A 115,343-nucleotide genomic window follows, 5' to 3' on the forward strand; every position below is an offset into this window, starting at 1 on the left:
CCTCCTCCGCCACCACCGCCTGCCGCAAAGACCGGGGCGAATGCCGGCGGCGCGCACAGCGCCGTTACACATGCTCCCAGCACGACGTACCTGATCAGGGGATTGCTCATGTCTGCTCCTGTGGCCTTGGTCAAGGGAGCCCCGGACGACGTGTAAACCCTGCTCCTCCGGTGATTATTCCGGAGGGCTTGTGCGCTCACGCAGACGTCAGCGCTGCGTACGACAGTTTTGCTGCCCTAAGCGTGCGCAAGCATCAAACTACTGAAATGCCACCTCGGCAAAGCTGCGCAGCTTGCGCGAATGCAGGCGTTCCGACTCCTGGTGCTTGAGCCGTTCGAGCGCCTTCAGGCCGATTTCGAGATGCTGGCTGACGCGCTGCCGGTAGAATGCGCTCGCCATCCCTGCGAGCTTGATCTCGCCGTGCAGCGGCTTGTCCGATACGCACAGCAAGGTGCCGTAGGGAACGCGGAAGCGATAGCCATTGGCGGCGATCGCCGCCGATTCCATGTCGAGGGCAACGGCGCGGGATTGCGACAGGCGGCGAATGACCGCAGCGCCGCTGATCTCCCAATTGCGGTTGTCGACGCTCGCGACCGTTCCGGTTCGCATCAGGCGCTTGAGCTCGAAGCCGGACAATCCCGTGACCTCCTCGACCGCCTCCTCGAGCGCGACCTGCACCTCGGCAAGCGCCGGAATCGGCACCCAGGGTGGCAATTCCTGATCGAGCACGTGATCCTCGCGGACGTAACCATGCGCCAGCACGTAGTCGCCGAGCCGCTGCGTGTTGCGCAGGCCGGCGCAATGCCCGACCATCAGCCAGGCATGCGGCCTCAACACCGCGACGTGGTCGGTGACGTTCCGCGCATTGGAAGGGCCCGTGCCAATGTTGATCAGGGTAATGCCCTGATAGCCGGGCTCGACGAGATGGAAGGCCGGCATCTGCGGTGCGCGATCCGGCGCAATGCCGTTCGTGCCGCCGCCGAACCGCGCGTTGCGGGTGATCACGTTGCCCGGCCCGACGAAAGCATCGATGCCATCCTCGCCCGAGGCGAGCCGCTGCTGGCAGAGCTGCACGAAGGCATCGACGTAGAACTGGTAGTTGGTGAAGATCACGAAATTCTGGAAGTGCTCGGGATCGGTGCCGGTGTAGTGATAGAGCCGCCGCAGCGAATAGTCGACGCGCGCCGCGCGGAACAGGGCCAGCGGCTCCGGCGCTCCGGGCGACAGCGCGAGCGTGCCGTCGGCGATCGCATCGTCCATGGCGGCAAGATCCGGTGTGTCGAACACGTCGCGCATCAGCCGCGTGCCGCCCGTATCGCCCGTGCTGATCGCCGCCTCGATGTTGATGTCACGCCGATAGGCGAAATGAATCGGGATCGGCTCGGACGACTCGCCGATCTCGACCGGCACACCGTGATTCTTGATCAGGAGGCCGATCTGCTCGGTGAGATAGGTCCGGAACACGTCCGGCCGCGTCACGCTGGTCTCGTGCACGCCGGGTCCCGCGACGAAGCCATAGGCGAGCCGCGAATCAAGTCGCGCATGCGTTGCCGTGGTGATGCGGACGAACGGATAGAACGCGCGTACGCGCGTCGCCGGCGAGGTGCCGTTGAGGTAAGCTTCGAAGTGATCGCGCAGGAATTTCGTGTTGCGCTCGTAGATCTCTTCGAGGCGGGCGACCGCAAGGCCTGCATCGGTGAAGGTTTCGGTGGCGATGGCCGGCGGGGTCTGGATGGAGGCGTGATGCATGTGTCTGACGTTGGAGGTAGCTGCTGCGTTCGAACTATATCAGGAACGTAGGGCGTAGGGTGGGCAAAGCGAAGCGCGCCCACCGTGTGTGTGCCCGCAAAAGCGGTGGGCGCGTCGCGTCGCGCTTTGCCCACCTTGCGAGACCGACGCTGCGGCACGCGCTCCCGGGCTCGATGCTTCACATCGCCCCGGAATGACCGTTCCTCTCACTTCTCCCGGAACGCCCGCATCAGCTGGTCGTGCAGCGGCTTCATCAGGTAGGACAGCATGGTGCGATCGCCGGTCTGCACGAAGGCCTCGACCGGCATGCCGGGGATCAGCTTGACTTCGCCGAGGCGGGCGACTTCTTCCGGCGGCATCGAGACGCGGATGGTGTAGTAGCTCTGCCCGGTGCGCTGGTCGGTGGTGACGTCGGGCGAGACCCGGCTCACGACGCCGCTGAGCTCCGGCGTGGTGCGCTGGTTGAAGGCCGAGAGGCGCAGCAGCGTCTTCTGGCCGACCTGGAGCTTGTCGATGTCGGTCGGATTGACCTTGGCCTCGACCTGGAGGTCGTCCTGCTGCGGCACGATCAGCATGAGGGTATCGCCGGCGGTGACGACGCCGCCGACGGTGTGCACGGTCGATTGCAGCACCATGCCATCCTGCGGCGCCCGGATATCGACGCGGCGGAGCTGATCTTCGGCGGTGACCTTGCGCTCGATCAGCTCGCCGATCTTGTCGTTGGTCTCGCGCAGATCCTTGGACACCTCGCTCACCATGTCCTTGTCGACCTGGATGATCTGGAGCTCGGTCTCGGTGATCTTGCCCTTGGCCTGGGCGCGCGAGGCGATGTACTGAGCGCGCTCGCCGTTGAGGCGGGCCGAGTCGCGTTCCAGCGTGGTCAGGCGCGAGAGTTGCACCAGGTGCTTGTCGTAGAGATCGCGGACGCCGACCAGCTCCTGCTGTACCAGCGCGATCTCCTTGTCCTTGGCCTTCTCCTGTGCGCTCAGCCCGTCGATCTCCTCGTTGAGCTGCTGAATGCGCTCGCGGAGCTGGGCCTTCTGTCCGGCACGGCCGTTCACGCGGACCTCGAACAATTTGCCCTCGCTGGCCAGCAGCGTCGCCACGTCGAAATCGCTTGCGCGCTCGAGCACCGCCTGCGGGAATTCGATCTTCGCAAGCCCGCGTTGCTCGGCCTGCAGCCGCGCGGCGCGCGCCTGGCCGGCGTCGAGGTTCTTGGTGACGATGGCGAGGTTCGCCTTGGTGACGGTGTCGTCGAGCCGCACGACGATATCGCCGGCCTTGACCAGGTCGCCGTCGCGGGCACGCACCTCGCCGACCACGCCGCCGGTCGGATGCTGCACCTTCTTGACGTTGGATTCGACGACGATCTGCCCTGGCGCGATCAGCGCGCCGGAGATCAGCACCGTCGAAGCCCAGCCGCCGAGCCCGCCGGCGAGCAGCAGCACGATCCCGAGACCGAGCAGCAGGTGAAACCTGATCGACTGCCGCACGCTTCTCTTTGCCGCGGGCTTGGCGCCCGCCATCGTCATCGTGCTCATGGTTTGGCAACTCCGCCTTCGCTGACGATCTTGATCGGCGGCGCCGGCGGGGCGACGCGCGGCTGGAGCACCTGCGCGAGCACCTGCTCCTTCGGACCGAAGGCCTGCATGCGGCCGTCGCGCAGCACCAGGATCTGGTCGACCGCCTCGACGCCGATCGGCCGATGCGCCACGACGACGACGATGGCCCCGCGCTCGCGCGCGGCGCGGATCGCGCGGGTCAGGGCCTCGTCGCCCTCGGTGTCGAGGTTGGAGTTGGGCTCGTCGAGCACGATCAGGAACGGATTGCCGTAGAGCGCGCGCGCCAGCGCCACGCGCTGCGCCTGGCCGGCGGACAGCGCCGTGCCCTGCTCGCCGACCTGGGTGTTGTAGCCCTCGCGCATCTTGATGATCATCTCATGCACGCCGGCCTCTTTCGCAGCGGTGATGATGGCATCGGAGGTCGCGTCGGGATCAAACCGGCCGATGTTCTGCGCGATGCTGCCGCCGAACAGCTCGACGTCCTGCGGCAAATAGCCGATGTGGCGGCCGAGCACGTCCGAGGCCCACTGATCGAGCGCCGCGCCGTCGAGCCGCACCTTGCCGCGCACCGGCTGCCAGACGCCGACCAGCGCGCGGATCAGCGACGATTTACCCGAACCGCTCGGGCCGATCACGCCGAGGCCCATGCCGGCATTGAGCACGAATGTCACATCCTGCACGATGACGCGCTGATCGCCCGGCGGCACGATGCTGACGCCTTCGACCGCGAGGCGGCTCGATGGCGCCTGCAACTGGGTCGGCATCACCTGGGCCGGAATTTGCTCCAGCAGGCGGCTGAGCCGCTGCCAGCTCTGCCGCGCGGCGACGAAGGACTTCCAGTGCGCGATCGCGAGATCGACCGGCGCGAGCGCGCGCGCCGAGAGAATCGAGCCCGCGATGATGATGCCGGCGGTCGCCTCCTGATGAATGACGAGATAGGCGCCGACCGCGAGCACGGCCGATTGCAGCATCATGCGCAGAACTTTTGCGATGGCACCGAGACCGCCGGCGACGTCGCTGGCGCGCTGATTGCCGGCGAGATATTTTTCGTTGGCTTCGCTCCAGCGCTGGTTGAGCCGGCCGGCCATGCCCATCGCCACAAGCACCTCGGCATTACGGCGACTGGAGGTGGCGAGATCGTTGCGCTGTGCGGCGAGGCTCGTCGCCTCGCGTGCGGGGCGGCGGGACATGAACTCCGTCACCAGCGTCAGGCCGACCAGGATGATCGCACCGACCAAAGCGGTGATGCCGATCAGCCAATGGAAGGCGAAGCAGATGGCGAGATAGAGCGGCAGCCACGGCAGGTCGAAGAACGCGCTCGGTCCCATGCCGCCAAGGAAGGAGCGGACGTTGTCGAGGTCGCGCAGGGGCTGGAGGCCTTCGTTGCGGTTGCCGACCAGAAGGGGCAGGCGCACGATGGTGTCGAACACACGCTTGTTCAAAGCCTCGTCGAGCGCAGTGCCGATACGGCCAAGGATGCGGCCGCGAATCAGGTCCAGAACACCTTGCGCGATGTAGAGACCGCCGGCGAGGATAATCAGGCCGACCAGCGTCGGGATGCTGCGGCTGGGCAGCACCCGGTCATAGACCTCCAGCATGAAGATCGACCCGGTCAGATAGAGCAGGTTGATCATGCAGCTCATCAACCCGAGACCCAGGAACGCTGCGCGACAGGCGCGCAAGGCATTACCGAGTTCAGAACGGCGCAAGCCGGGAACTGCTGCCATCAGTCGCTTTCCACCGGATGAGGGGTAAAACCCCTGATTTCACAAGCTAAATTTGGGGTACTCGACGCCGATTAATATCGCGTTTGTGGCTGTCGTCCAATGCACGACAGTTGATCAATAATCTGGCTCAAAAACCTCTAGCGCGGCCGCGCTGCGGCGCAAATCCACGAATTCCACAGGTTTGCGGCTGCCGCGGCGAATTTGTCGTCGCGGCAGCCGGTTTTCGCAACGGATCGCTAGAGCCGGCCGCCGCCGCGCAGCAGGCGGACCACCAGAAGCAGAATGATGGCGCCGATCGCCGAGTAGATGATCTCCGAAACCAGCCCGACGCCGAGATGGATGCCGAGCCGCGGGAACAGGAAGCTCGCGACAAACGCGCCGGCGATGCCGATCACGATGTCGCCGATGATGCCGAACCCGCTTCCGCGGACCACCTTGCCAGCAAGCCAGCCGGCAACCAGGCCGACGAACAGGATGACGATCAGGCTTTGGCCAGAAATGTACATAAGTTGAAGTCCCTCTCCGTGAATGGGGGCGCATGGAACCGGAACCGGGATGAATGGGAACTGAATGCCTCTTCACGTCTCCCCCGAAGGCCTCATCCCGACAAAACGTCGAAAACAACCCCATGCAAAGTAGAACTGGCCTGGCGAGGAGACGCCCGGCGAATCGCAGCAACTCAGTGCCGGTGCTTGAGATTCTCGAGGTCAGGAGCACACCGCTCATTCCCTCCCCCCTTGCGAGGGAGAGGCAGGGAGGGGGGTAGCCCCAAGTGATGTCGGCGGCGTTTGTGGCTACCCCTCTCCCCCACCCTTCCCCCACAAGGAGGGAGGGTGCGCGGCCGATTCGTGAATGCAGCCTCCGCAAATATTACGAGGTAACCGTCGCCGATTCGGCCAGCACGCACCGCGCCGCCCTGCCCGGTCCCACCTGCACGTTTTCCGGCAGTTGCTCCAGGCACCGCGGCTGGGCGACGGCGCAGCGGGGAGCGAAGGAGCAGTTGTGTGGCTTCTGGCCAAGCGATGGCGGGGTGCCGGGGATGGTCTCGAGCCGCGCGCCGCGCTTAGCGCCATGAATGGTCGAGGCGAGCAGGCCCCTGGCATAGGGGTGCACCGGCGCGCGGACGATGTCGCGAAGGCTTCCCTGCTCTACGATCTGGCCGGCATACATCACCGCGACACGGTCACAGATCTCGATCGCCACGCCGATGTCGTGGGTGACGAAAATGACGGACATGCCGAACTCGCGCTGCAGCTCGCGCAACAGCAAGAGGATCTGGATCTGCACGGTGGCATCGAGCGCGGTGGTCGGCTCGTCCGCGAGCAGGATCTTTGGCCGGCAGGCGAGCGCCAGCGCGATCATCGCACGCTGGCGCATGCCTCCGGACATCTCGTGCGGATAGGCATCGAGCCGGCGCTTTGCGGAGGGGATGCGGACGACCTCGAGCATTTCCAGCGCGCGCCCCCGCGCTTCCGCATAGCTCTTGCCTTCGTGACGCACCACGCTCTCGGCGATCTGCGCGCCGATGGTGTAGACCGGATCGAGCGCGAGCGCCGGCTCCTGGAAGATCATCGACACTGTCTGGCCGCGGAATGAAGAGAGCTCCTCCTCGCCCATGGCCAGCACGTCGCGGCCCATGACGTTCACGGCGCCCGAGATCTGGGTGCGCTTCTTCGGCAACAGCCGCATCAGCGCACGCAACGTCACGCTCTTGCCCGAGCCGGACTCGCCGAGCAGGCCCAGCACCTCACCATCACCGAGCGAGAGAGCGAGATCGTTCACGGCAAAGACCGTGCGCTCGCCGGTAAAGCGGATGTTGAGGCCTGAGATCTCGACGAGCTTTGTCATGACGGCAGCTTCGGCACCTTGGCATGATGGTCGGTCGCGCGCTGGAACGCGGCGCCGATGGTGAGCAGGGTCGCTTCATCGAACGCGCGGCCGATGAGCTGCATGCCGACCGGCAGGCCGCTTTTGGTGAAGCCTGACGGCACGACCAGCGACGGCAGGCCAAGATAGTTCACCGGACGCGTGAACAGCGTCAGTCGCTGCAACACTGCCGGCGCATTCGCGTCTCCACCGACATCGCTCTCGGCAATCGTCGGCGCTGGCACCGGCGAGACCGGCGCGATCACCGCATCGACGCCGGCGGTGGCCGCATGATGGGCTGCGAGCGCAGGGCCACGCCAGCGCATCGCTTCGAGATAGGTGATGGCGGGAACCGCAAGCCCGTTCTGGAGCCGCATCAATACCTGCGCGCCATAATCCTGCGGACGCTCGATCAGCCAGCGCTTGTGGAAGGCGGCGGCCTCCACTGCCAGCACGAGCTGGCTCGCCGCCTGCAATTGCCGCTGGTCGGGCAGCTCGACCTTGACGATGTCGGCGCCCTCGCGCTTGAGCACGACGATGGTCTCGTCGAGCACGCGCGCGACCTCGCCGTCGAGATCATCAACATAGAAGGATGCGGGCACGCCGATCTTGAGACCCTTCAGCGAGCCTTTCGTCGCGGCAACGTAATCCGCCACGGGCTCGGCGCTCGCGGTCGGATCCTCGGGGTCCGGCCCCGCCATCAGTGCGAGCAGCAGCGCGCAGTCCTCCGCGGTCTGCGCCAGCGGACCGACGGTGTCGAGCGACTGCGACAGCGGCATCGCGCCGGCGCGGCTGATGCGGCCCCAGGTCACCTTCAAGCCGGTGACGCCGCAGAAATTCGCGGGCATGCGGATCGAGCCACCAGTATCAGAACCGAGCGCGGCGAAGGTCAGCCGCGCGGCGACCGCCGAGCCCGAGCCCGACGACGAGCCGCCGGTGATGTGCGCGACGTTCCAGGGATTGCGCACCGGACCATAATGGCTGTTGTGACCGGTCGGCCCATAGGCGAACTCGGCCATGTGGAGGGTGCCGAGCCGGACCTGGCCGGCATCCTTCAGGCGCTGCAGAGCCGTCGACGTCGTGGTGGCGACATAGTCGCGGCGGATCAGCGAGCCGCAGGTCACGACCTTGCCCGCGTCGTAATACATATCCTTGTGCGCGAGCGGCACGCCGTGCAACGGCCCGCGCACCTCGCCCGCCGCAAGCGCGGCATCAGCTTCCTCCGCCGCCTTCAGCGCGGCCTCGGCCTCAACAGCCATGAAGGCGTTGAGATGCGGCTGCCACTCGGCGATGCGGTGCAGCAGCGCGCGCATCACCTCATGCGAGGACAGTTGCTTCATCGCGATCGCGCGTGCGACCTCGGTCAGCGTCATCAATGCGGGTTCGGTGCTCATGCCGAAACCTTCGTGGTTTGCGCAATCACGAAAAGCGCAGGCTCCAGGTCCATCGGCAGCGTGCCGGCGATGGTTGCGAAGCCGTCAAACACGGGACCCATGGAGTTGGCGATGCGGGTCGCGGTCTCCTCGTCGACGGGCACGCCTACTGTGTCGGCGATGGCCTTGACGTCTTTTGCAGTCGGTCTTGTCATGCTGTTCCCTCTTGCGACGCGCGGCTGTGGCCCGATCCCGGTATCGCCATATAGCACGCGGCCTCGTGGCCCATTGTATCGAGCGCGGTGAGCTTTGGCGTGGCTTTTGCGCAGAGCGGCTCCGCAAAGGGACAGCGGGTGTGGAAACGGCAGCCGGAGGGCGGATCGATCGGGTTGGGTGGATCGCCGGAAATCGGCGGCGTCTCGGTGCGCTTGTCGGGATCGGAAGACGGCATCGCCGCCAGCAGCGCGCGCGTATAGGGATGGGCGGGCGCGTCCCAGACCGCATCGACCGGGCCGAGCTCGACGACCTCGCCGAGATACATCACCAGCACGCGATCCGAGATGTAGCGCACGACGTTGAGGTCGTGGCTGATGAAGAGATAGGTCAGGCCGAACTCGCGCTTGAGGTCGGCAAGAAGGTTGAGCACCTGCGCCTCGACCGACTTGTCGAGCGCGGAGACGGCTTCATCGAGAATCACCAGCCGCGGCGACAACGCCAGCGCCCGCGCGATGTTGACGCGCTGGCGCTGGCCGCCGGAGATCTCGTGCGGGTAGCGGTTGGCGAAATTTTCCGGACGCAAGCCGACCTTGCCGAGCAGTTCGCGCGCGAGCGCACGGGCCGCGCTGTCGGCCATGCCGTGAACCTTGGGGCCGAAAGCGATGGATTCCTCGATCGTCAGGCGCGGGTTGAGCGAGGCGTAGGAATCCTGGAACACCATCTGCATGCCGCGGCGGAGCTCGCGCAAGCTGAGCGCCTGACCGACCGTCATGCCGTCATAGATGATGTCGCCGGCATCGCGCGGCATCAGATGCATGAGGAGCCGCGCAGTGGTCGACTTGCCACAGCCGGATTCACCGACGATGCCGACCGTCTCGCCCTTGGCGACGGAGAAGGAGACGTTGTCGACGGCGCGCACCGTGCGCTTGGCGGCGAACAGCCCGCCACGCACCGGAAAATGTTTTGTGAGGCCATTGACCTGAAGCAGCGGCTGCGCGACGCCGCCGACGTCCTCGACGGGCTCCAGCATTTCAACGGATGTGTTGCTCTCGCTCATGGCCGCGCTCCTTCACCTCTCCCCATCGGGGAGAGGTGTACGGAGTACGCCGCGGTAGCAGGCCTCTGCATCATCATCTCAGTTCCTGATGTCCATGGCGCTGCGCAGGCCGTCCGAGAGCAGATTGAAGCAGATCGAGACCGCGAAGATCATCGCGCCCGGAAGCGCGGCGACCCAGGGATTGACGTAGATCGCGGTGCGCAGCGTGTTCAGCATCAGCCCCCACTCCGGCTCCGGCGGTTTCGTGCCGAGCCCGAGGAACGAGAGACCGGCGGCCAGGATCATCGAGACCGAGATCAGGCTGGTCGCATAGACGAAGATCGCGCCCAGCACGTTGCCGAGGATGTGCACGCGCATGATGGTGACGGGCCCTGCACCGGACGCCCGCGCGGCCTCCACAAAGTCCATGTTGCGCACGCCGGTGGTGACGCTTTCGGCGACGCGGGTGATCTGCGGCACGAACACGATGGTGAGCGCCACGATGGAATTGAGGATGCCGGCACCGAGCGCGCCGGAGATCGCGATCGCGAGCAGCACGGAGGGGAAGGCGTAGAACACGTCGACCGTGCGCATGATCGCGGTGTTGAGCTTGCCGCCGACGTAACCGGCAATGATGCCGAGCGAAGTGCCGATGCCGAAGGCGAGGATGACCGGCAAGATGCCGACGACGAGGGAGAGACGTCCGCCATAGATCAGCCGCGCCAGCATGTCGCGGCCGAGCTCGTCGGTGCCGAGCGGATAGCCTGTCGTGCCGATGTGGCGCAGGCGGCGGATCATCGAGCCCTTATAGGGGTCCTCGAGGCCCAGCCAGGGTGCGAGCAGCGCGGAGAGGAAGATCAACAGCAGCACCAGCGCGCAGGTCATGCTGACCTTGTCGCGCAGGATGCGGCGGCCGACGGTCGCCCAGTAGCCGCGCGCCTTTGTGGCGGGCGCAGCCTGCAGCGCGGCATCATTGGTCGCAGACAGCGGAAGCTCGCTCATTGGCCGGCTCCCGGTTCGCATTGATTCAATCGGTGCAGGCCCAGGGCGCGGTGCACCTCTCCCGCTTGCGGGAGAGCTCGCGCCGAAGGCGGGGGTGAGGGTTCTCTCCTCTTGGGGATTCTCGACTGCGGAGACACCCTCTCCCCAACCTTCCCCCGCAGGCGGGGGAGGGAGCGCACCGGTTGCGTGGCAACAGCCAGGCTCATCCCGCTAGCCTCGCTTGATGCGCGGATCGATCGCGGCTTGCGCGATGTCGACCAGCAGGTTGAGGAAGACGAAGAACAGCGCCAGCACCAGAATCGTGCCCTGCAACAGCGGCAGGTCGCGCTGGAAGATCGCGGAGTTCAGCAGGAAGCCCGAGCCCGGCCAGGAGAACACGGTTTCGATGAGGATCGAGCCGCCGAGCATGTAGCCGAGCTGGAGGCCCATCACCGCCAGCGCGGTGGGCGCAGCGTTCTTGATGACGTGGCGGAACACGCCGGTTTCGCGCAGGCCCTTTGCGCGCAAGGCCTCGACGAAATCCTGGCTGAGAATGTCGCCGGTGAGCGCGCGCACGGTGCGGGTGACGATGCCCATGGGAATCACCGATGTCGTGATCGCCGGCAGCACGAGATATTGCAGATGCGCCCAATCCCAGGCCCAGGCGCCGGAGCCGCCGGGACCCGCACCGACCGCGGGCAGCCAGTTCAGCTCGACCGAGAAGATGATGACGAGCAGCATGCCGAGCCAGTAATGCGGCACCGAGACGCCGGCGATGGCAAAGGACGTCGCGAGCTTGTCGATCCAGGTCTCGCGGAAATAGCCGGCGATGAGGCCAAGTAGGATCCCCATCGTGAAGCCGATGATGGCGGCCGCGATCGCCAGCGTGACGGTGTTGCCCACCGCGCGCATGACTTCGGCAAGCACGGGGCGTCCCGTCGCGATGGAATTACCGAGATCGCCGTGCAGCGCGCGCAAGAGCCAGAGGCCGAACTGCACCGGCAGCGGCCGGTCAAAGCCGTAGGCCGCACGAAGCTGCGCCGCGAGCTCCTGCGACGCATCGGCCGGCAGCACGGCGACGAGCGGATCGCCCGGCGTTATATGCACCAGCAGAAAACACACCAGCGCCACGCTGATGACGATCGGGATGACGTAGACGATGCGTCTGGCGATATAGGCGAGCACGTTGTTCACTCGAAATGGAGCGTTGATCTCTCAGTCGTCATGGCCGGGCTTGACCCGGCCATCCAAGTTCTTGCTCCGTCATTCTGGGGGCGGCTCGAAGAGTCGAACCCTGAATCTCGAGATTCCGGGCTCGCCCTGCGGGCGCCCCGGAATGACGGGGCGAGTGGATAGACGTGGATGCCCGGGTCAAGCCCGGGCATGACGAATGGATAGAGTGAAGTCGACCTCACGGCACCATCGACACCGGCGAGAAGTCGACGAACCAGCTCTTGGGCTGCACGAAGCCTTTCACCTTCGGGCTCATGGCGCGTGGAGCGACGTCATGGGCGACGTAGAGGAAGGCGGCGTCGTCGACGGACGCGGCGTGCAGCTCGGCGAGCGCCGCATCGCGCGCGGCGGGATCGAACGTCTGCCGCGCCTTGGTGACCAGCTCGTCGAATTTGGGGTTGTTGATGTAGCCCCAATTGTTCGAGAGGGGCGGCGCCATTGACGACTGCAGGAAGCGCACCAGGGCGAAGAACGGATCCATCGCAGCATAGGTCACATTGACCGCGTTGGAGCCGTTGGCGGAAGCATCCTTGGCGCCGCGCCGCCAGTTGTTGACCAGCGTATTCCACTCGATGACGTCGAATTGCACGTCGAAGTAGCATTCGGCCAGTGCCTGTTGGAGATATTCGTTCATCGGCAGCGGCATCATCTGGCCCGAACCCGAGGCCGAGGTCTGGATCTTGACCGCCAGGTGCTTGCTCGGACCATAGCCCGCCTCTGCCATCAATTTCAGCGCGGCTGGCTTGTCATACTTGATCAGGAAGGTCGGATTGCCGCGCCAGGGATGGCCGGGCTCGAAGGTCCCGGTCGCCGGCACCATGTATCCGCCGAGCAGGCCGTCTCGCAGGCCCTCCCGGTCGATACAGAGGTTGGCCGCTTTGCGGACGCGGATGTCGTTCCAGGGCGAGCCTTCGACCCGCGAGAACTGCCACGGCCAGACATGAGGCTCTTCGTTGGAGTAGATGACGAAACCGCGCTGCTTGATCTGGGCAATCGCGTCGGGCGCGGGCGCCTCGACCCAGTCGACCTGCCCCGACAGTAGCGCCGCGGTGCGCGCATTCGCCTCCGGCATTGGCAACAGCACCATGCGGTCGACATGCGGAACGCGTGCCTTGTCCCAGTAGTATTCATTCCTGGCGAGCTCCAGCCGCTCGCGCGGCGTAAAGCTCGTCATCTTCCACGGACCGGTGCCGGAGGCATCGCGTGCAAATGCTTCCCATGCGGCGGCCGATTTCGCCTTCGCATCGGCGCCGCTGGCGGCGTCATAAAACTTCTGCCATTTCGCAGGGCTCGCCATGAACAGATTGGAGAGATTGATCGGCAGGAAGCTGTCCGGCTCCTTGGCGGTCAGTTCCACCGCGAGGTCGTCGATCTTGCGAGCGGACAGCAGCGTCGGCATGCGCGAGGCGGTGAGGCCGACCTGGCTCGGGTCGTATTGCGGGGCATCCTTGTTCAGCACCTTGTCAACGTTCCACACCACAGCATCGGCGTTGAAGTCGCTGCCGTCATGGAATTTCACGCCAGGGCGCAGCTTGAAAGTCCACTTCTTGTGATCGGTCTCGTCGACCTTCCACTCGGTCGCAAGCCCCGGGATCAGCACGCTCGGCTTGTCGGCCGAGGAGAGGTCCCACATGGTCAGTGCGTCGTACATGGTAAGACCGGTGAAGCGGTTGCCTTCGAACCCCTGGTCGGGCTGACCGAGCGTGCGTGGAATATCGGCAGCGGTCATGCCGATGCGCAGCACGGTTTCGGCACTGGCCGCACGCGGGCAGGCCGCTGCGGTCGTAAGCGCCAGCGCCGCAATCAATGCCGCGCGGGTGGTTTTTTCGATAAGCATCGCCTCAATCCTTTTCCCGATATCGATGACTATTTTTGATGCAGGCGCATGCAATGGTTATGCCAAATGGGGGAACTTATTCTGCAAATTGCCCCTGCGACGACAAGTCCTTGTGATGCTACGCTGGTGAAGGCACTGCGCTGCCTATTCTGGCATCAAGATTGCAAGTTCGGCTCCAGATTTTTCGTTGGGAGCTTTGGTCATGCGCAATCGAATCTCGACCGCTCTTGCCGTGCTTGCGCTGGCGTTCTCCGCAATCTCGGCACGCGCCGAAACCGTGGTGCGTTACGGTATCTCGATGGCGGACATTCCGCTGACCACGGGCCAGCCCGATCGTGGCGCCGGCGCCTATCAGTTCACGGCCTACACGATCTACGATCCGCTCGTCGCATGGGAGATGGACGTCGCCGATCGGCCGGGCAAGCTGGTGCCGGGGCTCGCCACCGAATGGAAGGTCGACGACACCGACAAGACCAAATGGCGCTTCACCCTGCGCAAGGGCGTGAAGTTTCACGACGGCAGCGACTTCAACGCCGACGCGGTGATCTGGAATCTCGACAAGGTGCTCAACGACAAGGCGCCGCAATTCGACAAGCGGCAGAGCGCGCAGGTGAAGACGCGGCTGCCTTCCGTCGCGAGCTACGCCAAGATCGACGACGATACGGTCGAGATCACCACCAAGACGGTCGATTCGTTCTTCCCCTACCAGATGCTCTGGTTCCTGGTGTCGAGCCCGGCGCAATACGAGAAGCTCGGCAAGGACTGGGACAAGTTCGCAAGCCAACCCTCCGGCACCGGCCCGTTCAAGCTGACGAAGCTCGTGCCGCGGGAGCTCGCCGAGCTCAGCAAGAATCCGGACTACTGGAACAAGAAGCGGACTCCGAAGGTCGACAAGCTCGTGCTGGTGCCGATGCCGGAAGCGCTGACGCGCACCAACGCGCTGCTGGCCGGACAAGTGGACTTGATCGAGACGCCCGCCCCCGACGCCGTGCCACAGCTCAAGGCCGCCGGCATGAAGATCGTCGACAACGTCACGCCGCATGTCTGGAATTATCATTTGAGCGTGCTGCCGGGCTCGCCCTGGACCGACATTCGCCTGCGCAAGGCGCTCAATCTCGCGATCGACCGCGATGCGGTGGTCGGGCTGATGAACGGGCTTGCGAAGCCCGCGAAGGGTCAGGTCGACCCGTCGAGCCCGTGGTTCGGCAAGCCGACGTTTGAATTGAAGTACGACCTCGCTGCCGCGAAGAAGCTGGTCGAGGAAGCCGGCTACTCCAGGGACAAGCCGCTCAAGACCACCTTCATCATCGCGCAGGGCGGTACCGGCCAGATGTTGTCGCTGCCGATGAACGAATTCCTGCAGCAGAGCTTCAAGGAGATCGGCATCGATGTCGATTTCAAGGTCGTCGAGCTCGAGACGCTCTATACCCACTGGCGCAAGGGCGCGGCTGACGAGATGAATGCCGGCATCACCGCCAACAACATCGCCTACGTCACCTCCGACCCGCTCTACGCCATCGTGCGCTTCTTCCACTCGGGCCAGATCGCGCCGGTCGGCGTCAACTGGGGCGGCTACAGAAGTGCGAAGGTCGACGCGTTGATCGACGAAGCCAAGCAGACGTTCGACACTGCGAAGCAGGACGAGCTGCTGGCGCAGGCCCATGCAGCGATCGTCGACGACGCCGTGCTGGTCTGGGTCGTCCACGACACCAACCCGCATGCGCTATCGCCCAAGATCAAGCAGTTCGTGCAGGCGCAGCACTGGTTCCAGGACCTGACGACGATCGGGGTGGAGTGAGGGGCGGCACTTCGGCGCGTCAGAACCCGCCGTCGTCCTGGCGAAAGCCAGGACGACATTGAATATGCTGCCGCACCCCGCTACTTCATCGGCAGCATTGTAGGGTGGGCAAAGCGACGCGTGCCCACGTCTTGTGTCAACGATGCTGAACGATGGTGGGCACGGCGCAGCGCGCCTTTGCCCACCCTACGAAATCTGAACATGCTGCCGCAGCCCCGCTACTTCGTCAGCAGTGCGAACGCGCCGTTCCAGTCGTCTGGTGGCGGGCTCGCCTGATAGTTCCTGATGCGCGCCTCGTAGAGGCCGAACAGCTTTTCCAGCGTGTCGGCGTCCTCGCTTCTGCGGCCGCGCTCGATCGCGTCCAGCGCGCCCTGCCAGTCGCGGCTGCGGTAGCAGGCGAGCATCTCGATGGTCGTGTTGCGCAGGCGCTGGAAGGCTGCCGAATGCATCACGTCCTCGCGGCCGGCGATGGCATAGATCACCTCCGGCTCGGTCTTGCCCTTCACCATGATGAAGTCGAGCTCGAGGATCGCGAACTTGTCCTTGGCGGCGAGCGCGGTCTTGGAGCCGACGATGATGGGGAAGCCGTAGTCCTTGGTCTGCCCTTCCAGCCGCGAGGCCAGGTTGACGCTGTCGCCCAGCACGGAATAGTTCTTCTTCAGATCGGAGCCCATGTTGCCGACCACGCCGATACCGGTGTTGAGGCCGATGCCGACGTTGAGCGGGATGTAGACGTGGCCGCCGTCAGCGGCTTCCTGCTTGCGCTCCTTGTTGACCGCGTCGATCTGCTCGAGCATCTGGATCGCGGCCTCGCAGGCGTTGATTTGATGCTGCGCATCGTCGAGCGGCGCGTTCCAGAACGCCATGATGGCGTCGCCCATGTATTTGTCGATATAGCCCTTTCGCTCGATGATCACGTCGGTCAACGGCGTCAGGAAGCGGTTCATCAGCGCGATCAAGCCCTGCGGATCGTGCTTGTAGCTTTCCGAGATCGTGGTGAAGCCGCGCACGTCGGAGAACATGATCGTCATCTCGCGCTCCTCGCCGCCGAGCACGAGCTTTTCCGGCGACTGCGCGAGCTGCTCGACCAGCACGGGCGACATGTATTGCGCGAACTGGCCGCGGATCTGCTTGCGCTGCTGCTGCTCGCGCACGAAGCTTGCGAAGATCAGCGTCAGATAGATCGCGGTGGTCGATAGCAGTGGATAGGTGGGATCGATCAAGAGGCGATAGTGCACATACCAGTACCAGGAGAAGCCGCCCAACACCGAAGCAAACAGCGCGCCGACGCCGACCAGTGTCACGGGCCCGAACTTCGGCGCGAAGGTGATCACAAGGAGGCCCATGATGATGGCGGCGAAGAACTCGATCGCGATGCCGTAGTTCGGCTGCGAGATGATCGAGCCGGTGATCGCGCTTTCCAGCACCTGGGCATGGATCTCGACGCCGGGCATGGCGGGATCAACCGGCGTCGTCTTGATATCGTTGAGTCCCGCTGCCGAGGTGCCAATCAGCACCAGCCGCTGCGCGATCCTGTCCGGTGCAACGCGTCCCTCCAGCAGGTCAACCGCCGGCACATAGATCGAAGGATCCTGCGGCGCGAAATGCACCCAGAGCAGGCCGTTCTTGTCGGTCGGGATCGAGAAGCCCTTCACGCCGACGCTGCGGATACCTTCGCGATCGGTCTTGACCAGCATGGTGTCAGAGCCGGACACCACGCGCAGCATCTCGAAGGTCAGCGACGGCAGTATCACGCCCTGGGCCTGCGTGATCATCGGCGCCCGCCGGACGATGCCGTCGCGCTCGGGTTTGATGGTCAGCAATCCGCGGCCGGCGGAGGCGGCCTCGAGCACGGCCGTATTTCGCAGCAAGCCTGGAAATTCGTACAGGAAACGATGCGGCTCCTCACCCAGGGTCGCAAGGCCGGTCTGCGGAAGCTTCTTGTCGAGCTCCGAGTTGCTGACCGGTAGGCCGGTCTCGCCCAGCACGACGCGGGAACGCTTCATCGCCTCGGCAAACATCTGGTCGTTGCTCGGCAGCGCCCTCAGCTTCTCGCGCGTCGCCTCGTCGAGGTTACGAAAGGTCTCGGCCGCGATATCGGGATTGAGCCGATCGGGCTCGGGGAACATCACGTCGAAGGCGATCGCGGCCGCACCAAGCCGCGTCAGGTTGGTGACGAGGTCGGCGAGCTTGGTGCGCGGCCATGGCCACTGGCCGACCGCCTTTAGGGTCCGATCGTCGATATCGACGATGACGACGGGCCTCATCGTCTTCTTGCGGGCATCGAACTTCTGGAAGTAGTCGAAGGTGCGGACACGAAGCTCCTCGACCGGTCCCGGATCGGCGAAACGCAGAGCGGCGAAGCCGACGAGCAGCGCAAGGCAGACCAGCCGCGCGTAGCCGAACCTGCGCGCGAACCACCGCCGCCATATCCTGAGCCGCTTCATGCCCGTTGGACTTCCCGTAACCCGATCAGGTTCGATCTTGGATCGTCAGGACGCAAATGGCCATGGCCGCAAGGGACGATCCGGGGATTTTTTGCTACCCCGTCGCAGGAGAGCGAGGCCCGCGCTACGTCGTGCCGTGGCTCGTGACGATGAAGTCGCTGGCATGCAGGTTGCCGGCGGCCACGTTCTTGAGCAGGATCGTCTCGTGATCGTCCAGCGTGATCAGCGTATCGGTGTTTTGCTGCGTGATGGTGAGATCGGCGACCGAATTGATGGTATCGAACTGCCGCAGGTCGATCTTGTCCTGGATCGTATCGAAGCCATAGACCGTGTGCTGGACGGCGTCCGTCGTTGACGCCGGGGCGAACACGAACTGGTCCTGCCCGCCGCCGCTGATCAGCGTGTCGCTGGACTCGGTGGCGAAGATGACGTCCTTGCCGCTGGTGCCGGTCAGCGTGACCGGACCCGAGCCGCCTTCGTCGAAGATGAAGTTGACGGTGTCGCTGGCGCCAAGGCTGTCGGTCACCTTGAACGTGATCATGTCGGTATTGGGCGGCGTGACGCCCGGATCGTAGGTCACGCTGTGGAGAGCCGTGTTGACCTGGTCGAGCGACGCACCATCGATGAAGGACGGCGTCACGTTACTGCCTTCCTTCGCGCCCTCGGTCTGTGCGGTCACCGTGTAGGTTTCGGTCGAGGATCCCGAGACCGACAGACCCGTGACCGTGTCGGTATTCGTCGCCTCGTCGTGGGCGTGGGTGAAATGCGTGGTGTCGATCACCGGCGACTGGTGGCTCCAGACGAGCTCCGTGCCGCCGCTGCCGTCGCTGCTCTTGCTGAAGCCGGTTTCGTCGTAATGCCCGGCGATGGTGAAGTAGTCGCCATCGCCCGAGCCGTAATGGACCTCGAGCCCGCCTTCGGTCGAGACCAGCGAAACGTTCTTGGGGTCGATGCCGGCGAGATCGATGTTGTCGCCGTAGCTGAACCCGGTCACCGTGCCCGTGAAGTGCGACGCAGCATCCAGATGCAGCGTGCCGACGCCGGAGCCGACGAACTGGACCGCGGAATCGGAGGTACCGCCGAGCTCGAGGCTCGCGCTCAGGATCTGAACAGTGCCGGAGCCGGTGAGATCGCCGAGGATCGTCGTCGCGCCAGTGTCTGCAACGAGAACGCCATGGTTGGCAACGGAGCCGGTGTCATTGACAGTGCCCTCGAGGACGAGCTTGCCGTTGACGTCGATATGGAGGTCGCCGCCGACCGATATGGCGCTCGTGGAGCCATTGAAGGTCGTGTTGCCCAGAACCTCGAAATAGGAGTCTTCGTCGGCGGTCAGCGTCGTGCCGTTGACGATCGACGCGGCCAGCAGCGCGACCGAGTCCTCTCCGACGAGGTCGATCGTTCCGCCGTTGATGGTGTTGTAGAAGAAGTAGATATGCCCGCCGTCGTCGGCCTCCAGCGTGCCGCCGGCGTTGTCGACGACGCTGCCGGGCAGGTTGGCGAAGCTCACGATCCCATATCGTCCGTCGGCGTCGATGGTGCCGGTGTTGATGACGTGCTGTGGGGCGCCGAGATAGGCATCGGCGACGTCGATATGGCCGTGATTGGCGAGGGTGCCGTTCACCACCAGATAGCTGTCGATGCTCCCGGACTCGGAGTTGTTGTCGGTGCCGGTGATGTCGAGCTTGGTCGCGCTGCCGAGTGTCAGCCCGCCGATCGTGGCGCCGTTGTCGCCGAGGTCCAGATAGACCTTTTCGTCGGTATCGACCCATGCGGTCTCGGTCACGGTAGGCACGTGCCCGAGCGACCAGTTGCCGTCATTGTTCCAGTCCTGGTCGACGCTGCCCGTCCACACGTCGACGTTCGACGGTGCCGTCACCTCCGTGCTGATGGAGGCGGCGAGATCCGACGCGGGCGAGGAGCCGCCGTGGCCGATGCCTGTAGCGGTGATGTCGATCGAGACCGGCGCCGCGCCTGTGATGTCGCCGGCATAGGTGTCGTCGAGGGCGTGAACGTCGAGCGTGCCCGGGGTGCCGCTATAGCCGTGGGCCGGCACGAAGCGGATCAGCGTGTCCGGGCTCAGCACCAGCGCGTTGGTATCGCTCACGCCGGCGATGTCCACCCACTGGTCGGTGCCTGCAACCTCGTACTGCCAGGTCCCCTGGCTTTCCGTGGCGTTGTCGGCGGTGATCGCGATCGCCTTGAGGCTCGCACCATGGTCGACGTCGTGGAATTTGCCGGCGAAGAGATCGCTGACGGCCGCCCCGCCCGGATCCGTGTTGCCGCCGCCGACCGAGGCCAGCGTCGCCGCATCCAGCGTCGGCGCGTCGTTCGTGCCTGATATCGTGACGGTCACCTCGGCGGTATCGGTTCCACCATGCTGGTCGTCCAGCGTGATGGTCGACACCACGGTCGCGGTCTGACCCTGCCCGAGGAAATCCAGTGCGCTGTCGGGGATGGAATAGGTCCAGCCGATTGCGCCGTTGTTGTGGTTGCCCTCCTGCTGCAGCGTCAGCGCCTGTTCGAGCGCCGTCACCTCGTCCGCGGTCAGCGTCAGGTGCGTGGTTTGATCGGTGTCGAGCAACGTCACGGTCTGATCCGTGATCGTGGCTTGCGGACGGTCGGTCAGGTCGACGTCGGTGAAGTGGATCGTACCAGTTGCCGCCGGAGTCGGGTCGGTGGTCATGCTCGGCGCGCCGGTCGTATCGGCGAGTTCGCTGAAGCTCGCGCTCTGGGAGGTCTCTGCAGCGCTGAATTTCGGCCCGTCGTCGGCGGCCTTGAGCGTGATCAGCGTGTGGCCGGTGCCATCACCGCTGCCCGCGAAATTCGCGTTGCTGTAGTCGCCAACGAGGTTGAGGCTGATGCTGTGGCCGTCGGCGTCGGTCACGGTCAGCACGCCGCCCGTATGGTCGGCGTTGCTGGCAAAGGTCGCGTAGGTGCCAAGCCCATATTCGATGCTCGACAGATCAAGCTTGTCGGTCGCAGTCAGCCCCGTGATCGATCCACCGAATGACGCGGTGTCGATCTTGAGCTCGGCAGCGCCGCCCGAGAAGGTGACGGTCTGCGAGACCGTGGCGTTGACCTCGAGCGTCGCATTGGCATCGATGGTCACGGAGCCGGAGCCCGACAGCGAACCGAACAGCGTCATGGTGCCGCTGTCGATCTCGATGCTGCCCGTGTTGGTGATGGCGCCGCTGATGGAGGTCGAGCCCCAGCTCTCGATCTCGCCGGAGTTGGTGATGGCGAAGGCCGAACCGTCCGCGCCGGAGAGCGACGCGCCGTCGTGCAGATCGATCTTGCCGGCATTGCCGAGGCTTCCGCCGTTGATCGTGACGTCGGACAGATCCAGCTTCGATGCACCGTCGATCGTCACCGTCCCCTTCGTGTTGGTGACCGTGACCTTGTCGAGCTTGAGCACGCCGCCCTTGATCGCCTCGAGCGTGCCGGTGTTGATGATCAGATCGCCGGTGATGTCGAGCTCGCCACCATTCGCCTCGATGAGGTTTTGATTGGTGATAGTGTGCTGCACCGCAGGGTCGATCGTCAGCGTTCCTCCGGCGACGTCGATGGTACCGGTGTTGGTGATATCTGCGTTGTTGATGGCGCTGATGCCGGTCGAGACCAGCGTGCCGGACAGCGTCAGCGTGCCGCCATCGATGGTCGCGCCGACGAGATCGAGCGTCGAGCCCGCGTCCACCGACACCGTGGCACCGGTGTTGGTGACCGTCGTCGAGATCAGCTTCAGCGTGCCGTCATTGATCGTCGCCAGCGTTCCGGTGTTCGTGACCGGTTCGCCGTTGATGTCGAGCTCGCCACCATTGGCCTGCAGCGTCCCGGCATTGGCAATCGTGGCGGAAGTCGTCGCGACGAGAGCAAGCACGCCACCAATCGCCTCGATCACGTTGCCGTTGATGATGAAGGTGTCAGTGATCGTGCTGGCGCCGCTGGACGAGAGCGTGCCGGAAACATTGAGCGCGCCACCGGCAATGCTCGCACCCTTCAGCGTCAGCGTCTCGCTGGCATCGACCTTGATGATTCCCTTGTCGGTGATGGAGGTTCCGGACACGGTCACGTCGTCGAGCGTCAGCGTGACATCGCTTTCGACCGTCACGGCGCCCTTGTTGAGCTTGGCGCCGCCGTTGATGCTGCTGTCGCCGATGACGTCGATGGTGCCACCGAGCGTGCTGCTGAAATTGTTGATGGTGCCGCCGGTGATCTCGCCCTGATCGAGGACCAGCACGCCATGGTCGTCGACGGTGAGGGTCCCACCCGAATTAGCGACCGTGGTGCCCTGGCCTAGCGTCAGCGCCGCACCGGCCTGGATTTCGATGGTCGAATCGTTGTCGACGGTTTCGTTGTCGAACGCGACGGCCCCTTTGATGGTGACGGCACCGGAATTGTCCAGCTTGCCGTTGGTCAGCACGCTCGTCCCGTCCAGTACTAATGCGCCGCCGATGATCAGCTTGCCGCCGTCGATGGTCGCGCCGTCGACATCCAGCGTTGTCCCGGCATCGACCTTGAGTGTGCCGCCGGCATTGTTGATCTCGGCCAACGTCTTGAGCGTACCACCGGCGAGCTCGATCGTGCCGGCATTGGTGATCAAAGCGCCGACGGCGAAGTCGCCGCCGCCCGCGAGCGTCACGGTGCCTGAATTGGTCAGCACGCTGGTGCCCAGGATTTCCGCCTTGCCGCCGACGGAAATCGTGGCCCCCACGGAATTGGTCAGGATCGAATCGGCGCTGAGGTCGAGCGTGTGCGCAATCGTCAGCGTGCTCTGGTTGATGACCTCCGGCGCCTTATGCCCTTTGGTCGTGTCGAAATCGTTCATGGTCAGCGATTTGGCGAACGCCGCCTCGTCGATCGTGACCGGATAGGACGGCGTCAGCCCGTGCAGCTGATCGGTGATGACGATGACGTCGTCATTAATCGTCGGCACGGTACCGGTTTCCCAGTTCGCGGCGTCCTTCCAGAAGCCGCCGGGCGGAGACCCGGCCTCGGACGTCGCGACCCACACCACCGCGGGGCTGTCGGTCCCCTTGATGGTGACGGTGATGGTCCGCGTCGCGGTCGCGCCCTGCGAATCCGTGACCGTCACGGTGTAGGTCAGCGTCAGGACCTCGCCCTTCGGAATGAAGTCCGCGAGGTAGACGGGAAGATCGGCGAGCGACCAGTCGATGACGCCGTCGCCCGTTCCGGTGCTGTCGGTATCGATCGCAACCGACATCGCTTTTTCGAAGATCGCCAGCGGTCCCGGCGGCACGGTGCTGCCGTCCGGCAGGGTCGCGCCGGTCAGTTTCACCGACACTTTGTGGGTGTCGGTGAGATCGACATCGGTGAAAGTCAGCGTTCCCGAGGTCGGCACCTCTGAGGTGAGCGGACCGCCGGGGACGCTGGTGCCGCCCTCGAAGGTGATGACCGGAACGCTCGAGGTGATCACCGGTGTGTCGTTGGTGCCGGTGACCGTGACGGTGATGTCGATGAAGGCGGTTTCGTTGTTGGCGGCGAAATTATTGTCGACGCGGGCCCGGTAGGTCAGCGTCAGCGTTTCGCCGGCGGCAAGGAAGTCGAAGGCGTCGTCCGGGACGCTGTAGGTCCAGGTCGCCGAGCCCGTGTTGCTGTTGTCGGGGGCGGCAACGACGCTGATCTTGGCTTCGGTTGCGGCAATGTCGGCCTTTTGCAGGTCCGACAATCCGGCGGTGACGTCGTCGTGATTGGCGTTGTGGTAGGTGAAGGAGTCGAAATTCACCTTCACGGTCGGCCGGTCACCGAGATTGAAATCGAAGAAGGTGATCTTTCCGCCGACAGCATCGAGCGTCGTCGTGCCGGTCTTGCCGTCGAGCTCGTTCAGTGTGAACGCCGTCTTCACGTTGCCGCTCGAGTCGAGGCTGCTCGCAAGCGGGGCGCCAGGAACACGGCTGAGGCTCGTCGGCTTGTCGGGGGTATTCGTCGACGACCCGTTGCTGCCGGGATTGACCGTGACGAAAGTCGCCTGCGCCGTCGCGCCGCTCGCCGTCTTGATCAGCATCAGGTTGGCGTCCTGCGTGATCGAATCGGTCGAGTTGTTGGTCAGCTTCGTGTTGGTGCTGTTGTCCGTGAACTTCAGCGAGAACACGTCAGTGATCAGCTTCTGCACGTCCGGCGACAGCAGCGCGTTGGTGACCGAGACGTTGCCGCCGCTGATCTGGATCATCTGCCCCGCCTGGTTGACGGTGGCGATCGGCAGTAGTGTGACCTTGTCGAACAGGATGTAGGAGCCGGTGGTGCCGTCCGGCTCGACCAGCACCTGGAAATTCGCCTGCGGCTGCGGATCGCCGCCGCCCGACGGAACCGAGAAGCTGATTTCCGTCAGCACGGCTGTGCCGCGGATGCCCATGGTGGCGACCGGCGTGTCGATCTTCATGTCGCCGTGCTTGGCAGTCTCGCCGGCAACGAAGGTGATGGTGCCCGCGACCAGGCTCAGCAGCGAGGAGTTGCTCGACCCGTTGGGGTCGTAGACCATCTCATTCAGCACCATGCGCGCGTTGGAGGAGAGGCCGAAGACGGTGCCGTCGATGAAGGTGACGCCGAGGGTCGAGTCCGACCCGGTCGAGAGCACGTCGCCCTTCTCGACGTTGTCGCCGTTGTTCAGGATGATCGAGACGCCGTTGCGGACGGCGGTCGCGCTGCCGGTCAGCTTGGTGATATGGCCGATGACCTGCGCGGCGCTGGCGCCGGGCGCCGCCTGCGCATACTGAACGTTGCCGGCGAGCGCGTTGACGATGTCGCCGGTGAGATGGGCGCCATCGGGCGAGGCGATCGCCGCGCGCTTCTCGCCCTTGAAGTAGTCGTGAATGACGAACTCGTGTCCGTCATTGGACAGGACGAGATCGACGCCCGCGCGCTTGAACTCGCCATGGAACAGGAGATTGGGATTGGGAACAAAGAACGCGCCGTGCGGGACCTGCCCATGACCCGAGACGGAAAAGGAATCGACATGGCCATTGGCGGGCGCATGAAAACCCTTGCCGTCCATGGAAAGCGCGGCGTCAAATTTGCCAGCGTAATTCAACGGGGAAACACCGCAGAAAGGGTTAATATTTATAGAAGTATCGACTGCCTAAGCTTGCATATCATTACCGAGTCCTTAGCGAAACCATCTATTTCTCGTGGGAATCGACGCGGCAGCATCGCCATGGCCGGTGCGAGGCAGGGTTTGCCAAGAATAATGATAGTATATTTCGAATATAGCCTCTGCATATTGACGGCGCGTACTACAACTTGAAGCATTCCAAAGTATTCAAATAGAAGAAATTTCCTACGAATACTCGTGTCATCTTTCCGTTGCAACGCCCTGCGACATACTGCGGCAAATGCGGACTTTTTACTGCGACCCGGCTAGCAGAAGTGGCGAGATAAGCCCGCCATTAGCCATATGAACCAGATTCGGCAGCCGACTCAACCCGCGACGAGAATTGGTTCCATTCCACAACAGATCGGGCCTTCCCGGGGGCTGAGCCCGTAAAATTTTACCCAAGCCGGCGAGACCGGCTTCAGCCTGTTGCTCGGTTTTGGGCTCCCGGCCGGGCTCATTAAGCAGAACAAAACGGCCCGCCCCTCACTATCACCGCACCAGAAACAAAGCCGGCACGTGCGGGTCAGGGGTGTCCTGCCGATGCTGGACAGGGGAAGTCAGATGGAGACCGTTGCTCACTCGCGCGCCTGGCGCGCAGTCCTGCTCTTTTGCGGATTGATCCTGTTCGGATCGGCCGCCGACCTTCGCGCAGGCACGCTGCTGTCGCCGGGGTCCGCCGTCCTCGTGCGAAAATCCGCAGAACCGTTCGGCCTATTCGCCTTCGCGATCTCCGCCGGTCGCGTCCGCGACAAGTGGTTTCACCTGAAGGACAAGCTCGACGACGAGATGGTGCAGCTCGCGCTGTGCGACGGCGACCGCGACAACTGCGTCTCGCCCGCGGCATTGAAGCTGCTCGCCATCGTCGACCAGGCCCGCAGCCGCGAAGGCCGCGCCCGCCTCGGTGAAGCCAACCGCGCCATCAATCTCGCGATCAAGGCGGCCAATGACGGCTCTGATGACGTCTGGAGTTCGCCACTCGCCACCTTCCAGCGCGGCGCCGGCGATTGCGAGGACTATGCGATCGCAAAGCTCGCCGCGCTGCGCCTCGCGGGCATTTCGCCCGAGGATCTGCGAATCGTTTTCGTGCGCGACACGCAAGTCGGCGAGGAACATGCGGTCGCGGCCGCCAGGCTCGACAGCCACTGGCTGATGCTCGACAACCGTCGCATGGCCATGGTCGAGGATGAGGCGGCGCGGACCTATCAGCCGCTCTTCGTGCTCTATCAGTCTGCGGTGCTGAAATACGTCGACGAGCCCGCGTTTGCGGCTGTGCCGGACAACAACCGCTCGGCGCTGATCGCGTCGCGCTGATTGCCCGAACTGAGCTGCGTAGCCCGGATGGAGCGCAGCGCAATCCGGGACCGCATCTCCGTTTGAAATCCCGGATTTCGCTGCGCTCCATCCGGACTACAATTCCGATGCGCGGCTGGACATTCACGGTTTCGCCGCGCCGCCCGGGAAGCTAGCATGCGTATCATGCGGGCTTCGGGGACAAGCGGAATGCGAACGTTGGTGCTGGCGATGGTTGCGGCGATGGTGCCGCTGATGTCACCTGCGCACGCGCAGGCGGTCAATTCAGACCCAGCGATCGCCGACAAGCTGCCGCTGTTCGTCAAGAACCGTTGTGAGCAGCAGCGCGATCCCGCGGGTCAGTTGTTTTGCGGCAATGGCGAGCTTGCCGCAGCGGCCGAGAAACTCGGTGCGGCCATCGAGGCGCGGCTCTCCCGCCTGCCGGATCGTCTGCCGGCCATCGAGGAGAACGCGCTGTGGATCCGACAGCGCAATCTGAGCTGCGGCATCTTTGGTCGGACCGCGGTCCGCACCGATGACATCGATCGCGTCAAGACCTGCCTGCTCAGGGAGACCGAGGAGCGCGCCGCGATCCTGCGCGACCCCGATTTCGATTGCCTCGCGGCCAACACGACGGCCGGCGCGCTGATCTGTAGCGATCCGGAGTTGGCGCTGGCGGAGGAGGAGCTCAACGGCCAGGTCCTCGGCTTGATCGGCAAGCTGAGCCCGACCGAAGCCCGCTTTGCCTTCGCCGAATACGGCCGCTGGACAAGGGAGCGCGATCGCAAATGCGACCTCGTCGGCAAGGAGAACGTGCCGCTGTCCGAGCTGTCATCTGCGCAAGGCTGTCTCGCCGAATATTTTAGCCGGAAGACCGCCGATATCCTTGGTGCCAAGGGCGATCCGAAGCGGGTGTTCGGCCGCCAGATCGCTGCACGGCTGCCTGATACCGACGCCGCCGACTTCTGCGTCGCCAAGATTCATGCCGCCAATTCCTGCGGCGACTTCGTCCGCATCAGTCGCGTGTCCGCTTCCGGCAGCAACGTCGGAGAGCAGGAGGCGAAGGTCACCGCCGATATCGACATGGTCGTGCTGTCGCCCTTCACCGCCTGCAGCGCGGTCGCATCGACCTGCACCGGCACCTGCTGGGACCCAAGATCCGGCAAGGCGCAGCCGGCCGCAGCGTCCAAGCAAGGCTTCAAGGAAAGCTTCAATGTGACGAGCCGGCTCAGAATCCAGCGCACCTTCGCATTCCAGAAAGCCGCCGATGGGTGGCGCTGCAGGGAAGACGAGCTGGCACCGGTGGAGTCAGGCGTCGCGGGTGGGGGATCGTAGGTGCAGCGCCTCTCCCTTCTCCCCTTGCAGAAGGTGGCGCGAAGCGCCCGATGAGGGGTCTGCCTCACCGAGTCCGAAAGCGAGAGGCTCATTCGCGCAGAGACCCCCCTCCCCCACCTCGCCGCTACGCGGCGAGCCACCCTCTCCCACAAGGGAAGAGGGCGCACCTGCGGGGAGAGGCGAAGATCAGAACATCAGATTGTCCTTCACCAGGACCCAGCGGCCGCCCTTGACCTGCTGCACCTGGGTGATGGTGTTGGCGAGGTGGTCGGTCTTGGAGAACTTCGTCGGCGGCGAGTTGAAGATGTCGAGGAATTTTTCGCCTGACTCGAGCGAGTCAAGCATCTTCTGCCCCGTGAGATCCTTGCCCGCCTTCTGGGCGTAGAAGGCAAAGGTCATCACCGTGTTGTAGCCGATAATCGCCTGCGTATTGGCGTCCGAGTTGAACATCTTCTTATAGTTGGCGAGCCAGTCCTTCACCGGGCCTTTAGCGCTGTCCTCGTAGGGAATCTCGAATTGGGACGCGGCATAAAGCCCTTCCACGGCGTCCTTGCCCAGCGTCGGCACTTCCAGCACGTTGGTCGGCGTTGCCCCCAGGAAGGTGACGTCCCAGCCGAGCTTCTTCGCCTCCGTCATCGCGCCAATGGTCTCGCGGATCACTGTGCCGAGCACCACGAGATCGCAGCCGTCCGACTTCATCTTGGCAACCTGCGCGCTGAAATCGGAGGCGCCACGCTTGTAGCTGGTGATCGAGGCCGGCTGCACCTTCATCACGGTGAGCTGCTGATTGAAGCCGTCGAGCACGTTTTTGCCGTACTCGTCGTCCTGGTGCATGATGCAGGGCTTCTGGAAGTTCTTCCACTCAATCATGTATTTCAGCGCGGCGCGCGTGCTCTCGACGTAGGGCAAGAGGTTGTTGAACTTCAATCGCTCCTGCGGCTTGCTCGGATCGAACTTGAAGGTGAATTCGGCCGCAGTCAGCGGGAAGAGCTGCAGCACGCCGGCATCGAACAGCGTGTCCTGCGCCGCCAGCACCGTCGGCGAGCCCATCGGGCCGATCATCGCGAAGACCTTGTCGCGCTCGATCATCTTCTGCGTGGCCAGCACGGCCTTCTTGGGGTCGTAGCCGTTGTCCTCCAAAATCATCTTGATCTTGCGGCCGTTGATGCCGCCGGCCGCGTTGATCTCCTCAACCGCCATCTTCATGCCGTTGGAGACCGGTACGCCCCACACCTTGATCGGACCCGACAGATCCTGATGCGTGCCGATGACGATCTCGCTGGCCGAGATGCCTTCATTGGTGACCTTGGTTTGCGCGGCAGCCGGCAGACAGGTGAGCACCACCGCGCATGCCGCAAGGCCGAACGCCCAGAACGATTTCGACATCGACGTCTCCTCTCTCCTTAAGGCCCGTGTTGCGCAAAGGGCGTGGCCATCGCTCCCTCGCTTCCCTTGGAATGGTTCACGCCACCGCGCGCTCGCGATACATCGCGTCGATCTCGGCGGCGTAGCGCCTGTTCACGAAGCTGCGCTTCAGCTTCATGGTCGGCGTCAGCTCCTCGTCCTCCGGCGTGAGCTGGCGCTCGATCAGATAGAATTTCTTGATGGTCTCGACGCGCGCAAAGTTGCCGTTGACCTGTTCGATCTCTCGCCAGATCAGGTCCTGAATCTCGATCGCCCGGCACAGGCTCGCGTAGTTGGTGAAGGGGATGTCGTGATCCTGCGCGAATTTCTCGACGTTCTCCTGGTCGATCATGACGAGGCAGGTGAGATATGGCCGCTTGTCTCCGATCACGACGGCGTCGGAGATATAGGGCGAGAATTTGAGCTGGTTCTCGATTTCCGAGGGCGTCACGTTCTTGCCGCCTGAGGTGATGATGATGTCCTTCATCCGGTCGGTGATCTTGACGAAGCCGTCGTCGTCCATGGTGCCGACGTCGCCGGTGTGCAGCCAGCCGCGCGCATCGATGGTCTCGGCGGTCTTCTGCGGCTGATTCAAATAGCCCATGAACAGGAAGTCGCCCTTGATCAGGATCTCGCCGTCCGGCGAGAGGCTGACCTCACCCCAGGGCACGGCCTTGCCGACTGAGCCGAGCTTGATGCGCTCGGACGGCATCATGGTGGCAACGCCGCAATTTTCAGTCTGGCCATAGACCTCGTGCATGTTGATGCCGAGCGCGAGATACCAGCGGATCAGGTCTGGCGAGATAGGCGCTGCGCCAGTGAAGGCGATGCGGCAGCGATCGAGGCCAATCATGCGGCGGATGTTGCGGAACACCAGCCTGTAGGCGAGGCGGTTCGCGATCCCAAGCGACAAGGACGGCGCGCGTGCCTCGAGCCGGCAATCCGCGATGCGCAGGCCAATGTCGATAGCGCGGCGATAGACCCATTGCTGGACCGGCGTCGCATCCTTGAGTGCGATGGTGATTGCGGAATAGAATTTTTCCCAGATCCGCGGCACCGCGAAGAAGACGGTCGGCTGCACCTCGCGCAGATTGTCCGGCACGGTTTCCGGGCTTTCGGCGAAATTCATCACCGAGCCGAGCGCGACGGAGATGTAGTAGCCAGCGACCCGCTCGGCGACGTGACAGAGCGGCAGGAAGATCAGCCGGTCCTCGTCTTCCCTCGCCGGGATGAAATCGTTGGCGTGGCGCATCTGATGGGTCACGCTGCGGTTGGCGTGCATCGCGCCCTTGGGCGGGCCCGTGGTGCCGGAAGTGTAGACGAGGATCGCGAGATCGCCTGGGCCGCGGCTGTCGATCATCTCCTGCCAGAGCTGCTCGCGGCCGACCATGTGATTGCGCCCGAGCGCGCGAAACTCGTCGAGCGACATCACCATGTCGTCTGAAAATCCGCTCAGGCCCTCCATGTCGAACACGATGATCCTCTCGAGCGTCGGGCATCGCGCGCGGCAGGCGAGGACCTTGTCGAGTTGTTCTTCGTCCTCGGCAAAGATCACGCGAGTAGCGGAGTCGTTGACGAGATATTCGACCTGCGCCGAGGAATCGGTTGGATAGATGCCGGACGAGACGCCGCCCGCGCACAGGATGCCCATGTCGGCATGGATCCATTCCGGCACGGCATTGGCGATGATGGAGGCGACGTCGCCAGGCTTGAAGCCCGAAGCATGCAGTGCGTAGGCGATCTCCCTGGAGAGCTCCAGCCATTCGCGCCAGCTCGTCGGCTGCCAGATGCCGAACTGCTTCTCGCGGATCGCCGGCCTGTCGCCGCGCGTCTCCACCGCACGCAAAAAGCTCTTTGCGATCGTGTCTGCGACTGTCAGCACCGCCGGTCGGGCCATGCCATTGCCTCCTTGCCGCTTCGTCCCCTCCCGCAGCATGGCTTGCCGCCGGTCCGTTCGTTCACGGGGAGACGCCATATTTAACGCCACGTTTTCTTCTTTTTCCAGCGCCGTTCGCCTCTGGCCCCGGCTTCCTTGGCGCCTAGGTAGAATTCCTGGATGTCCTGGGAATCCATCAAGCGGTCGCAGGTGTCGTTCATCACGACGCGGCCGATCTCCAGCACGTAGCCGTAATGCGCCGTTTCCAGCGCCACCTTGGCATTCTGCTCGACGAGCAGGATCGACATGCCCTGCTCCTCGTTGACGCGGCGGATGATCGTAAAAATCTCCTTCACCAGGATCGGCGACAGGCCCAGCGACGGCTCGTCCAGCAACAGCAGCGTCGGCCGGTTCATCAGGGCGCGCCCGATCGCCAGCATCTGCTGCTCGCCGCCGGAAAGCTGGCCGGCCGGTTGGTTGATGCGCTCCTTCAGCCGCGGGAAATAGCCGTAGACGCGCTCGATATCCTCCGCGACACCGTCACGATCCTTTCGCGGATAGGCGCCCATCATCAGGTTCTCGCGCACCGAGAGGAATGGAAACACCTCGCGCCCTTCCGGCACATGACTGAGGCCGAGGCGGACGATCTTGTCGGCCTCCATGCGCTGGATCGGCCTGCCCATGAACTCGATCGTGCCCTTCTGCGGATCGAGGATGCCGGAGATGGTCTTCAGCACGGTGGTCTTGCCCGCACCATTGGCACCCAGCAGCGTCACGATGCGGCCCCGCGGCACCTCGAGCGAGATGCCGCGGATCGCCATGATCGGCCCGTAGTAGCTCTCGATATTGGAGAGCTTCAGGATGATGTCGGGCGAAACGGCGGCGTCCATCGCGTCAGGCTCCGAGATAGGCGGCGACGACGTCGGGATGCTGCTGCACCTCGGCGGGCGAGCCCATCGCCAGCACCCGGCCGTAGTTCAGCGCGATCACGCGGTCCGAGACGCGGTTGACCAGCGACATGTCGTGCTCGACCATCAGCACGGTGATGCCGAGCTCGCTTTTCATGTCGCGGATCCAGAACGACATGTCGTCGGTCTCCTCGACATTCAGCCCCGACGACGGCTCGTCGAGCAGTATGAGCTTCGGCTCGGAACAGAGCGCGCGGGCAAGCTCGATCACCTTGCGTACGCCGTAGGGAAGACCCGAGATCAGCTTGTCGCGATAGGGCTCGAGATCGAGGAATTCGATCACCTGCTCGACGCGGCGCCGGTGCAGCTTCTCGTTCGCGCGCACGCTCGGCAGGAACAGCAATTCCTGCCAGAGCTGCGTGGTTGAGTGACGGTGGCGCCCGACCAGCAGATTCGCGAGCACGGTTGCATTCTCGAACAGCTCGATGTTCTGGAAGGTGCGGGCAATGCCGAGCCTTGCAATGTCGTAGGGCGGCTGTTCCGTGATGTCCTGGTCCTCGAAGAAGATGTGGCCCGAGGTCGGACGGTAGATCCGCGAGATCAGGTTGAAGATCGAGCTTTTCCCCGCGCCGTTCGGCCCGATGATCGAGAGGATCTCGCCCTTCTCGACCGCGAACGAGACCGCATCGACCGCCTTGAGGCCACCGAAATGCAGCGACAGGTTTTCGGCGCGGAAATAGCTCATCGGTTCCGCTCCGACTTCACGTAGATCTTCTGGCGTTTGAAGGTCGCGCGCTTGTAGAGCGGGAAGAGCTGGAAGAAGAGTTTTATCTTCAGCCAGCGGCCGTAGAGGCCGAGCGGCTCGAACAGCACGAACAGCACGATGATGATGCCGTAGATCGCGCCCTTCAGGCCGTTGAGCGAGGCGAAGGCCGCGACCTTCGACTGAACGTTCGCCGCGCCGTCGGTGCTCGCCCCCAACGCCGCGGCGACGCCGGCAATGATGCCCGGCATGTCGTCCTTCAGATAAGTCAGGAACGGATCGATCATCACGATGAAGATCGCCCCCAGCACTGCACCGTGCAGGCTGAACGTGCCGCCGATCAGGATCACGATGATGAACTCGATCGAGAGCTGGAGCGTGAACATCTCCGGCGAGATGAAGGAGAGCTTGTGCGCGAACAGCACGCCGGCAAAGCCGGTGATCGCCGCCGAGATCGCAAAGGACTTCACCTTGTAGAGCGCGACGTTGACGCCCATGCTGCGTGCCGCCGTCTCAGAGTCGCGGATCGCAACGAAGGCGCGCCCCGTCGGCGAGCGCAAGAGATTGAGCGTGCCGACGATCGTCAGAATCAAGACGGCGAGGCACAGGAAATAGAACATCGGACTGTCGCGCGGCACGGGGACGCCGAGCAACGACAGCGTCTTGATGCGCATGCCCTCATTGCCGTTGGTGACGCTTTCCCAGCGCGCCAGAATCTCCTCGACGATGAAGGCGAAGGAGATCGTGGCGATGACGAGGTAGATGCCCTGGAGGCGCAGCGCGGGGAAGCCGACCAGCGCGCCGATCAATCCGGTCAATACGCCTGCGGCGAGGAAGTAGACCGGAAACGGCACGTTGTATTTCTGCAAATAGGCCGCCGCATAGGCGCCGATCGCAAGGAACGCGGCGTGCCCGAGCGAGGCCTGCCCGGTAAAGCCGGTGAGAATCAGCAGCGCCACGCCGACGGTCGCATAAATGCAGACAAAGACCAGCTGGCTCATCAGATAGCTGGAGAGCACGTAGGGCGCGATCAGCAGCACCGCAATCAGGAGCCCGTAGGAGATCACGTAGCCCGAATGCGGGAACAGGCGGATGTCGTCCTCGTAGTCGGTCTTGAACAGAAAGCGCATGGCGTTCAGACCTTCTTGCGTACGTGGAGGCCGAACAAGCCTTCGGGCTTCAGCAGCAACACCGCCAGCAGCACGATGTAAGGTGCGACGTCCTTCCAGCCCTCCGGCAGATAGAAGCCGGCCATGCTCTCGATCACGCCGATCAACACGCCACCGACGACCGCGCCGGGTATTGAGCCGAAGCCGCCGAGCACGGCGGCGGGAAAGGCTTTCAGACCGAGCACGAGCCCGACATTGGAGTGAATGAAGGTGATCGGTGCCAGCAGAACGCCGGCGCACGTCGCGACCGCCGCACTGATGGCCCAGACGATCGACACGACACGCTTCACGGGAATGCCCATGTAGTAGGCCGCGAGCATGTTCTCGGAGCTGGCGCGCATCGCGGTGCCGAGCGTGGTCTTGTTGAAGAACAGATAGAGCAGCGTGCAGAGGATGACCGTTGCCGCGATCACCGAGAGCTTGTCATAGGCGAGCACCAGCGCGCCGATGCGCAACACGCCCTGGCTGAACGGCGTCTCGATCTTGAAGTCGTCGGTGCCCCAGATCATGCCGGCGATCGAGCGCAGGAAGTAGCCGAGCCCGATGGTTGCCATGATGATCGAGAATTGCGGATAGCCGAGGATCGGCCGCACCACGATGCGTTCGGCGAGCATGCCGAACAGCGCCATGGCGACGACTGCTCCGACGAAGCCGACCCAGTAGTTCAGGCCCATCATGCCGATGAAGGTGAAGGCGAAGAAGCCGCCCAGCATCATCAGATCGCCCTGGGCGAAGTTGACGACCTCGGTTGCCTTGTAAACCAGCACGAAGCCAAGCGCGATCAGGCCGTACACGCAGCCGAGTGCAATGCCACTGACCAGCTGCTGAACGAAGTCCAGCATCGCCGAGCATCCTCCCCGATGCGATCCTTGCGGCTCTTGGCGGCCGTCTCGTCGCATCTTGTGTCCAGTCGCTACGCGATCATTATCAGTCGCGGAAAGCGCCATTTGGCCCGGCGCAATTCAGCCCGAACCGCCCAGCGCTGTCAATAAAACGAGAGGCGGATGCATTCGTGCGGGATGACGGAATTTGTGGCAGGGTGATTCACCGTGCCGAAACATCTTCAGATCAAGGTCGCGAGCGATGCGAAACCGTATGGTGTGGCCATCATGAAACCGGACAGTTCGGCGCTGAGCGTCCGAGGGTTAACGAAGCGTTTTGACCGTCTGGCGGTCGATTCCCTCGATCTCACCATTCACGCCGGTGAATTCTACGCGCTGGTCGGCCCCAACGGTGCCGGCAAGACCACCACCTTGCGCATGGTCGCAGGGTTGCTGCGGCCCGATGCCGGCGCGGTGTCGATCTTCGGCATCGATGCCCTGGCCGATCCCGTGGCCGCCAAGCAGGTGATGGCCTGGGTCTCGGACGAGCCGATGATTTATGACAAGCTGACGCCGCTCGAATATCTCGAATTCGTCGCCGGCCTCTGGGGCATTGCGCCAGCCGTCTCCGAACCCGTGGCGCAGGAACTGTTGAGCTCGCTCGGCCTGGCGCTACACCGGCACGAGCGTTGCGAGGGATTTTCCAAGGGCATGCGCCAGAAGGTGGCGTTGGCCGGCGCGCTGGTCCACGACCCCCGCCTCATCATTCTCGACGAGCCGCTGACCGGCCTCGACGCCGTCTCCGCCCGCCATGTGAAGGGTCTTTTGGCCGAGCGCGTCCGCGCTGGCTGCACCGTGATCATGACCACGCATATTCTTGAGGTCGCCGAGCGCATGGCCGACCGGATCGGCGTGATCGCGTCGGGCAGCCTCGTTGCCGAAGGCACGCTCGCCGAGCTGCGTCAGCAGAACGGCCACAACGACACCAGCCTCGAGGATCTCTTCATCGCGCTGGTCACGCTGGAGGCTGCCGCCGCATGAGCTCGGCGACTGCATTATCGTGGTTCGCCCGCCACGAGCTCCGCCTCGCCTGGCGCGAATGGCTCGCCATGATGACGGGCCAGCGCAAGCGGAAACGCACCGCCGTGATCGGCCTGATCGTCTTTGCCGCACTCCTGCATCTGCCGGCCTGGGCGGTGATCGGTCGCTTCGCCGGACTTCGATTGCCGCTCGACAAGCCGTCGCTGATCGTGATTACGGCGACGATCGCGCTCGCCTGGTCGCTGATGCTGTCGCAAGCGATCGAATCGGTGACGCGGGTGTTTTACGCCCGCGCCGATCTCGATCTCATCATGTCGTCGCCGGCAACGCTCACCAACCTGTTCTCCGTGCGCATCGCCGCGATAGCGCTCGCGATCACGGCGATGGCGCTGCTGTTCTCCACGCCCTTCATCGACGCGCTGGTGATCGGAGGCGGGCCGCGATGGCTCGCGGCGTTCGGCATGGTCATCGCCATGGGGCTGTCGGCAGCAGCCATCGCGATCGCCATCACGATCCTGCTGTTCCGGCTGATCGGCCCGGCGCGGACCCGCTTCATCGCGCAGATCCTCGCCGCGATCATCGGCGCCGGTTTCGTCATCGCGCTCCAGATCGCCGCGATCATCTCCTACGGCACGCTGTCGCGCTTCGCGGTGCTGACCTCGGATGCCACGGCTGCCTATGCGCCCGGTGTCGACAGCATCGTCTGGTGGCCCGCGCGGGCCGTGATGGGCGATCGCGAGGCGCTGGCGCTGCTGCTCGCACTCGGTCTCGTCATGCTGGGCGGCGTGATGGCGCTGTTCTCCGGCCGCTTCGCCGACACCGCGATCGATGCGGCCGCCCACGGGACATCCGGCCGCCGCACCACGCGCGAGCGGCCGTTCCGCGCCGGCTCACGGGCGCAGGCGCTACGGCGCAAGGAGTTCATGCTGCTGTGGCGCGATCCCTGGCTGATCTCGCAAACCCTGATGCAACTGCTCTATCTGGTGCCGCCGGCGCTTCTATTGTGGCGGAGCTTTGCCGACAGCTCAGCGGCGCTGGTGTTGATCACGCCCGTCATCGTGATGGCGGCGGGACAGCTTGCCGGCGGACTCGCCTGGCTGACGATTTCGGGCGAGGATGCCCCTGATCTCGTCGCAACCGCGCCGCTGTCACCCTCGCGCGTGATCCGCGCCAAGATCGAGGTCGTGTTGATCGCAATCGCCGTCATCTTCGCTCCGCTGGTCGCAGCGCTTGCCTTTGCCTCACCGCTCCAGGCCGCGATCACGGCGGGCGCGATCATCGTCGGCGCCGCCTCCGCCACCGCGATCCAGCTCTGGTTCCGCGTGCAGGCGCGGCGCAGCCAATTCCGCCGCCGCCAGACCTCCTCGCGTCTTGCGACCTTTGCTGAGGCCTTCTCCTCGATCGGCTGGGCGGCCACCGCCGCGCTGCTACTCTCGCTTCCCCTCGCCGGCGTCGTCAGTGGCCTGATCACCGCGGGTCTCGTCGCCACCACCTGGAAGTTCAGCCCGCGGCGGGAGTAGGCCTATAACACTGACGCGCTGTTGATCGCGGCCCATTGGCCGCAGGCGGGATTGCACGCTAGACTTCCCCGACGTCATTGGGGATGGATCTATGTGGCGATTCTTTTCCGCGATCCTCGCGCTGCTCGGCGCTTCCCTCACGCCCGCCCTTGCCCAGCAGCCGCAGCGCAGCGAATGTCTGGCAATGGCCAACGCGGCCCCGCGCGCGGTGCCCGTGTCCTGGCAGCGGACTGCGGGCGCGGCCGAGGTCGAGATCACCTATGCCGGCCATTCCACCTATTTCATCGATACGCCCGGCGGCTTGCGCATCGCCACCGACTATAGCGGCGCCTATCAGGTCGGCCGGCTGCCCGACGTCGTCACCATGAACCGGGCCCACAGCACGCACTACTCGCTATATCCCGACAAGCGCATTCCCCATGTGCTGCATGGCTGGGGCGAGGACGGCAAGCCGGCAGTGATTTCCGAGCGCGTCGGCGACACCTTCATCCGCAACGTCACCACCGACATCCGCCGTTACTTTGGCGACGACGCCGGCATCGACATGATCCGCGACGGCAACTCGATCTTCATCTTCGAGGTCGCGGGCCTCTGCATCGGCCATCTCGGCCATCTCCACCACAAGCTCGACGACAGCCATTTTGCCCAGATCGGACGGCTCGACATCGTCATGGTGCCGATCGACGGCACCTACACCATGTCGCTCGACGGCATCTCGGAGATCACGAAACGCCTGCGAGCCTCCGTCGTGCTGCCGATGCACCGCTTCGCCACGCCGCTCGACGACTTCATGCGACGGATCGGCCGCGACTTCGAGATCGACCGACGCCTCGAGCGCTCGCTCCGAATCTCGCGGGATTCGCTGCCGGGCACGCCGACGGTGATCATCCTCGACGGCGTGTGAGGCGCCGAAGCCGGAACGCATGAACCTCCTCCGACTTGGTTGCCTTGGGATCATCTTCGATCGGAGCAATCATGAGCAGAAGGTTCCTGGTGATCGGCTCGTTCGCGGCCATCTATCTGCTGTGGGGTTCCACCTATTTCGCCATCACGCTGGGCCTGCAATCGATTCCGCCATTTCTGCTGATGGCGCTTCGCTCGTTCTGCGGCGGCATCGTGTTGCTTGGCCTGATGGGCCGAGAGGTCGCGGGAACGTCCTTGCAGACATGGTTGCAGGCGTGCCTGTGCGGGCTGCTCTTCTTTGTCGGCTGCCATGGCGTGCTCGCCTTTGCGCAGCAATCGGTTCCTTCGGGCGTGGCAGCGATCGTGCTTGCCACGATCCCGTTCTGGCTCCTGCTGATCGATGTCTTGTTCCCGGGCGACCAGCGCCCGCGGCCGATTGCCTTGCTTGCACTCGTGCCCGGCTTCGTGGGCGTTGGGCTCGTGGCATGGCAGAACGTCGAGCGGGCCGGCATCAGCATCCTTCCCATCGTCTGGCTGCTCGCAGCAGCCCTGTCATGGTCGATCGGCACTGTCCTGTCCCGAGGCATGTCGAGCCAGACCTCTGCGATCCTGCTTTCGGGCATGCAGCTGTCGATCGGCGGCGCCGTGTTGTTTGCGATCAGCTGGCTGACGGGCGAGATCGAGACCTTCACGCCGCGCGACGTCTCGATGACGTCGCTTGCAGCGTTAGTTTGGCTGGTCATCTCCGGCAGCGTGATCGGATTTGTCGCCTACAACTGGCTGCTGGAGAACGTCTCGACCTCGCTGGTATCGACCTACACCTTCGTCAATCCTGTCATCGCCGTGCTGCTCGGCACCGTCGTACTCGGCGAGCCGTTTTCACCCATGATGCTGGTTGGCGCGAGCCTCGTCATTGTCTCCGTCATCGTCATTTGGCGGGCGGAACGTTCAGGCAGCCGCCGAACGAGCGACGAGAGCAAGCGGGCCATCAGGCAACTATCGCTGCGCAAGACCTGACGACCGCCTGCGGCAATTTTCTCCAAGTAGCCTGAGGTCCGATCGTGCTGATCTTGCGCGAAAGTGGAGATCGACATGAGCGACTTTGCGAAACTCTTGCATGCGAGCGGCCCCAACCCGGAATACGCCGCGGCGCTGCAGCTCTATGGCCAGTTCGTCGGTGATTGGGATGCCGAGATCACCGCGTATGAGCATGACGGCGCCACGCATCGCGCGGCCGGCGAGATCCATTTCGGCTGGGTGCTGGAGGGCCGTGCCGTCCAGGACGTCTGGATGATCCCTCGCCCCGCCGGCGCGCCACCGTTCCCGCTCGCCGGCAACTGGTACGGCACGACGTTGCGCGTGTACGATCCGACCATCGCTGCCTGGCGGATTTTTTGGCTCGATCCCGGCCGCAGCGTGTTCCGTCAGCAGATCGGCCGGCCGCGCGGCGCCGATATCGTGCAGGAAGGCACGACCGACAGCGGCGACCTGTCACGCTGGAGCTTTACCGAAATCACCGAAAATGCGTTCCACTGGCTCGGGGAGAGCAAGCCGGCCGCAGCGCGGGATTGGCGGCTGATGGTGGAGGTGAAGGCGCGGCGGCGCCAGGCTAAAGCACGATGAGTTTTGGTTGAATCAATGCAAGCCGAGGGGCACCTCTCCCGAAGGGAGAGGTGCCCAGGCGATCGACTGCACTCAATCTCGTCGGGCTTTGAGACCGCCTGGTGCGCTCTCGCCGAAGGGCGCGGTTGCGCAACACGCGCTGCCGCGCAGCGCCTCCTGATGTTAGTCTTGTCGGCAACGACAATCAGGGGAGCGAATGCCGATGGCCGCGAGCACCATGCCCGCCAATAGGAGCGGACTCTTTGCCGATCCGCGCGAGGACTGGCTCGCGTTGCACCAGGAGGAGATCATCGATCCCTTGCGGCCGATCGTCGATCCCCACCACCACCTCTGGGACCGCGGCGGACAGCGCTATCTGATCGAAGAGATGGCCGCCGACATCGCCTCCGGCCACAACGTCATTGCAACCGTCTATGTCGACTGCCGCTCGATGTACCGCGCGCACGGGCCAGAGGCGTTTCGCCCCGTCGGGGAGGTCGAGTTCGCCAATGGCGTCGCCGCGATGAGCGCGAGCGGTGGCTATGGCAGGGCTGCGATCTGTGCCGGCATCGTCAGCCACGTCAATCTCCTGCTCGGCGATGCGGCAAAGCCGGTGCTGGAAGCCGAGATCGCCGCCGGCAACGGCCGCTTTCGCGGCATCCGGCATTCCTCCGCCTGGGACGAGGACCAGGTGGTCGCGGGCATGTATGCGAACCGGCCGAAGGGGTTGCTGAAGGACGCGACCTTCCGCAAGGGCTTTGCCTGCCTCGCGCCGCTGGGCCTGAGCTTCGACGCCTGGCTGTTTCATCCGCAGATCGGCGAGTTGACCGAATTGGCGCGCGCCTTTCCGGACACCAAGATCGTGCTCGATCATTGCGGCGGACCGGCCGGCACCGGCCGGTTCGCGGGCCGGCGCGAGGAAGTGTTTCCGCTGTGGCGCACCGCGATCAAGGAGATCGCAAAATGCGAGAACGTCGTGGTCAAGCTCGGCGGACTTGCGATGTGCCTGCTCGGCTATGATTTCCATCTGCGCGAAAGACCGCCGTCGTCCGAGGAGCTTGCGGCAGCGTGGCGGCCCTATGTCGAAACCTGCATCGAGGCGTTCGGTGCGAAGCGCGCGATGTTCGAGAGCAATTTCCCGCCGGACAAGGGCCAGTGCAGCTACCAGGTAATCTTCAACGCCTTCAAGCGCATCGCCGCACCGCTGAGCGAAGCCGAGAAGACGGCTCTGTTCTCACAGACGGCAACCAATTTCTACCGGCTCGAACTGCCGTCATGACGTGAGAAGGGGCCGGGACGTCAGTCCCGACCCCTTCTCGACGCCATTCGCTGGGAAGCGCCTTGGTAGAACCTGGGGTTAGCCCGCACCCATGAGGGTTGCGGGACGACGCTCGCCGGGCGAGAGGAACATCCGCTTCAGCTTGTTGACGACACGGACCATGAAGCCGATCAGCGCCGGATTGGTCTTGCGGCAGAAGGCGATCTTCTTGACGTGGCCTTCGACGTGCCATTTGGCATGCGCACCGTCGTGGAAGAAGATCACGTCACCAACGCCGTAGCGCTTCGGCGGCATGCCTTCACTCTCGAGCACGATCGATCCTTCCAGGATCATGATGGTCTCGTCGAAATCGTAGTACCAGTTGAAGCGGCCTTCGGTGCAGGACCAGATGATGGTCGATGCGGTGCCGTCGGCGCTGGTCGACAGGATATGCGACCGCGACACCGGATTGCCTTCAATGATCCAGGACGGCTCGATCGGCCGCAGCTCCAGATCGACGGCACTACTTCCGGTTTCAATCAATGTGCGCGACATCGGCTTCCTCTGGGGATAAAATATGACTGGTTGGCCCAGGCCCCGGGCCGTTTCAAACAGTGCGTGTGACGCTAGTAGCCGTTTTTTAATTCTTCCTTACGCGGGCCCGGACAATCAGCCGCAAGTTGCATGAGCGGCGCGGCTAACGCGCCGATTTGCCTTCAGATTCGCGCGTTTGAACCCGGTTTTTGCAGGGTGCGACAAAATGCGCGGAATCAAATCAGGAAGGAGCCTGTCCGATGCCCCTCTCCCCCGAGGCCGTCAGCGCCAATAGCGAGGTTGCCGAGCAGCTCGCGGCCCTCGACGTCTCTCTTGAGGCCGACGATCCGCTGCCCGACTGGTTCTCCATCGACGGCATCGAGGCGCCTCGGCAGGTCGGCAGCGACGGCGCGGGCGGCGCGTTCGTGCTGCTGCCGTCAAACCATGTGCTCTATGCGTCGTCGGAGGGCCGCGCTGGCATTATCGCGGCGACATTCGAGGACTTCATCCAGATCGTCGTCGCCTGTCCCTATTGGCTCGACATCCTCAAATTCTCCGCCGGCGGCGACCTCGATCAGATGCGGCGCGCGGCGGTTGCGCTGGAGGCGACGCTCGACGACGAGGACGACGTCAACGAGCCCGCGACACGATCCGTGACGCGTTCGACCTTCCCGCCCTAGAGGATCCCGTTGGAGCGCTCTATGAAGCGGTCGCCGCGTCGGATGCCATCGTGCGCGCGACCGACGGCAGTCCGTTCACCACGCTGTTCAACCGCTTCACGATCGATCGCAATCCGATGCTGCGCAACGCGGCGGCGTGAGGCTAGAGCATGATCCGGACTTGGAGCGCCGCGTTGGCGCAAAGTGTGAAGCGATTTTCCCTCGCGACAGACGCGGAACGCCTTTGCGCGGAGATCATGCTCAAACAATAACCTAAGGCGCGCTGACGATTGATCCCAAATCTCATCGCGCCTTAGCCGACTATTTCGCCCACTCGCCCTTGCGGAACACCGGCTCCTTGCTGCCGTCGGCCAGAATGCCGTCGATGTCGGTCTCGGCCGAGCCGATCATCCAGTCGATGTGGATCAGGCTCTGGTTGCCGCCCTGCGCCGCGATTTGCTGCGGCGTCAGCTTGGCGCCATTGATGAAGCACTTCGAATAGCACTGGCCGAGCGCGATGTGCGAGGCCGCGTTCTCGTCGAACAGCGTGTTGAAGAACAACAGTCCGCTCTGCGAGATCGGCGAGGAGTGCGGCACCAGCGCCACCTCGCCAAGCCGCCGTGCGCCTTCGTCAGTGTCGAGCACCTTGTTCAGCACCTCCTCGCCGCGCGAGGCCCTGGCGTCGACGATCTTGCCGTCCTCGAAGCGCACGGCGATGTTGTCGATCAGGGTGCCCTGATAAGACAGCGGCTTCGAGCTGACGACGTGGCCGTAGACGCGCCGGCAATGCGGCGTAGTGAAGACTTCCTCGGTCGGGATGTTGGCGTTGCAGCTGATGCCGTTCTTGGAGAGCGAGGCACCGCCTTCCCATTCATGACCATCAGCAAGGCCGATGGTCAGATCGATGCCCGGACCCGAGTATTGCAGCGCGCGGAAACGCTTGCCGTTCAGCCAGCTCGTGCGCTCGCGCAGCGCCGCATTGTGCTGCGCCCAATTCGCCATCGCGTCCTCGCGATCGACGCGGGACGCGGCAAAAATCGCATCCGCGAGCTTGCCGATCGCGATCTCCTCGGGATCGTCGGGAAACACCTGCTTCGCCCAGGACGCGCTCGGATAGGCGATGATGTTCCAGTTGGTGTCGAAATTGACGATTTTTTCCAGCGCAGGCTGGTAGGCCATGGAATTGGCCTTGCTGGCGCGCGCCACCTTGGCGGGATCCTCGCTCGACAGCAGCATCGGATTATCGCCGACGATGGCCAGCCGCGCGGTATTCTCCGAGAACGCCTTCGCCATGCCCTCGTAGAGCCAGCCGGCAGCGCGATCAAAACTGTCGTCGTGACCGTGGCGATAGCGCGCCAGCGTCATCTCCTCATCGGAGAGGATCGGCGTGACGATGCCCGCGCCGGCCTTGTAGGCATGCACGGCGATCCGCCGTACCAGGGGCAACGCGATCGCCGGTGCGGTCAGCAGCAGATCCTGGCCCGGCCGCAAGCCCAGGCCCACCTTCACCGCCACCTCGGCCAGCCGGTCGAGTTTTGCGGGATCGATGGGAGTGGAGGTGATGCGTTGATCGGTCATGCCGGGCCCTCTGCCGAAATCTCTGTTCCATCTAAGTCTAGCATCGCATGGCGCAAGTGCGCGAGCCAATTGCGCGCGTCGAGCCAAGATACGCAATTTCACGCATCTTGGTTTTCAACACGTTGCCGCCGCGGCGGCCCGATTGAGCAACGCCAAGGTCATATTTCGGTGAGATGGGCGCCGCGATGGTGGCGGGGCTGCTCAGCGCAGTCGCGGCGAGCCGTCATCCTGTCGAAACTTTAATCCATCGCCACCGGCAGGTTGCTTTATCTCTGCCGCGAGGCGTCGATCGCCTTGCATGACGAGGAGGCCTGATGTTGAAATCGTTTCGTTCCGTTGCCGGAGTCGTACTGCTTGCAAGTCTAGCAGCGGGCGCGCTGTCGCCAGCATCCGCCGCGCCGATCGGCCATCCGCTCGCAGTCGCGCCATCGCAGTCGGCAAGAGTCGAGCAGGTCCGCTGGTACGGACACCGCGGCTGGGGCGGCGGCGCATTCGTGGGCGGTCTCGCCGCCGGCGCACTGATCGGCGGTGCGCTCGCTGCACCTTATTACTATGGTCCAGGCTATCCGCCTCCGCCGCCCGCCTACTATGCAGCATCGCCTGCCGACGATGCGGTCGCCTATTGCATGCAGCGCTACCGGTCCTACGATCCGAACAGCGGCACCCTCCTTGGCAATGACGGCCGGCGGCATCCGTGTCCGTGATGACCTTGCCATAACCGCCGGGGTGGCACGGCAATTGCGCCTATGCCCGCCCTCGGCAAGTCCTGAATACCCCTCCCTCGGTTCCATCGCCCGCGCCAATCAGTCACATGGCTGGCATCCCTCCAGGTCAGAGCAACCGCCGCGATTGCGATGAACCGCGGATGCGCCTCGATGGACTCATAGAATCCAGACCCAATTCATATTGCCGTTTCAGGATGCTTGATTTTGTCGTGAGGCCAGAGTCGTCGCAGTGCAATTTCTGTTTAGCGATCACCTACTTGACACCGACAGACGGGAGCTGAGCCGCGATCGGGTTCCCGTCGCGGTCGAGCCCCAGGTCTTCGATCTCGTCGTTCACCTGATGCGGAATCGCGACCGCGTGGTGACCAAGGACGAGTTGATCGACAAGATCTGGCTCGGACGCTCGGTCTCGGAATCGACCCTGACCAGCCGGATCAACGCGGCACGCAAGGCGATCGGTGATTCCGGCGCGAGCCAGGCGCTCATCCGCACCGTGGCGCGCAAAGGCTTTCGCTTCGTCGGCGACGTCGAGATGCGGAACGGCCATGCCAGCCCTGCCGAACCCGCCGGCCAGGCCAGGGAGGCCCCGGCCGCGCTGCCGCTGCCCGATCGCCCTGCAATCGCCGTGCTGCCCTTCACCAATATGAGCGGCGACCGCGAGCAGGACTACTTTTCCGACGGCATCAGCGAGGACATCATCACTGCGCTGTCGAAGCTGCGCTGGTTCTTCGTCATCGCGCGCAACTCCTCCTTCGTCTACAAGGGCCGCGCCGTGCATATCGGCGAGATCGCCCGCGAGCTTGGCGTGCGCTACGTCGTCGAGGGCAGCGTCAGGCGGAGCGGCGACCGGGTACGCATCTCCGCGCAGCTCAACGACGCCACGACCGGCAGCCATCTCTGGGCCGAGCGCTACGACCGCAGCATCGCCGACGTCTTCGCCGTGCAGGACGAGATCACCGACGCCATCGTTGCCGCGATCGAGCCGCAGCTCTACGCCGCCGAAAGCTTTCGCGCCCAGCAGAAGCCGCCGGGAAGCCTGGATGCCTGGGATCTGGTGATGCGCGCGCTGTCGCATTACTGGCGGATCACGCGGGACGACAATGTCGCAGCCCAACGGCTGCTCGATAAGGCGATCGCGATCGATCCGGCCTACGGCAAGGCGCTCGGCCTGCTCGCGACCAGCCATATGTTCGGCGCGCATATGGGCTGGGCCGACATGGCCGCCACGCTCCCGATCGCGGAACGCGCCGCCATCGCCGCGGTCGAGGCCGACCGCGACGACGCCTGGGCCCATCACGGGCTCGGCTACACCTATCTGTTCCGGCGGCGCTTCGACGACGCCATTGCCGCATTCGAGCTGGCGCTGCGGCTCAATCCCAATTTTGCCATGACGCATGCCTTCTACGGCGTAACGCTGTGCTATGCGGGCCGCTGGGAGGACGGCGAAGCGGCCGCGCGCCGCGCGCTGCGGCTCAGTCCGCGCGATCCCTTCTCGGCGATCTATTGCGGGGTCGCCGCCTATGCTCAGTTCATCGGCCATCGCTACGAGGACGCGATCCAGTTCGCGCGCGAGTCGCTCAGGCAGCGCAGCGACTTCGTCGGCGCGCATCGCGCGCTGACGGCCGCCGCCGGCATGCTCGGCAATCGCGAGCTTGCGGCCTCCGCACTCGAGGGCCTGCGTCGCGCCCAGCCCAATGTGTCGCTCGCCTGGATCACCAGCGAGCTGCCGATGCAGCGCGCCGAGGATCGGGAGCATTATCTCGAAGGCCTGCGGCGGGCGGGATTGAGGTAGACGTCGGGGCCGCATTGACGGTGCACCCTCTCCCCTTGCGGGAGAGGGTGACAGCGTTGTGGTTGGCCTTCCCTGCCGTCTTGGCTACTCCTTCATCATCTCGCCGCTACCGCCGAACTCGGCCGGAAAATCCTTCAGCTTGGGCAGGCCATCGCGCATTGGCAGCACGGTGTCCGCATAGTTGACGTGGACGGCGGGCGTGAACGCCAGCGTCGGGATGGCGGCGGTGAAGACGTCGATCAGGCCGAGCGGCGGATGGCTGGTCATGAGATGGCCGCCGCACGTGCGGCAATATTTACGCTGGCTGAGCGGCGTCTTGGCGTAGGTCGCAACGTGATCGGCACCTTCAGTGATGCGTACGGCCTCCGGCTTCCACAGGCTGAACGCATTGACGGGCCCGCCCGACCACGAGCGGCAGGAGCGGCAATGGCAGTAGCCCATCGCCTCCGGCGGGCCCGTCACTTCGATTGCGACCGCGCCGCAGAAGCAGTTTCCGACGTGTTTCATTGAAAGCTCTCCTTGGATGACGATGAATATCTGGTTGAGGCGGAGATCAAACCGACCGGCGCCAGGGAATAAGCATCGATACGCGCTGTTTGTATTGCCGGTACTCGTCGCCAAACAGCGCGACGAGGTCGCGCTCCTCGAGCGTGATGCCGAGCAGGATGTAGAGCGTGATCACGGATGCAAACAGCAGGTGGCCCGCAGTCATGGTCGGCGCGGCCCAGACTGCGATGATGAAGCCGAGATAGAGCGGATGCCGGACGAATTTGTAGAACAGCGGCGTCCTGAAACGCGGCGGCGACGGCTGCTTATCGACCAGTTGCTGGGTGACCTGCTGCAAACCGAACAACTCGAAGTGATTGATCAGGAAGGTCGAGGTGAAGACCAGCACCCAGCCGGCGAAGGATAACGTGACGATCGTCACGACGACATCGGCGTCCTGGACGTCCCATATGATCGCCGGCAGCGGCCGCCACTGCCAGAACAGGAGCAGCAGCGACAGGCTGGCCAGCAACACATAGGTGCTGCGCTCGATGGGCTTTGGCACAAACTGCGTCCACCACGCCTTGAACTGCTGCCGTGCCATCACGCTGTGTTGAACGGCAAACAACGCCATCAGGAGCAGATTGATGGTGACGGCTTCGAACGCCGAAGAAACGGTTCCGGTGTCGATGCTTTTCGGCACCACCAGGCCCATCACGAAGCCGATGGCGTAGAGGATGGTCACGAGAAATACGAGATAGGCCGCAATTCCGTACAGAAAGGCGATAAACCTGAGGACTTTGGAGCCCGCGACATCCGGGCTGATATGCACGTCGGAATGAACTTGGCTCATATGTAGCTCCGTTGTGCCGGGATTCGGCAATTCATAGGTCGCTGCACCGTGCCGTATTGGACGTGCCAGGACTTTTGCGGACGATTGATTTTCGCCTGAGACGACGCTGATTTTTGCTTGAGATGCCGAGACGTGCGATTTCGCTTTGAAAACTATGTGCTCGATAGCGAGCTGCATGAACTGACGCGTGATGCCGCGGCTGTTCCATTGCAGCCGCAGGTGTTCGATCTGTTGCGCTATCTTGTGGAGCAACGCACGCGTGTGGTCACCAAGGACGACCTGATCAGCCAGGTCTGGGACAACCGCATCGTTTCGGACTCTGCGCTGAATAGCCGCATCAATGCGGCACGAAAGGCGCTCGGCGATGACGGCGCGACGCAGCGGCTGATCAAAACCATCCCGCGCAAGGGCTTTCGCTTCGTGGGCGACGTCGTGGAGCAAACGCTGGTGCCGCCCGCGGCCGGGACGAAGGCGCCACGGAACGCGCCCGAGCGCCCGGCGATCGCGGTGCTGGCGTTCGAGAACATGAGCGACGATCCCGAGCAGGAGTATTTCTGCGACGGGATCGCCGAGGACATCCTCACGGCGCTGTCGAAAGTGCGCTGGTTCCTGGTCATCGCTCGCAACTCGTCCTTCACCTACAAGGGACGCGCCGTCCATATCAGGGAGATCGCTGACGAGCTCGGGGTCGGCTATGTCGTCGAAGGCAGCGTGCGAAAGGCCGGCGGCCGCGTGCGGATCACTGCGCAGCTCAACGACGCCGTCACCGGCAGCCACATCTGGGCCGAGCACTACGATCGCGAGCTCGGCGACGTCTTCGCCGTTCAGGACGAGATCACCAACGCGATCGTCGCGGCGATCGAGCCGCAGATCTATGCTGCGGAGAATTTTCACGCCCACCGCAAGCAGCCGGCGAGCCTGGACGCCTGGGACCTCGTGATGCGAGGCCTGTCGCACTACTGGCGCGTGACGCGGCAGGATCATCTGATGGCGCAGGCGCTGCTCGCGCAGGCGATCGCCATCGATCCCGACTACGGCCAGGCCCAGTCGGTTCTGGCGGCAAGCCACATGTTCGGCGTCCATCTCGGCTGGGCGGAGCTTGCGAGCGCGGCACCGGTTGCGGAGGCCGCCGCGCTCGCGGCGGTCAAGTGCGACCACGAGGATGCCTGGGCCCATACCGCGCTCGGCAGCGTCTATTTCTCGACGCGCCGACTCGACGACGCGCTGTCGGAGTTCGAGCAGGCGCTCAGGCTCAACCCGAATTTCTCGCTGGCGCAGGGCTATTACGCGCTGGCGCTATCCTACGCCGGCCGCTCCAGCTGCTCGTTCGAGGCGGCGCAAAAAGTCATCCGCCTCAGCCCGCGCGATCCGTCGCTCGCGATCTACTACGGCATCGCCGGCTATGCGCGCTTCACCGAGCGGCGCTATGCCGAGGCGATCGCACTCTCACGGGAGGCGATCCGCCACCGTGGCGATCTCACCGGGGCCTATCGCGTGCTCGCGGTCTCGGCCGGAATGAGCGGCGATCAGGAGCTCGCCGCGACCGCCTTGCAGGAACTGCGCCGAACCCAGCCCAACATCTCACTCGCCTGGATCACGACGCAACTGCCCTGGCGGAGCGAAGCGGATCGCGAGCACTATCTGGAGGGATTTCGAAGGGCGGGGTTGAGGTAATGCGCCGATACAGGTCCGTCCGTCATTCCGGGCGACGCGCCAGCGGCGAGCCCGGAACCATCCCGGAATGACGATCGTTTGCATCAGGAATGACATGTTCGCGGAAATTGAGCTGTATCAATGGCACTTGCCGCCGATTGCTCATACTGCTGGCGAACTGGAATTTCACGCATGCAAGTTCGTAATTCAGCCGAGGGCTATGGCGCCGTCGCGATAGCCCTGCATTGGGCGGTCGTCGCGCTGGTATTCTGCGCCTGGCTGCTGGGAGAGTTCGGCGATGCGCTGCCGCGCGGACCGCAGCGCGAAGCCGGCGAGAACATCCACATCTTCCTCGGGCTTTCGGTCTTGCTGCTGGTCGCCGTACGACTCTGCTGGCGCCTCACCGACGCGCCGCCGGCACCGGATGCCGTGATTGGCCGCTGGAGCGAGCACGCCGCGCGCGCGATGCATTATATGATGTATGCGCTGCTGGTCGCCGCGCCGGTCGCCGGCATTTTGGTGCAATTCGCCCGCGGTCAGGCCTTGCCGGTGTTCGGTCTCATCGAGATCGCCTCACCCTGGACGGCCGACCGTGCCTTCGCTCGTGACGTCAGAGAAGTGCACGAGGCGCTCGCCAACGCACTCCTGATCCTGGTCGGCCTGCATGCCGCAGCTGCGCTTGTGCATCATTACGTGCTGCACGACCGCACCCTTAAGCGCATGCTGCCGGGGGCGCGGCGCTAGCTGTGTCCTCAGACGCTCGATGCAAACGCGTCGAGCACCTTGTTGAACGCCTCCGCCTTCTCCCATTGCGGCGCATGGCCGGCGCCGTCGATCACCTGCACTTCGCCGCGCCACAACGTTGGCGCGGGCAGTCGCTGGAGATAGCCGAGATCGACGATCTGCTCGTCACGGCCGTGGACGATCGCAAGCGGAATCTTGAGATTGCGGACGATCTCGGCCTCATCGGAGATGCGGCCGGCCTGGACGTTGACGCCGAGATAGCCCCGTGCGTTGCCGTCCGTGCCGCGGAAGTCCGCGACGACGAAATCGGGGATCGGCGCATAGCCCGGCGCGAAGGCCGATTTCGTCCACTCCTCGATCTCGGCCTCGCTCGGCTTCGGCGTGAACACCGTGGCGGACAGGCCCTTGAAGCCGGAAAAGCCGTCCGGCGCCCTGCCGATCGGCGGCGTGCCGAAGATCATCAGGCCGGCGGCCGTGGGCAGCGCGCCGGCCGCATTGATCACAGCGTGGCCGCCTAGGCTCCAACCGACCACCACGGCGTTTTTCAGATCGAGCTCACGGGCGATCGCCGCGATGACGGCTGCATAACCCGCGCCCGAATAGTCGGCTTCCGGATTGGGCGGCGGCGACGAGGCGCCGTGGCCCGGCAGGTCGATCGCGATCACGCGGAATCTTGTTCCCAGCGGTCCCTGCAATTGCTTCTGCCAGATCCGGGACGAGGATGAGTTCCCGTGGATCAAGAGGATCGGGCGGCCAGTGCCTGCGCTCTCAAAGCCTGCAATTTTTTGGGCGCCGATCTGCAAGCTCAGCGGGCGCAAGGCGGGCCCTGGAAACGGTTGATCACTCATTATGGTGCCGATCTGATCGTTGAAGCCGCGGATTTCGATCCTGACCAGTCTTGCACCCCCTGCCGGCCAGCGCCATCCCCTGCGAACCGGCAGCCCACTACGGCGATTGAATATATGATGATCATCATTTAAAATCCCCTCCAGCCAGACCATGGGAGAGATGTCGATGCCGGGTACGGAATGGCGGAAGACCGCCTGCAATCTCTGTTACGTCAATTGCGGGCTGGAGGTGCGGGTCGACAATGACCGCATCACCAAGGTGCGCGGCGACCGCGAGCATCCGAAATCGCAGGGCTACCTCTGCAACAAGGCCGCACGCATCCCCTTCTATGCCCATCACCGTGACCGCTTGACCACGCCGCTGCGCCGACGCGCCGACGGCGGGTTCGACGCGATCGACTGGGACACCGCGATCGCGGAGATCGCGGGCCGGTTGCGCACGCTGGTCGAGCATCATGGCGGCAAGAGCCTTGCGCTTTATGGCGGCGGTGGCCAGGGCAATCATGCCGGTGGCGCCTATGCCAATGCGCTGCTGCGCGCGCTGGGCTCGCGCCACGTCTTCAATGCGCTGGCGCAGGAGAAGACCGGCGACTTCTGGGTCAACGGCCACATGTTCGGCAGCCAGACCTGCCACACCGCGGAGGACGTCCATCACTGCGATCTCCTGTTCGTGATCGGCGCCAATCCCTGGATCGCGCACGGCTTCCCGAACGCACGCGACCATCTCAACCAGATCAGGAAAGATCCAAACCGCAGGATGATCGTCGTCGATCCGCGCCGCTCGGAGAGCGCCGAGATGGCGGACCTGCATCTCGCCGTCCGACCCGGGGCCGATGCCTTCCTGCTCGGGGCCATTCTCACAACACTGGTGCGCCGCGACGCGGTCGACCACGCCTTCATCGCGCAGCACACGACGGGCTATGACGAGGTGCGGGAGGCGCTCCTGAGCATTCGCGTCGATGAATGGGCCGAGGCCGCCGACATCCCGATTGCGCAGATCGAGCAATGCGTCGACATGATCGTGGCGGCAAAAGCGATGACCGTGCGGGTCGAACTCGGCATCCAGCAGGGCGTTAACTCGACGCTCAACTCCTATCTCGAAAAGCTCCTGATCATGCTGACCGGCAGCTTTGGCCGGAAAGGCACCAACCAGCTCCACAGCTGGCTGCAACCCTTATGGGGCAATTCGCCGAACCAGCGATTTGCGGCCGTCGATACCGAGGTGATCGCCGGACTGCTGCCGCCGAACCTGTTCTGCGAGGCCGTGCTGACGGATCATCCCCAACGATTGCGCGGGGTTTGGGTGGACTCATCTAATCCCGCCAACACGGCCGCCAACACCGCCGAGGTCGAAAAGGCGCTGCGCGCGCTCGACCTCGTCGTCGTGGTCGACGTTGCCATGACCGAGACGGCGCAGCTCGCGCATTACGTGCTGCCGGCCTCCTCGCAATACGAGAAGACCGAGTTCACGCTGTTCAACATGGAATTTCCCAAAAACTTCTTCCATGTCCGGGCCGGCGTGGTCGCACCGCTGCCGGGGACGCTACCAGAGCCGGAGATCTACACCCGCCTGACCCGCGCGCTTGGGCTATTGCCCGGCGACAACGCGCTGGCGCCGCTGCGTGAGGCCGCGCTGCAATCGCGCGGCGCTTTTGCCGCGGAATTCCGCGCCTTCATGGGCGCCAATCCGCAGCTCGCTGCGCTCGGCGCGCTGGTGCTCTACCATACGCTGGGAGCGACCCTGCCGGACGAAACCGCAGCGGCGGCGCCGCTCTGGATGGCCGCGCTCGCCTGCGCCAAGCGTTCACCGCAGGCGGTACGGCGCGCGCTGAAGGCAGGCGCCGAGGTGCCGGATGTGTCGCTCGGCGATGCTCTGTTCGACGCCGTGGTCGGCGCACGCAACGGCACGGCCTTCACCGAGCATGATTATGACGAGGTGTGGACGCTGCTCGCCCATCCCGACCGCAAGGTGCGGCTCGCGATCACGCCGCTGCTGACCTGGCTGGGAGCGCTCGATCCGACCGCCGCGCGGCCGGGCAATGACTATCCCTTCGTGCTCGCGGCTGGCCAGCGCCGCATGTTCAACGCCAACCAGATCTTTCGCGATCCGGCCTGGCGGCGCGACGACCCCGATGGCGCGCTGCTCATCAACACGCACGATCTTGCTTCCCTCGGCGCCGACGACGGCGACTGGATCGCGGTTCGATCACCCGTAGGGCGCATCGTCGCGCGCGCCAGGCGCGATGACTCCATGCGCGATGGCCAGCTCGCGCTGCCGCACGGCTACGGCCAGGCCCACCCGACCGCAGGCGGAGAACGCCTTAGCAACGGCCCGCGGATCAACGCGCTGACCGAAAGCGGCAACCGCGACCCCATCGCCGGCACCCCCTATCACAAGCACGTCGCCGTGCGGCTCGAGCGCCTACCGGCGACGGAAGCCGCGATATATGAGGAGCAGTCGCGGCGGATACATCAGGCAACGGCTTAAACCGTATCGCAGGGCGAACCGGGCCCTTGCGAGTCGGAATTCGCAATTCGGCGGACGGCTATGATTTGCTCGCTGATGACGTTTTCCTGCGAAGATGCACGACGACGTCGAGCCGCACGATGTCGTGCCCCGGCAGAGCCTCTGGCACTTTGGTGAAGCTCAGCCCCTCGGAGACGTCAACCAGAATGTCCTCGCCTTCGAGGTAGAAGTGCGGATGCACGCTGGTGTCGGTATCGAAGAACGACTTCAGGCCATCGGCCGCGATCCGGCGCAACAGGCCCGCTTCCGTGAACTGGTTCAGCGTGTTGTAGACGGTTGCCAGCGACAGCCGAGCGTTCGCCGCGACCGCCTCCTCGAACAGCATCTCTGCGGTGACATGTCGGTGACCGTTCAGGAACAGAAGCTGCCCCAGATCCACGCGCTGGCGCGTCGGTCTCAATCCGGCATCGCGCAGCAATTGCACGCAGCGGGCAAACCCGGCATCGCGCGCATCGCAGTCCGTCTCAAGCTCAGCTTCGATGGCTTCGCCCGTGAAGGCGTTCGCCGGGAGAGTATCCATGTTGCAATCGGACCGCAGAAAGGGCTGTCCCGCTTTGATCCGGATCAAATTCGCGGCAGCACACGGGCAGCAGCCGCTACTTTCCCTTCACTTGCGTGGCTTCGGCGGCGAGGCTGCGGCCCATTCCTCGTCGGCGCGGGGACCGTTGACGTCGCCGGTCAGGCCAACGAGTTGGCCGGGCAGGACGTCGAGAGTCTGCTGCCAGGTCTGGGTCTGGCACAGGAACCTGATCAGGCACCCCTTGAGCTTCAGCTTGTCGGCCGCCTCGCGCCACAGCGAGATGGGATACCGCTTGCCGTCCTCGGCATTGTAGATCTCGCCCGCAAAGCGGCCTTCCGGTGTCGCCTCGAGGCCCATGATGAGCTGGTGGCCGAGCAGCGCGCGGGCGCGCTTGTCGGGATCGGGATTTTCACTGTCGCGCAGCGGCTGGCCGCGCGCATCTTGCGGGGTCCTCATCCAGACGATGAAGCCGCAGATGCGGTCGCGCCCCAAACCGCAGCGCTCGAGCCGGATGCGGGCGCGGCCGTCCTCGGTGAGCCAGGTGCCGGCGGGATCGCTGGGGCCCACCGCCCCGGCGCGGCCGTCGAAGATCATCAGCGCGACGGTGATCGCGATGCGGACGACGATGCGAAGAAGGATGCTCATCTCTCGGCCTCTCTCTTCAGTTCAGTTGCGCCATGAAGGCGTCGGCACCCTTGTCGATGCCGGCCGTGGCGGCGGCGAGCGAGCCGACGCTCGCCTTGATGTCGAAGGCGGCGGGATATTGTTTGGTGACGTAGGCGCTGAGCAGGCGCGAGGTCGAGGCGTCGAAGATCTCGACGCCGTAGATGACCGATCCGGTCAGCGTGCCCTCGCCGTCGCGCGCGGCCTGCACGCCGTTATAGACGGCGCCCGCGACATCGAAGCGCGACAGCGTGCCGAGCACCGGCGTGTTGGTGACTGCGCCAGTCAAGGTGAGCCGAACCCGCAGCGTGTTCGGCCCGCGTGCATTCACCAGCGCAAAGCGGCTGCGCAGTTTGTCGGCGAAGCGGTTCTGCATGTGGGCGGCAAGCGTCGTCTTGTCCTTGTCGGACATATCGCCGAACTGATGATCTCTACCGCGATAGATCACGACCGGATCGAGGATGACCTTGTCGTACGCGCGCCAGTCGACCTGCGTGGAGTAGCGATAGGGCACGCGGCCGGAGGTGTCCGACTTGTCCGGCGCCATGTAGGCCGACGACGCCATCTCCGAATGGGGCACCGGCGTCACGCTGGCGCAGCCTACCACGGATGCGCACAGCGCAAGCGTTCCCAGACCGCGCATGGCGATCGAGCGATCCATTCCATACTCCTCTTGAGGCGCAACGAGAGGCCGCGGCGACCGCAGCCGCGTACGGGACAAGAACGCGGCTGCGGTGCTCACAATTACCGGCCCAAGGCCTCTTCCGGGGCCATGATCCGAAGCCTTGGGCCGGGCCTCAGTGTCGCCATCTATAAAACCGACTAGACGGTTTGTAAAGTATCAAAATGCGATGGACACGTTTGGCCGCGGCCAGCGCCAGCCGCAGTCTCCGGACGATGCTTCCCATCGCCGGGCGAACCATGAAGGGCCGGCTCTTGCAGCTCGGCCTTCATCCTTCGAGACGCCTGCTCCGCAAGCTCCTCAGGATGAGGGGTTGGAGCGTGCCTGGCGCGGCTGATGCCGCAACGGATTCGTGGCTGCTGGTCAGGCGCGCTTGCGCGCGGTCGCGCTCTTGGCGGGTGTCGTTGCGCCTGCCTTCACAGCGCGTGGCTTGGCAGGCTTTTCCAGCGCGCTCCATTGGCTGTCGTCGAGCAGCCGCGCGAACAGGCGCTGATGCTCCTCCTTGCTGAGCGGCGACATGCCGAACAGGCCGCTGAGCAGCAGTCCGCGTGCAGCGGCCCAGCGCAGCAATGCAAGATCCGGGTCCGCGGCCTCAGCCTTGATCGCCGCGACCCTCTTCATCTCACGATCGCGCGGCAGTGACATCAGGCCGGGGTTTTCGACCATGGCCGCGACCAGCGCCAGCGCCGCCGAATTCGGCGACGCGGCCGCTTCGCGGACTGTCGCGAGCTGGGTTGCGAGCGCGGGGTTCGCGGAGGTGGCGCTCACCTTCGCCATATAGCGGTTCGAAAATTCCTCGAAATGCGCCATCTGCCGCTCGAGCAGCGCCTTGAGCACGGCTTCCTTGGTGCGGAACTGGTGCATCACGCCGCCCTTGCTCAGGCCGCTCTCGCGCGCGATGGCGTCGAGCGTCAGCCGGCCGGGTCCGTCGCGCGCAATGATGGCAATCGCCGCTTCAAGCGCAGCGTTGCGAGATCGTTCCGAGCGGGTAGCGTTGTCCATGGCGGACTTGTCACCGTGACAGGGAGATGAATCAAGTGAAAACAGGATCGCGCTGCATTTTTTGTGCGGCGGGATGCCGACTGCGCCGGGCGGCCCGCTCGCCGCCCGACCCGGACGGAACGCGCAGGCCGTATGACGCGATCAGTCGCGCGGGCGCCGTGCCTCGCGATGGTGGGCGTTCTTCACCTTGGCGACCGCATGCAGCATGGTCTTGAAGTCCTTGATCGCCTTGTCGCGCTTGAGCGTCCCGTCGACGTCCGCTTCCAGATGCTCGATCACCGCGAGCAACGCATCGGCGATCTGGCCGATCTGCTTGCCGTAGCTGCCGACATCCGACAGCACGTCCCTCTCGACCTCCGGCGCCGAGGATTGCCCGACCGTGATGTTGACGAGCCCGAACTGGCCGCCAGTGGGACTGAAGAACGACGGATAAATCGACTGCACGACATCCCCCGACAGGGGCAGCTTGAACACTGGCATGGGATTTCCCCTCGCTGACGCTCGACCGGCAGCGAGAGACTAGCACGCGAATTCATGATCGGGCATTTGATGAACCGCGGCTTCTGCCATCGCTCAGGTCGATGCCGAATGTCTTGCGCAAGCCGATCTGCCCGGACGGCGTGATGCGCACGATCCGCGTGTCGCGATCGCGCCTCAGCCAACCGAGCTCCAGGCAGCATCGTTGAATTTCCGCGCCGACGTGACCGGCGACATGATAGCGGCGCTCGCTCCAGTCCAGGCACGGGCGGCAGAAAACTCGCCTGCTCCGGGACGTCGGCGTCAGCTCGGCACCGAACAGGGAGAGGAAGCGTGTACCGGAAGCGGTCACCTCGCCGCCGTCGTCCGTGAGGACAAGGTGCCCTTTGGCAACGAGGGCATCGGCGATGGCAACCCCCAGATGACCGGCCAGATGATCGTAGCAGGTGCGCGCGAAACGGAGCTGGTCATCGCCGATCGAGCGCGGCTGGTGACGCGACGGAACCTCGATCGCGGCGACCGCCTTGATGCTTTCCAGCATCCTGGCCACCAGAGGCGACGCGATGCGGTAGTAGCGGTTGCGGCGCTTCTGGGTCACGCTAAGCAACCTCGCACCGACCAGCTTGCCGAGATGTCCGCTGGCGGTGGACTTTGATACTCGCGCCCGCGCAGCGAGCTCGCTTGCGGTCAGCGCCTGTCCGCCCATGAGCGCGGCCAGCATGGTGGCACGGGCGGTGTCGCCAACCAGCGCCGCCACTTCGACCATGTTTGCCGCCGCGACCATGGCTGATCCTATCGCGACGGCGCCGGCGCAACAACGGTGACAATTCGGCAACCGCCGAACCATCGATGGGCGGCATGCAGTAGCTTGTGGCGCCAGCAGAGCCCGGAGAAAGCAACATGAAACGAATCCGCGTGGAGCCGATTTCGACCTATCTGGAACGTCGCCGCAAAGGCCCGATCTATCCGGCGGTCGTCGCCAACGGCCTGGTCTATCTGTCCGGACTGCCGCCATTTGATCCCGAAACAGGCGAGATCAGGCCGCTGCCATTCGAGCGGCAGGCCGAAATCGTGCTCGATCAGATGAAGCACTGCCTGGAAACGGCAGGATCCTCGCTGACACGGGTCATCAAGTGCAATGTCTATTGCACGCCCACCCCCTCGCACTTCGCCGCGTTCAACGAGATATACGCCCGCTACTTCGAGGATGAATCCCCCGCCCGCATCTTCGTGCATGTCCCGTCGTGGCCCGGGCCATTCGACGTGGAGGTTGATTGCGTCGCTTTGGCAGGTCCCGGGGGATGAGACAGGCCCGCCTTCGGATCGGCCCGAATCAGCGCTAATGCATTCACCTCATCGACTTCGCTTAACTGAGGTGACATGACCGGCCCCGAACTGAAGCAATTGCGCGCCGACCTGTCCGAGGCGCTCGGCCGGGAGCTCACGGTCGCGGACATGGCGAAGCTGTGCGGCCTGCCGGCTGTGAGCGGGACAGTGACGATCCGGCGTTGGGAGGTGCGCGGGCCGAGCGCGTCGGCGGCCAAGGTGCTCCGCGTGCTCGCAATGGCAAGCGAGCGCTATCCGATCCTGGAGAAGTTCGACATCTTCGATCGTCACACCATCGCCGAGAAGGACCGGCCCGCGCAGCGCGAAAAGTTTCGCGAGCAGATGCGCGAGGAGGTGCGCAGGCGCCTGGCTTGACGGAGAGCGGCCGATCGTCTCCGCAAACCCAGCCGCGTTAAGCCTTTCTTCACCCTTTCTTAAGCCGTCGTTAAGCACGAAAAGCATTTGCCGGCCAATACGTCGGGTTGGCGGCCGCTGTGCCGCGCATGTGACAGCATTTTCATCAAAAGCCCGCTATCCGCGAAAGCAACGACGGCGCGAGATGCGCGCCTGCCGGGAATGATGCGTTGGAGTAAGAAGACGATGAAGAAGATTCTGTTCGCGACCGTTGCGCTGCTCTCGTTAAGCGCCGCCGCGCCCGCCGTCGGTGCCGATCTCGGCGCCCGCCCCTACTACAGCAAGACGCCTGCGCCGGCTTATGTCGCGCCGATCTACAACTGGACCGGCTTCTATCTCGGTGCGCATCTCGGCGGCGCGTTCTCGAGCGACAACAATTTCAACGGTCTCTCCACCGGCAACAACGGCAACGGCCGCTTCCTCGGTGGTCTGCAGGTCGGTGCGGACTGGCAATTCCACCCGAACTTCGTGGTCGGTGTCGAAGGCCAGTACTCCTGGCTCTCCGGCAGCGTCGGCGCGGTGTTCCCGAGCGGCTACGCCTACACCAACGATCAGCGCGGGCTCGGCTCGATCACCGGTCGCGTCGGTTACACCTGGGGCCCGGGTCTGGTCTACGTGAAGGGCGGCTACGCCTATTCGGACAACAACGAGCATGTGACGCTTGGCGGCGCGCCGGTCGGATTTGCGATCTCTGGCGATCATCGCAACGGCTACACCGTCGGCGCCGGACTTGAATACCTGTTCGCCCCGAACTGGTCGGCCAAGGCTGAATACCAGTACTACAATTTCGGCAGCGCCAGCTTCACCGCGCCTGCGGCGCTGGTGCCGGCCGGCAGCTTCACCACCGACGATCACACGGTGAAGGCGGGCGTCAACTACCGCTTCAATTGGGCGGGCCCGGTGGCCGCGCGTTACTGACCGCCAACCACAATCGATCTTGCGGAAAGGGCCGGCAGTCTTGCCGGCCCTTCTTTTTTCGCCGCGTGGAAAAGCGCAAGCAATTGCCTCGCTTGCGATTTTTTAACTCGCGCCCCCGATACTGCCGCCCGCAAAATATAAAGTAATGCGCGTGGGGGAATTCTGATGGCGATCCGTGTGAGCCTGGGCAGCCTCGGGCCTCGTATCTCGTTGCAGAAGTGGGGTGTGCGCGGCAGCCTGTTCGCCGCCTTCGCGGTCATTGCCGGCATGGGCCTCGTGATCTCGGCGGGCGCCGGCTACGTGCTGCAAAATCTCGGCGAACGCATGGTCGACCTGAGCGGGCGGGACATTCCGCGTCTCGCCGCAAGCCTGCAATTGTCCGCCCAGAGCGCGAGCCTCGCGGCACAGGGACCGGCACTGCTCGCCGCACCGAGCGAGGATGCTCTGAACGAGCGCACCAGGAAGCTCAAGGAATTGCAGCAGCAGGTCCAGCAGAAGCTCGGCGAGATCATCGAGCTCGGCGCCGACAAGACGGTCGTCACGGGCCTCAACGACACCATCAAGAACCTCAATGAGGCAGCGCAAAGCCTGACCTCGGCCGCCCGCGAGCGGCTCGACGTCGCGGCACTTCACGACAAGCAATACGATGCGCTGCGCAAGGCACAGGGCGATTTCGTCGGCGCGGCGAGCCCTGCGATGCTCAATGCCCAGACCCAGGTCAACGCGATTCTCGGCTCGGCGAACCTGTCGGCCGAAGACGCCAGCGAAGCGGCGCAGACCGTCGGCCAGCTCGGCAATGTCGTTGCGGCCGGCAATCTTGCGGCGGCCGACATGAGCGCAGCGCTCTCGGCCAACACCGCCGACAAGCTCGACGACATCCAGAAGGATTTCAAGACGGCCCAGGGGCGCCTGCGCTCGAACCTCGACCTGCTGCCGGACAATCAGGGCAGCAAGATGCTGCGCGAGACGGCCGAAAAGCTGCTTGCGCTCGGCACCGGGAAGACCGGCGTGTTCAACCTGCGCGAGAAGGAGCTCGACGCCACCGACTACGGCCAGACCGTGCTCGACGAAACCCGCAAGCTCAATGTCGGCCTCGGCATCAGCGTGCAGCAATTGGTCGAAGGTGTGCAAAAGGAGACCAACGACTCGACCTTCCAGGCGCGCAGGCAGATTTCGTTCGCCACCATGGTCATGCTGGCGCTGGGCGCGCTGACCCTGGTCGGCTCGGTGCTGTTCGTGTGGCTCTATGTCGGACGCAACATCCTGCGGCGCATCGGCGGGCTGCAGCGCGCGATGCAGCTGCTCTCGGCCGGCGATCTCGACGCAGAGATCGTCCGCACCAGACATAGTGACGAGATCGGCGCCATGACCGACACGCTTCAGGTGTTCCGCCAGAGCATGATCGAGGCCCGTGCACTCGCCGGCGAGCAGGACAAGGACCGCGTCGCCAAGGCGGAGCGCGCCGCGCGCATGGAGGCGCAGATCGGATCGTTCGAAGGCACCGTGCGCACAGCCCTCGACAGCCTCGCCCAATCGGCCAATTCGATGCAGGCGACCGCGCAGAGCATGTCGTCGACGGCCGACCAGTCGAACGCGCTGGTCAACGCCGTGGCGTCGGCCGCCGAGGAGACCTCGGTCAACGTGCAGACGGTGTCGGCCGGCACCGAGCAATTGTCGTCCTCGATTGCCGAGATCAGCCGCCAGGTCGTCACCTCGGCCGAGATCGCCAAGAAGGCGGTCCACGAAGCCGGCGCGACCGACGCGACCGTGCAAGGCCTTGCAGACAGCGCAAGCCGCATCAGCGTGGTCGTCGATCTGATCCAGACCATCGCCTCGCAGACCAATCTGCTCGCGCTCAACGCCACGATCGAAGCGGCGCGCGCGGGCGAGGCCGGCCGCGGCTTCGCGGTGGTCGCCTCCGAAGTAAAGAGCCTCGCGAGCCAGACCGCGAAAGCCACGGACGAGATCCGCACCCAGATCGCCAGCATGCAACAGGTCACGACCTCTGCGGTCGGCGCGATCAGGGGCATCGGCCAGATCATCGGCGAGATCAACGACGTGACCACGTCGATCGCCGCCGCCGTCGAGGAACAGGGGGCAGCGACACGCGAGATCGCCCGCAACATCCAGCACGCCGCGGGAGGCACCAGCGAGGTGTCCAGCAACATCGTCGGCGTCTCCACGGCCTCGGCCGAAGCCGGCGCTGCGGCGACCGAGGTGCTGAGCGCCTCCGATGCGCTGCGCCGCGAGGCCGACGTGCTGCGCGGAGAGGTCGACGCGTTCCTCAGCAATATCCGCGCGGCCTAAGACTTCTCTTCCGTCATTCCGGGGCGCCTCGAAGAGGCGAACCCGGAATCTCGCGCCACAACCTCCGCATTCCGGGTTCGCGGCTTTGCCGCGCCCCGGAATGACATCGTGTCCGCCCGCCGGAATGACGGCCATGCGAAGGCCACCCCACGTGGTTTTTCGGCTGGCGTCCGGCCCGATGTGCGGGTACCGATAGTCCATGCATTCGAAGAGCGACAGCGTACAGTCCTCGGCCGAGGCCCTGCGCTACCCCTGGGAACAGCATCCCGGCCCCGAAGAGGTCGTGGAGGTGCGCCCCGGTGTGTTGTGGGTGCGGCTCAAACTGCCGTTCCGCCTCAACCATGTGAACATCTACCTGCTCGCCGACGGCGACGGCTATGCGATGATCGACTCCGGCTTCGGCAATGAGGAGACGATCGAGGCCTGGACAAAACTGTTCGACGGGCCGCTCAGAAGCGTCCATATCACGCGCTTGATCGTCACCCATTCGCACCCCGACCATGTTGGCCTGGCGGGCTGGATCGTCGAGCGGTTCAACTGTCCTCTCGAGATGTCGCAGGTTGAATATCTGCAATCGGTCTATCACCAGAACCGTGGCACCGAGGAGCGGCGCAACGCGCAGCGGCTGTTCTTCCGTCGCCATGGCATGGACGAGACGCTGACCGACAAGCTGCTCGGCCGCGGCCAGGAATATCTGAAACGCGTGTCGGTGCTGCCGGCCTCCTACCGCCGCATCTCGCATGGCGACGAGGTCGTGATCGGCCCGCGCCGCTTCAAGGTGATCACTGGCGGCGGTCATGCGCTCGACCAGGTGATGCTGTATTGCGCGGATGACAAGCTGTTCCTCTCCGCCGACCAGGTGCTGAGCAAGATCTCGCCGAACGTCAGCGTCTGGGCGGTCGAGCCCGACCAGAACTCGCTCGGCGAATATCTGGCCTCGCTCGCGAGCCTCACCACCACGCTGCCCTATGACGTGCTGGTGCTGCCCGGCCACGGCGTGCCGTTCTACGGCTTGAAGACCCGCATCAAGCAGCTCGCCGACCATCACGAGGAGCGCTGCCGCATGATCGCGGAAGCGTGCCGCGAGGTGCCGCAGACCTCGTCCCAGCTCGTGCCGGTCGTGTTCCACAAGCACGTGCTCGATGCCCACCAGATGGGCTTTGCCGCGGGCGAATTGATCGCCCACGTCAACTACATGCTGGTCGAGGGACGGCTGACCGCGGAAGAGAGGGACGGCGTGCTCCAGTTCAGGACGACCTGAGCGCGCGCCTCACTTCATCTGCGCGATCGCGTGCATCGCCGCGATGTAGCCGTAGGGCCCGAGCCCGCAGATCACGCCGGTCGCCACGAACGAAATCTTCGAGTGCCGGTGATATTCGTCGCGGGCGTGGATGTTGGAGATATGCACCTCCAGCACCGGGCCCTCGAACGCCTTGATCGCGTCCATGATCGCGACGGACGTGAAGGAGAAGCCAGCCGGATTGATGATGACGGCATTGGCATCCTGCCGCGCCGACTGGATCAGGTCCACCAGAACGCCCTCGTGATTGGACTGGTGGAAGGCGACCGAGAGATCGAGCCTTACAGCGGCCTCCTCGCAGCTAGCCTTGATCTGGGCAAGTGTCGTCGTTCCGTAGATGTGCGGCTCGCGCACGCCGAGGAGATTGAGGTTCGGGCCGTTCAGGATCATCACTCGTTTCATGGCGCTTCCCTTTGCAAGAGCTCTCCGCGAGGCCGGCGGCACCGCAGCCCCTTCTGGAGAAGGGCCACGAGCCCGGCTTAACCGGTTCCGCGATCATGACCGGCGAAGCGCCATGGACAAAATGTCCATGCCGCCGCGAAGGCGACCGCGCAGTCCAAGGAGCTGGCGTGCGGCGGCACTAGCCGGTTGATCCACATCAATTATTGCTGACGGCCGGCCGCTATGAATGGTCCTGCCCGCCGCATTGCCAAATGTGAGCTGGCGCATAGACATTAGAGCTTGAAAAGCTCTAAGAAGATTAGCCAGTTCCGCTGCAGGTCTGCCGATGGATTACAACGCGTACTTCAATTCCGCCCTCGATCGCCTCCACGCCGAGCGGCGCTATCGCGTGTTCGCCGATCTCGAGCGTATGGCCGGCAGGTTCCCGCACGCGGTGTGGCATTCGCCCAAGGGCAAGCGCGACGTCGTGATCTGGTGCTCCAACGACTACCTCGGCATGGGCCAGCACCCGAAGGTGGTCGGCGCCATGGTCGAGACCGCGACCCGGGTCGGCACCGGCGCGGGCGGCACCCGCAACATCGCCGGCACCCATCATCCGCTGGTGCAGCTCGAAGCCGAGCTTGCCGATCTCCATGGCAAGGAGGCCGCTCTCCTCTTCACATCCGGCTACGTCTCGAACCAGACCGGCATCGCGACGATCGCCAAGCTCATCCCGAACTGCCTGATCCTGTCGGACGAGCTCAACCACAATTCGATGATCGAGGGCATCCGCCAATCCGGCTGCGAGCGCATCGTATTCCGCCACAACGACCTCGCCGATCTCGAAGCGCTCTTGAAGGCCGCCGGCCCGAACCGGCCAAAACTGATCGCCTGCGAGAGCCTCTATTCGATGGACGGCGACGTCGCCCCGCTCGCAAAGATCTGCGACCTGGCCGAGAAATACGGCGCGATGACCTATGTGGACGAGGTTCATGCCGTCGGCATGTACGGCCCGCGCGGCGGCGGCATCGCCGAGCGTGACGGCGTCATGCATCGCATCGACATCCTGGAAGGTACGCTGGCGAAAGCCTTCGGCTGCCTTGGCGGCTATATCGCGGCCAACGGCCAGATCATCGACGCCGTGCGCTCCTATGCGCCGGGCTTCATCTTCACCACCGCGCTGCCGCCAGCGATCTGCTCGGCCGCAACCGCCGCGATCAAGCACCTGAAGACCTCGAGCTGGGAGCGCGAGCGCCATCAGGACCGCGCCGCGCGCGTCAAGGCGATCCTGGATGCCGCCGGCCTGCCGGTGATGTCGAGTGACACCCACATCGTGCCGCTGTTCGTCGGCGATCCCGAGAAGTGCAAGCAGGCCTCCGACCTGCTCTTGGAAGAGCACGGCATCTACATCCAGCCGATCAACTATCCCACCGTCGCCAAGGGCACCGAGCGGCTGCGCATCACGCCCTCGCCCTATCACGACGACGGCCTGATCGATCAGCTCGCCGAAGCCCTCCTCCAGGTCTGGGACCGCCTCGGCCTGCCGCTGCGCCAGAAGTCGCTGGCGGCGGAGTAAGTCGCGCTGGCCCAGCGCGATGAATCCACCCACACCCTTCCCGGGCTACCCCCTCCCCAGCAAAGGGGGAGGGACAGGGAGTGGGGTGCCAAACGGGGACTCTCTCGGTAGGCCTGAGGCCGCCCTGCGATCATGACGACGCAGCTTAACGACGATGATGGTTCCTGCGGCAACTGGAAAAATGGCTGTCGCTTGCGGCGAGCTTAAGCGCTAGATTTTCTTCGGAAAATGAGATCAGACGCGGCTTTCGCCGCGACGCAAGGGAGAGGTTCCCCAGCAATGCTGCACGACTGGGGCGTGATCGCAGCCGCTTTCGGCTATATCGGCTTTTTATTCCTGGTAGCGAGCCACGGCGACCGCCGCTCCCAGGCTAAAGCCGGCCGTGCCTCCGGCCTGATCTACCCGCTCTCGCTGGCGATCTACTGCACCTCCTGGACCTTCTTCGGCTCGGTCGGCTTCGCCACCCGCACCTCGACCGACTTCCTCGCGATCTATGTCGGCCCGGTCCTGATGATCGGGATCGGCACCGGCATCCTGCGCCGCGTGATCCAGCTCGCCAAGGCACAGAACATCACCTCGATCGCCGACTTCATCGGCGCACGCTACGGCAAGAGCCAGGCGGTGGCGGCAACGGTCGCTCTGATCGCGATCATCGGCTCGGTGCCCTATATCGCCCTGCAACTGAAGGCCGTCGCCTCCTCGCTCGAAACCATCTTGAGCGAGGACCAGGCCTTCTCCCACATCCCGATCCTCGGCGACATGGCGCTGATGGTGACGCTGGCGATGGCGGCCTTCGCGGTCCTGTTCGGCACGCGGCAGACCGACGCCACCGAGCACCAGCACGGCCTGATGCTCGCGGTCGCCACCGAATCCATCGTCAAGCTGGTGGCGTTCCTCGCCGCCGGCGCCTTCGTCACCTTCTGGATGTTCTCACCGCACGAATTGATCGAGCGCGCGATGAAGACGCCGGAGGCGGTGCGCGCCATCAACTATTCGCCCTCGATCGGCAACTTCCTGACCATGACGCTGCTATCGTTCTGCGCAGTCATGCTGCTGCCGCGCCAGTTCCACGTCAGCGTGGTGGAGAACTCGTCCGATGCCGAGGTCGGCCGCGCCCGCTGGCTGTTCCCGCTCTATCTCGTCGCCATCAACGTCTTCGTGATCCCGATCGCGCTCGCCGGTCTCGTGACCTTCCCGTTCGGCGCGATCGATCCCGACATGTACGTTCTGGCGCTGCCGATGGAGGGCGGCAACGACCTGCTCAGCGTCGCCATCTTCGTCGGCGGATTGTCGGCGGCGACCGCGATGGTGATCGTGGAATGCGTCGCGCTCTCCATCATGGTCTCCAACGACCTCGTGGTGCCGCTGGTGCTGAAGCGGCGGCCCGAGGGCCGCGCCGGCGCGACGGATTTCATCGACTTCCTGCTGCGCTCGCGGCGCCTCGCGATCTTCGCCATCATGGTGATGGCCTATTTCTATTATCGCGCACTCGGCAACACCCAGCTCGCGGCGATTGGTCTTCTGTCCTTTGCCGCCATCGCCCAGCTTGCGCCGAGCTTCTTCGGCGGCCTGTTGTGGCGGCGTGCCACCGCGCGCGGCGCCATCGGCGGCATGCTGGTCGGCTTCGCCATGTGGCTCTACACGCTGTTCCTGCCGAGCTTCCTCGACTCCTCGACCTCGGGCATCCTGCTGCTTCAGCATGGTCCGTTCGGCCTCGAGGCGTTGCGGCCGCAGGCGCTGTTCGGCGCCGACCTTCCGCCGCTGCTGCATGGCGTCGCCTGGTCGCTGTCGCTCAACGTCCTCACCTACGTGCTGCTCTCGCTGGCGCGCCAGCCGAGCTCGATCGAGCTCGTGCAGGGTGACCTGTTCGTTCCCAACACGCTCGCGCCGATCGCGCCGAATTTCCGCCGCTGGCGCACCACCGTCACCGTGCAGGACATCCAGAGCACGGTGGCGCAATATCTCGGGCCCGAGCGCGCGCGGCAATCCTTCGAGGCGTTTGCGTCACGGCGCAATGTGCGGCTCGAAGCGGGCGCACCGGCCGATTTCGAACTGTTGCAGCACGCCGAGCACATGATCGCCTCCTCGATCGGGGCGGCCTCCTCGCGCCTCGTGATGTCGCTCCTGCTGCGCAAGCGGACCGTGTCGGCAAAAGCCGCGCTCAAACTGCTCGACGATTCCCATGCGGCACTGCATTTCAACCGCGAGATCCTCCAGACCGCGCTCAATCATGTGCGCCAGGGCATCGCGGTGTTCGACGAGGACTTGCAGCTGATCTGCTCGAACCGGCAGTTCGGCGAATTGCTGAGCGTGCCGCCGCATTTCATCCAGTTCGGTACGCCGCTGCGCGAAATCCTGGAATTCATGGGCGCCGGCAACCCGGCGGAAGTCGACGATCACGAGGCGATGCTGGCGCGGCGGCTCGTCGCCTATACGACCGACAGCGCGCCGTATCTGGAGCGCCTGCCCGACCGCCATATGGTCATCGAAGTCCTGACCAATCGCATGCCCGGTGGCGGCTTCGTCATCACCTTCACCGACGTCACCCCGTCCTTCGAGGCGGCCGAGGCGCTCGAGCGCGCCAACGCCACGCTGGAAAAGCGGGTGCGCGACCGCACCGAGGAGCTGACGCGACTGAACTCGGAGCTGGCGCGGGCGAAGAGCACCGCCGAAGACGCCAACATTTCCAAGACGCGCTTCCTCGCCGCGGCGAGCCACGACATCCTCCAGCCGCTGAACGCCGCGCGGCTCTACGCGACGAGCCTGGTGGAGCGTCAGCATGGCGGCGAAGAGACGCGGCTGGTCGAGAACATCGACGAATCGCTGCAGGCGATCGAGGAGATCCTGGGCGCGCTGCTCGATATCTCGCGGCTGGATGCGGGCGCCATGACGACCTCGATCTCGAGCTTCAAGATCGGCGACCTCATGCGGTCGCTGGAGATCGAGTTCGCGCCGATCGCGCGCGCCAAGGGCTTGCGGCTGACCTTCATGCCCTGCTCGCTGGCGGTCAAATCGGACCGGCTGCTGCTGCGTCGCCTGCTGCAGAACCTGATCTCCAACGCGATCAAATACACGCCGCGCGGGCGTGTGCTGGTCGGCTGCCGCCGCCAGGGGCCATCGCTGAAAGTCTGCGTCTACGACACCGGCGTCGGCATCCCTGCCGTGAAGCGCAGCGAGATCTTCAAGGAATTCCACCGCCTCGAGCAGGGCGCGCGGATCGCGCGCGGCCTGGGACTGGGCCTGTCGATCGTCGAGCGCCTGGCGCGCGTGCTCAAGCACGGCATCGCCATCGATGCCAATGCGAGCGGCGGCTCGATGTTCTCGGTAACGGTGCCGACCGCCAAGGCGGCAACCCATACTGCGGCCGTGACCAGCGCCACGCCGCTCGCACGCACGCCGATTGCCGGCGCGCTGATCGTATGCATCGAGAACGACGCAGCAATCCTCGACGGCATGCGCACGCTGCTGAAAGCCTGGAATGCCGAGGTCATCGCGGTCGCTGATCCCGAGGGTGCGATCAGTGCGATCGAGGCGGCCGGCCGCAACGTGACAGGCCTGCTCGTCGACTATCATCTCGACCGCGGCAACGGCATCGCCGCCATCCGCGACATCCGCCGCCGCTTCGGCGACAACATACCGGCGATCCTGATCACCGCCGACCGCAGCCCGGCCGTGCAGGTCGCCGCGCGCGAGGAGCAGATCGCGGTGCTGAACAAGCCGGTGAAGCCGGCTTCGCTGCGGGCTCTGCTCGGGCAATGGCGCACGCAGCAGATGGTGGCTGCGGAGTGAGACGTCGTCATTCCGGGGCGCGAAGCGAACCCGGAATCTCGAGATTCTCAGGTGCGCAATTGCGCACCATAGTTCGATGCTTCGCATCGCCCCGGAATGACAGCCAAGGATCACTCCGTCGGCGTGCCCTGCTTCCACTGGCCGCCGGCGATCTTGGCGGCGGCGATCACGGCCTGGGTACGGCTCTCCACGCCGAGCTTTTGCAGGATCGCGGAGACGTGGGCCTTGATGGTCGCCTCGGAGACGCCGAGCTCATAGGCGATCTGCTTGTTGAGGAGACCTTCCGATAGCATCATCAGCACCCGCACCTGCTGCGGCGTCAGCGTCACCAGGCGGTCGCGCAGGCGCATCATATCGGGATCGGCGGCGGAGTTGAGGTCGGTATCCGGGGGCACCCAGACATCGCCGTCCATCACCTTCAGGATGGCGTCACGCAGGGTCTCGACGCCGAACCGCTTGGGAATGAAACCGGAGGCGCCGAAGTCGAGGGAGCGGCGGATCGTGGCGCTGTCGTCGGACGCCGAGACGATGACCACCGGGATCGCCGGATATTGCGCACGCAGATAGATCAGGCCCGAAAAGCCGGAGATACCGGGCATCGACAGGTCAAGCAGGACCAGATCGACATCGGAATCCTGTTCCAGGAGCTTGGTCAGGTCCTCGAACGATCCGGCCTCGTCGACCCGCGCCGAGGTCAGAACGCCAGCCACTGCCTGGCGCAGCGCATCGCGGAACAGGGGATGGTCATCGGCGATGACGAGGCGGGTTGCGGGAGCGTTCATCGATCTCTTGCTGTCGTTGTGGTCGGGCCAACAAGCCAGGGCGCCGGCGGGCCAATTCTTCCCCGAGCGGCCGTGGCATGCAAGCCCACATTATCCCTTTGCCGCAAAGGGGTTAATCCCGATATTCTACTTGGCGCGGCGTTGCATGCCAGCAGCCGTCAGCCACGCGTCAGTGCGAAAGGCCGAAAGTCGTATTGGGGCCGGTTTCACGACGATGTTACCTTTGGGGCAAGCCCAGAAGCTGTCCGGCCGCGTCCGGACATCTGGGAGCGAGGAAACGATTTTCGGGGAGCCAATTCAACATGACGACAATGACTGTGTCCCGTGCTGGCGCAGGAGGCATGACAAAGGACGAACGGTTCGTCATTCTCGCCTCTTCGCTCGGCACCGTCTTCGAGTGGTACGATTTCTATCTGTACGGCTCGCTCGCCGGCATCATCGGCCTGCAATTCTTCTCGGATTATCCGCCAGCAACCCGTGACATCTTCGCGCTGCTGGCCTTCGCGGCAGGCTTCCTGGTGCGCCCGTTTGGAGCCATCGTGTTCGGCCGCGTCGGCGACATCGTCGGCCGCAAATACACCTTCCTCGTCACCATCCTGATCATGGGTCTGTCGACCTTCATCGTCGGCCTGCTGCCGAACGCGGCGACGATCGGGTTCGCAGCTCCGGTGATCCTGATCGCGCTGCGCCTTGCTCAGGGTCTCGCGCTCGGCGGCGAGTATGGCGGTGCGGCAACCTACGTCGCCGAGCACGCGCCGAACGGCAAACGCGGCTACTACACCTCCTTCATCCAGACCACCGCGACGCTCGGCCTGTTCCTGTCGCTGCTTGTGATCCTGTTCACCCGCACCGCGACCGGCGAAGCCGAGTTCGCCAAGTGGGGCTGGCGCATTCCGTTCCTGGTGTCGGTGCTCTTGCTCGGCGTCTCGGTCTGGATCCGGCTCCGCCTCAATGAATCGCCGATCTTCCAGAAGATGAAGGAAGAAGGAAAGAGCTCGAAGGCGCCGCTGACGGAGGCCTTCGCCAACTGGCAGAACGGCAAGCTCGTGCTGCTCGCCCTGCTCGGCGGCACAATGGGCCAGGGCGTGGTCTGGTACACCGGCCAGTTCTACGCGCTGTTCTTCCTGCAAACGATCCTGAAGGTCGACGGTTACACCGCGAACCTGCTGATCGCCTGGTCGCTCTTGCTGGGCACCGGCTTCTTCGTCGTGTTCGGCGCGCTGTCCGACAAGATAGGCCGCAAGCCGATCATCCTCGGCGGCTGCCTGATCGCGGCGCTGACCTTTTTCCCGATCTTCAAGATGATCACCACCAACGCCAACCCGGCGCTGGAAAAGGCGATCGAAGCGGGCAAGGTCGAGGTGTGGGCAGATCCCGCGGGCTGCGGCGACTTGTTCAATCCGGTCGGCACCCGCGTCTTCACAGCGCCTTGCGACACCGCGCGCGCCTTCCTGTCGCAGTCGTCGGTCAAATACGTGACGATGCCCGGCGCGGCCGGCTCCGGCGTCAAGGTCGTCGTGAACGGCAAGGAAGTGCCCTACGCCAACGCCAAGGACAGCAACCCGGCGGTTCTCGCGGCGGTGCAGGCGGCTGGCTATCCCAAGGCGGGTGACCCCGGCATCGTGAAGATGGCGCATCCGTTCGACATCTTCCGTCCGCAGGTGGCGGCGATCATCGGCTTGCTGTTCATCCTGGTGATCTTCGTCACCATGGTGTACGGGCCGATCGCGGCGATGCTGGTCGAACTGTTCCCGACCAAGATCCGCTACACCTCGATGTCGCTGCCCTACCACATCGGCAATGGCTGGTTCGGCGGCCTGTTGCCGGCGACCGCGTTCGCGATCGTGGCCTCGACCGGCGACATCTATGCCGGCCTCTGGTATCCGATCGTGTTCGCAGTGATCACCGCCGTGGTCGGCTTCCTGTTCCTGCCGGAGACCAAGGACGTCGACATCAAGGCGACCTGATCGCGCAAGCTGCCGGCGGCCTGCCGCCGGCGCAAACCAACAGCAAACCGGCCGCGAAATCCGCGGCCGGTTTTGTTTTGTCGGCGCACGTTGTTCAGTTCGCCTGGCCGATGAATTGCAACACGACCTCGCGCCGGTGCGGCGTCTTGCGGTGCTCGATCAGATAGATCGCCTGCCAGGTGCCGAGTGCCAGTTCGCCCTTCAGGACCGGCACTTGGAGCGATGTCTCCGTCAGCATGGTCTTGATATGCGCTGGCATGTCGTCTGGCCCTTCGAGGTCATGCACCCACCCGGAATTCTCGGGCGCCAGTCGCGATAGCGCCGTGGTGAGATCGACGAGCACGGAGGGGTCGGCATTTTCCTGGATCGTCAGCGACGCCGAGGTATGACGGATGAACAGCGTCAATGCGCCGTCGCGCGCGCGAACGTCGCGCACGAATTTCTCGGCTTCCGTGGTCAGATCGACGAAACCGCGGCCTGAGGTCTGCACCGTCAGCAACGATGTGCTGATCGTCGTGGCCTGCACCGTCGATGGCGCGGAGCGCGTGGTTGATGTCATGAAAGGTCTCGCTTTATCCTACGCAGCCGTAGGGTGGGCAAAGGCGCGTCAGCGCCGTGCCCACCACTTCTGTTGCGATCCATGAAAGATGGTGGGCACGGCGCAAGCGCGCCTTTGCCCACCCTACGAAGAACGCAGCTGTGCGCAGTCCGTTGCGTAACTGCGCGTTAAATCTTCCCCGAGACGTCCTTCTGCACGCGGTTGGCCATCTCGATCAACCGCCGCCAGGCGCGCTCCAGGAACGACACCACGCGATCGACGTCCTGATCGCTGGGCAGTGGGACCTCGATCTTGCGATTGTTCTCCGCGGCTTTCGGCTCGGCCTTCTTCAACGAGTCGGATTTCGGCAGCGCATCGTCGATCTTGCCGGAGACGGTCGGCCCGGCGGCCAGCTGCGCCTTCAGCTTCTCGAGCTCGGCCTGCAGGCGGCCGATCTCGGCGTCGAGCGCGGAGCGCTCGTCGGGCACGGCGTAGCAGGCCCAGCCCGCCCCGTTGTTCGAGCAGGTGGACACGGTCCCGGTGCGCGTATCGAGCCGCAACACGCCGTCCGGGGTCGGCGCCATGGTGTAGCGGCCGTTCTCGCTGTCGGGTGCCGCCTGCGCGAAAACGAGACCGCCACCCGCCGCGACAGCCACGGCGATGACAGCCGCCGAAAACCACGATGCTCTGGATGACGTCGCTGACCTCATGGCGCTGCTCCGTCGGAAAATGATGTGATCATGTGACCTGCCTGCAATCCTACACCCCGCGCGCGAAAAACGCGCTGGCGGGATGACTGATTTCGCACCTCGTTCGATATCCGCAGAGCAGCCAGATCCGGGCAAGGCCCGCTGATTGCGGCGCGAGCTGCTGCGGTGCGGCGTCACGCTGTGTGCAGCGCTGGGGAAGACGGCGATATTTCAAGTAATATCAATTAGATAGTCGAAAACGACGCAATCGTGACTTGGCTTGACTTGATTCTGTGCGGTCAGTATGGTCCGCGCGGCTTTCGAGGGTGGCGGGCGTAATTTCCATTCAACCGCGGCGTTTCGGGTCTTCGTTGCATGAGTACGAGCACGGGGCACGGCGAGAATGGAAATGGCGATAAATCGCCTGAGGAGGCTGCGCTTTCCGCAAGGCTCGGAAGTCTTAATCAGCGGTTGTCCGAATTTCGCGACCGCAGGATCAAGACCGAGCAACCCGCAGGTGAAGGTGGAGACGAAGCGGCCAGAGCCTCGGCGATGGCGCTCGGTTTCCGGCTATCCTCCGAGTTGATCGCCGGGGTCATTGTCGGAGCGGGGATTGGCTGGGGGTTCGACCGCTTGCTGTCGACGTCGCCTTTCGGATTTATCGTGTTCCTGCTGCTCGGCTTCGTGGCTGGCGTGGTGAACGTGGTGAGATCGGCGGGCGCGGGTCAAAACAGGCGCAGTGGTTCGTAGCCCCTCTGGCCAGAGGAATTGATCGTGCCGGCCTCGCCGGCACGGGCCGGCCCGGCCGGCTGACCGAGACCAGCCGGCTTGCCCGGCAGACCGAGAGATGCCGCGCGGATGACAATCGACCCGATCCATCAGTTCAATATCGAGCCTCTCTTCACGATCGGCCATATCGGCAGCCACACGATCGCCTTCACCAATTCGTCGCTCTACATGCTGGTGGCGGTGGCGGTGATCTCGCTCCTGATGCTCGCCAGCGGCACGCAGCTCGTTCCCGGCCGCCTGCAGTCGGTCGCCGAAATCTCCTACGAATTCGTCGCGACCATGATCCGCAGCAACGCCGGCGCGGAAGGCATGAAGTTCTTCCCGCTGATCTTCTCGCTGTTCATGTTCATCGCCGTCTCGAACCTGATCGGCATCATCCCCTACACCTTCACGGTCTCGAGCCAGCTGATCATTACCGCGACGCTCGCGCTTCTGGTCTTCTTCACCGTCCTGATCTACGGCGTCTACAAGAACGGCTTGAAATTCTTCAGTATTTTCGTGCCGCACGGCGTTCCCGGCTACATCCTGCCGCTGGTGATGTTCATCGAGATCCTATCGTTCCTACTGCGGCCGGTCTCGCACAGCGTGCGTCTGTTCGCCAACATGCTGGCCGGCCACATCGCGCTGAAGGTATTCGCGGGCTTCGTCGCTATGCTCGGCGTTTCGCTCGGCGCTGTCGGCTGGATCGGCGGCGTGATGCCGCTCGCCCTTACCGTCGCGCTCACCGCGCTCGAACTTCTGGTCGCGTTCCTCCAGGCCTATGTGTTCGCGATTCTGACCTGCATCTACCTCAACGACGCCCTTCATCCCGGACACTGAGCGGTCCGGGGAATATCCACCCACAACCCAATCTTTCTTCCAAGGAGTCAAAAATGGATCCGGCAGCAGCAAAACTTATCGGCGCGGGCATCGCGTGCATCGGCATGGGCGGTGCGGGCGTCGGCGTTGGCGTCCTCTTCGGCAACTACCTCGCAGCCGCCGTGCGCAATCCGTCGGCCGCCCAGGGCCAGTTCGGCAACCTGATCTTCGGCTTCGCCGTGACCGAAGCGCTCGGCATCTTCTCGCTGCTGATCGCGCTGCTTCTGCTGTTCGTTCCGCTCTGATGAGGTGTTCGCGCCGCCCGACCTACGGGGCGGCGCGCGCATGACAGCAACAGGAGATCTCCATGGCTGAGAGTCATGGCGGGGCAAAAGGCCCGGAGGCCAATGCTCACACCGAGGCCGAGGGCGGTCACCACGGCGGAGGCTTTCCGCCGTTCGACAGCAGCACCTTTCCATCGCAATTGGTGTCGCTCGCGATCTTCTTCGTCGCGCTCTATCTGATCGTGTCGCGCATTGCGCTGCCGCGTGTCGGCGGCGCGATCGAAGCACGTCAGAACAAGATCGACGGTGATCTGGCCGAGGCGCAGAAGCTGAAGGACCAGTCCGACGCCGCGCTGAAGACCTATGAAGGCGAGCTCGCTTCGGCGCGTTCGCGCGCCCAGGCGATCGGCAACGAGACCCGCGAAAAGTCGAATGCGCAGGCGGAAGCCGAACGCAAGACTCTGGAAGAGCAATTGGCGAAAAAGCTCGCCGAGGCGGAGAAGACCATCGCCTCGACCCGCGCCACCGCCATGGGCAACGTCCGCAGCATCGCGGCCGATGCGGCCGGTACGATCGTGCAGCGGCTCACGGGCGTCGTTCCCGACGCAGCGTCGGTCAACGCCGCGGTCGATGCGTCCCTGAAAGGTTAGTCGAGATGTTCTTCGAACCTGAATTTTGGGTCGCCGTCGCCTTTGTGATCCTGATGGTCGTTTTCGGCTATCTCGGCATCCACAAGACCGTGCTGACCACGCTCGACCATCGCGCCGAGCGCATCAAGGCCGAGCTGGACGACGCCCTGCGGCTCAAGCAGGAGGCGGCCAAGGTGCTCGCCGACTACAAGGCCCGCAGCGCCACCGCCGAGCGTGAGGCCGAGGACATCATCGCCAATGCAAAAGCCGAAGCCGAGCGCATCGCGGCCGAAGCCAAGGCGAAGATGGAGGATTTCGTCGGCCGCAGAACCAAGACCGCGGAGAGCAAGATTGCGCTCGCCGAGGCCCAGGCGCTCGCCGACGTCCGCGCCGCAGCGGCAGAGGCAGCCGTTCAGGCCGCCTCCACCATCCTGTCGCAGTCGGTCAAGGGCCAGGTCGCGGACGACCTGCTCGCCAAGGGCATCACCGAGGTTCGGCAGAAGCTGAACTGAGGCGAGCTTCCTCACAAATCAAAAAGCCGGCGCGATGAGCGCCGGCTTTTTTTGTTTGAATGATTGGGTCCATTGAAAGTCTCGGTGTCATCGCCCGGCTCGACCGGGCGATCCAGTATTCCAGAGGCGGTGAATGATACGGAGAGGCCGCGGCGTACTGGATGCCCCGGTCAAGCCGGGGCATGACAGCGTGTTATTTGGCGCCGCCTATTTCTTCTTCTTCGGCGCCGCCTTCGACGATCCCGACAGCGCCTGCGGGTCGAAGCCAACGTAGAAGATATAGGAATCGGCGGCCGCTGCCGACGGCATCGGATAGACCATGTCCTCGGCGACGAAAGTGAAGGGCACGCTGCCATCCTCGGACATCGCCACCGTGGTGCGATAGGCCTTCGACCCGATCACCTTTTCACCGACGCCGCCCTGCACCACCGCGACGCGCAGCGGAATTTCCACAGACGACGGTGCACCAGCCGGGCCCGCGACGATACGGCCCTGGATGCCGATCCGCGCGGTGATCTCGCTGCCGTTGCGGACGCATTCGCGCGCCATCTTGGTGATCGAGGCCTGGTAGCGCACGTCGTTGCCGACCGCCTGCTTGCCGGAGACGGCCACGGCATAGGTGGACGCGCCCGCACGCACCGTAACCGGCGGGCAATCGACCTCGGTCTGGGCGTCGGACGGCTGGCCGGGCGACGGCGTCGGGGTCTGCGCCGACGGCTCGTCCGACGACCCGCCGAACAGGTTCTTGAAGCGATCGGTCAGCGACTGCGCGGTCGCAGGCGAAGCCGCCGCGAACACAATCGACAACACCAGTACGATCACCAGACCTCGCCGCAGCGCGGTCTGCGAGGACCGAAGCTCTCTCACCTTCAAGGGACCATACTCCATGACAATATCCCGGCAGATCGCCGGCCTGCTGCGCGTTATATCGCCAAAATCGGCGAACCCAAGGCACACGATAAGGCAACACGACAGGCAAGTTTCGGCTTGGTTAGCCGCGGAAATCCTCGTGCAGCAGGCCGAACAGCAGATGATCCTGCCAGACCCCGTTGATGCAGAGATAGCGGCGCGCCAGCCCCTCACGGGAGAAGCCGCACTTCTCCAGCACCCGGATCGACGGTGCATTGGTGGGGATGCAGGCGGCCTCCACCCGGTGCAGGTTGAGCTCGCCGAACAGGGTCGGCAGCAACACCCGCAGCGCCGCGGTCATATAGCCCCGATGGGCGTAGGACTGCCCGACCCAGTAGCCGATCGTGCCGGCCTGGACGATGCCGCGACGGACATTGGCTAGCGTAATGCCGCCGACCATGGCGCCGTCGAGTTCCCGGAAGATCAGGAACGGATAGGACCGGTCCGCGGCGATATCCTCGGCATAGCGACGCAGGCGCCGGCGAAAGCCCGAGCGGGTGAGATCATCGGAGGGCCAGATCGGCTCCCAGGGCGTCAGGTAATCCCGACTTCCCTCGCGCAGATGCGCCCATTGCAGGAAATCCGACATCTGCGGCGCACGCAACAGCAGTCCGTTGCCACGTGGGGCGAGGGCGGCAGGTCCACTGGACGGCAAGCGAAAAAGAGCCATGTGATGCTTTCCGGGGTGCGATATCAGCCCTCGGCACAGCTCCTAGTGGAGCCTCGCCTTGGCTCGCGCCCGGGTCAATCCTTCCGCAAAAGACACCGCCGTGTCCAGACCCCTGCCGCTGCCCAATGCAACGACCGCGGGGCGGCTCCGCGATAATAGCGCTCGTGCTGCATTTCGCGTCGATTCGACGCTCACGGCGTCGATTCGGGCCACCAGCTCCTGCACCGTCTGGGGCCGCCCATAGGCCAGCACGTGCCGCGCGAGCTGCTCGGCGCGCGATGAGCAGCTCTCCAGCGCCATCAGGAGGCCCGCCTTCATCTGTGCTTTTGCACGCGCGATCTCGGCCTCGGTCAGCGTCTCCACCGAATCATTGATGATGTCGACGACGACCTCCATCATCTCAGGCGCGTCCGCAGGATCGGTGCCGGTATAGAGCCCGAAGAAGCCGGTATCAGTATAGGGCGCGTGGAAGCTGTAGATCGAGTAGCACAGCCCGCGCTTCTCCCGCACCTCCTGGAACAGCCGCGACGACATTCCGCCGCCGAGGACGTTGGTGAAGACCTGGAGCGAGAACAGCGACTGGTCGGTTTGCGGCACGCCTTCCAGCGCCAGCGTCAGATGCGCTTGCTCGAGCTCGCGATGCACCACCTTCGCCCCGCCCTTGCCGAACATCGCAGGCGTCGGCTTCGGTCCCGGTGTCGCCTCGAAACTCGCAAATCGCTTCTCGACCTCGTCCACGACCTGACGGTGATCGACCGCGCCTGCGGCGGCCACCACCATGTCGGGGCCGCGATAATGCGTGGAGAGATAGCCGCGCAGCATGTCGCGGTTGAAGCCGCGCAGCGTCTTGGCGGTGCCGAGCAGCGAGCGGCCCATCGCCTGCTCGGGATAGCAGAGCTCGTTGAGATGCTCGAACACGACGTCGTCGGGCGTATCCTGCGCAGCGCCGATCTCCTGCACGATGACGTTCTTCTCGCGCTCGAGCTCTTCCGGCTCGAAGGCGGGATTGGCGAGGATGTCGGCGAGCACGTCGAGCGCCAGCGGCACGTCGGCCTTCATCACCCGCGCGTAGTAGGACGTCGTCTCAGTCGAGGTGCCGGCATTGAGGTCGCCGCCGACCGCCTCGATCTCCTCGACGATCTCGCGCGAGGAGCGCCGGGTCGTGCCCTTGAACGCCATGTGCTCGAGCAGGTGGGAGATGCCATGCTCGTTCGGCTTTTCGTCGCGGCCGCCCACACCGGCCCAGACGCCGAGCGCGGCGGTCTCGACATGGGACATGTTGTCGGTGACGACGGTGAGGCCGGAGGCAAGCTTGGAGATCTCGACGCTCATCCGGCAACTCCCTGCTTTGCGGCGCGGCTGACCGACAACACGAACCGCTCCACCTCGGACTGATCGTTCTTCATCACCTTCATGTGTTCGGATTTGGTCATCAATCCGTCGAGCCAGGCCGGCAATTGCGGCCGCATGCCGCAGGCAGCCTCGACCGCGTCGGGGAATTTGGCAGGATGCGCGGTGGACAGCACGATATTGGGCACCGTCGTGTCCGTGGTGTCGCGATCGGCGACGGCGAGAGCTACCGCAGTATGGGGATCGACGAGCTCGCCGGCCTCGCGCCAGGCGGCACGGATCGCAGCCGAGGTTTCGGTCTCGTCCGCGCGGCCAGCGTCGAACTCCTCGCGGATCGCGGCGAGCGTCGCATCCGGCAGCACGAAGCGACCCGACTGCTTCAGCGAGTCCATCAGCCGGCGGACGCCGGTCGCATCGCGCCGGTTCGCCTCGAACATCAGCCGCTCGAAATTCGATGAGATCTGGATGTCCATCGAGGGCGACGCGGTGGCGTGCACCTCGCGCACCTCGTAGATTCCGGTCTTGAGCGTGCGCGCCAGGATGTCGTTGACATTGGCGGCGATGCGCAGGGTGCGCACCGGAAGCCCCATGCGCTTGGCAACGAAGCCTGCAAAGATGTCGCCGAAATTTCCGGTCGGCACCGTGAAATCGACCTGCCGCGCCGGCGCGCCGACCGCGACCGCGGAGGTGAAGTAGTAGACCACCTGCGCCACGATGCGCGCCCAGTTGATCGAGTTGACGCCGGACAGCGCGACATTGTCGCGAAAGCGGTGATGGTTGAACATCCCCTTCACGAGCGCCTGGCAATCGTCGAACGTACCTTCGATGGCAAGCGCGTGCACGTTGGCGGCGCCTGTCGTCGTCATCATGCGCTGCTGCACGTTGGAGACGCGGTTGTGCGGAAAAAGCACGATGAGATCGACATTCTCCAGACCCGCGAAGGCTTCGACGGCCGCGCCGCCGGTGTCGCCTGAGGTCGCGACCGCGATGGTGGTGCGCTGGCCGCGCTTGGCGAGGACGTGATCCATCAGCCGCGAGATCAGCTGCATCGCGACGTCCTTGAAGGCGAGCGTCGGACCGTGAAACAGCTCCAGCACGAATTGATGCGGCGACATCTGGCGCAACGGCACCACGGCTGGGTGACGAAAGGTGGCATAGGCCTCGTTCGCCATGCGGCCGAGATCGGCATCCGAGATCTCCCCGCCGATGAACGGGCGGATCACGTCGACCGCGACCTCCCAATAGGGGCGGCCGAAGAATCCGGCGATCATCTCTGGTGAGAGCTGCGGCCAGTCGAGCGGCACATAGAGCCCGCCATCGCGGGCAAGCCCGGTCAGCATCACGTCGCAGAAGCCAAGCTCGGGGGCCTCGCCCCGGGTGGAGATATATCGAGTCAAACCGCCCTCCAAAGGCCGGCCGAACGCCTAAACCTTTGATTTCAATGAAGTTACTTTGTTTTGCCGCAGCAAGCTGGAGGCACCATAGAGCGTTTTGCAGCATCGGGAAACCGCTTCCCGTGCCACCCAAGGCCTAAAGGCGGCGCAAGAAAAAGGGCTGCGGCAATGCCGCAGCCCTCTCCTGGAAGGGTCTGTCGTTACGTGTGCAGACCTGTTTTATCCGCGTTCGGAGGCCGGTTCGCGAACCATGGCCCCATCAAATCATTCGCCGTGAGCTTGTGGTCGGGTGTCATCTCATCGTCAAGGGCAAAAACGCTTTGCCCCGGAGAACGTTCCAACTTCTCCCGCTTGCTCCAAAGCGATGATCGCGATCGCACCCTGCTTTGAAGCTCGGCGTGGTGCGCCTGCCATGTTTTCCCGCCGCTGGCGAAGCAGCCGCTCGATGCGGACGAACCGAGCTCAGTTCATCCCAATCGCCACCGCGATCCGGATCAGGTCGGAATGGCTTTTCGCGCCCAGCTTCTGCTTCAGCAGCGACGTGGTGTTGGCGACGGTCTTGTAGGAGATGCCGAGGGCTTCGGCGACCTCGACGATCTTGTCGCCGCGCCCCAGCAGCCGCAGGATTTCCAATTCCCGCGGCGTCATCTGCGAGGCCGGGTTGGCCTTGATCGCCGCGCTGGAAAAGGTCACGGCCTCCGCGAGCTGCGGCGAGATGAAATTGTCACCGGCAGCGACCTTGCGCACCGCCTTGACGAGGATCTTGATGTCGTCGCCCTTGGAGACATAGCCCTGCGCGCCCATCTCGACCGCCCGGACCACGAAGGCCGGATCGTTGTTGGTGCTGAGCATGATGATCTTGGCGTCCGGATCGTCCTTGCGGATACGACGCATCAGCTCGAAGCCGGAGACGTCGGGCAGGCTGATGTCGATGAGGGTGACGTCGGGACGCTTGCTGACGAAGGCGCGGTGGCCGGACTTTGCGTCACTGGCCTCATCGATCCGGATCGAGTGATCTGACGCGAACAGCGACCTGCAACCGAATACGACGACCGGGTGGTCGTCGACGATCAATATCCGCGTAGCCGGCTTGACGATGTCTTGCATTGGTCTCGCTCGCTTTCCCAAACAGATACGCCAGCGGGAACAAATGGAAAGAGCGAAAATACCACCTGCGTTAGAATTTAACTAAATGGGGAAGACCCTGCGTGCGTCTGGCTGCGCCCGCCTGCATATTTGGCAGCGCGGGGTCGCGCCCCGCGAAAGTGCAATGCAATTGGGATGAATCGTCGCCACGTTTTAGCACGCAGAGCAGTCCATTGGATTCTGCCGGGCCGGCGCGCAAATGGTCCGGGAAATCTTGCCATCGGCGCTGAAGCCGAAGCTGGCGCGGATGCGCAACGAGCCGGCAATCGAATATTCGAGCTCGATGCCCTGCGGCGCGGGGCTGATGTCCTCGAGCCCGAATCCGGCAGAGGAGAGTGCGCCAAGCCGCGATCCCCAATAGGCTTCGAGCTCGCTGCGGCCGCGGTAGAGATGCGTGCCCCCGCACTGGCATTCGAGGCTGGCATCATCGGTATAGAGATCGATCAGCGACCTGAGGTCGCCCTTGCGACAGGCGTCCAGCCAGTCGACGACAATGCCCATCTGGTCGAAGTCACTCAACGCATCCATCCCGATCTGTTCACGCGAATTCGTTTCGCGGCGGCTTATGGCCACAGTCGTGAATGGACGCTGAATGGTAAAGCCCGGAAGATTCCGGTTCCGCGCCGGATCAGCTCCGCCGCCGGCCTCTCACCCACACGCCGAACGCGATCAGCACTGCACCCGCGAGCGTGAACCAGGTGATGGCATATTGCAGGTGGTCATCCCGGAGATGCACGTCGAGCGATCCGGGACGCGGGACACCGTTCTCGGGCGCAGGCTGTTCCAGATCGATGTAGAACGGTGCGACTGCACCCCAGCCGAGTGCACTCGCCATCAGATGCTGATCGCGAACGAACCACAGCCGCTTGGTGCGGTTCTCCCCGGGCGTGAGCCAGCCCGCCGCTTCCGGAAAGCGCAAGTATCCGGTGAGCGCGACCTGCCCGCCGGTGACGAGCTTGGTTACAGCACGATCCTCGACGGAGCGCTCCTGCATCGTATTTTCGACGAAGCCGGCATCGATCACGATCATCTCGCCGGTCGGCAGCCGTGCCGGCAGGAAGGCCCAGGTGCCGGGACCGGCGGCATCCCTGCGCACGGCCGAACCGGAGCTGTAGACCATGGCGTCGGGAAGCGGCGCGTAGGTCGCCGTGAGGCTCACGCGGCGAAACTCGTCGTTAGCCGCGTTGAGCGTGCTCCACTGTGCCGGCGACGGCAGCGCAACGGGCGGCGCTGCAAGCCGCTCGGTCAGCGCTGCGATCAATTCATGCTTAGCGATGCGGCGCTGCAACTGCCAGACACCCAGCGCGATGAAGGCTGCGATCATGGCGAGCGTGAACAGGGCAAATCCCGCCACGCCGCGGCGGCGCGTCGCGGTCCCCTTCATTTCGCGCGATCGACCAGCCGGCCCGGCGCCGCCTTGTGATGGAACTGCAGCGCGATCAACAGCGATTTCATCGACCGCAGCGGCAAAAGCGTAGTGACCAGGATCAGCGGCAGCCAGAGCGCCGCATGCAGCCAGAACGGCGGCTGGTACTTGACCTCGACGATCAGCGCGCAGGCCACCACGATGGCGCCGGCCAGCATGATGATGAAGATCGCCGGCCCGTCGCCGGAGTCGATGAAGGCGTAATCGAGGCCGCAGACCTCACATGACGGTGCGAGCGCGAGGAAGCCAGTATAGAGCTTGCCCCGTCCGCAGCGCGGACATTTGCAGGCAAGCCCGCGCATCGCGCTCTGGAGAACGGTGGTGGGAGGATACTCGGTCATGCACTTTCCTTCCCCTCTCCATACCTTAAGCAAAAGGGGCGGCCGCTAAGGCCGCCCCTTTATATCACGATCGACCAGCGTTTAATGCGCGCCGTGGGCCATGGTTTCGGCGCCGCGTCCCCAGACGTAGATGCAGATGAACAGGAACAGCCAGACCACGTCGACGAAGTGCCAGTACCAGGCGGCGAACTCGAAGCCGAGGTGCTGCTTCGGCGTGAAGTGACCGGCATAGGCCCGCGCCAGGCACACCAGCAGGAACACGGTGCCGACCAGCACGTGGAAACCATGGAAGCCGGTCGCCATGAAGAAGGTCGCGCCGTAGACGTTGCCAGCGAAGGAGAAGGCTGCGTGGCTGTACTCATAGGCCTGCACGCAGGTGAAGGTCGCGCCCAGGAGCACGGTGAGGATCAGGCCGTACTTGAGGCCCTGGCGATCGTTCTCCAGCAGCGCATGGTGCGCCCAGGTTACTGTGGTGCCCGAGGTCAGGAGGATCAGGGTGTTGAGCAGCGGCAGGTGCCAGGGATCGAACGTCTCGATGCCGTGCGGCGGCCAGGTGCCGGGCACGCTGCAGGCGCCCATCTGGGTGCCAAGGCCGCAGCCGAACACGGCGTCGCGCGTGGCGTGGACGGGGTCGGCCGGGAACAGCGACGAGTTGAAGAAGGCCCAGAACCAGGCAACGAAGAACATCACCTCGGAGGCGATGAACAGGATCATGCCGTAGCGGTGGCTGATCTGCACCACGCGGGTGTGATCGCCCTTGTACTGGGCTTCCTTGATCACGTCGCCCCACCAGCTCGCCATGGTGTAGAGCACGCCCACGGTGCCGACGCCGAAGATGATCGGCGCTGCCGCGAACATGTGGTGCATCCAGGCGATCGCGCCGAGTGCCATGATGAAGGCCGAGACCGAGCCGACGGCCGGCCACGGAGACGGATCGACCAGGTGATAGTCGTGATGCTTGCCTTGCGCGGTCGCCATTTCCGTCTCTCTCCTTAGCCCGTGCCTGTCAGGCACTTATCCCCTTTGATTCCAATCCCCGGAGGTGAGCCCGGCGATCAAAGATTGCCTTTGCGCTTGTCGTCCTCGCCCGCTGCAAGCGGCTTCACCGCCGGCTCGCGCACCGGATAGAACGTGTAGGACAGCGTGATCGTACCCAGCCCGTCATTGTCGTGGTCATCGATAATCGACGGATCGACATAGAACACCACCGGCATCTCCCGCTTCTCGCCGGGCGCCATGGTCTGCTCGGTGAAGCAGAAGCAGTTGATCTTCTGGAAATAGGACCCGACCGTCAGCGGCGCGACATTGTAGGCCGCCTGGCCTGCGGTGGTGCGCGCGGCCTGGTTGGTCACGGTGTAGTAGATGGTCGTGACCTGACCGATATTGACCTCGATCTCGGTCTGCTCCGGCTCGAACTTCCAAGGCAGGCCCGGCGCGACATTGGAATCGAAGCGCACCGCGATCTTGCGCGCGATCGGCCCGGTGGCGGGCGCCGCGGTCGCGACCTGGGTGGTGCCGTTGAAGCCAGTGGCGCGGCAGAACCAATTGTAGAACGGCACGGCCGCATAGGAGGCACCGACCATCAGCGCGACCACGCCGCCGCAGATCGAGGCGACCAGTGCGTCGCGGCCAAGGCCACTGAAGAGGCCATTGAAAAGACCGCGTCCCTTCGTGGCCCTCCGGCTCTCATCCCGCGATATGGTCGGCTTCTGATCCATCTTTCCTACAATGGCCGAACTAGCACCGCTGGTCCCTTGACCATGGTGACCGCGAAAAACAGCACCACGAGCACGCCGAGCGCGAGTGCGATCGCAATCGAGCGCTGACGGCGGCTCTTCTTCTGCGCCTCGGTGAGGACGATTCCATCTGGCTCGGGTTTGTCGGGCATGCCAGCGTCATGCGCCCCCTACCATCGGAGCAACGGCGCGGAACACGACCTCGGCAAGCAGGGTCGCGAACAGCGCGAACAGATAAAGAATGGAGAAAGCAAACAATTTGCGCGTCGCGCGCAGCGACTGGCTGCGCTCGCGCCGCATATAGACGTTGATGGCGAGCACCAGCATGCCGGCGCCGAGCACCAGCGAGGTGACGCCGTAGATCCAGTCGAAATAACCGAGCGCCCAGGGCGCCGCAGCCACCGCGATCAGGACGACGGTGTAGAGCAGGATCTGCAGCCGCGTCGCGTCGGGGCCGGCGACGTTGGGCAGCATCGGGATGCCGGCGCGGGCATAGTCGTCCGAGCGGAACAGCGCCAGCGCCCAGAAGTGCGGCGGGGTCCAGAAGAAGATGATGAGGAACAGGAGCAGCGGCTCGACGTCGACCGTGCCGGTCACTGCGGCCCAGGCGACCACTGGCGGCAGCGCGCCGGCGGCACCGCCGATCACGATGTTCTGCGTGGTCCAGCGCTTCAGGAGCAGGGTGTAGATCACGACGTAGAAGAAGATGGTGAAGGCGAGCAGCGCGCCCGCAATCCAGTTGACGAGGATGCCGAGCGTCATCACCGAGAAGAAGGCGAGCGTCATGCCGAAGGCCATCGCCTCGGGCCTGGTGATGCGTCCGCGCGGGATTGGTCGGTTCGCCGTGCGCGACATCTTGGCGTCGATGTCGCCTTCCAGCGCCATGTTCAACGCACCGGATGCGCCGGCGCCGACCGCGATGCAGAGCAGCGAGGTGATCGCGAGCACGGGATGGAAATGCCCGGGCGCCATCATCAGCCCGACCAGCGCGGTGAAGATCACGAGCGACATCACCCGCGGCTTCAAAAGCGCGATGTAGTCGCCGACCTCCGCCTCGGAGATCCTGATATCGATGGCGTTCTGATCGAGGACCGACACTTAAACCTACTCGCTTCGTGATAGAGCCGCGGCGCCATCAAAGGCGCCGCGGCGAAGGGTTGCTTACTGAACGCGGGGCAGCACTTCGAACTGGTGGAACGGCGGCGGCGAGGGCAGCGTCCACTCCAGCGTGGTTGCGCCGGCCCCCCAGGGATTGGCTCCCGCCTCCTGCTTACGGGCGAACGCGTCGAACACGCAGTAGAGGAAGATCAGCACGCCGAAGCCCGAGATGTACGAGCCGATCGACGAGATGTAATTCCAGCCTGCGAACGCATCGGGATAGTCGACATAGCGGCGCGGCATGCCCGACAGGCCGAGGAAGTGCTGCGGGAAGAACACCAGATTGACGCCGATGAAGGTGACCCAGAAGTGCAGCTTCGCGAGCGCCTCGTTGTACATGTAGCCCGTCATCTTCGGGAACCAGTAGTACCAACCGGCGAAGATCGCGAACACCGCGCCGAGCGACAGCACGTAGTGGAAGTGCGCGACGACGTAGTAGGTCTCCTGGAGCACGCGGTCGACGCCGGCATTCGCCAGCACGACGCCGGTGACGCCGCCGACCGTGAACAGGAAGATGAAGCCAACTGCCCAGAGCATCGGTGCGCGGAACTCGATCGAGCCGCCCCACATCGTGGCGATCCACGAGAAGATCTTCACGCCCGTGGGCACCGCGATCACCATGGTCGCAGCGACGAAATAGGCCTGCGTCGCCGAGGACATGCCGACCGTGTACATGTGGTGCGCCCACACCACGAAGCCGATGCCGCCGATCGCGACCATGGCGTAGGCCATGCCGAGATAGCCGAACACGGGCTTGCGCGAGAAGGTCGACACGATCTGGCTGATCATGCCGAAGCCGGGCAGGATCAGGATGTACACCTCGGGGTGGCCGAAGAACCAGAACAGGTGCTGGAACAGCACCGGATCGCCGCCGCCGTCCGGCGAGAAGAAGGTGGTGCCGAAGTTGCGGTCGGTGAGCAGCATGGTGATCGCACCCGCGAGCACCGGCAGCGACAGCAGCAGCAGGAACACCGTCACCAGGATCGACCAGACGAACAGGGGCATCTTGTGCAGGGTCATGCCCGGCGCGCGCATGTTGAAGATCGTGGTGATGAAGTTGATCGCGCCCAGGATCGACGAGGCACCGGCGAGGTGCAGCGACAGGATCGCGAAATCGACGGCCGGGCCCGGATGCCCCGTGGTCGACAGCGGCGCGTAGATGGTCCAGCCCGCGCCGACGCCATTGGCGCCCGGCTCACCCTCGACGAAGGTCGAGATCAGGAGCAGCGCGAAGGAGGCCGGCAGCAGCCAGAACGAGATGTTGTTCATGCGCGGGAACGCCATGTCGGGCGCACCGATCATCAGCGGCACGAACCAGTTGCCGAAGCCGCCGATCATCGCGGGCATGACCATGAAGAAGATCATGATCAGGCCGTGACTGGTCACGAACACATTGTAGGTGTGGGTCTCGTGGAAGATCTGCACGCCCGGATACATCAGCTCGGCGCGGATCGCGATCGACATCGCAGCACCGATGATGCCGGCGATGACCGCGAAGAACAGGTACATCGTGCCGATGTCCTTGTGGTTGGTCGAATAGACGTACCGCCGCCATCCGGTCGGATGGGCGTGATCGTCGTGTGCGTGGTCTTGGGCGTGATCGCCGTGTGTCGCTGCACTCGTTGCCATTTTCAAATCCTGCCTTGCGTCCCGTTCGGACCCCGAGAGGTCCCGCCCTTTCGTCCCCTGAACCGGCGCTTACTGCGCCGGGCCGGCCGCGGAGGCGTAAGTGCTCGTGCCACCGCTCGCATATTTCTTCTTCGCCGTTTCAACCCAGGAGGCGAATTCCTGATCGCTGACCACGCGAATAGCGATCGGCATGAAGGCATGGTCCTTGCCGCAGAGCTCCGAGCACTGGCCATAATACATGCCGGTCTTGGTCGCCTTGAACCAGGTCTCGTTCAGGCGGCCCGGAATCGCGTCGATCTTGACGCCGAAGGCCGGCAACGCGAACGCGTGGATGACGTCGGCGCCGGTGGTCTGGACGCGAACCACCTTGTTCACCGGCACCACCATCTCGTTGTCGACGCCGAGCAGGCGGGGCTGCTTGTCCTGCGCCATCAGCGAGTCGAACTCGAACTTGCCGTTGTCGGGGTAGGCGTAGGACCAGTACCACTGCTTGCCGGTGGCCTTGATGGTCAGATCCGCCTTCGGCACGTCGAGCTCGAGGAACAGGAGGCGGAACGACGGCACCGCAATGCCGACCAGGATCAGCACCGGCACCAGCGTCCAGAGCACTTCGATCAGCGTGTTGTGGGTGGTCCGCGATGGCACCGGATTGGCCCTCGCGTTGAATTTCACGACCACGATCACCAGAAGCGCGAGCACGAACAGCGTGATCACGGTGATGAGCACGAACAGGAAATTGTGGAACCAGACGATGTTGTCCATCACCGGGGAAGCGGATTGCTGAAGCGTCCACTCCCACGGCGCCGGCTGTCCAAGCTCGGCAAATGCCGCGCCGCCAGTGGCCAGCGTCAGGCCAGCTACGACCAATCCCAGCAAGTGCCGGCCCATCCGGCCCATCGACATCCTCATGCCGCTCGCGCTCCCCTTACGAAATCACCCCAATGCACTCCCCTATTTTTGGGGAACGCTTATTCGATCCGCCCGTCCGACAAACCGCCGCGCAAGAATACCTCTAAGAGGAATTGGGGCCAGATCGCTAGAACGCCGAAATCAAGCCTCTCAAACCATAATTCTTGATGTATCGCAATGCAGTCTTGAGCCCGGTCTGCCAGCCATCACACGCAAGATATTTCAGACAAAATCACTGTTCCCGGGAGTGTCGCGGCTTGACAGCAGGATTGCCCGCTGTAGGCACTGAGCGGTCGCCCCCGCAGGAGCCTGATTCGCGCGGGAAAAGGCGACCCGCGCGGCGCGGGATTTGCTTGTTGGTTGCTTGGGATCCGCCTTTAAGCCGCCGTCATTTCCGTACCTGAGTGGAAGCGAAGCCGCCCAAACAGGTTGCGAACAGAGGGATCGACCCCGATGGGGCTTTCGACACGCATGGGCAAACCCGTTCCGTACCGCCATTTTGGCGCGCTGGCTTGTCTCCTGGTGGCCGCCATCCTCCTCCTGCCGGGCCTCGCGCATGCGCAAGGCGCGGTGCGCTCGGTCCATGGTGACTGGCAGATCCGCTGCGACACCCCGCCGGGAGCCCAGGCCGAGCAATGCGCCCTGATCCAGAGCGTCGTCGCCGAAGACCGCTCCAATGCCGGGCTGACCGTGATCGTGCTCAAGACGGCCGACCAGAAGAGCCGGCTGATGCGGGTGGTCGCACCGCTCGGCGTGCTGCTGCCCTCCGGCCTCGGCCTCAAGCTCGACAACCAGGACGTCGGCCGCGCCGGCTTCGTCCGCTGCCTGCCCAATGGTTGCGTCGCCGAGGTCGTCATGGACGACAAGCTGCTCGGCCAGCTTCGCTCAGCCAAGACCGCGACCTTCATCATCTTCGAAACCCCCGAGGAAGGCATCGGCTTCCCGCTCAGCTTGAACGGGCTCGGCGAGGGGTATGACAAGTTGCCGTAGCGACGCGAGGCCCCCCAGGCACTTGTCGCCTTCACACTCCCGGCTTCCGTCATGGCCGGGCTCGTCCCCGCCATCCACGCATCACGACGATCGCGAACGGACGTGGATGCCCGGGACAAGCCCGGGCATGACGACTGAGCGCGTGGCGCCCCACCTGCCCCCATCTTCATTGCGAGCGTAGCGAAGCAATCCAGAGTCTTTCCGCGGGTTACTGCCAGGAATGACGAGTATTGGCTGCCACCTGCCAGCAATTCACGCCCTATCGACGCGATAAAGCTCCGTCTCGCACCAGGTGCAGCGATAGATGCGGCCGGCACTGGCAACGGTCATCCCGGCGGCCTTCTGCCGGCATTTGGCGCAGACGACACCGCCCGTTGTTGCTGAGCCTGGATGGGCCGCAACGTACTGTTCGCGCGTGGGATAGGATTTCCAGCCGCGGCGATAGATGAGCTGGTTGACGAACAGGACCAGAGCCAGCACCGCGAAGCCGATGATCAGACCATGATACTGGTCCCAGAACGCAAGCAGGGAAATCCACATGCTTTGGCCGCCGCCTTCCATAAGGGTGCGCCGGTATAGGCTGAAAATCTTGAAAACCGGCTTAAGACGAGGGCAACCGAAGGAATGACCGGGCGCGATTCCGACCATGTCGTTTCGGTAATGTGACGGCCGGCCCCCTCGCCGAACGCTTTTGAAACCATTATCTTGCCCCACATCTCCCGATAATGGATCGCTGATGACCAACCCTGCCACAACCTCCCTGCTCGACCGCGCCAATCTCGACCGCGACCAGGTTCGCCACGAAGTCGCGCGCGGGCTTTCGGGCGCCGACGACGGCGAATTGTTCCTGGAATACAGCCAGACCGAAGCGCTGATGTTCGACAATGGGCGGCTGAAGCAGGCGACCTATGACACCTCGCAGGGTTTTGGCCTGCGCGCCGTGAAAGACGATGCGGTCGGTTACGCGCATTCCTCCGACGTGTCGCTGCCGGCACTGATCCGCGCAGCCGATGCGGTCGCAGCGGTCCGCGGCGGCTATTCGGGAAGCTTCGCCGCGCCGCCGCCGCACACCAATGTGCGGCTCTATGCCGACGACAATCCGCTGGAGGCGCCGGGTTTTGAGGCCAAGGTCAAGCTGCTCGCGGAGATCGACGCGTATTTGCGCGACAAGGATCCGCGCGTGCGGCAGGTCAGCGTGAGTCTGGGGGCGACCTGGCAGGTGGTTGAAATCCTCCGCCCCGATGGTGAGAGCTATCGCGATATCCGCCCGTTGGTGCGCGTGAACATTTCCGTTGTCGCCGGGCAGGGCGATCGTCAGGAAAGCGGCAGTAAGGGCTATGGCGGCCGCGCCGGCTATGCCGAATTCATCGAGACCAGGAACTGGCGCGACGCGGCTGACGGTGCGCTGCGCGAGGCGCTGGTGAATCTGGAATCCGTGCCGGCGCCCGCCGGCGAGATGGACGTGGTGCTTGGCGCTGGATGGCCCGGTGTGATGCTGCATGAGGCGGTCGGTCATGGCCTGGAGGGCGACTTCAATCGCAAGAAGACCTCGGCATTTGCCGGCTTGATGGGCCAGCAGGTGGCGGCCAAGGGCGTCACGGTGGTCGACGACGGCACCATTGCCTCGCGGCGCGGCTCGCTCTCGATCGACGACGAGGGCACACCGACCAACCGCACCGTGCTGATCGATGACGGCATCCTGGTCGGCTACATGCAGGACCGCCAGAACGCGCGTCTGATGAACATGAAGCCGACCGGCAACGGCCGCCGGCAGGGCTACGCCCATGTGCCGATGCCGCGCATGACCAACACCTACATGCTCGCGGGCGACCGCGAGCCGGGCGAAATCCTCGCCTCGGTGAAGAACGGCGTCTTCGCCGCGAATTTCGGCGGCGGCCAGGTCGACATCACCTCGGGCAAATACGTCTTCCAGTGCACCGAGGCCTACAAGATCGAGAACGGCAAGCTGGGCGCGCCCTTGAAGGGCGCCATGCTGATCGGCAACGGGCCGACCGACCTGCATCGCATCCGCGCAATCGGCAACGATCTCGCGCTCGATACCGGCATCGGCACCTGCGGCAAGAACGGCCAGGGCGTGCCGGTCGGCGTCGGCCAGCCGACGCTTCTGATGGAACGGATTACGGTGGGTGGTACGGGCGCATGAGCGTTGAGAAAATGACTGCAGCAACCAAGCCCAAGAGCGGCGACAGGCGCAGCGGCAAGAACAGCGGCAAGAGCAGCACCTGGCGCGGACAGCTCGTGCAGCTTGCCGGCATCGTCGCCGCCGTGTTCATCGCCAAGGGTGCGCTGGCCGAGCCGTTCTACGTGCCATCGGGCTCGATGGAGCCGACCTTGCTGATCGGCGATGCGCTGCTCGCCTCGAAATTCCCCTATGGCTACGGCACCTCGTCGCTGCCGATCCAGATCAACCTGCCGGAAACCGGCCGCGTCTTCGCCGAGACGCCGAAGCTTGGCGACGTCGTCGTGTTCCGCTGGCCCGGCGATCGCTCGCAGGCCTGGGTGAAGCGCGTGGTCGGTCTGCCTGGCGACCGCATCCAGATGCGGCAGGGCCAGCTCTTCATCAACGACCGTCCCGCCGAGCTGAAGCCGGACGGCGTCGGCCAGGCCGAGGACGACAGCGGTGGCAACGAGCCCGCCTATCGCTATGTCGAGACGCTGCCGAACGGCGTGTCGCATCTCATCTTCAAGATGCGCGACAACGGCCCGCTCGACAACACGCCGGAAGTGACGGTGCCGGCCGGGCATCTGTTCGTGCTCGGCGACAACAGGGACAACTCCGCCGACAGCCGCGTGCCGCTGCGCTCCGGCGGCGTCGGGCTGTTGCCGATCGACAATCTCGTCGGCCGCGCCGATGCCGTGCTCGGCTCCTGGGATCTCGGCATGCGCAGCCAGCCGGTTTGGACCTGGCTGTCGGGTTTCCGGATGGCCCGGTTCTTCACCGCGGTGAAGTGAGGCACGGAGATCGTAGATCGTAGGGTGGGCAAAGCGAACGCGTGCCCGCCACTTCTGTCGCCATCCTGGAGAGATGGTGGGCACGACGCGCGAAGAGCGCGCCTTTGCCTACCCTACGATTCCCAATGAGCCGCGACGAATTCCTCGCATTGACACTGCGCAATCCCGTCAACGTCGCTATCACCGACGCGCTCGCGCAGCTTGCGCTGCCGGATGCCTGGCTGGTGTCGGGATGCCTGGTGCAGACGGCGTGGAACGTGATCACCGGACGCGCGATCGGGCACGGCATCGCCGACTACGACGTGTTCTATTTCGACCCTGACACCTCGTGGGAGGCGGAAGACGCGGTGATCCGCAAGCTGGGGGCCAGCCTCGTGCATCTCGGCGCGAAGATCGAAGCGCGCAACCAGGCACGCGTGCATCTGTGGTATCCCGGCAAGCACGGTCTGCCCTATCCGCCGCTGACCTGTTCGACCGACGGCATCGACCGCTTCCTGACGCAAAACACCCAGATCGGCATCCGGCGCGCGGGCGATGGCTACGACGTCTATGCGCCGCATGGGTTCGGCGATGTCGCGGGATTGATCGCGCGACCCAATCCGGGGCCGAATTTTTCGGCGGTGAGTTACGCGGTAAAGGCCGCGCGATGGAAATCGTCGTGGCCGGAGATCACGGTGATTGCGGCGGAGTAGTGTCCCGGACGCGGCGCGGCACGCAGTGACGCGACGCAGAGCCGGGACCCAGCGACATGGGCCCCGGTTCAGCAGCGCACCACTTGCGTGCTGCGCTGCGCCCGGGGCACGAGAGAATCCCTACCTCACCACGCCCGACGTAAACCCCGCCTTCCGGCGCGGCGGCTTGATTTCCTTCTTCAGGAAGCATTTCGCTTCGCGTCCGGCGTAGCCGGGGCGAGCGAAGGTGAAGGCGCGGCATTTGTTGTCGGCGGTGCATGCGGCCTTGCAGGCCTCCTCGCCTTCGTCGGCCTTCAGTTCGAAATTGCGCAGGTCGCCGCCGGGGCGGTCGATCGAGGTCTCGACGCCCTCAACGCGCGGCTCGATCACGCCCGCGCCCCGAACGCCGGAGATGCAGCAATTCGCCGGAATGCGCGGCGGCACGGTGTTCTTCAGCCAGCACACCGCAGGCGCGCCCTCGACGTCGGGATAGCTGAAGCTCCAGGACCGGCAGCGCCGGTCGCGCTCGCACAGCAGCGCGCAGTCCTCGGGATCGCCTGACGCCACGGGCGTGTTGAAATAGTCCCCGCCGGGCCGGTCGAATGCCGTCTGGGCGCTGGCGGGCACGATGGCAAGCAGGACCGCCAGCAGCATGACCCACGCCATACCCTGTACCACGATCGTCGTCATGGCTCTTGCCATGACCTTTGCCATCAAGGCCCCAGCCAGGTGGCCCTTCCCCATCAGAACAGCTTTCGAGTTATTGAACGCGCTTAGGTTTTTTCAGCCGGCCATTTGATCGCCGCAAACCTGTATGGGCGATGAACGGCGGCGCGCCGCTCTTCCGGCTGAGTTAGAACGCGTAGTCCTCGTAGGCCGGTTCCACGGATTCCTTCCAAGGGCCGTGAAATTTTTCAAGCATCTCCTCGGCCGGCGTCCGTCCGCAATCGATGATGCGGTCCAGCGGCTCCAGATGGCGGGTCTCATCGCGGCCGATCTGGTCGATCCGGCCGCGGCGCCGCAGGCCTGCATGGGCCAGCACCAGGCATTCCTTGGCGATCTCGAAGAGATAGCGGTCCTTGATCCGGGCCTTGAAGCCAAAGCGCGGCACATCGTCGCGCAGCGCCTGGCGCTCATGCGCGCTCCAGTGCTTCACCAGATCCCAGGCAGCATCGAGCGAGGCGTTGTCGTAGAGCAGCCCGACCCAGAACGCCGACAGCGCCGGCAGCCGGCCCCAGGGACCACCGTCGGAGCCGCGCATCTCGAGGTAGCGCTTCAGCCGCACTTCCGGGAAGATGGTCGAGAGGTGATTGGCCCAGTCCGACAGTGTCGGACGCTCGCCGGGCAGGTTGTTGTTGCGGCCGTCGAAGAAGGCGCGGAAGGAAGAGCCCGACACGTCGATGTAGTCATCGCCGCGCTTGACGAAATACATGGGCACGTCGAGCGCATAGTCGATATAGCGCTCAAAGCCCATGCCGTCCTCGAAGGCGAAAGGAAGCATGCCGGAGCGTGCATTGTCGGTGTCGCGCCAGATCTCGGAGCGGAACGACAGGAAGCCATTGGGCTTGCCTTCGGTGAACGGCGAATTGGCAAACAAGGCGGTTGCGACCGGCTGAAGCGCGAGCGACACGCGCAGCTTCTTGACCATGTCGGCTTCAGAGGAGAAGTCGAGATTGGTCTGCACCGTGCAGGTGCGGTACATCATGTCGAGGCCGTATTTGCCGACCTTCGGCATGTAGTTGGTCATGATCTTGTAGCGGCCCTTCGGCATCACCGGAATGTCGGCGCGCGACCAGGACGGCGTCATGCCAAGGCCGAGAAATCCGATGCCGAGCGGGGTCGCGATCTCACGCACCTGCGCCAGATGCGCCATCAGCTCGCTCTGCGTCTGATGCACGGTCTCGACCGGCGCGCCGGACAATTCGAACTGCCCGCCCGGTTCGAGCGAGATCGCGCCGCCGCCGGTAACGTCGTAGAGGCCGATGATGTTGCCCTTCTCCATGATCGGCTCCCAGCCGAGCAGGAGCTTCATGCCTTCGAGCAGCGCGCCGATGCCCCGCGCGCCCTCGTAAGGCACCGGGCAGCGGCCTTCGAGCGTAAACGGCGTCTTCTCATGCTCGGTGCCGATGCGGAAGTCGTCCACCGGCTTGCAGCCGGCCTCGAACCACGCGACGAGCTCGTCGCGTGATTGCAGCGGCGTCATATCGATCTGGTCTCGCGCCATATCAAACTCTAATCAAAAGCGCTTCGACCGAACGCGCGCGGGTGACAGGGATGGTCCGCGAACCCACCGGTTGCGCGGACATGTTAGTTTGCTGCGGGATCATCGCAACGGTGTGCTTTCGTTGGCGACCGGCAGCTTCATCTCGCCGCAGGAGCAACCGAGACGGTCGAGCAGACCGCTGAGCTTGACGGCGTCCGCATCGGACAGTTTTGAGCCCACATACTTCTCGATTGCGGCGGAATAGGCACCCCACATCCGCTTCTGCAGCTCGCGACCGGCTTCGGTGATCTCGACGAACTGGCCGCGCTTGTCGATCTTGCATTCGCGGCGCACAGCGAGGCCCTCGTCAACCAGGCGGTCGATCAGCCGCGAAGTCGAATATTGCGGGATCAGCATCTGACGCTCAAGCTCCACGGGCCGCAGCTCGCCCGATGGCGCGCGCGACAGCTCGAGAAGCGCATCATACCAGGCGAGCGGCGGGAAGCCGGCCTTCTTCAGGTCCTGCTCCACGCAGTCGAGCACGCGGCTCTGCACCCGCATCAGGCGGATCCAGGCGGACGTCGCCTCGGTTGATGGTTTGCGTTTCATGGTCCCGCTCAAGTGAGTAGCCCGTTCTTAGCGCACTTGATGCACCTGCATCAATCTTGACTATTCCATGCAAATGCATGTAGGCGTTCTTTCGCCCCAACCAACCATCAGGAGGAGAAAATTCCATGAAACTCTATTACTCGCCGGGAGCGTGCTCGTTGTCTCCCCACATCGCCCTCCTCGAAGCCGACCTGCCCTACGAACTCGTCAAGGTCGATATCCGCGCCAAGAAGCTCGAGAACGGTGAGGATTTTCTGAAGGTCAACCCGAAGGGCCAGGTACCGGCGCTCGGTCTCGATAGCGGTGAGATCGTGACCGAAGGCCCGGTCATTGTCCAGATGATCGCGGATCGGGCCTCGGCCAAGGGCCTGGTGCCTGCGCGCGACAGTTCCGAGCGCTACAAGCTGCTGGAGTGGCTGAACTTCCTCACCTCCGAGGTGCACAAGAGCTTTGGTCCGATGTTCTCGCCGGTGCTGGCCGACGACGCCAAGGCGTTCTTCAGGGATCGCGTGATGGGCAAGCTGAAATATATCGACGGCCAGCTCGCCGGTCGCGACTATTTGATGGGCAAGCAGTTCACCGTCGCGGATGCCTATCTCTTCACCATGCTGACCTGGGCCGAACGGCTGAAGTTCGACCTTTCGGCCCTCACGAACCTGCTCGCCTACAAGGCCCGCGTCGGCGCACGGCCGAAGGTGCAGGAAGCCTTGAAGCGGGAAGGGCTCGCGCAGGCGGCGTGAGTCGTCACGACCACGGACAAGCAGAAGGCCGGATCGATGATCCGGCCTTTCGTTACAGCGGAACCTTACGCCGCCGACTTCTTCGGGGCGAAGCGGCCGTAGAAGGTCTCGCCCTTCGCCGCCATCTCCTCGAGCAGTTTTGGCGGGGTGAAGCGGGAGCCGTATTTGGCTTCCAGTCTGTGACAGAGCTCGACGAACTTCTTCGTTCCCATGAAGTCGATATAGGACAGCGTGCCGCCGGTGAACGGCGCAAAGCCGAAGCCGAGGATCGAGCCGACATCCGCCTCGCGCGGATCGGTGATGACGTGATCCTCCACGGTGCGCGCGGCTTCCACCGCCTGCACCACGAGGAAGCGCTGCTTCAGCTCCTCGACGTCGAGCGTGTCGGGGTCGAGCTGTTTGGGCTGGAGCGCTGACAGCCCCGGCCACAGGCTCTTCTGGCCCTTGCCCTTCTCCGGATAGTCGTAGAAGCCCTTGCTGTTCTTGCGACCGAGCCGGCCCTGCTTCTCGACCATCTCCACCATCAGCTTCTTCTGATCGGGATTGATGGCGTTGGGGCCAAGATCGGCTTCCGTGGCCTTCATGATCTTCAGACCGAGGTCGAGTGCGACTTCATCGGACAGCGACAGCGGGCCGACCGGCATGCCGGCCATCTTGGCGCAATTCTCGATCATCGCCGGCGGGACGCCTTCGAGGAACATCTCGTTGCCCTCGGCGACGTAGCGGCCGACGCAGCGATTGGCGAAGAAGCCGCGGCTATCGTTGACGACGATCGGCGTCTTGCCGATCTGGCGGACGTAGTCGAGCGCGGTCGCGAGCGCGACATCGCCGGTGTTCTTGCCGAGGATGATCTCGACCAGCATCATCTTCTCGACCGGCGAGAAGAAGTGGATGCCGACGAACTTGCCCTGGTCCTTGAAGTTCTCCGCCAGCGAGGTGATCGGCAGCGTGGACGTGTTCGACGCGAAGATCACGTCGGGCTTGAGATACTCCTGCGCCTTGGCGAAAGTGTCCGCCTTGACCTTGCGGTCCTCGAACACGGCCTCGATGACGAGATCGACGTCCTTCAGTGCAGCATAGTCGGCAGTCGGCGTGATGCGCGCGAGCAGCGCTTCGGCGTCCGTGGGCTTGGCGCGGCCCTTCTTGATCTGCTCCTCGATCACCTTCTGCGCATGCGCCTTGCCCTTGTCGGCGCTCTCCTGGTCGCGGTCGATCAGGACGACGTCGAGACCGGCGCGGGCCGAGACGTAGCCGACGCTTGCGCCCATGAAGCCGGCGCCGATCACGGCGATCTTCTTCACCTTGGTCGGCGGAACGTCCTTCGGACGCCGCGCACCCTTGTTGAGCTCCTGCATCGACAGGAACAGGCTGCGGATCATCGCGGCCGCTTCCTTCGAGCGCAGCACCGAGGTGAAGTAGCGCGACTCGACGCGCAGGGCGGCGTCGATCGGCAACTGCAGGCCCTCATAGACGCAGCTCATGATCGCACGTGCGGCCGGGTAGTTGTCGTAGGTCTCGCGGCGGTAGATGGCGTTGCCGGCCGGAAACATCATCATGCCGTTCTTCGAGAACACCGGGCCGCCGGGCAGCTTGAAGCCCTTCTCGTCCCACGGCGCGACCGCCTTGCCGCCGCCCTTGATCCAGTCCTTTGCCGCCTTGATCAGATCGGCCGCGGGAACGATGGCGTGGATCAGGTTGAGCTGCTTGGCCTTGTCGAGCACGACGGGATCGCCCTTGAGCAGGATGGTCATCGCGTCCTGCGGCGGCACCAGGCGCGGCACGCGCTGCGTACCGCCAGCGCCGGGGAACAGGCCGACCTTGACCTCGGGCAGGCCGAGGCGCGTCTTGGGATTCTCCGCCGCCACGCGATAGTGGCAGCACAGGGTAATCTCGAAGCCGCCGCCGAGCGCCAGCCCGTTGATCGCGGCCGCCCACGGCTTGCCGGAGGTTTCGATCGAGCGCAGTACCTGCGAGAAGCGCCGGCTCTGGTCGAACAGCATCTGGTTCGCGGCCGTCTCGCCCTGCTCCTTGAAGACCTTTGCGTAGGCCTGGTTCATGCCCTCGAGCATCGAGAGGTCAGCGCCGGCGCAGAACGCCTCCTTGCTGGAGGTGATGACGACGCCCTTCACGGCGGCATCCGCGGTGGTTTCCTTGACGATCGCGTCGAGCTCGCTGGTCGAGGTCTCGTCGAGCACGTTCATCGAACGGCCCGGGATGTCCCAGGTGACGAGCGCGATGCCGTCGGCGTCGGTCTCAACCTTGAAGTTCTTGTAAGCCATGTGGTGCTCCTCGGTGCCGCAGCCAGTCTTTCGGCGCGGCGGTTGACTCTGGATCTCGTAGGGTGGGCAAAGGCGCGCTTGCGCCGTGCCCACCATCTTTCGCGGAGACAGCAGTGGTGGACACGCTTCGCTTTGCCCACCCTACGACCGTCCGTTACACCCGTTCGATGATGGTCGCGGTGCCCATGCCGCCGCCGATGCACAGGGTCACCAGTGCGGTGGACTTGTTGGTGCGCTCGAGCTCGTCGAGCACGGTGCCCAGGATCATCGCGCCGGTGGCGCCAAGGGGATGGCCGAGCGCGATCGCGCCGCCATTGACGTTGATCTTGGCGTTGTCGATCTCGAAGGCCTGGATGTAGCGCAGCACGACGGAAGCAAAGGCCTCGTTGAGCTCGAACAGGTCGATGTCCGACTTCTTGATGCCCGAACGCGCAAACAGCTTTTCGGTGACGTCGACCGGACCGGTCAGCATCATCGCCGGCTCCGAACCGATATTGGCGAAGGCGCGGATCTTTGCGCGCGGCTTCATGCCGTATTTCGCACCCGCCTCCTTGCTGCCGAGCAGCACCGCGCCGGCGCCGTCGACGATTCCGGAAGAGTTGCCGGCGTGATGCACGTAATTGACGCGCTCGATCTCCGGATGCGACTGGACCGCGACCGCATCGAAGCCGCCCATCTGCGCCATCATGGTGAAGGACGGCTGAAGCTGCGCCAGCGACTGCATCGTCGTCGAGGGGCGCATATGCTCGTCCTTGGCGAGGATCGTGAGGCCGTTGATGTCCTTCACCGGCACCACCGACTTGTTGAAGCGGCCTTCGTCCCAGGCCTTGCCGGCACGCTGCTGGCTCTGCACGGCGTAGGCGTCGACGTCGTCGCGGGAGAAGCCGTACTTCGTGGCGATCAGGTCGGCGGAGACGCCCTGCGGCATGAAATAGGCGGGCACCGCCATCGAGGGGTCCATCGGCCATGCACCGCCGGAGGCGCCGATGCCGACGCGGCTCATGGATTCGGCGCCGCCGCCGATCACCAGCTCATGCTGGCCGCTCATGACCTGGGCGGCTGCGAAGTTCACGGCATCGAGGCCGGAGGCGCAGAAGCGGCTGATCTGCACGCCGGGGACGGCTTCGCCGAGGCCGGCTTTGAGTGCCGCGAAGCGCGCGATGTCGCTTCCCGCCTCGCCGACCGGATCGACCACGCCGAGCACGACGTCATCGACGGAGTCCACCGGCAGGTTGTTGCGCTCCTTCAGCGCCTGCAGCGGCACCGTGGCGAGCGCCAGCGCGGTGACCTCGTGCAGCGCGCCGTCCGGCTTGCCGCGGCCGCGCGGCGTGCGAACGTGGTCATAGATGAATGCCTCAGGCATGACGCCCTCCTGATGTGATGTCTAGATGCGATTGCGATCTGGCGACGGAAGCGGGCTTAAAATGCTTCCGCCGGCAGTTCCATGACGGTGGCGCAGCCGGCCTGGATGCGCGCGAGATTGGCGGCGGTCTCCGGCAGCATCCGCTCCATGAAGAAGCGGCCGGTGACGAGCTTGGTCGAGAGATAGGGCGTGGCACCACTCTCGGCAATCTTGGCATGCGTGACTTTCGCCATCCGCGCCCACATGTAGCCGAGCGCGACGAAGCCGAAGAGATGCAGGTAATCGGTTGCGGCGGCACCGGCATTGTCCGGCTTCGCCATCGCGTTCTGCATCAGCCAGGTGGTGGCCTGCTGGAGATGGCCGAGCGCGGTCGAAAGCGGGGCGACGAAAGGCTTCAACGCCTCGTCGCCGCCGTTCTCCTTGGCAAAGCCCATCACCTCGCCGAAGAACGCCATGATGGCGCGGCCGCCGTCGCGCGGCAGCTTGCGGCCGACGAGGTCGAGCGCCTGGATGCCGTTGGCGCCTTCATAGATCATGGCGATGCGCGCATCGCGCACGAACTGCTCCATGCCCTGCTCGGCGATGTAGCCGTGGCCGCCATACATCTGCTGCGCCTGCACCGCGTTGGCAAAGCCGTAGTCGGTGAGGAAGCCTTTCAGGACCGGCGTCATCAGACCCATGTGATCGTCGGCGGCCTGGCGGTCCTTGGGATCCTCGGAGCGGTGGGCGACGTCGCTCTTCAGCGCAGTCCACACCACGAAGGCGCGCGCAGCCTCGTTGAAGGCGCGGATCGACAGCAGCGTACGGCGCACGTCGGGGTGCACGATGATCGGATCGGCCGCCTTGTCCGGCGCCTTCGCACCGGTGAGCGCGCGGCCCTGGATGCGCTCGCGGGCATAGGCGACCGCGTTCTGATAGGCGACCTCGGACAGCGCGAGACCCTGCACCGCGACGCCGAGGCGAGCCTCGTTCATCATCACGAACATGCCCTGCATGCCCTTGTTCTCTTCGCCGATCAGCCAGCCGGTGGCGTTGTCGTAGTTCATCACGCAGGTGGAATTGCCGTGGATGCCCATCTTGTGCTCGATCGAGCCGCAGACCACGCCGTTGCGCGCGCCGACGGAGCCGTCGGCGTTGACCAGGAATTTCGGCACCACGAACAGCGACACGCCCTTGATGCCGGCAGGCGCGCCCTCGATGCGAGCGAGCACGAGGTGGATGATGTTGCCAGCGAGATCATGTTCGCCGGCCGATATGAAGATCTTCGTGCCCGTGATCTTGAAGCTGCCGTCGGCCTGGCGCACCGCCTTGGTACGGAGCATGCCGAGATCGGTGCCGCAATGCGGCTCAGTCAGGTTCATGGTGCCGGTCCATTCGCCCGCCACCATCTTGGGCACATAGGTCTCCTTCTGCTCGGGGGTGCCGTGCACGAGCAGCGCTGCGGTCGCGCCCATGGTCAGGCCGCCATACATCGCGAAAGCCATGTTGGCCGAGCACTGGAATTCGTTGACCGCCTGGCTCAGCGCCACCGGCAGGCCCTGCCCGCCATATTCGGTCGGCACGGAGAGGCCGAGCCAGCCGCCATCGGCGAGTTGCCTGAAGGCGTCCTTGAAACCCTTCGGCGTGGTGACGCTGCCGTCGTCACTGCGCTTGCAGCCTTCGAGATCACCCACGCGATTCAGCGGCTGGAGCACCTCTTCGGCGAGCTTGGCGGCTTCGCCCAGGATCGCCTCGCGCACGTCGCTCGACGCATCGGAGAAGCCCGGCAGATTGTCGTAGCGGTCGATCTGGAAGACGTCGTTGAAGAGGAAGTTCACGTCTTCGACAGGGGCTTTATAGATCGGCATGGCGTTCTCCCGGCATGCGGCCGTTAAGGGGTGGTATTTTTGATTCCCTGCGGCAGAGTGCTTGCCCGCGAGTCTAGCGGTTTCCGCAACCGCAGGGCAGTGTCATGATCGTGCAGCGAGTTGCTCCGCCATCAGGCGGTGCAGCATGTTGATGGCCTTGAGCGGACGCACCATCACCTTGAAATGCGTGATGCGGCCCTCGCTATCGAAGGTGATGATGTCGACGCCGTTGATCTCGATGCCGTCGATCACGTTCTTGAATTCGAGCACGGCGCCATTGGCGCTCTTCCACTCGCCGACATAGGTGAAGCCGGGACCGCCGAGCACCTTCTCGGCGCTCGACAGATATTTGAAGGTGATGTCGCGCCCGCGCTGCGGCGTGTGCACGACGGGACTTTCGAAGATGGCATCGGGATGAAGCAGGTCCCACAGCGCAGTGCCGTCGTGGGACCTCATGTAGCCGTACCAGGAATCGAGGCCGGTCATTCTCAGGGTGCCTCCCTTGATAAAAGGCGTTGGCAAAAAACTTGAAAACAACCCCATGCAAAGTAGCGAGAAGGCCGATGTCGGCTGGGCAAACCGGCTCTCGGCATATGCACATTGACGCATATGCGCCAATATGCATAAAGTCAAGTCAATTGCTCGGGACCTCTTAAAGGAGCCGGTGTCATGGCGCTGGGCGACGCAATCCTCGCATGCCTGACGGAACGTCCGATGACGGGCTACGAGCTCGCCAAGACGTTCGACTCCTCGATCGGCTTCTTCTGGAAGGCCGATCACCAGCAGATCTATCGCGAGCTCTCCAAGCTGCGCGACCGCGGCTACATCCAGGGCCGCGAGGTCGTACAATCCGGCAAGCCCAACAAGCTGGTTTATACGCTCACCGAAGAGGGACGAACAGCGCTGCGGCACTGGGCCGCGCGGCCGAGCACACCGCCCTCGATCAAGGACGATCTTCTGGTCCGCCTCCATGCGCTGGACAGCATCGAGATCGAGCCCCTGCGCACCGATCTGATGGCGCGCCTGGAGCACCACCGCGACCGCCACGCCAACTACGAGCGCATCCTGAAGAAGCGCTTCCCGGACGGAGAGGCGTCGGGTGTGCTCGACCTCGGCAATTTGCTGCTGCTCCGCCTCGGCGCGCGGCACGAGCAGATGGTGGCCGACTTCTGCGAGGAGGCGCTCGAGGCGCTGTCGACCATGAACGCGCGCGGGACCGTGGTGCCGATCGACGACGGCAAGCGCGAGAAGGGCTGAGTAAAAGCATAACGCGACGGCTAGACCGGTAGATGGGGTAACGGGCTCCCGAGAGGCAAGGCCGGCGCCACCCGCTCCGCCGTCATCGCCCGGCTCGACCGGGCGATCCAGTACTCCGAGACGATCATGATTGAATCGATAGGCCGCGGCGTACTGGATGCCCCGGTCGAGCCGGGGCATGACACCGTGAATGTGGCGACGGGGCGGTCCACAATGAAACCACCCAAGTTCTATCGGTATTCGCCCAGCTTGCCCCCCGCGCCCAACTTTAAGACAGCGACGACGGCTTCCTTAACCCGTTATTTACCGTAACAGAGAAAAGTCAGTTTTTGAGGCAGACGACCCGCGCCGAATGGAATTGTCTCTACAACTGGGACGCGCGGGAAAGCTGGAGGCATCGGGTGGGGTGCCGAAGTCGGAACCGGACAGAAGTCATGAATTCGCGCGTATCGTGGAGTGTTGACGGCATCGATCCATCCGTCAGGGAGCGCGCCGAGGCCGCTGCGCGCCGTGCCGGCATGTCACTCAACGATTGGCTGAACTCCACCCTCGGCGACACCGCCCCGCCGAACTTCCCCGGACCTTACGAGCAGCGTCCGCAGGCCCCACACCCGGCATCGAGTCAGGAAAGCCGCGACGTCGCCGACATCCACCAGCGGCTCGACGCGATCACCCAGCAGATCGAACGCATCTCAAAGCCCGCGCCGCGCCAGGACGCTTCGCGCGAACAGGGCGTCGCGCGGCAGCTGAACGACGCGATCTCGCGACTGGACGCGCGGCTGTCGCAGATCTCGCGGCCACAGGCGCAGGCGCCGCGGCCTGCACCGGTCGAGACCCGGCAGCGCCAGGCCGAGCTGGTCGAGCGCGCGGCAGCGCAGGTCTATCGCAATTCGCCGCCGCTCAGCCCCGCCTCGCTCGACGTTGCGGTGGCCGAAATCACCGCGCGACAGAACGAGCTCGACAGCTTTGCGCCCCGGCAGATGCCGCCGCGCGCGGCGCCCTCGATTGCACCCGCCGCGCCGATGGCTCCCGCCATGTTGTCTCCCTTGGCGGCTCCGATGTCTCCGCCCCTGGCGCCCGCTGCCCCCGTCTACGCGCCGCCGCCTCCGCAGCCGAGCGCCGATTTCTCCGCGCTCGAACGGCATCTGCTCAAGATCACGAGCCAGATCGAGGCGCTGCAGCGCCCCGATCACATCGAGCAGTCGATCACCGCGTTCCGCAACGAGCTTGCGGAGATTCGCCACGCCATCACCGAGGCGATGCCGCGCCGCGCGATCGAATCGATCGAGAACGAGATTCGCTCCCTGCATCGTCGCATCGACGAGACGCGCACCTCCAGCACCGACGGCCAGGCGCTCGCCGGCGTCGAGCACGCGCTGTCCGAGATCAAGCAGGTGCTGCGCACACTGACGCCGGCCGAGCAGCTCACCGGCTATGACGAGGCGATCCGCAATCTCGGCGGCAAGCTCGACCTGATCCTGCGCGCCAACGACGATCCCGGCACGGTGCAGCAGCTCGAAGGCGCGATCTCGGCGCTGCGCGGCATCGTGTCCAACGTCGCCTCCAACGAGGCGCTGGCACGGCTGTCCGAGGACGTGCAGCTGCTGTCGTCCAAGGTCGACCAGATCACGCGCCCCTCCGCCCCCAGCAGCGACGGTTTTGCGGTGCTGGAGCAGCGCATCGCCGCGCTCACCGCGGCGCTGGAGACACGCGAGCGGCCTGCGCCGTCCGAAAGCACCGAGCATCTGGAAAACGCAATCCGCGGGCTATCCGATCGCTTCGACCGCATGCAGGTCGGCGGCGACTCCGCCTCCACCTTCGCGCATCTCGAGCAGCGCGTGTCGTATCTGCTGGAGCGGATCGAGGCTGCGTCCGATCCGCGCAACGGCAATTTGAGCCGCGTCGAAGACGGCCTGCACGACATCTTGCGGCATCTGGAGCGGCAGCAGGCGACCTACGCCGCGCTGGCCGAGAGCCGCAGCTCGGCCCCGGCCTCCGATTCCGGTGTGATCGATCTCGTCAAGCGCGAGCTCTCCGACATCCGCTTCAGCCAGGCCGAGACCAACCGCCACACGCAGGACTCGCTCGAAGCCGTGCACAGCACGCTCGGCCATGTCGTCGATCGTCTCTCGATGATCGAGGGCGATCTGCGCGCAGTGCGCAGCGCGCCACCTCAGGCCGCGCCGCAGGCCTTCGCAGCACCGACGATGCCGGCCGAACCGGCGCGCAGCGAGATGCCGCAGCAGTCGCCCAAAGCCGACCTCAAGCCCGATCTGCCCAATCCGGCCGCGGCGCAGGCGGCCTTCGTCGCAGCACCGCGCGAATTCCACGCCGCAACGCCGGTCGCTCCGCCGCCGGTGCCGGCGGCACCGCCGGTTCCGCCGCGCGCGATCAGCGAAATCCTCGAGCCGCATGCCGCGCCTGCGCGCGCCGCAATCGCGCCCGAGTTGCCGCCGGATCATCCGCTGGAGCCGGGCACGCGGCCGAGCGGACGCGCCGCCACGCCGTCGGAGCGCATTGCCGCGTCCGAAAGCGCGATCAGCGACATCCCCGCCCCTCCGAAGGAGCCGGTGTCGTCGTCGAGCTTCATCGCCGCCGCACGCCGGGCCGCACAGGCCGCAGCCGCGCAGCCCGAGAAGCCCGCCCGTGGCGGCAAGGCTGGCGCGGGCGGCGCCACCAAGGACAAGAAGGAAGGCTCGACCATCACCTCGAAGATCCGCTCGCTGCTGGTCGGCGCGAGCGTGGTCGTGATCGTGCTCGGCACCTTCAAGATGGCGATGAACCTGCTCGAAGGCGGCGGCAGCGCCCCGCCGGTGCCGACGATGGAGAGTCCCGCAAGCGCGCCCGCACAGCAAGCGCCTGCGCCCGCCGAGAACAGCGCCAAACCCGCGGTACCCGAGCAGGTCACGCCGTCGATGACCTCGCCGACCCCGCTCGGCCGGCAATCCCTGAACAATGCCGCTCCCGTCAGCTCCGGCAACGCCGCATCGGTCGAGATCCCGCCCCCACCAGCGGTGACTGCGCCGTCGCCCGCCGCAGGCAATAGCGACATCACCGGCGCGATCCCGATGACGCCGTCGCGCGCGCGGTTCGGCACCGTCCAGGTGCCGCCAAGCGAGCGGCTGGCCGACGGCATCGGCGGTCCGGTGCTGCGCGCCGCCGCGATGAAAGGCGATGCGACCGCGGCCTATGAGATCGGCCTGCGCTTTGCCGAAGGTAAAGGCGTGGCTGCGAATTACGAGGAAGCCGTCAAATGGTATGACCGCGCGGCGCAGGCCGGCGTGGTGCCCGCGACCTTCCGGCTCGGCACGCTCTATGAGAAGGGCCTGGGCGTGAAGAAGGACGCCGACATCGCCCGCCGCTACTACACGCAGGCTGCCGAGCGCGGCAACGCCAAGGCCATGCACAATCTCGCAGTGCTCGACGCCGACGGCGGCGGACGCGGCCCCAATTACAAGAGCGCGTCGCTGTGGTTCCGCAAGGCCGCCGATCGCGGTGTCGCCGACAGCCAGTACAATCTCGGCATCCTCTATGCCCGTGGCATCGGCGTCGAACAGAACCTTGCCGAATCCTACAAATGGTTCAGCCTCGCCGCTGCGCAGGGCGATGCCGATGCGGTGACCAAGCGCGACGATGTTGCCAAGCGCCTCGACCCGCAGTCGCTCGCCGCCGCCAAGCTCGCGATCCAGACCTTCAGCGCCGAGCCGCAGCCCGACGATGCCGTCAACGTCGCGGCGCCTGCCGGCGGCTGGGACAGCGCCCCGGCGCAGGCCAGCACCAGGCCCGCGCCCAAGCCCGTCGCGGTCAAGCGCCAGGCCTTGCTCGCGCATTAGGACATCCGAACACAGGTGCCGTCCACCTCTCCCCAGCGGGGAGAGGTGATCCGAGTCCTTGGCTCGCACCGATTCAACCAAACTAAGCACGATCGTTCACCACGCCCAAAATTCCTTGTCCCGCCGCGCGCCAAATTCGGTTATTGAGGGACGCGGCAATCGTTCCGCCTTCCCGCGAGCATTCCGCAGTCCGATCCGTCTCGCCGGAACGCGCCCGATGCAGCTTTACCTCCCTATCGCTGATCTTCCGGTCAATGTGTTCCTGGTGCTCGCGATGGGCGCTGCGGTCGGTTTCGTCTCGGGCATGTTCGGAATCGGCGGTGGATTCTTGATGACGCCGCTTCTGATCTTCATCGGCATTGCGCCCGCGGTCGCGGTCGCCTCTGTCGCGAGCCACATCGCGGCTTCGTCCTTTTCCGGCGCGATCTCCTATTGGCGGCGACGTGCGATCGACCCGGCGCTCGCGACCGTTCTCTTATGCGGCGGCGTGACGGGCACCGCGCTGGGGGTGTGGACCTTCACCCAGCTGCGCGCGCTCGGCCAGCTCGACCTGATGATCGCGCTGTCCTACGTGGTGCTGCTCACGACAGTGGGCAGCCTGATGTTCTCGGAAGGCCTGCGCGCGATGATGCGGACGCGGCGCGGCGCCGTGCCGCTGCGGCGCACGCACAACTGGATCCACGGCCTGCCGCTAAAGATGCGCTTCAAGCGCTCGAAGATCTATCTGTCGGTGATCCCCGTCGTCGTGGTCGGCATCATCATCGGCTTCATCGGCGCCATCATGGGCATCGGCGGCGGCTTCATCCTGGTGCCGATCATGATCTATCTGTTGCGGGTGCCGACCTCGACGGTGATCGGCACGTCGATGATCCTGACGCTGGTCACCATGCTGTTCGCGACCATGCTGCATGCGGTGACCAATCATCTCGTCGATGCCGTGCTGGCGCTGATCCTGATGGTCGGCGGCGTCACCGGCGCGCAGTTCGGCGCGCGCGCCGGGCAGAAGATCCGCGGCGAGCAGTTGCGGCTGCTGCTGGGCCTGCTCATCCTCGCCGTGGGCTTGCGCTTTGCTGTCGAGCTCGTGCTCCGTCCCGAAGACCTCTTCACCATCCGCGAGATCGGGGTGACGGGATGATCGCGCGCGCAATCATCGCAACTCTCCTCATGCTGCTGCTCTGCAGTGCCGCGCGCGCCGAGCGGCTGATCGTATCGGTCTCCAACCACCGCGTCACCGTGACGCCGAACTATTCCGGCGAGGAGCTGGTGCTGTTCGGCTCGGTGGAGAGGGATGCGGCGACGCCTGCCAATCGCAACGCCTACGATCTCGTCGTCACCGTGCTGGGCCCGCGCGCCGACATGGTGACGCGGCGCAAGGAACGAAAGTTTGGCATCTGGATCAACACCGACTACCGGCAATTCTTGCAGGTGCCGAGCTATCTCGCGCTGTTCGCCAATCGCCCCTTCGACCAGATCACCTCGCCCGAGATCGCGCGGCGCCAGCAGATCGGACTCAACAACGTGCTGCTGACCCAGCGCGTCGGCACCGACTATGCCGACGTGGTGCCGGACGACGCGTTCCGCAGCGCCTTCATCCGCTTGCGCACGCAACGCGGGCTCTACCGCGAGGATCCGTCCGCGGTGACGTTCCTGACGCCGACGCTGTTCCGCACCGGCATTCCGCTGCCTGCCGAAGTGCCGATCGGGACCTATGAGGTCGAGATCAAGCTGTTCGCGAACGGCGCGCTCGTGACCAAGACCGAGACGGCGTTCGAGATCGTCAAGGTCGGCTTCGAGCAGTTCGTCGCCACCAGTGCCCGGCAGAACGGATTCATCTACGGCCTCGTCACCGCCGCCCTGGCGCTGATGTGCGGCTGGTCCGCGTCGATCGTGTTCAGGAAGGATTGAGGCGGGCTACGCTCTCTCCGCTCGTCGTCGCCCGGCTTGACCGGGCGACCCAGTATTCCAGAGGCCAGCATTGGCGACCTCGCTCTCGCAACAACGGCCGCGGAGTACTGGATGCCCCGCCTTCGCGGGGCATGACAGCTAAGGGCTAAGGCGCCTCGATCACCGTCGGCACGCCGGGCTCCAGCAGGCGCAGGCGCGGGCCGAAGCCGAGGACGTCGAAGGTCTTGCGCAAATCCTCGCCGTTCTGGCGGAAATGCGCCCAGCCTTCGGTATGGAGGGGCACGATCACCGCATCGGGAAACGCGCGCGCGGTCTCGATGGTGTCGTTGGTGTCCATGGTGAGATGGAACGGACCGCGCGTCTGCGCGGCGCCGGCAAACGGCAGCACCACGCCGCAATCGAAACGGCGCGCCACTTCCGCAACGCCATCGAACCAGGTGGTGTCGCCGCTGATATAGATCGAGCGGCTGTCCTTGTTGCTGGAGGACACGACGAAGCCGATGACGTCACCCGACAGCGGCTCGATGCCGGCCGGACCGTGGCGCGCCGGCGTCGCGGTGATGGTCAGCGTGTTGCCGTCGCGATCCCTCACTTGCGTCGTGTCCCAGGGCGCAAGGCCTTCGATGTGACCGCCGAGCCGTCTTGCGCCGGCTTCCGTCGTCAGCACGCGTTTCATCTTGAAGAGAAGCTCGCGGCCGGAATTGTCGAGATTGTCGGAATGCTGGTCATGGCTGAGCAGGACCGCATCGACCGGGCCGATCGCTTCGGCTTTTACGGCTGGCCCGATCGTCTTCTCCAGCTTCACATGCGGCAGTTGATAGGCGCCGGGACCATCGAAGGTCGGATCGGTGAGGAGCCGAAAGCCGTCGATCTCGATCAGCGCGGTCGGGCCGCCGATCAGGGTGATTGAAATGGGCATGACGGACTCCTGTTACGCGGCGGACTTGATCGCGACGGTTGGGGCGGGGCGCGTCACGAGATAAATGCCGATCGCCACCGGAAGGATCCCGAGCAGATCGCGCGCCTCGACATGCTCCCCGAGCACGAGGAACGCGAACAGCATGCCGAGCGGCGGCATCAGGAAATGATATGCACTCGCCGCGGTCGCGCCACACACTTTCAGGAGATGGAACCAGAGCAGATAAGCGAGGATCGAGCTGCCGAGCACCAGGAAGGCGAAGGCGCCGATGAGGCCGGGCGTGTACTGGATCGCGTGGACATCCGCGAACGTTAGCGCGATCGGCGTGAGCACGATCCCGGCTGCCATGTTCTGGATGCCGTTGCCGATCCACAAGCTCCCCTTCGGCGCAAACAGCTTGAACAAAATGGTGCCAGCGACGATGGAGGCGAGCGAGGCCAGCGTGAAGACGATGCCGTGCGCGCTGTCGGTGCCGTCCGCGAGGCGATGCCAGACGATGAAGGTCACCCCGACGACGCCGAGCAGCAGACCGCTCGCCTTGCGCCAGGTCATGCCCTCGCCGAGCAGCAGCGCGGCAAACGCTGCCGTGAACACCGGATTGGCCGACACGATCAATCCGCCAAGGCCGGCGGAGACCGATTGCAGGCCGGTGTAGCCGAGCCCGAGATAGAGCGCGTTGTTGGCGATGCCGAGCACGGCGAACATTGCAACGTCACGCCAGGTCATCTCCCACGCGTCGCGGCGCAGCGCCGAGATGCCGAGGATCAGAATGCCGGCGAGCGAAAAGCGCGCCGCGAGCAGGATCAGCGGCGGGCAGTCGGTGACGCCGATCTTGCCGGCGACGAAGGCAAAGCTCCAGAGCAGGCAGAACAGGCCGATGTAGAGCGGCAGCGGATTGAAACGGGTGCGGGGGACGGCGATCGAGGGGGCGAGCGACATGCGAATTCTCCTGAGCCCTCGATCTAGGGGCGCCCCTTGTCATTTGGAAATTAAATGATTAACTTCAGGCTAGTGGATTTATGAATGGAGGCGGCGATGCTCGATCTGGAGCTCTTGCGCAGCTTCGTCTCGGTGGTCGATGCCGGCGGCTTCACCCGCGCGAGCGAGCGCGTCCATCGCACGCAGTCGACGGTCAGCCAGCAGATCAAGCGGTTGGAAGAGGACGTCGGCCAGATGCTGCTGCACCGTGACGGCAAGGACGTGCGGCCGACGGAAGCCGGCGAGCGGCTGCTCTCCTACGCACGGCGGCTGTTATCGCTCGCCGAGGAGGCGCGCGACGTGCTCAGCCAGCCGGGCAGCGAAGGCGCGATCCGGCTCGGCATCCCCGAGGATTTTGCCGCCTATCGGCTGGCGAAACTGCTCGGCACGTTCTCGCGCTCGCATCCCGGCCTGCGGCTGGATGTACGGGCGGACCAGAGCAAGAACCTGGCCCGCGACCTCGAACGCGGCGAGCTCGATCTGGCGCTGTTCAAGCGCGAGGCGGGCGAGAAGGGTGCGATCGCGGTGTGGCCGGAGCGGGTGCATTGGGTGACCAGCAAGAGCCATCCGATTCAAGCCGATGTGTCATCGGTGCCGCTGATCGGCTTTCCACTCGGCTGCCTCTACCGCGCCGGCGCCATCCACGCGCTGGAAAGCGCCGGCCGGCCCTGGCACATGGCCTATACGTCATCGAGCCTCGCCGGCATCCAGGCCGCGGTCGCCGCGGGCATGGGGCTGAGCATCTTGTCGGAGATGGCGATCCAGTCCGATCATCGCGTGCTGACCGCCAAGGACGGCTTTGCACCGATCAACAGGACGGAAGTGGCGCTGATGGCGGCACCGGGCGCGAGCCCGGCGACGTTGCGGCTTGCGGATCGGCTCGCGGAGTTCTGCGATACGGTGCAGGCGAAGGCGGCTTAGCGAGCCGACGGCTACGTGTGTTCGACCAAAGCTTCTTTGGCCAGCACCCAGCCAGAGAGGCCATACGACGAACTTAGAATGAAGCCTTTGACGTCCTTTGCCGCGAGCACCTGCGCCGCAGCAGCCAAATCGGCCGCCCACGGCCCTGGGGCGCCCGCCATACGATAGGACTCCGCGATCGCGGAGCCATACTCTACCAACACCTACTCAATGAAAACACCGCCAGTGAGAAGATGATGTTTTCGAATGCATCGTCCTCGAACTGGTATCCCTCGACACCATTAAAAACGATGGTGCGGGGGCGCTGTTCGCGCTTTGCAGCGTCTCTAGGATCTGGCCTCGTGTGGAGTTTGATCTGGCGGGTTTCGCAGTTCACCTCGTACGAAACGACGAAATCATCATGAAGAGACGGCAGCATAGTCGTTTCCTCAACAACACCGCGACGCTGCAATCGCATGGACGCGATTGTCGCCGAGGAGATGCGCGGTGAAGTGCCGCGCGCCGAACACGCGCGCGAATGCTTCATCGCGGATGCTGAGGCCACCGGCATAGGCGCCGAAGGCCGGCATCACGGCCCGCATCCCGTCCGAGGCAAAGCACCGTCGCTCCATCGAGCGGCCGCGCGCGGTGACGCGCGCCTTGGGATGGAGATGGCCGGCGATCTCGCCCTGCGCGCCGGTCGGCTCGTGGCGGAAAATGATCGGGCCGATCGCGACTTCGTCGGCAACGGTGCCGCCGAGATCGCGCGGCAGCGCCGGGTCGTGATTGCCTGAAATCCAGATCCAGTCGCGGCCAGTCTGGAGCGAGGTCATGGCGTCGCGATCCCCGTTCGACAGCCGCTCATGCGCGGAGCGATCATGAAAGCTGTCGCCGAGCGCAATCACGACCTGCGGATCGTGCCGCGCGATCACGGCCGCCAGCCGACCGAGCGTCGCGACCGTGTCATAAGGCGGCAGCAGCACGCCCCGCGTGGCGAAGCTCGAGCCTTTTTCCAGATGCAGGTCGGAGACGACGAGCAGGCGCTGCACAGCCCAAAACAATGCGCCGGAGAGATCGGCGACGAGGGACACACCCGCAACGTCGATAGTGCGCGTTGAAGTAATCGAAATGGCCACCTGCTCCGTCATGGCCGGGCTCGTCCCGGCCATCCACGTCCTTGCGGACGCGAGAAAGCCGTGGATGCCCGGGTCAAGCCCGGGCATGACGATGTGGGAAGAGCGGTGCCCCAAAGATTCATTCGCGCTGACAGTCTACGACATCGCCTCTTTGACGAGCTCGTCGGCGGCCTCCGCCAAAAGCTCGTCTGCAGCTTCGCCATAAACTGACTCGCGGCCGATTTCCAGCATCACGGGAACGGCGAGCGGGGAGACGTGGTCGAGTTCCCGGTGCGTGACGCGGCCGTGGATGCGCGCGAGCATGTCCCCCAGCCGTCGCAGGTCGAGCAGGCCCGTTGCGGCATCGGCGCGCGCGGCGCGCAGCAGCACGTGATCGGCCTGGTGCTTGCGCAGGACGTCGTAGACGAGGTCGGTCGAGAACAGCACCTGCCGCCGGCTCTTGTCCTCATCCGTGAAACGGCGCTCGATCAGGCCTGAGATCAGCGCGCAATTGCGGAACATGCGCTTCATCAGCGCGGACTCGGCGAGCCAGGCCTCGAGGTCGTCGCCCAGCATATCAGGATCAAACAACGCGTTGAGATCAAGCCGGCCATTGCGGATCATGAAGGAAGCATCACCCAGCCCCCAGATCGCAACCGCATATTCATTGGCCACGAAACCGAGCGGCCGGGCGCGAGCGCGCTCCAACCGGCGCGTCAGCAGCATGCCGAGCGTCTGATGCGCGAGCCGCCCCTCGAAGGGATAGCAGATCAGGTAATGCTTGTTGCCGCGCGGAAAAGTTTCGACCAGCAGCTCGCGCACCGCCGGCATGCGGGAAACATCCTTTTGCAGCGACAGCCAGTCGCGCACCTGCTCCGGCAGGGCACCCCACGCGCGCTTGTCATCCAGCAGCCGGCGCACGCGCTCGGCCAGATAGGTCGAGAGCGGAAACTTGCCGCCCATATAGGACGGCACCTTTGGATCGGCGTCATGTGCGCGGGAGACGTAGGCCTGATCCTCGGCCAGCGCCTCGTAGCGCACCACCTCGCCGCCGAACACGAAGGTATCGCCGGGGCTGAGGCCCTCGATGAAATATTCCTCGATCTCGCCGAGCACTCGGCCGCCGCGCGCGATCGCGCCGGTCGAACCGCTACCAGTGGAGCGCGAGCGCACCAGCCGCACCTTGAGCATCGGCTCCTCGACGATAGTGCCGACGTTGAGGCGATAGCTCTGCCGCACTTTTGGATTGGCGACGCGCCAGCGGCCCTGCTTGTCCCGCTTGATGCGCGCGAAGCGCTCATAGGTCTTCAGCGCATAGCCGCCGGTAGCGACGAAATCGACGACGTCGTCGAAATCCTGCCGCGAGAGGTCTGCGTAAGGCGCGGCGGTGCGCACCTCGTCGTAGAGTTCGTCAGTGAGAAACGGCTCGCCGCAGGCGCAGCCGAGCACGTGCTGGGCGAGCACGTCGAGCGCGCCGATGCGCAAGGGCGGGGTATCCTGCGCATTCTCGGCGATCGCATCGATCGCGGCGCGGCACTCCAGCACCTCGAACCGGTTGGCCGGCACCAGCACCGCGCGCGAAGCTTCATCGAGGCGGTGATTGGCGCGGCCGATGCGCTGCATCAGGCGCGAGCAGCCTTTGGGTGCGCCGATGTTGATGACGAGGTCGACGTCGCCCCAGTCGACGCCGAGATCGAGCGACGAGGTGCAGACCACGCCGCGCAGTTTTCCCGCCGACATCGCGTCCTCGACCTTGCGACGCTGCGCGACGTCGAGCGAGCCGTGATGCAGCGCGATCGCAAGGCCGTCGTCGTTCATGCGCCAGAGATCCTGGAACAGCATCTCGGCCTGGCTGCGGGTGTTGACGAAGACGAGCGTCGTCTTGTTCGCCTTGATCAGCTCGTAGACCTCGGCCAGCGCGTGACGCGCGGTGTGGCCGGCCCAGGGCAGGCGCTCATTTGTATCCAACATCTCCACGATCGGCGCCGCGGCTCCGCCGGCCATGACGATATCGGCAGCGGCCGCCTTGCCGCCCGGCTGCGGCATGAGGAATCGCGCCAACGAGTCCGGCTCTGCCACGGTCGCCGACAGGCCGATCATGCGCATGTCGGGCGCGAGCCGCCACAGCCGTGCAAGCCCGAGCGAGAGCAGATCGCCGCGCTTGGAGGTGACGAGCGCATGCAGCTCGTCGAGCACCACGCGCCTCAGCGATGAGAACAGGAACGGCGCGTCGTCGGAGGACAGCAGCAGCGCAAGCTGCTCGGGCGTGGTGAGCAGGATGTCCGGCGGATAGCGCCGTTGGCGCTGCCGCCGCGACACCGGCGTGTCGCCGGTGCGGGTCTCGACCTTGATCAGGAGTCCCATCTCCGCAATCGGCCGCTCCAGATTGCGCGCGATGTCGACGGCGAGCGCTTTCAGCGGCGAGATGTAGAGGGTGTGGAGGCCGCCGGCGCGCTGAACGGCGCGGCCGGTGGAGATCAGCTTGTGTTTGTCGTCGGCACGCAGCGGTGTCCGTGGCCACCCCCCTC

General features: G+C 64.6%; 101 protein-coding genes (1 of these 101 running past the window's edge). 38 read left to right on the top strand and 63 right to left on the bottom strand.

Translation table 11 applies throughout. The annotated features are described in order from the left end of the window. Window positions 1-258: 258 nt before the first annotated feature. The 11 genes from SO140_RS17135 to SO140_RS17185 all read right to left on the bottom strand — a co-directional run bounded on the left by SO140_RS17135 (window position 259) and on the right by SO140_RS17185 (window position 13,580). On the bottom strand, window positions 259-1,749 hold the full coding sequence (locus tag SO140_RS17135; RefSeq protein WP_449379218.1) for an AMP nucleosidase: 1,491 nt from the start codon (window positions 1,747-1,749) through the stop codon (window positions 259-261). A 206-nt stretch (window positions 1,750-1,955) separates the two neighbouring features. After that, window positions 1,956-3,290 (bottom strand): HlyD family type I secretion periplasmic adaptor subunit, encoded by a 1,335-nt coding sequence (locus SO140_RS17140; RefSeq protein ID WP_449379217.1) that lies wholly within the window; start codon window positions 3,288-3,290, stop codon window positions 1,956-1,958. Next, window positions 3,287-5,038 (bottom strand): type I secretion system permease/ATPase, encoded by a 1,752-nt coding sequence (locus SO140_RS17145; RefSeq protein ID WP_449379216.1) that lies wholly within the window; start codon window positions 5,036-5,038, stop codon window positions 3,287-3,289. Before SO140_RS17145 ends, SO140_RS17140 begins: the two co-directional genes overlap by 4 nt. Window positions 5,039-5,274: 236 nt before the next feature. After that, window positions 5,275-5,544: a GlsB/YeaQ/YmgE family stress response membrane protein gene (locus SO140_RS17150; protein ID WP_449379215.1), complete on the bottom strand. Its 270-nt coding sequence runs from the start codon at window positions 5,542-5,544 to the stop codon at window positions 5,275-5,277. A gap of 364 nt (window positions 5,545-5,908) precedes the next feature. Then, window positions 5,909-6,886, bottom strand: a complete 978-nt coding sequence (locus tag SO140_RS17155; RefSeq protein WP_449379214.1) for an ABC transporter ATP-binding protein — start codon at window positions 6,884-6,886, stop codon at window positions 5,909-5,911. After that, complete coding sequence (locus SO140_RS17160; RefSeq protein WP_449379213.1) at window positions 6,883-8,298, bottom strand: amidase; 1,416 nt, start codon at window positions 8,296-8,298, stop codon at window positions 6,883-6,885. Before SO140_RS17160 ends, SO140_RS17155 begins: the two co-directional genes overlap by 4 nt. Then, complete coding sequence (locus SO140_RS17165; protein WP_449379212.1) at window positions 8,295-8,492, bottom strand: P1/P2 acidic ribosomal protein; 198 nt, start codon at window positions 8,490-8,492, stop codon at window positions 8,295-8,297. Before SO140_RS17165 ends, SO140_RS17160 begins: the two co-directional genes overlap by 4 nt. Continuing rightward, a complete protein-coding gene (locus SO140_RS17170) occupies window positions 8,489-9,550 on the bottom strand; it encodes an ABC transporter ATP-binding protein (protein ID WP_449379211.1) in 1,062 nt (353 codons plus the stop codon). Before SO140_RS17170 ends, SO140_RS17165 begins: the two co-directional genes overlap by 4 nt. Window positions 9,551-9,628: 78 nt before the next feature. Then, a complete protein-coding gene (locus SO140_RS17175; protein ID WP_449379210.1) occupies window positions 9,629-10,531 on the bottom strand; it encodes an ABC transporter permease in 903 nt (300 codons plus the stop codon). Between the two features lie 210 nt (window positions 10,532-10,741). Next, window positions 10,742-11,695, bottom strand: coding sequence for an ABC transporter permease (locus SO140_RS17180; protein ID WP_027521379.1), 954 nt, complete (start codon window positions 11,693-11,695; stop codon window positions 10,742-10,744). Between the two features lie 226 nt (window positions 11,696-11,921). After that, complete coding sequence (locus SO140_RS17185; RefSeq protein WP_449379209.1) at window positions 11,922-13,580, bottom strand: ABC transporter substrate-binding protein; 1,659 nt, start codon at window positions 13,578-13,580, stop codon at window positions 11,922-11,924. A gap of 202 nt (window positions 13,581-13,782) precedes the next feature. On the opposite strand from SO140_RS17185, the gene SO140_RS17190 reads away from it, so the two are divergent. Then, window positions 13,783-15,378 (top strand): ABC transporter substrate-binding protein, encoded by a 1,596-nt coding sequence (locus SO140_RS17190; protein WP_449379208.1) that lies wholly within the window; start codon window positions 13,783-13,785, stop codon window positions 15,376-15,378. A gap of 218 nt (window positions 15,379-15,596) precedes the next feature. Here SO140_RS17190 and SO140_RS17195 read toward each other — a convergent pair whose 3' ends face one another. Both SO140_RS17195 and SO140_RS17200 read right to left on the bottom strand, forming a co-directional pair. Next, complete coding sequence (locus SO140_RS17195) at window positions 15,597-17,825, bottom strand: CHASE2 domain-containing protein (protein ID WP_449379207.1); 2,229 nt, start codon at window positions 17,823-17,825, stop codon at window positions 15,597-15,599. 124 nt (window positions 17,826-17,949) lie between these two features. Beyond that, the gene (locus SO140_RS17200) at window positions 17,950-24,870 is read right to left on the bottom strand and encodes a FecR domain-containing protein (protein ID WP_498539945.1); all 6,921 of its coding nucleotides are present in this window, start codon (window positions 24,868-24,870) and stop codon (window positions 17,950-17,952) included. Between the two features lie 624 nt (window positions 24,871-25,494). Between SO140_RS17200 and SO140_RS17205 the strand changes: the two genes are divergently transcribed. Together SO140_RS17205 and SO140_RS17210 are read left to right on the top strand one after the other, a co-directional pair. Next, complete coding sequence (locus SO140_RS17205) at window positions 25,495-26,244, top strand: transglutaminase-like cysteine peptidase (protein WP_449379205.1); 750 nt, start codon at window positions 25,495-25,497, stop codon at window positions 26,242-26,244. A 189-nt stretch (window positions 26,245-26,433) separates the two neighbouring features. Next, window positions 26,434-27,558 carry a lysozyme inhibitor LprI family protein gene (locus SO140_RS17210; protein ID WP_449379204.1) on the top strand — a complete coding sequence of 375 codons (1,125 nt, stop codon included), beginning with the start codon at window positions 26,434-26,436 and terminating at the stop codon, window positions 27,556-27,558. A 186-nt stretch (window positions 27,559-27,744) separates the two neighbouring features. Here SO140_RS17210 and SO140_RS17215 read toward each other — a convergent pair whose 3' ends face one another. The 6 genes from SO140_RS17215 to SO140_RS17240 all read right to left on the bottom strand — a co-directional run bounded on the left by SO140_RS17215 (window position 27,745) and on the right by SO140_RS17240 (window position 34,520). Next, window positions 27,745-28,944, bottom strand: a complete 1,200-nt coding sequence (locus SO140_RS17215) for an ABC transporter substrate-binding protein (RefSeq protein WP_449379203.1) — start codon at window positions 28,942-28,944, stop codon at window positions 27,745-27,747. Window positions 28,945-29,020: 76 nt separating this feature from the next. Continuing rightward, entirely contained in the window at window positions 29,021-30,859 is a 1,839-nt protein-coding gene (locus SO140_RS17220) for an AMP-dependent synthetase/ligase (RefSeq protein ID WP_449379202.1), read from the bottom strand. Window positions 30,860-30,939: 80 nt separating this feature from the next. Then, window positions 30,940-31,728, bottom strand: coding sequence for an ABC transporter ATP-binding protein (locus tag SO140_RS17225; protein WP_449379201.1), 789 nt, complete (start codon window positions 31,726-31,728; stop codon window positions 30,940-30,942). A 4-nt stretch (window positions 31,729-31,732) separates the two neighbouring features. Next, window positions 31,733-32,491: an ABC transporter ATP-binding protein gene (locus SO140_RS17230; protein WP_449379200.1), complete on the bottom strand. Its 759-nt coding sequence runs from the start codon at window positions 32,489-32,491 to the stop codon at window positions 31,733-31,735. Continuing rightward, entirely contained in the window at window positions 32,488-33,639 is a 1,152-nt protein-coding gene (locus tag SO140_RS17235) for a branched-chain amino acid ABC transporter permease (protein WP_449379199.1), read from the bottom strand. The genes SO140_RS17230 and SO140_RS17235 overlap by 4 nt, the downstream gene beginning before the upstream one ends. 5 nt (window positions 33,640-33,644) lie before the next feature. After that, window positions 33,645-34,520, bottom strand: coding sequence for a branched-chain amino acid ABC transporter permease (locus SO140_RS17240; RefSeq protein WP_449379198.1), 876 nt, complete (start codon window positions 34,518-34,520; stop codon window positions 33,645-33,647). A 267-nt stretch (window positions 34,521-34,787) separates the two neighbouring features. Here SO140_RS17240 and SO140_RS17245 point away from each other — a divergent pair, with 267 nt between their 5' ends. From SO140_RS17245 to SO140_RS17270, 6 genes are all read left to right on the top strand, one after another. After that, window positions 34,788-35,540 carry an ABC transporter ATP-binding protein gene (locus tag SO140_RS17245; RefSeq protein WP_474799303.1) on the top strand — a complete coding sequence of 251 codons (753 nt, stop codon included), beginning with the start codon at window positions 34,788-34,790 and terminating at the stop codon, window positions 35,538-35,540. Beyond that, complete coding sequence (locus SO140_RS17250) at window positions 35,537-37,060, top strand: permease (protein ID WP_449379197.1); 1,524 nt, start codon at window positions 35,537-35,539, stop codon at window positions 37,058-37,060. The genes SO140_RS17245 and SO140_RS17250 overlap by 4 nt, the downstream gene beginning before the upstream one ends. 91 nt (window positions 37,061-37,151) lie before the next feature. Next, complete coding sequence (locus SO140_RS17255; RefSeq protein ID WP_449379196.1) at window positions 37,152-37,964, top strand: MBL fold metallo-hydrolase; 813 nt, start codon at window positions 37,152-37,154, stop codon at window positions 37,962-37,964. 71 nt (window positions 37,965-38,035) lie between these two features. Then, the gene (locus SO140_RS17260) at window positions 38,036-38,980 is read left to right on the top strand and encodes an EamA family transporter (RefSeq protein ID WP_449379195.1); all 945 of its coding nucleotides are present in this window, start codon (window positions 38,036-38,038) and stop codon (window positions 38,978-38,980) included. A 75-nt stretch (window positions 38,981-39,055) separates the two neighbouring features. Continuing rightward, on the top strand, window positions 39,056-39,586 hold the full coding sequence (locus SO140_RS17265) for a hypothetical protein (protein WP_449379194.1): 531 nt from the start codon (window positions 39,056-39,058) through the stop codon (window positions 39,584-39,586). 202 nt (window positions 39,587-39,788) lie between these two features. After that, window positions 39,789-40,844, top strand: a complete 1,056-nt coding sequence (locus SO140_RS17270; RefSeq protein ID WP_449379193.1) for an amidohydrolase family protein — start codon at window positions 39,789-39,791, stop codon at window positions 40,842-40,844. Between the two features lie 78 nt (window positions 40,845-40,922). Here the strand turns inward: SO140_RS17270 and SO140_RS17275 are convergent, their stop codons facing one another. Then, window positions 40,923-41,378: a cupin domain-containing protein gene (locus tag SO140_RS17275; protein WP_449379192.1), complete on the bottom strand. Its 456-nt coding sequence runs from the start codon at window positions 41,376-41,378 to the stop codon at window positions 40,923-40,925. A 239-nt stretch (window positions 41,379-41,617) separates the two neighbouring features. On the opposite strand from SO140_RS17275, the gene SO140_RS17280 reads away from it, so the two are divergent. Continuing rightward, complete coding sequence (locus SO140_RS17280; RefSeq protein WP_449379191.1) at window positions 41,618-42,037, top strand: hypothetical protein; 420 nt, start codon at window positions 41,618-41,620, stop codon at window positions 42,035-42,037. A 300-nt stretch (window positions 42,038-42,337) separates the two neighbouring features. On the opposite strand, the gene SO140_RS17285 is transcribed toward SO140_RS17280, so the two are convergent. Continuing rightward, window positions 42,338-43,594: an aminopeptidase gene (locus tag SO140_RS17285; RefSeq protein WP_449379190.1), complete on the bottom strand. Its 1,257-nt coding sequence runs from the start codon at window positions 43,592-43,594 to the stop codon at window positions 42,338-42,340. Between the two features lie 314 nt (window positions 43,595-43,908). Between SO140_RS17285 and SO140_RS17290 the strand changes: the two genes are divergently transcribed. Beyond that, window positions 43,909-44,298 (top strand): BA14K family protein, encoded by a 390-nt coding sequence (locus SO140_RS17290; protein ID WP_449379189.1) that lies wholly within the window; start codon window positions 43,909-43,911, stop codon window positions 44,296-44,298. Window positions 44,299-44,548: 250 nt separating this feature from the next. Next, entirely contained in the window at window positions 44,549-46,111 is a 1,563-nt protein-coding gene (locus SO140_RS17295) for a winged helix-turn-helix domain-containing tetratricopeptide repeat protein (protein ID WP_449379188.1), read from the top strand. Between the two features lie 84 nt (window positions 46,112-46,195). Here SO140_RS17295 and SO140_RS17300 read toward each other — a convergent pair whose 3' ends face one another. Both SO140_RS17300 and mddA read right to left on the bottom strand, forming a co-directional pair. After that, window positions 46,196-46,618, bottom strand: coding sequence for a GFA family protein (locus tag SO140_RS17300; protein ID WP_449379187.1), 423 nt, complete (start codon window positions 46,616-46,618; stop codon window positions 46,196-46,198). A gap of 46 nt (window positions 46,619-46,664) precedes the next feature. After that, on the bottom strand, window positions 46,665-47,450 hold the full coding sequence (mddA, locus tag SO140_RS17305; RefSeq protein ID WP_449379186.1) for a methanethiol S-methyltransferase: 786 nt from the start codon (window positions 47,448-47,450) through the stop codon (window positions 46,665-46,667). A gap of 132 nt (window positions 47,451-47,582) precedes the next feature. On the opposite strand from mddA, the gene SO140_RS17310 reads away from it, so the two are divergent. Beyond that, window positions 47,583-49,124: a winged helix-turn-helix domain-containing tetratricopeptide repeat protein gene (locus tag SO140_RS17310; protein WP_449379185.1), complete on the top strand. Its 1,542-nt coding sequence runs from the start codon at window positions 47,583-47,585 to the stop codon at window positions 49,122-49,124. Between the two features lie 22 nt (window positions 49,125-49,146). On the opposite strand, the gene SO140_RS17315 is transcribed toward SO140_RS17310, so the two are convergent. Continuing rightward, window positions 49,147-49,293 (bottom strand): hypothetical protein, encoded by a 147-nt coding sequence (locus tag SO140_RS17315; protein ID WP_449379184.1) that lies wholly within the window; start codon window positions 49,291-49,293, stop codon window positions 49,147-49,149. A 2-nt stretch (window positions 49,294-49,295) separates the two neighbouring features. On the opposite strand from SO140_RS17315, the gene SO140_RS17320 reads away from it, so the two are divergent. Beyond that, window positions 49,296-49,847, top strand: coding sequence for a cytochrome b (locus SO140_RS17320; protein WP_449379183.1), 552 nt, complete (start codon window positions 49,296-49,298; stop codon window positions 49,845-49,847). A gap of 8 nt (window positions 49,848-49,855) precedes the next feature. Here SO140_RS17320 and SO140_RS17325 read toward each other — a convergent pair whose 3' ends face one another. Then, window positions 49,856-50,695 (bottom strand): alpha/beta fold hydrolase, encoded by an 840-nt coding sequence (locus tag SO140_RS17325; protein WP_449379182.1) that lies wholly within the window; start codon window positions 50,693-50,695, stop codon window positions 49,856-49,858. 166 nt (window positions 50,696-50,861) lie between these two features. On the opposite strand from SO140_RS17325, the gene SO140_RS17330 reads away from it, so the two are divergent. Then, window positions 50,862-53,183 carry a molybdopterin-dependent oxidoreductase gene (locus tag SO140_RS17330; protein ID WP_449379181.1) on the top strand — a complete coding sequence of 774 codons (2,322 nt, stop codon included), beginning with the start codon at window positions 50,862-50,864 and terminating at the stop codon, window positions 53,181-53,183. Between the two features lie 58 nt (window positions 53,184-53,241). Here the strand turns inward: SO140_RS17330 and irr are convergent, their stop codons facing one another. From irr to SO140_RS17360, 6 genes are all read right to left on the bottom strand, one after another. Continuing rightward, on the bottom strand, window positions 53,242-53,742 hold the full coding sequence (gene irr / locus SO140_RS17335) for a Fur family transcriptional regulator Irr (RefSeq protein ID WP_449379180.1): 501 nt from the start codon (window positions 53,740-53,742) through the stop codon (window positions 53,242-53,244). Between the two features lie 87 nt (window positions 53,743-53,829). Next, complete coding sequence (locus tag SO140_RS17340; RefSeq protein WP_449379179.1) at window positions 53,830-54,387, bottom strand: DUF2147 domain-containing protein; 558 nt, start codon at window positions 54,385-54,387, stop codon at window positions 53,830-53,832. Window positions 54,388-54,403: 16 nt separating this feature from the next. After that, window positions 54,404-55,066: a DUF3313 domain-containing protein gene (locus SO140_RS17345; RefSeq protein ID WP_498542878.1), complete on the bottom strand. Its 663-nt coding sequence runs from the start codon at window positions 55,064-55,066 to the stop codon at window positions 54,404-54,406. Window positions 55,067-55,450: 384 nt separating this feature from the next. After that, window positions 55,451-56,089, bottom strand: coding sequence for a TetR/AcrR family transcriptional regulator (locus SO140_RS17350; protein ID WP_449379177.1), 639 nt, complete (start codon window positions 56,087-56,089; stop codon window positions 55,451-55,453). 141 nt (window positions 56,090-56,230) lie between these two features. Next, on the bottom strand, window positions 56,231-56,569 hold the full coding sequence (locus SO140_RS17355; protein ID WP_449379176.1) for a hypothetical protein: 339 nt from the start codon (window positions 56,567-56,569) through the stop codon (window positions 56,231-56,233). Between the two features lie 52 nt (window positions 56,570-56,621). Then, on the bottom strand, window positions 56,622-57,350 hold the full coding sequence (locus SO140_RS17360) for an ArsR/SmtB family transcription factor (protein ID WP_474799276.1): 729 nt from the start codon (window positions 57,348-57,350) through the stop codon (window positions 56,622-56,624). 116 nt (window positions 57,351-57,466) lie between these two features. Here SO140_RS17360 and SO140_RS17365 point away from each other — a divergent pair, with 116 nt between their 5' ends. The 5 genes from SO140_RS17365 (at window position 57,467) to SO140_RS17385 (ending at window position 62,792) form a co-directional block, all read left to right on the top strand. Continuing rightward, a complete protein-coding gene (locus SO140_RS17365; protein WP_449379222.1) occupies window positions 57,467-57,871 on the top strand; it encodes a RidA family protein in 405 nt (134 codons plus the stop codon). A gap of 75 nt (window positions 57,872-57,946) precedes the next feature. Beyond that, complete coding sequence (locus SO140_RS17370) at window positions 57,947-58,267, top strand: hypothetical protein (protein ID WP_449379174.1); 321 nt, start codon at window positions 57,947-57,949, stop codon at window positions 58,265-58,267. 225 nt (window positions 58,268-58,492) lie between these two features. After that, a complete protein-coding gene (locus tag SO140_RS17375) occupies window positions 58,493-59,224 on the top strand; it encodes an outer membrane protein (protein WP_449379173.1) in 732 nt (243 codons plus the stop codon). Window positions 59,225-59,389: 165 nt separating this feature from the next. Then, window positions 59,390-61,531, top strand: a complete 2,142-nt coding sequence (locus SO140_RS17380; protein ID WP_449379172.1) for a methyl-accepting chemotaxis protein — start codon at window positions 59,390-59,392, stop codon at window positions 61,529-61,531. Between the two features lie 199 nt (window positions 61,532-61,730). Next, complete coding sequence (locus SO140_RS17385) at window positions 61,731-62,792, top strand: MBL fold metallo-hydrolase (protein WP_449379171.1); 1,062 nt, start codon at window positions 61,731-61,733, stop codon at window positions 62,790-62,792. 9 nt (window positions 62,793-62,801) lie between these two features. Here SO140_RS17385 and aroQ read toward each other — a convergent pair whose 3' ends face one another. After that, window positions 62,802-63,233, bottom strand: coding sequence for a type II 3-dehydroquinate dehydratase (gene aroQ / locus SO140_RS17390; RefSeq protein WP_449379170.1), 432 nt, complete (start codon window positions 63,231-63,233; stop codon window positions 62,802-62,804). A gap of 325 nt (window positions 63,234-63,558) precedes the next feature. On the opposite strand from aroQ, the gene hemA reads away from it, so the two are divergent. After that, on the top strand, window positions 63,559-64,788 hold the full coding sequence (gene hemA / locus SO140_RS17395; RefSeq protein WP_449379169.1) for a 5-aminolevulinate synthase: 1,230 nt from the start codon (window positions 63,559-63,561) through the stop codon (window positions 64,786-64,788). A gap of 279 nt (window positions 64,789-65,067) precedes the next feature. After that, complete coding sequence (locus SO140_RS17400) at window positions 65,068-68,577, top strand: PAS domain-containing hybrid sensor histidine kinase/response regulator (RefSeq protein WP_449379168.1); 3,510 nt, start codon at window positions 65,068-65,070, stop codon at window positions 68,575-68,577. A 110-nt stretch (window positions 68,578-68,687) separates the two neighbouring features. On the opposite strand, the gene SO140_RS17405 is transcribed toward SO140_RS17400, so the two are convergent. Continuing rightward, window positions 68,688-69,359, bottom strand: a complete 672-nt coding sequence (locus tag SO140_RS17405) for a response regulator transcription factor (RefSeq protein ID WP_027521419.1) — start codon at window positions 69,357-69,359, stop codon at window positions 68,688-68,690. A gap of 341 nt (window positions 69,360-69,700) precedes the next feature. Between SO140_RS17405 and SO140_RS17410 the strand changes: the two genes are divergently transcribed. Next, window positions 69,701-71,326, top strand: a complete 1,626-nt coding sequence (locus tag SO140_RS17410) for an MFS transporter (RefSeq protein ID WP_449379167.1) — start codon at window positions 69,701-69,703, stop codon at window positions 71,324-71,326. A 94-nt stretch (window positions 71,327-71,420) separates the two neighbouring features. Here the strand turns inward: SO140_RS17410 and SO140_RS17415 are convergent, their stop codons facing one another. Then, window positions 71,421-71,885: a secondary thiamine-phosphate synthase enzyme YjbQ gene (locus SO140_RS17415; RefSeq protein ID WP_449379166.1), complete on the bottom strand. Its 465-nt coding sequence runs from the start codon at window positions 71,883-71,885 to the stop codon at window positions 71,421-71,423. Between the two features lie 167 nt (window positions 71,886-72,052). After that, window positions 72,053-72,574 (bottom strand): hypothetical protein, encoded by a 522-nt coding sequence (locus SO140_RS17420; protein WP_449379165.1) that lies wholly within the window; start codon window positions 72,572-72,574, stop codon window positions 72,053-72,055. A 354-nt stretch (window positions 72,575-72,928) separates the two neighbouring features. On the opposite strand from SO140_RS17420, the gene SO140_RS17425 reads away from it, so the two are divergent. From SO140_RS17425 to SO140_RS17445, 5 genes are all read left to right on the top strand, one after another. Then, on the top strand, window positions 72,929-73,303 hold the full coding sequence (locus SO140_RS17425) for an AtpZ/AtpI family protein (RefSeq protein WP_449379164.1): 375 nt from the start codon (window positions 72,929-72,931) through the stop codon (window positions 73,301-73,303). A 108-nt stretch (window positions 73,304-73,411) separates the two neighbouring features. Next, window positions 73,412-74,161 (top strand): F0F1 ATP synthase subunit A, encoded by a 750-nt coding sequence (locus tag SO140_RS17430; protein ID WP_449379163.1) that lies wholly within the window; start codon window positions 73,412-73,414, stop codon window positions 74,159-74,161. Between the two features lie 53 nt (window positions 74,162-74,214). Then, window positions 74,215-74,445: a F0F1 ATP synthase subunit C gene (locus SO140_RS17435; RefSeq protein ID WP_027521425.1), complete on the top strand. Its 231-nt coding sequence runs from the start codon at window positions 74,215-74,217 to the stop codon at window positions 74,443-74,445. 62 nt (window positions 74,446-74,507) lie between these two features. Further along, on the top strand, window positions 74,508-75,074 hold the full coding sequence (locus SO140_RS17440; RefSeq protein ID WP_449379162.1) for a F0F1 ATP synthase subunit B: 567 nt from the start codon (window positions 74,508-74,510) through the stop codon (window positions 75,072-75,074). A 5-nt stretch (window positions 75,075-75,079) separates the two neighbouring features. Beyond that, on the top strand, window positions 75,080-75,565 hold the full coding sequence (locus SO140_RS17445; RefSeq protein ID WP_449379161.1) for a F0F1 ATP synthase subunit B family protein: 486 nt from the start codon (window positions 75,080-75,082) through the stop codon (window positions 75,563-75,565). A gap of 207 nt (window positions 75,566-75,772) precedes the next feature. Here the strand turns inward: SO140_RS17445 and SO140_RS17450 are convergent, their stop codons facing one another. The 14 genes from SO140_RS17450 to coxB form a co-directional block, all read right to left on the bottom strand. Beyond that, entirely contained in the window at window positions 75,773-76,453 is a 681-nt protein-coding gene (locus SO140_RS17450) for a hypothetical protein (protein WP_449379160.1), read from the bottom strand. 103 nt (window positions 76,454-76,556) lie between these two features. Further along, window positions 76,557-77,144: a GNAT family N-acetyltransferase gene (locus SO140_RS17455; RefSeq protein WP_449379159.1), complete on the bottom strand. Its 588-nt coding sequence runs from the start codon at window positions 77,142-77,144 to the stop codon at window positions 76,557-76,559. A gap of 42 nt (window positions 77,145-77,186) precedes the next feature. Next, window positions 77,187-78,476, bottom strand: coding sequence for a M16 family metallopeptidase (locus SO140_RS17460; protein ID WP_449379158.1), 1,290 nt, complete (start codon window positions 78,474-78,476; stop codon window positions 77,187-77,189). After that, window positions 78,473-79,891: a threonine synthase gene (thrC, locus tag SO140_RS17465; protein ID WP_449379157.1), complete on the bottom strand. Its 1,419-nt coding sequence runs from the start codon at window positions 79,889-79,891 to the stop codon at window positions 78,473-78,475. The genes SO140_RS17460 and thrC overlap by 4 nt, the downstream gene beginning before the upstream one ends. Window positions 79,892-80,350: 459 nt before the next feature. Next, the gene (locus SO140_RS17470) at window positions 80,351-80,995 is read right to left on the bottom strand and encodes a response regulator transcription factor (protein ID WP_449379156.1); all 645 of its coding nucleotides are present in this window, start codon (window positions 80,993-80,995) and stop codon (window positions 80,351-80,353) included. A 192-nt stretch (window positions 80,996-81,187) separates the two neighbouring features. Next, entirely contained in the window at window positions 81,188-81,553 is a 366-nt protein-coding gene (locus SO140_RS17475) for a nuclear transport factor 2 family protein (protein WP_449379155.1), read from the bottom strand. A gap of 109 nt (window positions 81,554-81,662) precedes the next feature. Beyond that, window positions 81,663-82,418, bottom strand: a complete 756-nt coding sequence (locus SO140_RS17480; RefSeq protein WP_449379154.1) for an SURF1 family protein — start codon at window positions 82,416-82,418, stop codon at window positions 81,663-81,665. Continuing rightward, complete coding sequence (locus SO140_RS17485) at window positions 82,415-82,801, bottom strand: DUF983 domain-containing protein (protein ID WP_449379153.1); 387 nt, start codon at window positions 82,799-82,801, stop codon at window positions 82,415-82,417. The genes SO140_RS17480 and SO140_RS17485 overlap by 4 nt, the downstream gene beginning before the upstream one ends. Window positions 82,802-82,882: 81 nt before the next feature. Further along, complete coding sequence (locus tag SO140_RS17490) at window positions 82,883-83,779, bottom strand: cytochrome c oxidase subunit 3 (RefSeq protein WP_449379152.1); 897 nt, start codon at window positions 83,777-83,779, stop codon at window positions 82,883-82,885. 77 nt (window positions 83,780-83,856) lie between these two features. Next, on the bottom strand, window positions 83,857-84,519 hold the full coding sequence (locus SO140_RS17495) for a cytochrome c oxidase assembly protein (RefSeq protein WP_449379151.1): 663 nt from the start codon (window positions 84,517-84,519) through the stop codon (window positions 83,857-83,859). A gap of 5 nt (window positions 84,520-84,524) precedes the next feature. Next, window positions 84,525-84,689, bottom strand: a complete 165-nt coding sequence (locus tag SO140_RS17500) for a cytochrome c oxidase system small membrane protein (RefSeq protein WP_254102697.1) — start codon at window positions 84,687-84,689, stop codon at window positions 84,525-84,527. 7 nt (window positions 84,690-84,696) lie between these two features. Then, window positions 84,697-85,635, bottom strand: coding sequence for a heme o synthase (locus SO140_RS17505; protein ID WP_449379150.1), 939 nt, complete (start codon window positions 85,633-85,635; stop codon window positions 84,697-84,699). A 63-nt stretch (window positions 85,636-85,698) separates the two neighbouring features. Continuing rightward, a complete protein-coding gene (gene ctaD / locus SO140_RS17510; RefSeq protein WP_449379149.1) occupies window positions 85,699-87,324 on the bottom strand; it encodes a cytochrome c oxidase subunit I in 1,626 nt (541 codons plus the stop codon). 69 nt (window positions 87,325-87,393) lie between these two features. Beyond that, entirely contained in the window at window positions 87,394-88,233 is an 840-nt protein-coding gene (coxB, locus tag SO140_RS17515; protein WP_449379148.1) for a cytochrome c oxidase subunit II, read from the bottom strand. Between the two features lie 453 nt (window positions 88,234-88,686). Between coxB and SO140_RS17520 the strand changes: the two genes are divergently transcribed. Next, on the top strand, window positions 88,687-89,223 hold the full coding sequence (locus SO140_RS17520) for an invasion associated locus B family protein (protein WP_449379147.1): 537 nt from the start codon (window positions 88,687-88,689) through the stop codon (window positions 89,221-89,223). Between the two features lie 252 nt (window positions 89,224-89,475). Here the strand turns inward: SO140_RS17520 and SO140_RS17525 are convergent, their stop codons facing one another. Beyond that, a complete protein-coding gene (locus SO140_RS17525; RefSeq protein WP_449379146.1) occupies window positions 89,476-89,871 on the bottom strand; it encodes a hypothetical protein in 396 nt (131 codons plus the stop codon). A gap of 88 nt (window positions 89,872-89,959) precedes the next feature. Here SO140_RS17525 and tldD point away from each other — a divergent pair, with 88 nt between their 5' ends. The 3 genes from tldD to SO140_RS17540 all read left to right on the top strand — a co-directional run bounded on the left by tldD (window position 89,960) and on the right by SO140_RS17540 (window position 92,888). Next, on the top strand, window positions 89,960-91,387 hold the full coding sequence (tldD, locus tag SO140_RS17530; protein ID WP_449379145.1) for a metalloprotease TldD: 1,428 nt from the start codon (window positions 89,960-89,962) through the stop codon (window positions 91,385-91,387). Then, window positions 91,384-92,196, top strand: a complete 813-nt coding sequence (gene lepB / locus SO140_RS17535) for a signal peptidase I (protein ID WP_449379144.1) — start codon at window positions 91,384-91,386, stop codon at window positions 92,194-92,196. The genes tldD and lepB overlap by 4 nt, the downstream gene beginning before the upstream one ends. A gap of 125 nt (window positions 92,197-92,321) precedes the next feature. Then, complete coding sequence (locus tag SO140_RS17540) at window positions 92,322-92,888, top strand: nucleotidyltransferase family protein (protein ID WP_449379143.1); 567 nt, start codon at window positions 92,322-92,324, stop codon at window positions 92,886-92,888. A gap of 120 nt (window positions 92,889-93,008) precedes the next feature. Here the strand turns inward: SO140_RS17540 and SO140_RS17545 are convergent, their stop codons facing one another. The 3 genes from SO140_RS17545 to SO140_RS17555 all read right to left on the bottom strand — a co-directional run bounded on the left by SO140_RS17545 (window position 93,009) and on the right by SO140_RS17555 (window position 95,679). Continuing rightward, on the bottom strand, window positions 93,009-93,611 hold the full coding sequence (locus SO140_RS17545) for a PAN domain-containing protein (protein WP_449379142.1): 603 nt from the start codon (window positions 93,609-93,611) through the stop codon (window positions 93,009-93,011). Between the two features lie 109 nt (window positions 93,612-93,720). After that, window positions 93,721-95,091, bottom strand: a complete 1,371-nt coding sequence (locus SO140_RS17550; protein WP_449379141.1) for a glutamate--cysteine ligase — start codon at window positions 95,089-95,091, stop codon at window positions 93,721-93,723. A gap of 99 nt (window positions 95,092-95,190) precedes the next feature. Beyond that, entirely contained in the window at window positions 95,191-95,679 is a 489-nt protein-coding gene (locus tag SO140_RS17555) for a MarR family winged helix-turn-helix transcriptional regulator (protein ID WP_254102677.1), read from the bottom strand. 125 nt (window positions 95,680-95,804) lie between these two features. On the opposite strand from SO140_RS17555, the gene gstA reads away from it, so the two are divergent. Continuing rightward, on the top strand, window positions 95,805-96,419 hold the full coding sequence (gene gstA, locus SO140_RS17560; protein WP_449379140.1) for a glutathione transferase GstA: 615 nt from the start codon (window positions 95,805-95,807) through the stop codon (window positions 96,417-96,419). 65 nt (window positions 96,420-96,484) lie between these two features. Here the strand turns inward: gstA and SO140_RS17565 are convergent, their stop codons facing one another. The 4 genes from SO140_RS17565 to SO140_RS17580 all read right to left on the bottom strand — a co-directional run bounded on the left by SO140_RS17565 (window position 96,485) and on the right by SO140_RS17580 (window position 102,394). Then, a complete protein-coding gene (locus tag SO140_RS17565; protein ID WP_449379139.1) occupies window positions 96,485-98,698 on the bottom strand; it encodes an FAD-dependent oxidoreductase in 2,214 nt (737 codons plus the stop codon). 154 nt (window positions 98,699-98,852) lie between these two features. Further along, entirely contained in the window at window positions 98,853-100,061 is a 1,209-nt protein-coding gene (locus SO140_RS17570) for an acetyl-CoA C-acetyltransferase (protein WP_449379138.1), read from the bottom strand. Window positions 100,062-100,117: 56 nt separating this feature from the next. Further along, window positions 100,118-101,908 (bottom strand): acyl-CoA dehydrogenase C-terminal domain-containing protein, encoded by a 1,791-nt coding sequence (locus SO140_RS17575; protein ID WP_449379137.1) that lies wholly within the window; start codon window positions 101,906-101,908, stop codon window positions 100,118-100,120. A gap of 102 nt (window positions 101,909-102,010) precedes the next feature. Further along, window positions 102,011-102,394 (bottom strand): nuclear transport factor 2 family protein, encoded by a 384-nt coding sequence (locus SO140_RS17580; protein WP_449379136.1) that lies wholly within the window; start codon window positions 102,392-102,394, stop codon window positions 102,011-102,013. A gap of 183 nt (window positions 102,395-102,577) precedes the next feature. Here SO140_RS17580 and SO140_RS17585 point away from each other — a divergent pair, with 183 nt between their 5' ends. The 4 genes from SO140_RS17585 to SO140_RS17600 all read left to right on the top strand — a co-directional run bounded on the left by SO140_RS17585 (window position 102,578) and on the right by SO140_RS17600 (window position 108,903). Beyond that, the gene (locus tag SO140_RS17585) at window positions 102,578-103,165 is read left to right on the top strand and encodes a PadR family transcriptional regulator (protein WP_449379135.1); all 588 of its coding nucleotides are present in this window, start codon (window positions 102,578-102,580) and stop codon (window positions 103,163-103,165) included. Between the two features lie 434 nt (window positions 103,166-103,599). Beyond that, window positions 103,600-106,998, top strand: coding sequence for a tetratricopeptide repeat protein (locus SO140_RS17590; protein ID WP_449379134.1), 3,399 nt, complete (start codon window positions 103,600-103,602; stop codon window positions 106,996-106,998). Between the two features lie 217 nt (window positions 106,999-107,215). Then, window positions 107,216-108,133 (top strand): sulfite exporter TauE/SafE family protein, encoded by a 918-nt coding sequence (locus tag SO140_RS17595; RefSeq protein ID WP_449379133.1) that lies wholly within the window; start codon window positions 107,216-107,218, stop codon window positions 108,131-108,133. After that, on the top strand, window positions 108,133-108,903 hold the full coding sequence (locus SO140_RS17600) for a TIGR02186 family protein (protein WP_449379221.1): 771 nt from the start codon (window positions 108,133-108,135) through the stop codon (window positions 108,901-108,903). The genes SO140_RS17595 and SO140_RS17600 overlap by 1 nt, the downstream gene beginning before the upstream one ends. 145 nt (window positions 108,904-109,048) lie before the next feature. On the opposite strand, the gene SO140_RS17605 is transcribed toward SO140_RS17600, so the two are convergent. Both SO140_RS17605 and SO140_RS17610 read right to left on the bottom strand, forming a co-directional pair. Then, window positions 109,049-109,822: an MBL fold metallo-hydrolase gene (locus tag SO140_RS17605; RefSeq protein WP_449379132.1), complete on the bottom strand. Its 774-nt coding sequence runs from the start codon at window positions 109,820-109,822 to the stop codon at window positions 109,049-109,051. A gap of 12 nt (window positions 109,823-109,834) precedes the next feature. Next, window positions 109,835-110,761, bottom strand: coding sequence for a DMT family transporter (locus SO140_RS17610; protein WP_449379131.1), 927 nt, complete (start codon window positions 110,759-110,761; stop codon window positions 109,835-109,837). Between the two features lie 96 nt (window positions 110,762-110,857). Between SO140_RS17610 and SO140_RS17615 the strand changes: the two genes are divergently transcribed. Continuing rightward, window positions 110,858-111,721: a LysR family transcriptional regulator gene (locus SO140_RS17615; protein WP_449379220.1), complete on the top strand. Its 864-nt coding sequence runs from the start codon at window positions 110,858-110,860 to the stop codon at window positions 111,719-111,721. 11 nt (window positions 111,722-111,732) lie between these two features. On the opposite strand, the gene SO140_RS17620 is transcribed toward SO140_RS17615, so the two are convergent. The 4 genes from SO140_RS17620 to SO140_RS17635 all read right to left on the bottom strand — a co-directional run. Next, window positions 111,733-111,882: a hypothetical protein gene (locus tag SO140_RS17620; protein ID WP_449379130.1), complete on the bottom strand. Its 150-nt coding sequence runs from the start codon at window positions 111,880-111,882 to the stop codon at window positions 111,733-111,735. Between the two features lie 32 nt (window positions 111,883-111,914). Further along, complete coding sequence (locus SO140_RS17625) at window positions 111,915-112,139, bottom strand: hypothetical protein (RefSeq protein ID WP_449379129.1); 225 nt, start codon at window positions 112,137-112,139, stop codon at window positions 111,915-111,917. 10 nt (window positions 112,140-112,149) lie between these two features. Further along, the gene (gene pdeM, locus SO140_RS17630; RefSeq protein ID WP_449379128.1) at window positions 112,150-112,848 is read right to left on the bottom strand and encodes a ligase-associated DNA damage response endonuclease PdeM; all 699 of its coding nucleotides are present in this window, start codon (window positions 112,846-112,848) and stop codon (window positions 112,150-112,152) included. 123 nt (window positions 112,849-112,971) lie between these two features. Then, window positions 112,972-115,343: the 3' portion of a ligase-associated DNA damage response DEXH box helicase gene (locus SO140_RS17635; RefSeq protein ID WP_449379127.1), read on the bottom strand. Its footprint extends 238 nt past the window's final position; 2,372 of the gene's 2,610 nt are visible here — the last part of the coding sequence; its start codon lies beyond the right edge, outside the window; it ends in the stop codon at window positions 112,972-112,974.

It is taken from the genome of Bradyrhizobium sp. UFLA05-108, assembly GCF_059803455.1.

Excerpts from the sequence above, each read along its gene's own strand:
- SO140_RS17155 (WP_449379214.1), bottom strand. The coding sequence starts at position 6,886 with ATGACAAAGCTCGTCGAGATCTCAGGCCTCAACATCCGCTTTACCGGC.
- SO140_RS17345 (WP_498542878.1), bottom strand. The coding sequence starts at position 55,066 with ATGGATCGCTCGATCGCCATGCGCGGTCTGGGAACGCTTGCGCTGTGC.
- SO140_RS17210 (WP_449379204.1), top strand. The coding sequence starts at position 26,434 with ATGCGAACGTTGGTGCTGGCGATGGTTGCGGCGATGGTGCCGCTGATG.
- mddA (WP_449379186.1), bottom strand. The coding sequence starts at position 47,450 with ATGAGCCAAGTTCATTCCGACGTGCATATCAGCCCGGATGTCGCGGGC.
- SO140_RS17585 (WP_449379135.1), top strand. The coding sequence starts at position 102,578 with ATGGCGCTGGGCGACGCAATCCTCGCATGCCTGACGGAACGTCCGATG.
- SO140_RS17565 (WP_449379139.1), bottom strand. The coding sequence starts at position 98,698 with ATGGCTTACAAGAACTTCAAGGTTGAGACCGACGCCGACGGCATCGCG.
- SO140_RS17420 (WP_449379165.1), bottom strand. The coding sequence starts at position 72,574 with ATGAGGTCAGCGACGTCATCCAGAGCATCGTGGTTTTCGGCGGCTGTC.
- aroQ (WP_449379170.1), bottom strand. The coding sequence starts at position 63,233 with ATGAAACGAGTGATGATCCTGAACGGCCCGAACCTCAATCTCCTCGGC.
- SO140_RS17260 (WP_449379195.1), top strand. The coding sequence starts at position 38,036 with ATGAGCAGAAGGTTCCTGGTGATCGGCTCGTTCGCGGCCATCTATCTG.
- ctaD (WP_449379149.1), bottom strand. The coding sequence starts at position 87,324 with ATGGCAACGAGTGCAGCGACACACGGCGATCACGCCCAAGACCACGCA.
- SO140_RS17620 (WP_449379130.1), bottom strand. The coding sequence starts at position 111,882 with ATGGCGGGCGCCCCAGGGCCGTGGGCGGCCGATTTGGCTGCTGCGGCG.
- SO140_RS17410 (WP_449379167.1), top strand. The coding sequence starts at position 69,701 with ATGACAAAGGACGAACGGTTCGTCATTCTCGCCTCTTCGCTCGGCACC.
- SO140_RS17360 (WP_474799276.1), bottom strand. The coding sequence starts at position 57,350 with ATGGTCGCGGCGGCAAACATGGTCGAAGTGGCGGCGCTGGTTGGCGAC.
- SO140_RS17330 (WP_449379181.1), top strand. The coding sequence starts at position 50,862 with ATGCCGGGTACGGAATGGCGGAAGACCGCCTGCAATCTCTGTTACGTC.
- SO140_RS17405 (WP_027521419.1), bottom strand. The coding sequence starts at position 69,359 with ATGAACGCTCCCGCAACCCGCCTCGTCATCGCCGATGACCATCCCCTG.
- SO140_RS17570 (WP_449379138.1), bottom strand. The coding sequence starts at position 100,061 with ATGCCTGAGGCATTCATCTATGACCACGTTCGCACGCCGCGCGGCCGC.
- SO140_RS17185 (WP_449379209.1), bottom strand. The coding sequence starts at position 13,580 with ATGCTTATCGAAAAAACCACCCGCGCGGCATTGATTGCGGCGCTGGCG.
- SO140_RS17275 (WP_449379192.1), bottom strand. The coding sequence starts at position 41,378 with ATGTCGCGCACATTGATTGAAACCGGAAGTAGTGCCGTCGATCTGGAG.
- SO140_RS17215 (WP_449379203.1), bottom strand. The coding sequence starts at position 28,944 with ATGTCGAAATCGTTCTGGGCGTTCGGCCTTGCGGCATGCGCGGTGGTG.
- lepB (WP_449379144.1), top strand. The coding sequence starts at position 91,384 with ATGAGCGTTGAGAAAATGACTGCAGCAACCAAGCCCAAGAGCGGCGAC.
- SO140_RS17400 (WP_449379168.1), top strand. The coding sequence starts at position 65,068 with ATGCTGCACGACTGGGGCGTGATCGCAGCCGCTTTCGGCTATATCGGC.
- SO140_RS17230 (WP_449379200.1), bottom strand. The coding sequence starts at position 32,491 with ATGAGCTATTTCCGCGCCGAAAACCTGTCGCTGCATTTCGGTGGCCTC.
- SO140_RS17540 (WP_449379143.1), top strand. The coding sequence starts at position 92,322 with ATGAGCCGCGACGAATTCCTCGCATTGACACTGCGCAATCCCGTCAAC.
- SO140_RS17445 (WP_449379161.1), top strand. The coding sequence starts at position 75,080 with ATGTTCTTCGAACCTGAATTTTGGGTCGCCGTCGCCTTTGTGATCCTG.
- SO140_RS17470 (WP_449379156.1), bottom strand. The coding sequence starts at position 80,995 with ATGCAAGACATCGTCAAGCCGGCTACGCGGATATTGATCGTCGACGAC.
- pdeM (WP_449379128.1), bottom strand. The coding sequence starts at position 112,848 with ATGACGGAGCAGGTGGCCATTTCGATTACTTCAACGCGCACTATCGAC.
- SO140_RS17290 (WP_449379189.1), top strand. The coding sequence starts at position 43,909 with ATGTTGAAATCGTTTCGTTCCGTTGCCGGAGTCGTACTGCTTGCAAGT.
- SO140_RS17240 (WP_449379198.1), bottom strand. The coding sequence starts at position 34,520 with ATGCTGGACTTCGTTCAGCAGCTGGTCAGTGGCATTGCACTCGGCTGC.
- SO140_RS17355 (WP_449379176.1), bottom strand. The coding sequence starts at position 56,569 with ATGCCAGTGTTCAAGCTGCCCCTGTCGGGGGATGTCGTGCAGTCGATT.
- SO140_RS17435 (WP_027521425.1), top strand. The coding sequence starts at position 74,215 with ATGGATCCGGCAGCAGCAAAACTTATCGGCGCGGGCATCGCGTGCATC.
- SO140_RS17140 (WP_449379217.1), bottom strand. The coding sequence starts at position 3,290 with ATGAGCACGATGACGATGGCGGGCGCCAAGCCCGCGGCAAAGAGAAGC.
- SO140_RS17555 (WP_254102677.1), bottom strand. The coding sequence starts at position 95,679 with ATGAAACGCAAACCATCAACCGAGGCGACGTCCGCCTGGATCCGCCTG.
- SO140_RS17205 (WP_449379205.1), top strand. The coding sequence starts at position 25,495 with ATGGAGACCGTTGCTCACTCGCGCGCCTGGCGCGCAGTCCTGCTCTTT.
- SO140_RS17195 (WP_449379207.1), bottom strand. The coding sequence starts at position 17,825 with ATGAAGCGGCTCAGGATATGGCGGCGGTGGTTCGCGCGCAGGTTCGGC.
- SO140_RS17190 (WP_449379208.1), top strand. The coding sequence starts at position 13,783 with ATGCGCAATCGAATCTCGACCGCTCTTGCCGTGCTTGCGCTGGCGTTC.
- SO140_RS17285 (WP_449379190.1), bottom strand. The coding sequence starts at position 43,594 with ATGACCGATCAACGCATCACCTCCACTCCCATCGATCCCGCAAAACTC.
- SO140_RS17365 (WP_449379222.1), top strand. The coding sequence starts at position 57,467 with ATGAAACGAATCCGCGTGGAGCCGATTTCGACCTATCTGGAACGTCGC.
- SO140_RS17450 (WP_449379160.1), bottom strand. The coding sequence starts at position 76,453 with ATGGAGTATGGTCCCTTGAAGGTGAGAGAGCTTCGGTCCTCGCAGACC.
- SO140_RS17320 (WP_449379183.1), top strand. The coding sequence starts at position 49,296 with ATGCAAGTTCGTAATTCAGCCGAGGGCTATGGCGCCGTCGCGATAGCC.
- SO140_RS17225 (WP_449379201.1), bottom strand. The coding sequence starts at position 31,728 with ATGGACGCCGCCGTTTCGCCCGACATCATCCTGAAGCTCTCCAATATC.
- SO140_RS17455 (WP_449379159.1), bottom strand. The coding sequence starts at position 77,144 with ATGGCTCTTTTTCGCTTGCCGTCCAGTGGACCTGCCGCCCTCGCCCCA.
- SO140_RS17160 (WP_449379213.1), bottom strand. The coding sequence starts at position 8,298 with ATGAGCACCGAACCCGCATTGATGACGCTGACCGAGGTCGCACGCGCG.
- SO140_RS17375 (WP_449379173.1), top strand. The coding sequence starts at position 58,493 with ATGAAGAAGATTCTGTTCGCGACCGTTGCGCTGCTCTCGTTAAGCGCC.
- SO140_RS17250 (WP_449379197.1), top strand. The coding sequence starts at position 35,537 with ATGAGCTCGGCGACTGCATTATCGTGGTTCGCCCGCCACGAGCTCCGC.
- SO140_RS17145 (WP_449379216.1), bottom strand. The coding sequence starts at position 5,038 with ATGGCAGCAGTTCCCGGCTTGCGCCGTTCTGAACTCGGTAATGCCTTG.
- SO140_RS17255 (WP_449379196.1), top strand. The coding sequence starts at position 37,152 with ATGTGGCGATTCTTTTCCGCGATCCTCGCGCTGCTCGGCGCTTCCCTC.
- SO140_RS17370 (WP_449379174.1), top strand. The coding sequence starts at position 57,947 with ATGACCGGCCCCGAACTGAAGCAATTGCGCGCCGACCTGTCCGAGGCG.
- SO140_RS17340 (WP_449379179.1), bottom strand. The coding sequence starts at position 54,387 with ATGAGCATCCTTCTTCGCATCGTCGTCCGCATCGCGATCACCGTCGCG.
- SO140_RS17300 (WP_449379187.1), bottom strand. The coding sequence starts at position 46,618 with ATGAAACACGTCGGAAACTGCTTCTGCGGCGCGGTCGCAATCGAAGTG.
- SO140_RS17350 (WP_449379177.1), bottom strand. The coding sequence starts at position 56,089 with ATGGACAACGCTACCCGCTCGGAACGATCTCGCAACGCTGCGCTTGAA.
- SO140_RS17165 (WP_449379212.1), bottom strand. The coding sequence starts at position 8,492 with ATGACAAGACCGACTGCAAAAGACGTCAAGGCCATCGCCGACACAGTA.
- tldD (WP_449379145.1), top strand. The coding sequence starts at position 89,960 with ATGACCAACCCTGCCACAACCTCCCTGCTCGACCGCGCCAATCTCGAC.
- SO140_RS17415 (WP_449379166.1), bottom strand. The coding sequence starts at position 71,885 with ATGACATCAACCACGCGCTCCGCGCCATCGACGGTGCAGGCCACGACG.
- gstA (WP_449379140.1), top strand. The coding sequence starts at position 95,805 with ATGAAACTCTATTACTCGCCGGGAGCGTGCTCGTTGTCTCCCCACATC.
- SO140_RS17280 (WP_449379191.1), top strand. The coding sequence starts at position 41,618 with ATGCCCCTCTCCCCCGAGGCCGTCAGCGCCAATAGCGAGGTTGCCGAG.
- coxB (WP_449379148.1), bottom strand. The coding sequence starts at position 88,233 with ATGAGGATGTCGATGGGCCGGATGGGCCGGCACTTGCTGGGATTGGTC.
- SO140_RS17520 (WP_449379147.1), top strand. The coding sequence starts at position 88,687 with ATGGGGCTTTCGACACGCATGGGCAAACCCGTTCCGTACCGCCATTTT.
- SO140_RS17485 (WP_449379153.1), bottom strand. The coding sequence starts at position 82,801 with ATGACCGAGTATCCTCCCACCACCGTTCTCCAGAGCGCGATGCGCGGG.
- irr (WP_449379180.1), bottom strand. The coding sequence starts at position 53,742 with ATGGATACTCTCCCGGCGAACGCCTTCACGGGCGAAGCCATCGAAGCT.
- SO140_RS17615 (WP_449379220.1), top strand. The coding sequence starts at position 110,858 with ATGCTCGATCTGGAGCTCTTGCGCAGCTTCGTCTCGGTGGTCGATGCC.
- SO140_RS17325 (WP_449379182.1), bottom strand. The coding sequence starts at position 50,695 with ATGAGTGATCAACCGTTTCCAGGGCCCGCCTTGCGCCCGCTGAGCTTG.
- SO140_RS17220 (WP_449379202.1), bottom strand. The coding sequence starts at position 30,859 with ATGGCCCGACCGGCGGTGCTGACAGTCGCAGACACGATCGCAAAGAGC.
- SO140_RS17545 (WP_449379142.1), bottom strand. The coding sequence starts at position 93,611 with ATGGGGAAGGGCCACCTGGCTGGGGCCTTGATGGCAAAGGTCATGGCA.
- SO140_RS17380 (WP_449379172.1), top strand. The coding sequence starts at position 59,390 with ATGGCGATCCGTGTGAGCCTGGGCAGCCTCGGGCCTCGTATCTCGTTG.
- SO140_RS17270 (WP_449379193.1), top strand. The coding sequence starts at position 39,789 with ATGGCCGCGAGCACCATGCCCGCCAATAGGAGCGGACTCTTTGCCGAT.
- SO140_RS17595 (WP_449379133.1), top strand. The coding sequence starts at position 107,216 with ATGCAGCTTTACCTCCCTATCGCTGATCTTCCGGTCAATGTGTTCCTG.
- SO140_RS17580 (WP_449379136.1), bottom strand. The coding sequence starts at position 102,394 with ATGACCGGCCTCGATTCCTGGTACGGCTACATGAGGTCCCACGACGGC.
- SO140_RS17235 (WP_449379199.1), bottom strand. The coding sequence starts at position 33,639 with ATGCGCTTTCTGTTCAAGACCGACTACGAGGACGACATCCGCCTGTTC.
- SO140_RS17440 (WP_449379162.1), top strand. The coding sequence starts at position 74,508 with ATGGCTGAGAGTCATGGCGGGGCAAAAGGCCCGGAGGCCAATGCTCAC.
- SO140_RS17495 (WP_449379151.1), bottom strand. The coding sequence starts at position 84,519 with ATGGATCAGAAGCCGACCATATCGCGGGATGAGAGCCGGAGGGCCACG.
- SO140_RS17150 (WP_449379215.1), bottom strand. The coding sequence starts at position 5,544 with ATGTACATTTCTGGCCAAAGCCTGATCGTCATCCTGTTCGTCGGCCTG.
- SO140_RS17425 (WP_449379164.1), top strand. The coding sequence starts at position 72,929 with ATGAGTACGAGCACGGGGCACGGCGAGAATGGAAATGGCGATAAATCG.
- SO140_RS17265 (WP_449379194.1), top strand. The coding sequence starts at position 39,056 with ATGAGCGACTTTGCGAAACTCTTGCATGCGAGCGGCCCCAACCCGGAA.
- SO140_RS17590 (WP_449379134.1), top strand. The coding sequence starts at position 103,600 with ATGAATTCGCGCGTATCGTGGAGTGTTGACGGCATCGATCCATCCGTC.
- SO140_RS17500 (WP_254102697.1), bottom strand. The coding sequence starts at position 84,689 with ATGCCCGACAAACCCGAGCCAGATGGAATCGTCCTCACCGAGGCGCAG.
- SO140_RS17385 (WP_449379171.1), top strand. The coding sequence starts at position 61,731 with ATGCATTCGAAGAGCGACAGCGTACAGTCCTCGGCCGAGGCCCTGCGC.
- SO140_RS17550 (WP_449379141.1), bottom strand. The coding sequence starts at position 95,091 with ATGGCGCGAGACCAGATCGATATGACGCCGCTGCAATCACGCGACGAG.
- SO140_RS17625 (WP_449379129.1), bottom strand. The coding sequence starts at position 112,139 with ATGCTGCCGTCTCTTCATGATGATTTCGTCGTTTCGTACGAGGTGAAC.
- SO140_RS17605 (WP_449379132.1), bottom strand. The coding sequence starts at position 109,822 with ATGCCCATTTCAATCACCCTGATCGGCGGCCCGACCGCGCTGATCGAG.
- SO140_RS17575 (WP_449379137.1), bottom strand. The coding sequence starts at position 101,908 with ATGCCGATCTATAAAGCCCCTGTCGAAGACGTGAACTTCCTCTTCAAC.
- SO140_RS17490 (WP_449379152.1), bottom strand. The coding sequence starts at position 83,779 with ATGGCGACCGCGCAAGGCAAGCATCACGACTATCACCTGGTCGATCCG.
- hemA (WP_449379169.1), top strand. The coding sequence starts at position 63,559 with ATGGATTACAACGCGTACTTCAATTCCGCCCTCGATCGCCTCCACGCC.
- SO140_RS17245 (WP_474799303.1), top strand. The coding sequence starts at position 34,788 with ATGAAACCGGACAGTTCGGCGCTGAGCGTCCGAGGGTTAACGAAGCGT.
- SO140_RS17430 (WP_449379163.1), top strand. The coding sequence starts at position 73,412 with ATGACAATCGACCCGATCCATCAGTTCAATATCGAGCCTCTCTTCACG.
- SO140_RS17460 (WP_449379158.1), bottom strand. The coding sequence starts at position 78,476 with ATGAGCGTCGAGATCTCCAAGCTTGCCTCCGGCCTCACCGTCGTCACC.
- SO140_RS17135 (WP_449379218.1), bottom strand. The coding sequence starts at position 1,749 with ATGCATCACGCCTCCATCCAGACCCCGCCGGCCATCGCCACCGAAACC.
- SO140_RS17610 (WP_449379131.1), bottom strand. The coding sequence starts at position 110,761 with ATGTCGCTCGCCCCCTCGATCGCCGTCCCCCGCACCCGTTTCAATCCG.
- SO140_RS17175 (WP_449379210.1), bottom strand. The coding sequence starts at position 10,531 with ATGAGCGAGCTTCCGCTGTCTGCGACCAATGATGCCGCGCTGCAGGCT.
- SO140_RS17480 (WP_449379154.1), bottom strand. The coding sequence starts at position 82,418 with ATGAAGGGGACCGCGACGCGCCGCCGCGGCGTGGCGGGATTTGCCCTG.
- SO140_RS17525 (WP_449379146.1), bottom strand. The coding sequence starts at position 89,871 with ATGGTCGGAATCGCGCCCGGTCATTCCTTCGGTTGCCCTCGTCTTAAG.
- SO140_RS17170 (WP_449379211.1), bottom strand. The coding sequence starts at position 9,550 with ATGAGCGAGAGCAACACATCCGTTGAAATGCTGGAGCCCGTCGAGGAC.